The following is a 112870-nucleotide window of genomic DNA, read 5'->3' as shown; positions in this document are numbered from 1 at the left end:
CTTGAAAAAACCCTGCCGATGTTCAACGACGCCCTGTCGTTCGTTGAAAAGCTGGCTTCGGGCAAGAACAAGATTCTGTTCGTCGGCACCAAGCGCTCCGCTGGCAAGATCGTTGCTCAAGAAGCAGCACGTTGCGGCTCGCCGTTCGTCGACCATCGCTGGTTGGGCGGCATGCTGACCAACTACAAGACCATCCGCGCCTCGATCAAGCGTCTGCGTGACCTGGAAGTTCAAGCCCAAGACGGCACTTTCACCAAGCTGACCAAGAAAGAAGCCCTGATGCGCACCCGTGATCTGGAAAAACTGGATCGCAGCCTGGGTGGTATCAAGGACATGGGCGGTCTGCCGGACGCTCTGTTCGTGATCGACGTTGACCACGAGCGCATTGCTATCACCGAAGCCAACAAGCTGGGTATCCCGGTTATCGGCATCGTCGATACCAACAGCAGCCCGGAAGGCGTTGACTACATCATCCCAGGCAACGATGACGCCATTCGCGCCATCCAGCTGTACATGGGTGCCATGGCAGACGCCGTAGTTCGTGGTCGCACCAACACCGGTGGCGGCAGCGAAGATTTCGTCGAGCAAGCCCCAGCAGCTCCTGCAGCCGAAGCGGCTCAGGGCTAAGCGGTACGCGCCAAGCGTTACTCGCTGCGCAAAAAGGGGGCTAGGCCCCCTTTTTGCCACTTTGAAAACCATTGTCGGCCGGTTGATGTTGGTCGGATGCGGGCAATGTGTTTTACAGAATTGATCGCCCGTTCAGGCGGGTGGAATGGTTAACAACCTATCCAAGAGGAATTTGAAATGGCAGAGATTACTGCAGCATTAGTCAAGGAGCTGCGTGAGCGCACTGGCGAAGGCATGATGGATTGCAAAAAGGCCTTGACCAAGGCTGGCGGCGACATCGAACAGGCCATCGACGACATGCGTGCTTCTGGCGCGATCAAGGCAGCCAAGAAGGCAGGCAACATCGCTGCCGAAGGCGCTATTGCAGTCAAGGTTGCTGAAGACGGCAAGTCGGCCGTGATTCTCGAAGTCAACTCGCAGACTGACTTCCTGGCCCTGCAGGACGACTTCAAGAACTTCGTCAACAGCAGCCTGGAAAAAGCCTTCGCCGAAAAGCTGACCGACGCGGCTCCGCTGATTGCCTCTCAGGAAACCGCACGCGAAGCGTTGGTGGCCAAGGTAGGCGAGAACGTCAATATCCGTCGTCTGGCCCGTGTTGAAGGCGACGTCGTTGGCGCTTACCTACACGGCAACAAGATTGGCGTGGTTGTGGTCCTGAAAGGCGGTGACGCCGATCTGGCCAAGGACATCGCCATGCACGTTGCTGCCAGCAATCCTGAGTTCCTGCTGCCTTCGGAAGTTTCCGCTGAAGCGATCGAGCGCGAAAAAGCCGTGTTCATGAGCCTCAACGAAGACAAGATCAAGGGTAAGCCGGCTGAAATCGTCGAGAAGATGGTTGGCGGTCGTATCCAGAAGTTCCTTGCTGAAGCCAGTCTGGTTGAGCAGGCCTTCGTTAAGGATCCGGAAATCAAGGTCGGTGCTCTGGCCAAGAAAGCCGGTGCTGAAATCGTTTCCTTCACTCGCTTCCAGGTCGGCGAAGGCATCGAGAAGCCAGTAGACAACTTTGCTGAAGAAGTTGCTGCACAACTGGCTGCCAGCAAGCAGTAAGACGCTTTATAGTTGTCGCCCCGAAGAGGCTGCCCGCTTATGCGCGCGGCCTCTTTGTCAAATTGAGGGGCCGTCGGGCTATTTGGTGCGCTGAAGGTAGGCGTGCACAAAAGGCTTCGGCTGTTGTCAACATGCTGCATAAATCCGTGCTGCAAGGCGCGTAAAGAATTCAAACGCCGCAGGAGAGACTGTTAATGGCTCAGCAGGTGAGTGGTCGTCAACCGCGCTATAAGCGCATTCTGCTCAAACTTAGCGGCGAGGCCCTGATGGGGTCGGAAGATTTCGGCATCGACCCCAAGGTGCTCGATCGCATGGCCTTGGAAGTCGGCCAGCTGGTGGGGATTGGCGTGCAGGTCGGCCTGGTCATCGGGGGTGGCAACCTGTTCCGTGGTGCCGCGTTGTCAGCGGCCGGCATGGACCGGGTGACCGGTGACCATATGGGTATGCTGGCGACCGTGATGAACGCCCTGGCCATGCGTGATGCGTTGGAGCGTTCGAATATCCCGGCAATCGTGATGTCGGCGATTTCCATGGTCGGGGTGACCGATCACTACGACCGCCGCAAGGCGCTGCGTCATCTGAAAACCGGTGAGGTGGTGATCTTTGCCGCTGGCACCGGTAATCCGTTCTTCACCACCGATTCGGCCGCTTGCCTGCGGGCCATCGAGACCGATGCCGACGTGGTGTTGAAGGCGACCAAGGTGGACGGTGTGTACACTGCCGATCCGTTCAAGGATCCGCATGCAGAGAAATTCGATCATCTGACTTACGATGAAGTGCTGGATCGCAAGCTCGGCGTCATGGATCTGACGGCCATCTGCTTGTGCCGCGATCACAAGATGCCATTGCGCGTCTTCAATATGAATAAACCCGGTGCCCTGCTGAATATCGTGCTGGGCGGTGCCGAAGGTACTCTGATCGAGGAAAGTGAAAAATGATCAACGAGATCAAGAAAGATACCCAGGAACGTATGCAGAAGAGCCTGGATTCACTGATCCATGCTTTCAGTCGCATTCGTACCGGTCAGGCTCACCCAAGCATTCTGGGTGGCGTGATGGTGCCTTATTACGGCTCCGACACCCCCTTGAATCAGGTTGCCAACGTGACCGTCAAGGATTCCCGCACCCTGCAGGTTGTGGCGTTCGAGCGCGGCATGCTGGCTGCTGTCGACAAGGCGATCCAGAGTTCGGGTCTGGGCTTCAATCCGACCAACCTGGGCGAGCTGCTGCTGATTTCCATGCCGGCGCTGACCGAAGAGACCCGCAAGGGCTTCACCAAGCAGGCGCGTGATGCCGCGGAAGATGGCCGTATTGCCGTACGTAACATCCGCCGCGATGCCTTGAGTCAGTTGAAGGATCTGGTCAAAGAGAAAGAAATCAGCGAAGACGAAGAGCGTCGTGCCGCCGATGATATCCAGAAGCTGACCGACAAGTTCGTGGCGGAAATCGAAGTGGCCGTGAAGCAGAAAGAAGCGGATCTGATGGCCGTTTAGCGGTCAGGAGATCCTCATGCAGAAGATCATAGGCGGCGCTAAAGTGGCCGTGCCGCGTCATGTGGCGATCATCATGGACGGTAATAACCGCTGGGCGCGTAAGCGTCTGTTGCCGGGGATTGCCGGGCACAAGGCTGGTGTCGATGCGGTGCGCGCGGTCATCGAGGTGTGCGCCGAGACCGGGGTCGAGGTGTTGACCCTGTTCGCTTTCTCCAGCGAGAACTGGCAGCGTCCAGCCGACGAGGTGGGGGCGCTGATGGAGTTATTCCTCGGCGCGCTGCGCCGCGAGGCGAAGAAACTCGACGAGAACGGCATCAGTCTGCGCATCATTGGCGATCGCTCGCGCTTCCATCCGGAACTGCAGGCCGCCATGCGTGAGGCGGAGACCTTGACTGCCGGCGCTAAGCGCTTTGTCCTGCAGATTGCCGCCAACTATGGTGGTCAGTGGGATATCGCGCAGGCGGCGCAGCGCTTGGCGCGCGAGGTTCAGGGCGGACACTTGCAGCCTGAAGATATTACCCCCGAGCTGTTGCAGAGCTGTCTGGCGACGGGCGATTTGCCCTTGCCTGATTTGTGCATCCGTACGGGTGGCGAGCATCGCATCAGTAATTTCCTGTTATGGCAGTTGGCCTACAGCGAGCTGTATTTCTCTGATCTGTTCTGGCCGGATTTCAAGCACGATGCCATGCGCAAGGCCTTGGCGGATTACGCCAGGCGCCAGCGGCGTTTTGGTCGGTCCGCTGAACAGGTCGATGCCGAGGCGCATGACTGATGCTTAAACAACGGATCATTACTGCGTTGGTGTTACTGCCCATCGCCCTGGTCGGCTTCTTTCTGCTCGATGGCGCTGCCTTTGCGCTGTTCATCGGTGCGGTGGTCAGTCTGGGAGCCTGGGAGTGGGCGCGTCTGGCCGGTCTGGCTGGGCAGTTGCAGCGAGTGGCCTATGCCGCTGGCGTTGCTGGATTGCTGTTTGGGCTCTATCAGTTGCCGGCATTGGCGCCCTGGCTGTTACTGCTGGCTGTCATCTGGTGGGCGTTGGCGACTGTGCTGGTGATGAGTTATCCAGCCAGTAGTCGCTATTGGGCCGGACTGCCGCGGCGGTTGTTGATCGGCTTGCTGATCCTGCTGCCGGCCTGGCAAGGCCTGGTGCTGTTCAAGCAGTGGCCACTGGCCAATGGTCTGATCCTGGCGGTGATGGTGCTGGTCTGGGGTGCGGATATCGGTGCCTATTTCAGCGGCAAGGCCTTCGGCAAGCGCAAGCTGGCGCCGCGGGTCAGTCCGGGCAAAAGCTGGGAGGGCGTGATTGGTGGTCTGATCGCCAGCCTGGTGATCACCCTGCTGGTGGGCCTCTATCGGGGCTGGTTGGCCGGTGAATTGTTCATGGCGCTGGCGGGGGCGGCGTTGGTGGTGTCGATTTCGGTGGTCGGCGACCTGACCGAGAGCATGTTCAAGCGTCAGGCTGGGCTCAAGGACAGCAGCAATCTGCTGCCGGGGCACGGCGGGGTGCTTGATCGGATCGACAGCCTGACCGCCGCCATTCCTGTGTTCGCCACGCTGTTGTGGCTGTCCGGTTGGGGTGCCCTGTGAGTCAGTTGCAACAGATTACGGTGCTCGGTGCCACGGGCTCCATCGGCCTCAGTACCCTGGATGTAATCGCCCGGCACCCTGCGCTTTATCAGGTGTTTGCCTTGTCCGGCTTCACTCGCCTGGTTGAGCTGGAGGCGCTGTGCATGATTTACCGCCCGCGCTATGCCGTGGTGCCGGATGAGCGCTCGGCGCGCCATCTCCAGGGCGGTTTGCATGCGGCGGGCCTGGCGACGCGGGTGCTGTTCGGCGAGCAGGGTCTGTGCGAAGTGGCCGCCCATCCCGAGGTGGATGCGGTAATGGCGGCTATTGTCGGTGCGGCGGGCCTCAAGCCGACTCTGGCGGCAGTCGAGGCGGGCAAGAAGGTCCTGCTGGCCAACAAGGAGGCGCTGGTGATGTCCGGCGCCCTGTTTATCGACGCGGTGCGGCGCAGTGGTGCGGTCTTGTTGCCCATCGACAGCGAGCACAATGCGATATTCCAGTGCTTGCCCGGCGATTATGCCCGTGGGCTGGACCAAGTGGGCGTGCGGCGGATTTTGCTGACTGCGTCCGGTGGTCCATTCCGCGAAACGCCGCTGGCGCAGTTGCACGAGGTGTCTCCCGAGCAGGCCTGCGCCCATCCCAACTGGTCGATGGGGCGCAAGATCTCGGTGGATTCGGCGAGCATGATGAACAAGGGTCTCGAGTTGATCGAGGTCTGCTGGCTGTTCGACGCCAAGCCGGCGCAGGTCGAGGTGGTGATCCATCCGCAGAGCGTGATCCATTCGCTGGTCGACTATGTCGATGGTTCAGTGTTGGCGCAGTTGGGTAATCCTGACATGCGCACACCAATCAGCCATGCCCTGGCCTGGCCGCAGCGCATCGATTCGGGCGTGGCGCCGCTGGATCTGTTCGCCATCGCCAGGCTGGACTTCCAGGCCCCGGACGAGCAGCGTTTTCCCTGCTTGCGGCTGGCGCGCGAGGCGGCAGAGGCGGGCGGCAGTGTGCCGGCCATGCTGAATGCGGCCAATGAGGTGGCGGTAGCGGCCTTTCTCGAGCGGCGCATTCGCTTTCCCGAGATCGCGAGTATCATTGAGGCTGTGCTGAACGCCGAGCCGGGTGTTGCGGTCGAAAATGTGGAAGCAGTGCTGGCGGCGGATCGTCGAGCGCGTGAGCTTGCCGGACAATGGCTTAGCCGTCGTGGTTGATAAGCGCAAGGCGGGCATCGCGTGCTTGGTCATTTGCTGCGAGCACACCCCCAGTCGCGGAGAAGCTAGATGAGTGCGCTCTATATGATTGTCGGTACCCTGGTTGCACTCGGGGTGCTGGTTACTTTTCACGAGTTCGGTCACTTCTGGGTGGCGCGCCGCTGCGGGGTCAAGGTTCTGCGGTTCTCCGTGGGCTTCGGTATGCCGCTGGTGCGCTGGCATGATCGCCAGGGCACCGAGTTTGTCATCGCCGCCATTCCCCTGGGTGGTTACGTCAAGATGCTCGATGAGCGTGAAGGCGATGTGCCGCCCGAGCAGCTCGATCGGTCGTTCAACCGCAAGAGCGTACGTCAGCGTATCGCCATAGTCGCAGCGGGGCCGGTTGCCAACTTCCTGCTGGCTCTGGTGTTTTTCTGGGCGGTGGCGATGCTCGGCAGCCAGCAGGTGCGTCCGGTCATCGGCGCCGTTGGGGTCGGCAGTCTGGCGGCCGATGCCGGGTTGCAGGTGGGGCAGGAAATCGTTGCGGTGAATGGTGAGCCGACCCCGGGCTGGGCGGCGGTCAACCTGCAACTTGTGCGGCGCCTGGGTGAAAGTGGCACCTTGAACGTGAATGTCCGCGATCAGGGTTCCACTACCGATAGTCCGCGGCAAATCGTGCTGAAAGATTGGCTCAGGGGTGTCGAGGAGCCCAATCCGATTGATGCCCTTGGCATTCGTCCCTGGCGCCCGGCGCTGTTGCCGGTGTTGGCGCAGCTGGATCCGAAAGGTCCGGCGCAGGCCGCCGGATTGCAGGTTGGCGACCGCCTGCTGATGCTTGACGGTGAGCCACTGGATGAGTGGCAGCAGCTGGTCGATCGTGTGCAGGCCATGCCGGCCAAAGCCATAACCCTGCTGGTCAAACGCGACGGACGGGAGATGCAGGTAGCCGTGACCCTCGCCGCTCGTGGTGAGGATGGGGCCCGTCGTGGTTATCTCGGCGCTGGCGTTGAAGGTGTCGAGTGGCCAGCAGAGATGCTTCGCGAGGTCAGTTTCGGGCCGTTTGAGGCCGTGGCTGAAGGGTTTCGGCGCACTTGGACGATGAGTCTGCTGACCCTCGATTCATTGAAGAAAATGCTGTTTGGCGAGCTCTCGGTAAAAAACTTGAGCGGGCCGATAACCATTGCTAAAGTGGCGGGCGCTTCGGCCGAGTCGGGCTTGGGGGATTTTCTCAACTTCCTTGCCTACTTGAGCATAAGTCTGGGGGTTCTCAATTTGTTGCCAATCCCTGTGCTGGATGGGGGGCATCTGCTTTATTACCTGGTCGAGTGGGTGCGTGGTCGTCCACTGTCGGAGCGGGTTCAGGGTTGGGGGATGCAGATTGGTATCAGTTTGGTGGTGGGGGTGATGTTATTGGCCTTGATCAACGACCTGGGTCGCCTGTAAGCCGTTACTGAATTACAAAGCTACTGAATTACAAAACTGTCGCCTTGGGCGGCAGATTTTTTATCGTCAGTTGGAAATAAGAAAGGACTTCATGAAACGTCTGCTGCTACCTGCGGTGCTTGCCGCATTGATGATCGCCGAAGTTCACGCCGAGTCCTTCACCATCTCCGATATTCGCGTCAATGGCCTGCAGCGTGTGTCTGCGGGCAGCGTATTCGGTGCCTTGCCGCTCAATGTTGGCGAAGAAGCCGATGATCGCGCGTTGGTTGAAGCGACTCGTGGCCTGTTCAAGACCGGTTTCTTCCAGGACATCCAGCTCGGTCGAGATGGTGACGTGCTGGTGATTACTGTGGTGGAGCGGCCGTCGATTTCCGGCATCGAGATCGAAGGTAACAAGGCCATCAGCAGCGAGGATCTGCTCAAGGGACTGAATCAGTCCGGCTTGGCAGAGGGCGAGATTTTCCAGCGTGCGACCCTCGAAGGTGTACGTAACGAGCTGCAGCGCCAATATGTGGCCCAGGGGCGTTATTCGGCCGAGATCGAAACCGAGGTGATCCCGCAGCCGCGCAACCGCGTGGCGCTGAAGATCAACATCAACGAAGGTACGGTCGCCGCCATCCAGCACATCAACGTGGTGGGCAACAGCGTCTTCTCCGACGAAGACCTGATCGATTTGTTCGAGCTGAAGACCAGCAACTGGCTGTCGTTCTTCCGTAACGACGACAAGTACGCTCGTGAAAAACTCTCCGGTGACCTGGAGCGTCTGCGTTCCTACTACCTGGATCGCGGCTACATCAATATGGATATCTCCTCGACCCAGGTCTCCATTACCCCGGACAAGAAGCACGTCTATATCACCGTCAACGTCGATGAAGGCCAGAAGTTCAGCGTGCGGGAGGTGAAACTCTCCGGTGACTTGAAAGTGCCGGAAGAAGACATCCGCTCGTTACTGCTGGTCAAGGAAGGTCAGGTTTTCTCGCGCAAGGTGATGACCACCACCTCCGAGCTGATCACCCGCCGCCTGGGGAACGAGGGCTACACCTTCGCCAACGTCAACGGTGTGCCGGAAGCGCACGCTGAAGACAACACGGTGTCCATCACTTTCGTCATCGATCCGGGCAAGCGTGCCTATGTCAATCGCATCAACTTTCGTGGCAATACCAAGTCGGAAGATGAAGTGCTGCGCCGCGAAATGCGCCAGATCGAAGGCGGCTGGGCTTCGACTTATCTGATCGATCAGTCGAAAACCCGTCTGGAGCGCCTGGGCTTCTTCAAGGAAGTCAACGTCGAAACCCCGCAAGTGCCGGGCACCGACGACCAGATAGACGTCAACTACAGCGTTGAAGAGCAGGCGTCCGGTTCGATCACCGCCAGCGTTGGTTTCGCCCAGAACGCCGGTTTGATCCTCGGTGGTTCGATCACCCAGAACAACTTCCTCGGTACGGGTAACAAGGTCAGCGTCGGCTTGACCCGCAGCGAATACCAGGAACGCTATAACTTCGGTTTCGTCGACCCCTACTGGACTGCCGATGGCGTCAGCCTGGGCTACAACGCCTTCTACCGCACCACCAACTACGACGAACTCGACACCGATGTGTCCAGTTACGCGGTGGACAGTTATGGCGCCGGCGCCAGCATCGGTTATCCGATCAGCGAGACCGCGCGCCTGACCTACGGCCTGACCGTGCAGCAGGATGACATCAGTACCGGTGTCTTCACGGTCGACGAGATCTTCGATTTCCTCAAGCAGGAAGGCGACAGCTACCTGAACCTCAAGGCCTCGCTAGGCTGGTCGGAATCGACCCTCAATCGCGGCGTCATGGCCACCCGTGGCCACTCGCAGAGCCTGGTACTGGAAACCACGGTGCCGGGTAGTGACCTGTCCTTCTACAAGGTCGACTACCGTGGCCAGGTGTTCAAGCCGCTGGGCGAGAGTTACAGCCTGCGCTTCCACACCCAGTTGGGCTATGGCGACAGCTACGGCTCGACTGCCGAGCTACCGTTCTACGAGCATTACTACGCCGGCGGTTTCGGCTCGGTGCGCGGTTTCGAGGACAGCAGTCTGGGTCCGCGCAGCACACCAAGTACAGGTGTCAATCCGGGCACCTCACTCGATCCCGATCAGGATCCGCTGCCGTTCGGTGGTAATGTGCTGATCCAGGGCGGCGTCGAGTTGTTGTTCCCGATGCCGTTCGTCAAGGATCAGCGTTCGCTGCGTACTGCGCTGTTCTGGGATGTGGGCAATGTGTTCGACACCAACTGCAGCTCCAGCCAGGAAGCCCTTAGCGACAGCTGCAGCCTGGATGCAGGCAGCCTCGCCAGCTCGGTGGGTGTGGGCTTGACCTGGATCACTGCACTGGGCCCCTTGAGTTTCAGCCTGGCCATGCCGATCGTCAAACCGGACGACGCCGATACCCAGGTCTTCCAGTTCTCCCTCGGTCAGACGTTCTAAGCGGCTGATTATCGAACAACGACAACAGTTTTTGCAGGAGTTGCACCGTGCGTAAGTTGACTCAACTGGTTCTGTTAAGCATGGCCTTGCTGGCGACCCCAGCATTCGCCGAAATGAAAATAGCGGTACTCAATTACCAGATGGCTCTGCTCGAGTCCGATGCGGCCAAGCGCTATGCAGTCGATGCCGAGAAGAAGTTCGGTCCGCAGCTGAACAAGCTCAAGACTCTGGAAAGCGATGCCAAGCGCATTCAGGATCGCATCGTCAAAGATGGTGACAAGATGCAGACCGCCGAGCGTGAACGTCTCGAGCTGGAATTCAAGCAGAAAGCCCGCGATTTCCAGTTCCAGTCCAAGGAGCTGAACGAGTCCAAGGCTGTCGCCGATCGCGAGATGCTGAAAAAGCTCAAGCCGAACCTGGATAAGGCCGTGGAAGAAGTGATCAAGAAAGGCAGCTTCGACCTGGTGCTCGAGCGCGGCGCGGTGATCGATGTCAAACCTCAGTTCGACATCACGCTGCAAGTCATCGAGCGCATGAATCAGCTGCGCTGATCATGCAGGCTCCAGTTTTTACCCTCGGCCAGCTGGCCGAACGTCTGGGTGCGACCTTGCGTGGTGCCGCTGACCAGGTGATCAGTGGTTTGGCCACCTTGCAGGAGGCCGGTCCAGATCACCTGAGCTTTCTGGCCAATCCGCAATACCGCAAATACCTGGCCGATTGTCGTGCCGCTGCGGTCTTGCTGACCGCCGCCGATGCCGACAGCTACAGCGGTAACGCCTTGGTGGTCGCCAACCCCTATCTGGCTTATGCGCAGCTCTCCCACCTGTTCGATCGCAAGCCACAGGCGGCTGCCGGTGTGCATGCAACCGCATGGGTTGCCGATGAAGCGCAGGTCGATGCCAGTGCCAGTATCGGTGCCTACGCGGTGATCGAGCGTGGTGCCCGGATTGGCGCCGGGGTGACCATCGGCGCGCATTGCGTGATTGGTGCGCGTTCGCAGATCGGTGAGGGCGGCTGGCTCGCACCGAGGGTCACCCTGTATCACGATGTGCGCATCGGCAAGCGGGTGGTGATCCAGTCGGGGGCGGTGATCGGTGGCGAGGGCTTCGGCTTTGCCAACGAGAAGGGTGTCTGGCAGAAGATTGCGCAGATCGGTGGCGTGGTGATAGGCGACGACGTCGAAATTGGCGCCAATACCACCATCGATCGTGGTGCACTGGCCGATACGCTAATCGGTAACGGGGTCAAGCTGGATAACCAGATCATGATCGCGCACAACGTGCAGATCGGCGACAACACGGCCATGGCCGGTTGTGCGGGGATTTCCGGCAGCACAAAAATTGGCAAGAACTGCATGATCGCCGGTGGCGTCGGCATGGTCGGTCACATCGAGGTCTGCGACGGTGTCTTCGTCACGGGTATGACCATGGTGACCCGCTCGATCACCGAGCCGGGATCTTATTCTTCCGGCACCGCCATGCAGCCCGCGGGCGAATGGCGCAAGAGCGCGGCACGAATTCGTCAGTTGGATGACATGGCGCGGCGACTGCAACAGTTGGAAAAACAACTGGCTGCCGTGACCTCCAGCGGGAACGCCTCATCTGATGCTTGAGCCGGTTATGCCGCGCTCCTCTCTTTTTATTACAGGCTTCTCTGGACATGATGGACATCAACGAAATACGTGAGTACCTGCCGCATCGTTACCCGTTCCTGCTGGTCGACCGGGTGGTGGATCTGGATGTAGAGGGCAAGTGTATTCGTGCCCACAAGAATGTCAGCATCAATGAGCCTTTCTTCAATGGGCACTTTCCCCAGCATCCGATCATGCCCGGCGTGTTGATCATTGAGGCGATGGCCCAGGCGGCCGGCATACTTGGCTTCAAGATGATGGGTTTGAAACCCACCGACGGTACCCTGTATTACTTTGTCGGCTCGGACAAGCTGCGCTTTCGCCAGCCGGTGGTGCCGGGGGATCAATTGATCCTCGAGGCTCGCCACCTGAGTAACAAGCGCAGCATCTGGAAGTTCGAATGCAGGGCCAGTGTCGACGGCAAGGAAGTCTGCTCGGCTGAAATCATCTGTGCGGAACGCAAACTATGAGTTTGATTGACCCTCGCGCCATCATCGATCCTTCTGCCAAGCTGGCTGACGACGTTGTCGTCGGCCCTTGGTCGATCATTGGGCCCGATGTGGAGATTGGTGAGGGTACGGTGCTTGGGCCTAATGTGATCATCAAAGGGCCAACCAGAATTGGTAAGCACAATCGCGTCTATCAGTTTTCATCGCTGGGCGAAGATACGCCGGATCGCAAGTACAAGGGTGAGCCCACGCGCCTGGTGATTGGCGATCACAACATCATCCGCGAAGGTGTGACCATGCACCGGGGCACCATCCAGGATCGTGACGAAACCACCGTGGGCGACCATAACCTGATCATGGCCTATGCACACATCGGCCATGACAGCGTGATCGGCAACCACTGCATCCTGGTCAATAACACCGCCCTGGCAGGCCACGTGCACATCGACGACTGGGCGATTCTGTCCGGTTATACGCTGGTGCACCAGTTCTGCCATATCGGCGCGCACAGCTTTGCCGGCATGGGCACCGCGATTGGCAAGGATGTACCGGCCTATGTCACGGTTTCCGGCAATCCGGCGGAAGCGCGCAGCATGAATTTCGAAGGCCTGCGCCGTCGCGGTTTCAGTGCCGAGTCGATCCAGGCGCTGCGCCGCGCCTACAAGACCGTCTATCGCCAGGGCTTGACCATCGAAGAAGCCTTGATGGAGTTGGCGGAACCTTCCCTGCAGTTTCCTGAAGTCGCAGTATTCCGCGATTCGATTCAGGCGTCCAAACGCGGCATCACCCGCTAGCCCATGGCGGATCTATTGCGCGTCGCGTTGGTGGCTGGCGAAGCCTCGGGCGACATTCTCGGCGCCGGGCTGATGCAGGCCTTGAAGACCCGTCATCCACAAATCGAATTCATTGGTGTCGGCGGTCCGCGCATGCAGGCCGAGGGCCTGAATCCCTATTTCCCCATGGAACGCCTGGCGGTGATGGGCCTGGTCGAAGTGCTCGGCCGGTTGCCTGAGTTGCTGTTGCGGCGCCGACGCTTGATCAGGACCCTGATCGACGCCAAGCCGGACGTGTTCATCGGTATCGATGCGCCAGATTTCAACCTGGGCCTCGAGCTCACATTGCGCCGCGCCGGGATCAAGACCGTGCACTACGTCAGCCCCTCCGTCTGGGCTTGGCGGCAGAAACGTGTGTTGAAGATTCGTGACGCCTGCGACCTGATGCTGACCTTGTTTCCGTTCGAGGCGCAGTTCTACGACGCCCATCAGGTGCCGGTGCGTTTCGTCGGTCATCCCCTGGCCGATGCAATTCCCTTGCAGGCCGATCGGGCGGCGGCGCGCGAGGCCTTGGACCTGCCGCAGGACAGTGCCGTGGTAGCGCTGATGCCGGGCAGTCGGGGCGGTGAGGTGGGGCGTTTGGGCGCGCTCTTTCTCGATGCGGCGGTGCGTCTGCGGACTCTGCGTCCGGGCATTCGTTTCGTCGTGCCCTGTGCCAGTCCCGAGCGCCGCGTGCAGTTGGAGCAGATGCTGGTCGGGCGTGACTTGCCCCTGACCCTGCTCGATGGTCGCTCCCACGAAGCCCTGGCAGCCTGCGATGCGGTGCTCATCGCCTCGGGTACGGCCACCCTGGAAGCCCTGCTGTACAAGCGACCAATGGTGGTGGCCTATAAGGTCGCGTCACTGACCTACCTGATTCTCAAACGCCTGGTCAGCAGTGCCTATATCTCCCTGCCCAACTTGTTGGCCGAGCGTATGTTGGTTCCCGAACTGATTCAGGATTCTGCAACCCCGGAGGCCCTGGCCCAGGCATTGGCGCCGCTGCTCAATGACGGCGAAGTGCAGACCGAGGGGTTCGATGTGATTCATCGTGCCCTGCGCCGTGATGCCTCGGCCCAGGCGGCCGAAGCCGTGCTCAAACTGATGGGGCAGGCCTGATGCAACTGGGGCTCGACTTCAGTCAGGTGCAGGAACTGGTCGCCGGTGTTGACGAGGTCGGCCGTGGCCCCTTGTGCGGAGCGGTGGTTACCGCGGCGGTCATCCTCGATCCGTTACGACCGATCGTGGGGCTGAATGACTCGAAGAAACTCAGCGCTGCGCGGCGCGAGCAGCTGTTCGATGAAATCTGCGAGAAAGCCCTGGCCTGGTGCATTGCCCGTGCCGAGGTGGAGGAGATCGACCGCCTGAACATCCTTCACGCGACCATGCTGGCCATGCAGCGTGCGGTCGAAGGCTTGAGTGTCGTGCCCCGGCTGGCGCTGATCGACGGTAATCGCTGTCCCGTCTTGCAAGTACCGAGCGCGGCAGTGGTCAAGGGCGACAGCCAGGTACCGGCGATCGCCGCCGCCTCGATTCTGGCCAAGGTCAGTCGCGATCGCGAGATGCAGCTGCTCGATGCGCTGTATCCCGGCTACGGCATCGGTGGGCACAAGGGCTATCCCACGCCCGTGCACCTGGAGGCCCTGCGCCGCCTGGGTCCAACGCCGATTCATCGGCGCTCGTTTGCCCCGGTGCGCGCACTGCTGGACGACTGAGGCCGCGGCCGCCGGTTCTAAATCTCTGGTCTGCAGCATGTGGCGCGCAGTTTGCTGCTTGCCGTTGCGAAGGCTGTACAATCCCCACCCTGTCGTTTTGTGTTTGGTATAGGACTGTCATGACTGCCTCGTTTGTCCACCTGCGTCTGCACACCGAGTATTCCCTGGTCGATGGTCTGGTGCGGGTCAAGCCGCTGATCAAGGCCGTGGCGAGTATGGGAATGCCGGCGGTGGCGGTCACCGACATGAGCAACATGTGCTCGTTGGTCAAATTCTACAAAGCGGCTATGGGCGGCGGAATCAAGCCGATCTGTGGTGCCGACATCTGGCTGGCCAGCACCGAGGAAGACGGTCCACTCAGCCGTATGACCCTGCTCGCCACTAATGCCAAGGGCTACCGCAACCTTACCGAACTGGTTTCCCGCGGTTGGACCGAGGGGCAAAGCAACGACCAGGTGATCATCCGGCGCGACTGGGTCAAGGCTGCCGCCGAAGGTTTGATCGCGCTGTCTGGCTCCAAGGAAGGCGAGGTCGGTCATGCCCTGTTGAACGGCGAGCCAGCCGAAGCCGAGGCTTTGCTGCGCGAATGGCTGGAGGTGTTTCCCCAGCGCTTCTACCTGGAAGTGCAACGCACCAACAGGGTCAACGACGAGGAACATCTGCACCTTGCTGTCGAGTTGGCAGCCCGGGTCGGGGCGTCGCTGGTGGCGACTAACGACGTCCGTTTTCTCAAGCAGGATGATTTCGCCGCCCACGAGACCCGCGTGTGCATCGGTGAAGGGCGCAGCCTGGACGACCCGCGGCGTCAGCGCAGCTATTCCGATCAGCAGTACCTGAAGAGCCCGGAAGAGATGGCCGAGCTGTTTAGCGACCTGCCGGAGGCGCTGGAAAATACAGTCGAGATTGCCCGGCGCTGCAACATCGAAGTGCAGATGGGCAAATACTTCCTGCCCGACTTCCCGGTGCCGGCCGGCATGACCATGGACGAGTACTTTCGCAAGGTTTCCTTCGACGGTCTCGACGAGCGCCTGGAAGTCAGGCTGCCCAAGGGCACGCCGGACTACGACGCGAAGAAGCAGGTGTATATCGACCGGTTGAACTTCGAGCTGGATATCATCATCCAGATGGGCTTCCCCGGTTACTTCCTGATCGTTATGGACTTCATCAAGTGGGCCAAGAACAACGGCGTGCCGGTCGGTCCCGGCCGTGGGTCGGGTGCCGGTTCGCTCGTGGCCTACGTGCAGAAGATCACCGACCTCGATCCGCTGGCCTATGACCTGCTGTTCGAGCGCTTCCTCAACCCGGAGCGGGTCTCCATGCCCGACTTCGACGTCGACTTCTGCATGGATGGTCGCGATCGGGTAATCGACTACGTCGCCGAGAAATACGGGCGCAATGCGGTGAGCCAGATCATCACCTTCGGCACCATGGCGGCCAAGGCGGTGGTGCGCGACGTGGCGCGGGCCCAGGGCAAGTCCTACGGCCTGGCCGACCGCCTGTCGAAGATGATCCCCTTCGAAGTCGGCATGACCCTGGAAAAGGCCTACGAGATGGAGGAGCCGCTGCGCGACTTCCTCAAGGTCGACGAGGATGCCCGGGAAATCTGGGAGATGTCGCGCAAGCTCGAGGGCATCACCCGCGGTACCGGCAAGCACGCCGGCGGTGTGGTGATCGCGCCGACCAAACTCACCGACTTCTCGCCAATTGCTTGCGATGACGAAGGCGGCAGCCTGGTCACCCAGTTCGACAAGGATGATGTGGAAACCGCGGGTCTGGTCAAGTTCGACTTCCTCGGCCTGCGCACCCTGACCATCATCAAGTGGGCGATGGAGACGATCAATCGTGAGCAAGCCAAGCAGGGCCTGCCGGATCTGAATATCGACTTCATCCCGCTGGATGACAAGCCGACCTTCCAGATGTTGCAGAAGGCCGAGACCACCGCGGTATTCCAGCTCGAGTCGCGCGGCATGAAGGAGCTGATCAAGAAGCTCAAGCCGGACTGCCTGGAAGACATGATCGCCCTGGTGGCCCTGTTCCGTCCGGGCCCGTTGCAGTCGGGCATGGTCGACGACTTCATCAACCGCAAGCACGGCCGCGAGCCGATTTCCTACCCGCATCAGGACTACCAGTACCCAGGTCTTGAGCCGGTACTCAAGCCCACCTACGGCATCATCCTGTATCAGGAACAGGTGATGCAGATCGCCCAGGTGATGGCCGGCTACACCCTCGGTGGCGCGGATATGCTGCGTCGCGCCATGGGCAAGAAGAAGCCCGAGGAGATGGCCAAGCAGCGCGGTGGATTCATCGAGGGTTGTGCCAACAACGGCATCGACGCCGAACTGGCGGGCAACATCTTCGACCTGGTGGAAAAGTTCGCCGGCTACGGCTTCAATAAATCCCACTCGGCCGCTTATGGCTTGCTCTCTTACCAGACGGCCTGGCTCAAGGCGCATCACTCGGCCGCCTTCATGGCTGCGGTTCTGTCGGCGGATATGCACAACACCGACAAGGTCGTGACCCTGATCGAGGAGTGCCGCAGCATGAAGCTGCGCCTCGATGCGCCGGATGTGAATATTTCCGAATTCAAGTTCACGGTTACCGGCGAAGGTTGGATCATCTATGGCCTGGGCGCGATCAAAGGGGTCGGCGAGGGGCCAGTCGAGGCTATTGTCGAGTCGCGCAAGGATGGTCCGTTCAAGGATCTGTTCGACTTCTGCTCGCGTGTCGACCTCAAGCGCATCAACAAGCGCACGCTGGAAGCGCTGATCCGCGGTGGCGCCCTGGATCGTCTGGGGCCGTATTTCCACGAGGAAATAAAAGCCTACAAGGCCAATATTGATCGTAATCGCGCGGTGCTGCTGGCGGCGATGGAGGAGGCTGTGCAGGCTGCCGAGCAGACCGCGCGCAGCCATGACAGTGGCCATATGGATCTGTTTGGCGGAGTGTTTGCCGATGCCGAGATGGATGTGTATGCCAATCATCGCAAGGCCCGTGAATTGTCGCTGAAGGAGCGCCTGAAAGGCGAGAAGGACACCCTCGGCCTGTATCTGACCGGGCATCCGATCGACGAATACGAAGGCGAGGTGCGGCGCTTTGCCCGTCAGCGGATCATCGACCTCAAGCCGGCGCGCGGCGACCAGACGATTGCCGGCCTGATCGTCAATCTGCGGGTAATGAAGAACAAGAAGGGCGACAAGATGGGCTTCATCACCCTGGACGATCGCTCTGGCCGGATCGAGGCGTCGTTGTTCGCCGAAGCGTTTTCCAGCAATCAGGCGTTGTTGCAGAGCGATGCCCTGGTGGTGGTCGAAGGCGAGGTGAGTAACGATGATTTTTCCGGTGGCCTGCGTCTGCGTGCCAAGCGGGTGATGAGCTTGGAGGAGGCACGGACCGGGTTGGCCGACAGCCTGCGCTTGAAGATTACCAGTAGTGCCTTGAAGGGCGATCGGCTGCGCTGGCTGGCGGATGTGTGCAAGCGCCATCGCGGTGCCTGCCCGATCACCCTGGAGTACACCGGTGAGGATGCGCGGGCCATGCTGCAGTTTGGCGAAGGCTGGAGAATCGATCCGGCTGACAGTCTGATTCAGGCATTGCGTGACCAGTTCGGGCGAGACAACGTCTTTCTGCACTACCGCTGATTTGTGAGGCCTCCGGCTTCATGTGTTGATTGCGGCACTCGTGGATGGGATTGTGAGTGAATCACCGGTTTGCGGTGACTTTTATCCAGACCCGAGTGTCGACCTGAATGCGCCTGTTCCTATATGGTAGGCGCGAAACGGATACAGCTCCCCGGCCGCATGGCCGTCGACGCAAGACGGATGACTATGAACCCGAATTTCCTCGATTTCGAACAGCCGATCGCCGACCTGCAAGCCAAGATTGAAGAGCTTCGCCTGGTCGGTAACGACAACTCGTTGAACATCAGCGATGAGATCGCCCGCCTGCAGGACAAGAGCAGTGCTCTGACCGAAAGCATTTTCAGTAACCTGAGCAGCTGGCAGATCGCCAAGCTGGCTCGCCACCCCCAGCGCCCCTATACCCTCGATTACCTGCAGCACATCTTCACCGAGTTCGACGAACTGCACGGCGATCGGCATTTCTCCGATGACCCGGCGATAGTCGGTGGTGTCGCCCGTCTGGACGGCGAGCCGGTAATGGTCATCGGTCACCAGAAGGGCCGTGAGGTGCGTGAGAAGGTACGCCGCAACTTCGGTATGCCGCGCCCGGAAGGCTACCGCAAGGCCTGTCGTCTGATGGAAATGGCCGAGCGCTTCAAGATGCCGATCCTGACCTTTATCGATACGCCGGGCGCCTACCCGGGAATCGACGCCGAAGAGCGCGGGCAGAGCGAGGCGATTGCCTGGAACCTGCGGGTGATGGCGCGCCTGAAAACCCCGATCATCGCCACCGTGATTGGTGAGGGTGGTTCCGGCGGCGCTCTGGCGATTGGTGTATGCGACCAGCTGAACATGCTGCAGTACTCGACCTACGCCGTGATTTCGCCGGAAGGCTGTGCCTCGATTTTGTGGAAAACCGCAGACAAGGCTCCGGATGCCGCGGAAGCCATGGGTATTACCGCCGATCGTCTGAAAGGCCTGGGCATTGTCGATCAGGTGATTGGTGAGCCATTGGGCGGTGCCCACCGCGATCCAGTGGCGGCCGCCGAATCGGTGCGTCAGGAGCTGGCGGCTCAGTTGGCCATGCTGCGCAAGTTCGATACCGCCGAACTACTGGCGCGTCGTTATGAGCGCTTGATGAGCTACGGCATCGCCTGAGGGCTGTTGTAGGATGGGTGAAATGTTCACCCATCCAGCGTCTGTATCGGTGGGCTGAAACTCGACCCACCTTGCTGCCTGAAGTTGTGCACATGTCCCTCGAATCCCGCTTGCTGACGGCTCTGGCTCCCTGGCGTGATGCGCCGGCCTGGCGTATCGCGCTTTCCGGCGGCCTGGATTCAACCGTGCTGCTGCATCTCCTGGTCGGTCTCGCGCAACGCGAGACGTTACCGCCGCTTTCCGCTATTCATATTCATCATGGCCTGCAAGTGCTTGCCGATACCTGGCCGGCGCACTGTCGTCGGCTGTGTGATGCGCTGGGTGTGCCGTTGCACGTGGAGTCCGTTCAGGTGCAGCCTGGGGCCAGTATCGAGCGCGCCGCGCGGCAGGCACGCTATGCGGCTTTTCATGCACTGCTGGGTCCTGGCGAGATATTGCTGGCGGCGCAGCATCGCGATGATCAGGCGGAGACCCTGATCTTTCGCCTGCTGCGCGGCGCTGGTGTGCAGGGCTTGGCGGCTATGCCGCAGAGCCGGCCGCTCGGTGCCGGACAGCTGCTGCGGCCGCTACTGCAGAGTTCTCGCGCCGAGTTGCAAGCCTATGCTGACGAACATCGGCTGCGCTGGGTGGAGGACCCGTCGAATGCCGATAGCCGCTTCTCGCGCAATTACTTGCGTCACCAGGTTTTGCCGCTACTGACTGGGCGCTGGCCGCAAGCGACGGCCAGCATGGCGCGTGCGGCGGAGCATCTGGGCGAGGCTGCGCAATTGCTCGATGAGCTGGCGCAGCAGGATTTGCAGGTTGCGCAGGCGCCCTGCGAGTTTGCCTGGCTCAATCTGCCTAGCTTGTCCCTGGCGCCGTTACGGGCGCTGAGCGATGCCCGTCAGCGCAACGCCTTGCGTTACTGGTTGCGCAGCCTGACTCCTATGCCGGACAGCGAGCACTGGGTCGGCTGGCAGGAACTGCGTGATGCGGCCAGCGATGCCGCCCCGATCTGGCGTCTGGGAACAGGCGAATTGCGTCGAGCCGACCAGCGGTTGTGGTGGCTCAGTGGTGACTGGCTGTGCATGCCGCAAGCGCTCGACGTTCGGCCCAGCCCTGGGTGCTGGTTGCCGCTGGCGGGTAATGGTTGCGTGCGGATCGAGGGCCAGTTGCCCGCCGGCGACTGGCGTCTGGCTTATCGCCAGGGTGGCGAGGTGATGAGCCTGCCCGGGCGCGGTCATCGCGATTTGAAGCGCTTGCTTAATGAGCGGCAGGTGCCGGCGTTTGTCCGTCCGCGCCTGCCTCTGCTGCTGTGCAATGGCGAACTGCGTGCTGCGGCTAATCTTCCCGGTTTGGACGGGGCGGGTGATGGTCAATGGCAGCTCAGTTGGCAGCCGCCGGTGAGTGATCAAGGTTTGAGCTGGTAAGGCCTTTCCGGTAGACTACGCTCCCGTCTTACTAGAGCTTTTACGGACCCCTTTTCCTCAAGAGAATGGAGTCGGCAACTGCTTGTCAATTACGGCTTGTTCGTGATTGTGGCTTCGGCCTTCCTTTGCTTTCCCCGGCGGCGCTGACCGCCTAAACGCAGACTTCTAGGGTTTTTCATGACGCGCTTCATCTTCGTCACGGGTGGTGTTGTTTCTTCATTGGGGAAAGGCATCGCCTCGGCATCATTGGCGGCTATCCTGGAGGCGCGGGGCCTGAAGGTCACGATGCTCAAGCTGGATCCCTATATCAACGTCGATCCGGGCACCATGAGCCCGTTCCAGCACGGTGAGGTGTTCGTCACCCACGACGGTGCCGAGACTGACCTCGACCTGGGTCACTACGAGCGGTTCATCCGCACGACCATGACCCAGGACAACAACTTCACCACCGGTCGGGTTTACGAACACGTGCTGCGCAAAGAGCGCCGCGGCGATTACCTGGGCGCGACCATTCAGGTCATTCCGCACATCACCGACGAGATCAAGCGCCGCATCATCAAGGGTGCTGGTGATGCCGATGTGGCTATGGTCGAGATCGGCGGCACCGTGGGCGACATCGAGTCGCAGCCGTTCCTCGAAGCCATTCGCCAGTTGCGCGTGGAAGTAGGCGCCAAGCGCGCCATGCTCATGCACCTGACCCTGGTGCCCTATATCGCCACCGCTGGCGAGACCAAGACCAAGCCGACTCAGCATTCGGTCAAGGAATTGCGTTCCATCGGTTTGCAGCCGGACGTGCTGGTCTGCCGCTCCGACCACCCGGTGGATATCTCCTCGCGGCGCAAGATCGCGCTGTTCACCAACGTCGAAGAACGTGCGGTTATTTCCCTGGAAGACGTCGACACCATCTACAAGATCCCAGGCGTGCTGCATGCCCAGGGCCTGGATGATTTCGTCGTCGAGCGCTTTGGTCTGGAGTGCGGCGGTGCCGATCTGTCCGAGTGGGAGCGGGTGGTCGACGCCAAGCTCAACCCGGAGCATGAAGTCACCATCGCCATGGTCGGCAAGTACATGGAACTGCTGGATGCCTACAAGTCGCTGATTGAAGCGATGAGCCATGCCGGCATCCAGAACCGCACCAAGGTCAACCTGCGCTATATCGATTCCGAAGACATCGAGAACCAGGGCACCGCCTTGCTCGAAGGCGTCGATGCGATCCTGGTGCCCGGCGGTTTCGGCCTGCGTGGCGTGGAAGGCAAGATCACCACCGTGCAGTTCGCCCGCGAGAACAAGATTCCTTACCTGGGTATCTGCCTGGGTATGCAGGTCGCGGTGATCGAGTTCGCTCGCAATGTGTTGGGCTGGAGCGATGCCAACTCCACCGAGTTCGACGCCAGCAGCGGCCACCCTGTGGTTGGTCTGATCACCGAATGGCAGGACGCCACCGGCGTCACCGAGCAGCGCAGCAATGCCTCCGATCTGGGCGGCACCATGCGGCTGGGTGCTCAGGACTGCCAGTTGCTCAGCGGCTCGCAAGTGCATCAGTGCTACGGCAAGGATGTGATCGTCGAGCGTCATCGCCATCGCTATGAAGTGAACAACAACCTGTTGCCGCAACTGATCGAGGCTGGCCTCAAGGTCACCGGGCGTTCCGGTGACGGCGCGCTGGTCGAAGTGGTGGAAGCACCGGATCATCCGTGGTTCGTTGCCTGCCAGTTCCACCCGGAGTTCACCTCGACGCCGCGCGACGGTCATCCGCTGTTCAGCGGCTTCGTCAGCGCCGCACTGGCACAGCACGCGAAGAAGGCATAAGGACATGACCCAGAAGATCATCAAGGTCGGCGGTATCGACATCGCCAATGACAAGCCCTTCGTCTTGTTCGGCGGTATCAATGTCATCGAATCGCGCGATCTGGCCATGCGCGCCTGCGAAGAATATGTCCGGGTCACCGAAAAACTGGGTATTCCGTTCGTGTTCAAGGCCAGCTTCGACAAGGCCAACCGCTCCTCGATCAGCTCCTTCCGCGGCCCCGGCCTGGAAGAGGGCCTGAAGATCTTCGAGGACGTGAAACAGGCCTTCGGCGTGCCGCTGATCACCGACGTTCACGAACCGCAGCAGGCCGCCCCGGTGGCGCAGGTGTGCGACATCATCCAGCTGCCGGCATTTCTCTCGCGGCAGACCGACCTGGTGGTGGCGATGGCCAAGACCGGCGCGGTAATCAATATCAAGAAAGCCCAGTTCCTCGCTCCCCAGGAAATGAAGCATATCCTGGCCAAGTGTGTGGAAGCCGGCAACGACCAGCTGATCCTCTGCGAGCGTGGCAGCTCCTTCGGCTACAACAACCTGGTGGTGGACATGCTCGGCTTCGGCATCATGAAGCAGACCAACTACCCGGTGTTCTTTGACGTCACCCATGCCCTGCAGATGCCGGGCGGTCGTGCCGACTCCGCCGGTGGCCGTCGTGCCCAGGTCACCGACCTGGCCAAGGCTGGCATGAGCCAGGGCCTGGCTGGGCTGTTTCTCGAAGCACATCCGGATCCGGACAACGCCAAGTGCGATGGCCCTTGTGCCTTGCGCCTGGACAAGCTGGAACCCTTCCTCACCCAGCTCAAGCAGCTGGATGATCTGATCAAGAGTTTTCCGCCGATCGAGACTGCCTGAAACGGCAATTCTGCGGTAAAGTGCCATTTGTATACAATCTGACTGAATAGTCGGTACAAGTTGCGCGCCGGAGCCCCCTCCAGCGCGCAATGAGTGTGCAGCTCGGTGCTACCCTTTTCGTCAACTTTTTGGAGTGCTAAACGCAATGGCAAAGATCGTCGACATCAAAGGCCGTGAGGTTCTCGACTCCCGTGGCAACCCGACCGTGGAAGCCGATGTGATCCTCGATAACGGCATCATCGGCAGCGCCTGTGCGCCGTCCGGTGCTTCCACTGGTTCGCGCGAAGCGCTGGAACTGCGAGATGGCGACAAGAGCCGTTATATGGGCAAGGGCGTACTCAAGGCCGTAGCCAATATCAACGGTCCGATTCGTGACCTGTTGCTGGGCAAGGATCCGCTCGATCAGCAGGCCCTGGATCGCGCGATGATCGCCCTCGACGGTACCGAGAACAAAGCCACGCTGGGTGCCAACGCCATTCTCGCGGTGTCCCTGGCCGCTGCCAAAGCCGCCGCCCAGGACAACGATCTGCCGCTGTATGCACACATCGCCAACCTCAATGGCACGCCGGGCGTCTATTCCATGCCGGTGCCGATGATGAACATCATCAACGGTGGCGAGCATGCCGACAACAACGTCGACATCCAGGAGTTCATGGTCCAGCCGGTAGGTGCCAAGACCTTCGCCGAAGCACTGCGCATGGGCACCGAGATCTTCCATCACCTCAAGGCCGTACTCAAAGCCCGTGGCTTGAGCACCTCGGTGGGTGATGAAGGTGGTTTCGCCCCTAACCTGACCTCCAACGAGGACGCCCTGGCCGCCATTGCCGAGGCCGTGGCCAACGCCGGCTACACGCTGGGCGATGATGTCACCCTGGCCCTGGATTGCGCTTCCAGCGAGTTCTTCGCCGACGGCAAGTACGACCTGGCAGGTGAAGGCAAGGTGTTCGACGCCGCTGGCTTCAGCGATTACCTGGCCGGCTTGGCCGAACGTTACCCGATCATCTCCATCGAAGATGGCATGGATGAGTCCGACTGGGCCGGTTGGAAAGTCCACACCGACAAGCTCGGCAGCAAGATGCAGCTGGTCGGCGACGACCTGTTCGTGACCAACACCAAGATCCTCAAGGAAGGCATCGACAAGGGCATCGCCAACTCGATCCTGATCAAGTTCAACCAGATCGGTACCCTGACCGAGACCCTGGAAGCCATCCAGATGGCCAAGGCGGCCGGTTACAGTGCAGTGATCTCCCACCGTAGCGGCGAAACCGAAGACTCGACCATCGCCGACCTGGCCGTGGGCACCGCTGCCGGCCAGATCAAGACCGGCTCGCTGTGCCGATCCGACCGGGTGTCCAAGTACAACCAGTTGCTGCGTATCGAAGAGCAGCTGGCTAGCAAGGCGCCGTATCGTGGCCGTGCCGAGTTCCGTGGCTAAAAACTGCTGCGGGCTGCGCTCGCGGGGTTTTCAGTGATTGGTCGAGTCATGGTAAAAGAGGGGCGGCGCGAGTCGCCCCTCTTTTCGTCCGGATGCTTTTACTGTCATGCGTAGTTCTTATTGGTTGTTAGTCATCCTGATCCTGCTACTGGTTGGCCTGCAGTATCGCCTGTGGGTGGGCGATGGCAGCCTGGCGCAGGTTACCGACTTGAGTCATCAGATCGCCGATCAACAAGGTGAAAATCAACGTCTGCTCGAGCGCAACCGTATCCTCGAGGCGGAAGTCTTGGAGCTGAAAAAGGGCATGGAAACCGTCGAGGAGCGCGCCCGCCATGAGCTGGGCATGGTCAAAGAGGGCGAGACCCTCTACCAACTAACTGAATGACAACCAGCTAACCGAATGAAAACGTCCGCATTAGCGCATTTCTGGGCCCTGATCCCAGCTGCCGGGGTTGGTAGTCGCATGCGTGCCGACCGGCCCAAGCAATACCTCGAACTGGCTGGTAAGACCATTGTGGAACACAGCCTGGCCTGCTTTCTCGATCACCCGCAGTTGCGGGGCGTGGTGGTCAGTCTGGCGCTCGATGATCCCTACTGGCCGACTTTGGCCTGTGCCCAGGATCGGCGCATCGTCCGCGCCGAGGGTGGTCGCGAGCGCGCGGATTCGGTGCTCAATGGCTTGCAACGCCTGGCCGAGCTGGGGGCGCAGGAAAGCGACTGGGTGTTGGTGCACGATGCGGCGCGGCCCAATCTGGCGCGCTCTGATCTGGATCTGCTGCTTGCCGAGCTGGCCGATGATCCGGTGGGCGGTCTGCTTGCGGTGCCGGTGCGCGACACCTTGAAGCGTGCCGGGTCTGATGGCCGGGTGCTGCAGACCGTCGACCGCTCCCTGATCTGGCAGGCCTACACGCCGCAGATGTTTCGCCTCGGCTTGCTGCGTCGTGCGCTGGCCCAGGCTATTGCCGCCGAGGTGGCGATAACCGATGAGGCGTCGGCTGTCGAATGGCTCGGGAAGGCGCCGCGCTTGATCGAGGGCCTCGCCGATAACCTCAAGGTGACCCGGCCCGAAGACCTCGACTGGCTCCGCCAGCACTGGGCCGCGCGCTGCTGATTGAGGTCTGTCAGGGGCCGGCGCCGGAACTACGGGGTTGAGCGCCGCGAGTTGCAGGGTTGAAGGCGACCGGCGCGCGGGGTCGAGTCATCAGGGGCGATATTCCCTGCGTTGCGCCAGTCCTGCCTTGAGGGCGTCCACCAGTTGTCGCACTTTTGGCGATAGATGCCGTTGCTGGGGATAGAGCGCCCAGACCGCGGTGTTGGGCGGCTGCTGGTTGTCCAGCAAGGAGACCAGGGCGCCGCTGCGCAGATGTTCGAGTACGTAGTAGTCCGGCAACTGACACAACCCCAGGCCGCGCAAGGCCGCATCGAGCACCGCCTGGCCGCTGTTGCAGCGCCAGTTGCCTTGCACGCGTTGCGAGGCTTCGCGGCCGTTGAGCTGGAAACTCCAGGTGTCCGAACTGCCAACCAGGCAGTTGTGCCGGCTCAGTTCGGACAGACTGTGTGGGCGGCCATAGTGCTGCAGGTAGTCTGGCGCGGCGCACAGGTACATGCGCCGGGGTGCCAGGCGTGTGGCGACCAGTCGCGAATCCTGCAGGCGGCCCAGGCGAATGGCCAGGTCCAGGCCCTCGTGGACCAGATCGAGGTTGCGGTTGCTCAGCTCTATGTCTACCCGCAGTTGCGGGTGCCGCGTCATGAAGTCCGTCACCAGGGGCACGATAAAGCGCTCGCCGTAGGCCACGGCACAGGTCATGCGCAACAGCCCTTTGGGTTCGCTGCCCAGGTCGCCGACCGCGCGCAGGGCTTCTTCGCGGGCATCCTGCAGGCGCTGGCAATGCTGCAGGAAGGTTTGCCCGGCTTCGGTCAGGGCCACGCGCCGGGTGCTGCGGTAGAACAGGCGAGTTTGCAGGCGCTCTTCCAGGTGGGCGACCTGGCGGCTGACCTGCGAGGAGGACAGGCCCAGGCGTTGGGCGGCGGCGGTAAATTGGCCGCATTCGGCCACCGCAACGAATTCATCCAGGCCTTCCCAGCGATTCATGATGTCTGCTTCTCCGCGATCATGATGTCCTCGAGCGGCTCGCTGAGGTGCTTGCAGCTTCTGACTATTATCCCTGTATGGCAATAATGTTTTGCCGTAACGCCGATTATTACTTTATTAAGGGTGATCTAAACTCTTCGCCACTGTTATATCCCGTCGGAGAGCGATCATGATCAAGTCCCGTGCTGCGGTAGCCTTTGCCCCCAACCAACCACTGCAAATCGTCGAAGTGGATGTCCAGCCACCGCAGGCCGGTGAGGTATTGGTGCGCATTGTTGCTACGGGCGTGTGCCACACCGATGCCTACACCCTGTCCGGTGAGGATTCCGAAGGGGTGTTCCCCTGCATCCTGGGTCACGAAGGCGGCGGTATCGTCGAGGCGGTAGGCGAAGGCGTGACCTCGCTGGCCGTGGGCGACCACGTAATTCCGCTGTACACCGCCGAATGCCGCGAGTGCAAATTCTGCAAGTCCGGCAAGACCAACCTCTGTCAGGCGGTGCGCGCCACCCAGGGCAAAGGCTTGATGCCGGACGGCACCAGCCGGTTTTCCTATCAGGGTCAGCCGATCTACCACTACATGGGCTGTTCGACTTTCTCCGAATACACCGTGTTGCCGGAAATTTCCCTGGCCAAGATCCCCCAGGATGCGCCGCTGGACAAGGTCTGCCTGCTCGGCTGTGGCGTGACCACTGGCATTGGCGCGGTATTGAATACTGCCAAGGTTGAGGAGGGTGCCACCGTGGCGATCTTCGGCCTGGGCGGCATCGGCCTGGCGGCAATCATCGGCGCGAAGATGGCCAAGGCCGCGAGGATCATTGCCGTCGACATCAATCCGGGCAAGTTCGAGATCGCCCGGCAACTCGGCGCTACCGACTGCGTCAATCCGAAGGAATTCGCCAAGCCGATCCAGGACGTCATAGTCGAAATGACCGATGGTGGGGTGGATTACTCCTTCGAATGCGTCGGCAATGTGCAGTTGATGCGCGCCGCGCTGGAGTGCTGCCACAAGGGCTGGGGCGAGTCGACCATCATCGGCGTGGCCGGTGCCGGTCAGGAGATATCGACCCGTCCTTTCCAGTTGGTTACCGGGCGGGTGTGGCGCGGTTCGGCCTTCGGTGGGGTGAAAGGTCGTACCGAACTGCCGAGTTATGTGGAGAAGGCGCAGAAGGGTGAAATCCCGCTGGATACCTTCATTACCCACAATATGCCGCTGGAAGACATCAACAAGGCGTTTGACTTGATGCATGAAGGCAAGAGCATCCGTACGGTGATCCACTTCTAGTGAAATGTTGGGGTGCGCGCGGCGCACCCTGCGGGGACGTTATGACTCTGGAAAATCTGTCTTGCCAGAAAAGCTTCGGCGGCTGGCACAAGCGCTATCGGCATCGTTCGAACACGCTCAACTGCGATATGGTCTTCGCCGTCTATCTGCCGCCGCAGGCCGAGCAGGGCGCCAAGCTGCCGGTGCTCTACTGGCTGTCGGGGCTGACCTGCAATGACGAGAACTTCATGCAGAAGGCCGGCGCTCACCGGCTAGCAGCCGAGTTGGGCTTGATCATCGTCGCGCCGGACACCAGCCCGCGCGGGCCAGATGTGCCGGGCGACCCGGAGGGCGCCTGGGACTTCGGTCTGGGTGCCGGCTTCTATCTCAACGCGACCCAAGAACCCTGGGCGCGCAATTACCGCATGCACGACTACGTGGTGCAGGAGTTGCCGGCGCTGATCGAGGCTAATTTCCCTGTCTCGGCCAAGCGCGGCATCAGCGGCCATTCTATGGGTGGGCATGGCGCACTGGTCTGCGCCTTGCGCAACCCGGGGCGTTACCAGTCGCTGTCGGCCTTCGCGCCGATTGGCAATCCGTCGAACTGCCCATGGGGCGAGAAGGCGTTTTCCCGCTACCTCGGCGATGAACGTTCGCGCTGGCGCGAATGGGATGCCTGTGCGCTCATTGCCGATGCGGCCGAGCGTTTGCCGATCCTGATCGATCAGGGCGATCGTGATGACTTTCTTGAGGGTCAGCTCAAACCGGACGCACTGAAGAATGCAGCGCAAGCAGCGAAGCATCCGCTGACCCTGCGCCTGCAACCCGGCTATGACCACAGCTACTACTTCATCGCCAGCTTTATCGAGGACCACCTGCGTCATCATGCGCAGGCGCTGGCATAGGGACGCGGTGCACGCCGCTCAGCGGTTGCGAAAACAGAGTTCGCCGTGGTGCAGGCCGATTGCCGGTGCGCACGGCGCCCCCCCAGTCAGCCTCCTGCATGTAGAATCAGGCCCTGACTTTTGCAGGGCGTTGTTCTTATGCGTATTGGCCACGGCTACGATGTACACCGTTTCGGCGAGGGTGAGTTCATCACCCTCGGCGGCGTACGGATTCCCCACAGTTGCGGGTTGATCGCCCATTCCGACGGTGATGTGCTGCTCCATGCGCTCGCCGATGCCTTGCTCGGCGCCGCGGCCTTGGGTGATATCGGCAAGCATTTTCCCGATACCGACCCGACCTTCAAGGGCGCCGACAGCCGTGAGTTGCTGCGACATGTCCTGGGTTTGCTTCAGGCCAAAGGCTGGCAGGTGGCTAATGTCGACGCCACCATCGTCGCCCAAGCGCCGAAGATGGCTGCGCATATCGATCGCATGTGCGATCTGATTGCCGAGGATCTGCAGGTCTCGCGGGAGCAAGTCAACGTCAAGGCCACCACCACCGAGAAGCTCGGCTTCACCGGCCGCGAAGAAGGCATTGCGGTGCATGCCGTTGCGCTGTTGGTAGGCCGATGAACGAACTCCAACTGCTTGGCCCGCGCGGCCATGGTGAGCCTTGCGGTACAGCGGTGCTCAAGGCTGTGGCGGAAGACTTTCAGGTCGACGAGGTGCTGGATATACCCCTGGCTGGCGAGGGTGAACACCTCTGGCTCTGGGTGGAAAAACGCGAGCTGAATACCGAAGAGGCGGCCAAGCGAATCGCCCGCGCCGCTGGCGTTGCAATCCGGATGATCAGCTATGCCGGACTCAAGGACCGCCAGGCATTGACCCGTCAATGGTTCAGTGTGCACCTGCCAGGTAAGGCCGATCCTGACTTGAGCGGCGCCGAAGACGCCACCTTGGCGATCCTCAAGCAGGTGCGTCATACCCGTAAATTGCAGCGCGGTGCTCATGCGGCCAATGGCTTTACCCTGCGTTTGACTCAACTCAAGGCCGACCGCGAGGCCTTGGATATCCGTCTTGGGCAAATAGTCGCTCAGGGCATTCCCAACTACTTCGGCCTGCAGCGCTTTGGCTTCGAGGGGGGGAATGTCGCCCATGCGCGACACTTTGCCGACTCTAAGACCTTGCCTGAAAAGCGCAATGTTCGTTCGCGCGTCCTGTCCGCCGCCCGCAGCTACCTGTTTAATCGCGTGCTGGCGCAGCGGGTCGCCGCCGAAACCTGGAATAAGGCGCTGCTGGGCGATCTGCTGGCCTTTACCGATAGCCGCAGTTTTTTTCCTGCCGGTGAGGCTGAATGCACGGACCCACGCCTGGCGATTCTGGATTTGCACCCGACCGGGCCCTTGTGGGGGGCAGGCCTCTCGACCGCCGGCGGAGTCGCCCAGGCCCTGGAGCAGATTGTTGCCGAGGATGAGCGTGCCTTGGTCGATTGGTTGGCAGAAGCGGGCATGACGCACGAACGGCGTATCCTGCGCCTCCCCATTGGCGGTTTGACGTGGCATTATCCCGAGCCTGACATTCTGCAACTGGAATTCGTCCTGCCGGCTGGATGCTTTGCCACCGTTTTGGTGCGCGAGCTCGTCGATCTGTTGCCTGCAGGGCAGGCGGACAACCCATGCGTATTCTGATTTCTAACGATGATGGTGTGGCAGCGCCAGGCCTTGCCGCGCTGCATGCTGCTTTGGCCGATTATGCCGAGTGCGTGGTGATCGCGCCGGACCAGGACAGAAGTGGTGCCAGCAGCTCGCTGACCCTCGACCGTCCCTTGCACCCTTGCACCTTGCCCAACGGCTTTATCAGCCTCAACGGCACGCCTACCGATTGCGTGCACCTGGGTTTGAATGGGCTGCTGCCGCACGTGGCGGATTTGGTCGTGGCCGGTATCAACCTGGGCGCTAATCTGGGCGATGACGTGCTCTATTCCGGCACTGTGGCCGCCGCTTTGGAGGGACGCTTCCTGACCCGTCCGGCATTCGCGTTCTCCTTGCTTTCGCGCCAGCCGGATAATCTGGCGACCGCCGCCTACTTCGCGCGCAAACTTGTGCAAGCCCATGAGCAACTGGATTTGCCGCCGCGCACCGTACTCAATGTGAATATCCCCAATCTGCCGCTGGAGCATATCCGTGGTGTCCAGCTGACTCGCCTGGGTCATCGTGCCCGTGCCGCTGCGCCGGTCAAGGTGGTCAATCCACGTGGCAAGGAGGGCTACTGGATTTCGGTCGCTGGCGACGCCGAGGATGGTGGGCCGGGCACTGATTTTCATGCGGTGATGCAGGGGTTCGTCTCCGTTACCCCGTTGCAGCTCGATCGTACCTTTCAGAGTGGCCTCAGCAGCCTGCAACCTTGGTTGGAGGGTTTGCTTTGATGAGGCGCGAGCAAGATGAGTTGAATCATCGTGGCATCGGCATGACTTCGCAGCGAACGCGCGAGCGGCTGATTCAGCGGCTGTATGAAGAAGGGCTGTCCAACGCCCAGGTGCTGGAAACGATCCGTCGCACACCGCGCCACCTGTTCGTTGATGAAGCCTTGGCCCATCGCGCCTATGAAGACACCGCGCTGCCGATCGGCCACAACCAGACCATTTCGCAGCCTTACATGGTTGCGCGCATGAGCGAATTGCTGCTGGCCGCCGGCCCTCTGGACAAGGTGCTGGAAATCGGCACCGGCTCCGGTTATCAGACGGCAATTCTCGCCCAGTTGGTCGAGCGGGTTTTCAGCGTCGAGCGTATTCAGGGGTTGCAGGACAGGGCCAAGGAACGCATGACCGAGCTGAACTTGCGCAACGTGGTGTTTCGCTGGGGTGATGGTTGGGAGGGCTGGTCGGCCCTGGCACCCTACAACGGTATCATCGTCACCGCGGCTGCCAGTGAGGTGCCCCAGGCGCTGCTCGATCAGTTGGCACCGGGTGGACGCCTGGTGATTCCGGTCGGTGCCGGTGATGTGCAGCAGTTGCTGCTGATTGTCCGTGAGGAACAGGGATTTGCCAGGCATATACTGGATGCCGTGCGTTTCGTTCCCTTGCTCAATGGGCCCTTGGCCTGATCTCTAGTGGTTACCTGGAAGGATCCATGAAGAAACTTCTTCTGCTCTTCGCCAAAGGCATTGCCATGGGCGCGGCCGATGTGGTGCCCGGCGTTTCCGGCGGTACCGTCGCCTTTATCAGCGGGATCTACGATGAACTGCTGCGTTCGATAGCAGGTGTGCCTGTCGCTCTGAGCTTGCTCTTGCGCGGTCGTGTGCTTGCCGCCTGGCAGACCGCGAACGCGACCTTCCTGCTTGTTCTGGTGACCGGCATTCTGACCAGCGTGCTCAGCCTGGCGCGGGTCATCACCTTCCTGCTAGCCGAGCACCCGATCCCGGTGTGGTCGTTCTTTTTCGGCTTGATACTGGTTTCTTCGCATCTGGTAGTACGAGAGATCCAGCGTTGGAACTGGAGTCGGTTCATCAGTTTCACTTTGGGGGCGGCCTTTGCCTACTGGATCACCGTGGCTGCGCCGATGCAGTGGGGTACTGACCCCCTGAGTATTTTCTTCGCAGGTTCGATTGCGATCTGCGCCATGATACTGCCGGGTATTTCCGGCAGCTTCATCCTGCTGCTGCTGGGTCTCTATCCCTTTATTCTCGGGGCGGTGAAAGGCCTGGATATCCATGTGCTGATGCTCTTTGCCAGTGGCTGTCTGGTTGGCATTGTCAGCTTTGCCGGGTTGCTGCGTTGGCTATTGCTGCGTTGGCGCGACCTCACCCTGGCGCTATTGACGGGCTTGATGCTGGGCTCGCTGAACAAGCTCTGGCCGTGGAAGGAAACCCTTACCTGGCACGCCGACAGCCATGGGCAGCAGGTGCCGCTGCTCCAATCCAACCTCTTGCCGGGACGTTTCGCCGAAGTCAGTGGGCAGGATCCACAGTTACTCTTGGCTATTCTTTTGGCTCTGGGCGGGGTAGTGCTGGTGCTCGGACTGGAGAGGCTGGCCAGTCGCCGGCAGCAAAGCAGCGGCTGCGCCGAATAATTGCGGCACAATACCCACCAATCGGCAAACGCCACTAGGCATAAAGGGAGACACGGGTGAGGTTCACTGCCATGCAACCGCGAATATGCAGCAGCATCGCTCGGAGCCTGTTGGGTGGCCTGGTGATTGGAACGCTCCTGGCCGGTTGCGCCAATTCGCCATCCGGTGGTGTGCAGGTTGTCGATCGAAATCACCGGGGGGCGGCGACACAGCAGCGTCAACCTGTGACCCGCGGTCAATATCTGGTGCGGCGTGGCGATACCCTTTATTCAATTGCCTTTCGATTCGGTTGGGACTGGAAAGCCCTGGCGGCGCGCAATGGCATTGCCTCGCCTTATCTGATTCGGATTGGCCAGGTCATTCGCTTCGACGGTCGCCGGCCGACGCGCAAGGCTGTCGCTGCCGCCCCTGCAGCACCGATTGGTCGCACGGTTGTGCCGTTTAAGCCCCCTGTTGTCCGGGCTCAGGCGAAGTCGCCAGTGCCTATCAAGACAACCCAGGCGACCACTCCACTGCACTCTGTCACACGCTCAGCATCAGGCTGGGCCTGGCCCGCCAGTGGTGTTGTCATTGGGCGATTCTCCTCAAACGGTAGTTTGAATAAAGGCATTGATATCGCCGGGGATTTGGGACAGCCTGTTTTGGCTGCGTCTGATGGTTCAGTGGTGTACGCCGGGAGTGGTTTACGGGGCTACGGTGAGTTGCTGATCATCAAACATAGCGATACCTACGTAAGTGCCTACGGACACAACCGCAGGCTGCTGGTTCAGGAGGGACAGCAGGTCAAAGCTGGGCAAACGATTGCCGAAATGGGTTCCACGGGAGCCGACCGGGTGAAGCTTCATTTTGAAATTCGCCGTCAGGGTAAGCCAGTAGACCCGATGCAATACTTGCCACATCGTTGATCTGTCGCTCGTCTGCTCCATCACGTGGGAAGGACGGGCTCAGGTGTTGCCAGGGAGACAGGCGCCACCAGGGCTTGCTGTCGAACTCAGCAAGGGACAACAACAATGGCACTCAATCCAAAAGAAGCGCCGGAGTTTGACGTCGACGATGAAATGCTCTTGATTGAGCCCGGCATCGTCTTGAATGATGTGCCGAATGAAAAGGTCGAAACGCCAATCACTCGCACTAAAGTCAAGCAATCCGGCAGCAAGCAGCACAAGTACATTGATTACACCCGCGCGCTCGACGCCACACAGCTGTATCTCAACGAAATCGGGTTTTCCCCCCTGCTTAGTCCTGAAGAGGAAGTGTTCTTTGCGCGTCTCGCGCAGAAGGGCGATCCGGCTGGACGTAAGCGCATGATCGAGAGCAACCTGCGCCTAGTGGTGAAAATCGCCCGCCGCTATGTCAATCGCGGTTTGTCGCTGCTCGATCTGATCGAAGAAGGTAACCTCGGCTTGATCCGTGCGGTCGAAAAATTCGACCCGGAGCGTGGTTTTCGCTTCTCGACGTATGCAACCTGGTGGATCCGTCAGACCATCGAACGGGCGATCATGAATCAGACCCGTACCATTCGATTGCCGATCCATGTAGTTAAAGAGCTCAACGTCTACTTGCGTGCGGCGCGCGAGTTGACCCAGAAACTCGACCATGAGCCTTCGGCCGAAGAGATTGCCAACTTGCTGGAAAAACCGGTGGGTGACGTCAAGCGCATGCTCGGCCTGAACGAGCGGGTGTCTTCGGTAGATGTTTCGCTTGGCCCTGATTCGGACAAGACCCTGCTCGATACCCTGACCGATGACCGCCCGACGGATCCGTGCGAACTGCTGCAAGACGACGACCTTTCGCAAAGCATCGACCAATGGTTGTCCGAATTGACCGACAAGCAGCGTGAAGTCGTGGTGCGGCGTTTCGGCTTGCGCGGCCACGAAAGCTGCACCCTGGAAGAAGTGGGCCAGGAGATCGGCTTGACTCGCGAGCGGGTGCGGCAGATTCAGGTCGAGGCGCTCAAGCGCTTGCGCGAGATCCTGGAAAAAAACGGTTTGTCGAGTGACTCCCTGTTCCAGTAGCTCTTGCCTGTTCTACACAACCCGGCCCAGGCCGGGTTTTTTGTGGGTGCCATGTAAGCCTTTGCTTACATGGCGTGTAAGCGATTAAGGGAAAAAATGGCAGGATAGTCGCCGCTTTAATCTGGAGGTGCAATGCAACGTGATGATTAATATGATTATTTAATTTTTTCTTCCTAGCGTTGCGTCTGTTTCAGGTATTTGGCGGGCTTGTGGCAAAGCAGGGAAACGCTAGTATTGCACCTGTGTCTAGGGACTGGCACAGGCCGCAACGGATAGTGGTCAGGACAATCGCAGGATGCGATTTCATCAGGATGATGAGCAGGGAATACAGGGAGTAGGGACAAAAGAGTGGGCGGGTAATACCGCCCCTTTTTTTTGCCTGCAATAAAGCAAAAGACCCGCGCAAGGCGGGTCTTTCAGTGAACGCTGAGTAAGAGTTAGCGCTCCAGATACTGCAGCTTGTCTTTTACGCCATCCCACTCTTCAGCATCAGGTAAGCCTTCTTTCTTCTCGGTGATGTTCGGCCAGACTTCGGCCAGGTCGGCATTGAGCTCGATATATTCCTGTTGATCTTCCGGCACTTCGTCTTCGGAGAAGATCGCTTGAGCCGGGCACTCCGGCTCGCAGAGTGCGCAGTCGATGCACTCGTCCGGGTGGATCACCAGGAAGTTCGGGCCTTCGTAGAAGCAGTCCACCGGACAGACTTCCACGCAGTCGGTGTACTTGCACTTGATGCAGTTGTCGGTGACGACGAAGGTCATTTCTAATTCTCTCCTCAGGCTACGGCACGGGGACTGTTTTCCATAAACAGCCCCTCGGCTCGGGAAACTATGACTGCGACGCCAGGCTAGTAGGCCGCAGCATCCCAAAGCGCGCGCGATTCTAACAGCTTGCGCGTGCGGGCGTTAGACTCGCGCTTTCCATGTATATAACAGTTCCAGCGCTTTGCGCGGAGTCAGATCATCCGGGTTGATCTTGAATAATTCCTCCAGAACCGGGTGCGGCAGGCTGGAAAACATATCGCTTTGCAGCGGAGTCGCCTGCTGGCCGGGTTCGTTGCGTGGCAAATCATGGGGCAGACTGGTGGTTTCCAGTCGCGCCAGATGCTCGCGGGCGCGCAGGATCACCGCGCCGGGAACACCGGCCAATTGCGCTACTGCTAAACCATAGCTCTGACTGGCTGGGCCGGGCAGTACATGGTGCAAAAACACGATGCGCTCATTGTGCTCGGTGGCATTGAGATGCACGTTGGCAACCAGCGGCTCGCTTTCCGGCAGTACCGTGAGTTCGAAATAGTGGGTGGCGAACAGCGTATAGGCCCGCAGCTTGGCCAGCTGCTCGGCCGCCGCCCAGGCCAGCGACAGGCCATCGAAGGTGCTGGTGCCGCGGCCGACTTCGTCCATCAGCACCAGGCTGCGTTCTGTGGCGTTGTGCAGAATATTCGCGGTCTCGCTCATCTCGACCATGAAGGTCGAACGGCCACCCGCCAGGTCATCGCTTGATCCGATACGGGTGAAGATGCGATCGACCAGCGACAGTTCGCAACTGGCCGCAGGCACGAAGCTGCCGATATGCGCGAGCAGTACGATCAGCGCAGTCTGGCGCATGTAGGTGGATTTACCGCCCATGTTCGGGCCGGTGATGATCAGCATGCGGGTGTCATCGTCCAGGCTCAGGTCGTTGGCCACGAAGGGGGTGGTCAGTACCTGCTCGACCACCGGATGGCGGCCCTGTTCGATGCGCATGCAGGGCTCGTCGACGAAGCGTGGACGATTGAGGTCGAGGTTCAGGGCGCGTTCGCCCAGGTTACTCAGTACGTCCAGTTCGGCCAGGGCGGCGGCGCTGTCCTGCAGCGGGCCGAGGTGGCCGATCAGGCGTTCCAGGAGTTCTTCGTAGAGGATCTTTTCGCGGGCCAGAGCGCGGCTCTTGGCCGATAGAGCCTTGTCCTCGAATTCCTTGAGCTCGGGAGTGATGAAGCGCTCGGCACCTTTCAGGGTCTGGCGGCGGATATAGTCGGCCGGTGCCGACTCGGCCTGCTTGCTCGGCAGTTCGATAAAGTAGCCATGCACGCGGTTGTAGCCGACCTTGAGGTTGGCCAGGCCGGTGCGGGCCTTCTCCCGCACCTCCAGATCCATCAGGTACTGGCCGGCGTTTTCGCTGAGCGATTGCAGTTCGTCCAGCTCGACGTCGTAGCCGGTCTTGAGCACGCCGCCATCGCGGATCACCGCAGGCGGGTTGTCGATAATGGCGCGGGCCAGTAACTCGGCCAGCTCCGGGTAGGTGCCGACTATGCCGGCCAAGTCAGCCAAGTGCGGCGAGTCGAGGTCAGTCATGGCCTGCTGCAGTTCGGGCAGGGCGGCCAGGGCATCGCGTAGACGCGCCAGATCCCGTGGCCGCGCATTGCGCAAGCCGATACGCGCGAGGATGCGTTCCAGGTCGCCGATTTCCTTGAGCTGCGGCTGCAGGGTCTCGAAGCGATAACGCTCCAGCAGGCAGGCAATCGATTCCTGGCGCGCTTCCAATATTGTACGGTCGCGCAGCGGGCGATTCAGCCAGCGGCTGAGCAGGCGGCTGCCCATGGCGGTCTGGCAGCGGTCGACTACCGATTGCAGAGTATTTTCGCGCCCGCCGGCGAGGTTGACGTCCAGTTCCAGGTTGCGCCGGCTGGCGCCGTCGAGAATCACCGTGTCGTCGAGGCGCTCATGGCGCAGGCTGCGCAGGTGCGGCAGGGCGGTGCGCTGGGTTTCCCGGGCATAGGCCAGCAGGCAGCCGGCGGCGCCTATGGCCAGGGTCAGGTTCTCGCAGCCGAAGCCTTTCAGATCCTGGGTGGCGAACTGCTGACAAAGGCTCTTGTGTGCACTGTCGCGCTCGAAATCCCAGGGCGCACGGCGGCGCGCACCGCGGCGTTTTTCTGCCGGTAGGCCCTGCGGCCAGTCGTCGGGAATCAGCAGCTCGACCGGGTTGAGGCGCTCCAATTCGGCCAGCAGGTTCTCCCAGCCTTTGATTTCCAGCACGCTGAAGCGGCCGCTGGTGATGTCCAGCACCGCCAGGCCGAACAGTCGCTCGTCACCGAGTACGGCGGCCAGCAAATTGTCGCGCCGCTCGTCGAGCAGGGCTTCGTCGCTGACCGTGCCGGGGGTGATGATGCGCACCACCTGGCGCTCCACCGGGCCTTTGCTGGTTGCCGGATCGCCGATTTGTTCACAGATGACCACCGACTCGCCGAGCTTGACCAGTTTGCCGAGGTAGCCTTCGGCCGCGTGGTAGGGAATCCCGCACATGGGGATGGCTTGGCCGGCCGACTGGCCGCGAGCGGTGAGGGTGATATCCAGCAGCTTGGAGGCCTTTTTCGCGTCCTCGTAGAAGATCTCGTAGAAGTCGCCCATGCGGTAGAACATCAGCTGATCGGGGTGCTGGTTTTTCAGCCTCCAGTACTGCTGCATCATGGGCGTGTGAGAACTAAGATCGCTTTGGCTCATCGTTTTAACTGTCCGGCTGAATCGCAAAAGCGCCTAGTGTACGGTATCCCCCTGGCTGGCTTTAACCCCGGAGTGCAGATGACTGTGAATGATCAACGCCTGACCCGGCTGGCCGCCGAACTGGGTCAGCGATTGCAGGCGCAAGGTGCGCAGGTAAGTACCGCCGAGTCCTGTACTGGCGGCGGCATCGCCGAGGCAATTACTAGAATTCCGGGCAGCTCGGCCTGGTTCGAGGCGGGTTATGTCACCTATTCCAATGGGCAGAAGAGCCAGCAGTTGAGGGTGCCCGAGGCGTTGTTCGCTACTGTGGGGGCGGTCAGCCGCGAGGTGGTCGAGGCCATGGTCCGTGGCGCCCAGGCGCAGAGCGGGGCGCGTTATGCGGTCGCGGTCAGTGGCGTGGCCGGGCCGGATGGCGGCTCGGCGGAGAAGCCGGTGGGCACCGTGTGGCTGGCTTGGGGTGACGGCGAACGGCTGTTCAGCACACGTCGCCAGTTCGCTGGAGACCGCGGCGAAGTTCGCCGACAAACGGTCGAGGCCGCGCTGGAGGGACTGCTGCGCGTGATTGCGCAAGAAAATCCAAATGCAGGGTAGGCGAGGGACTTGCCCTGTGGAATAATACTGTCTACTTATACAGTTGTTAATGGCCGCTAGTAGGCCCTTCTTTATTACGTGAGGACTTCAATGGACGAGAATAAGAAGCGCGCCTTGGCGGCAGCCTTGGGCCAGATCGAAAAGCAGTTCGGCAAAGGCGCGGTCATGCGCATGGGCGACCATGAGCGTCAGGCGATTCCGGCCATTTCCACCGGCTCGCTCGGTCTGGACATTGCCCTGGGTATTGGCGGTCTGCCGAAAGGCCGGATCGTGGAGATCTACGGCCCCGAGTCTTCCGGCAAAACCACCCTGACCCTGTCGGTGATCGCCGAAGCGCAGAAGCTTGGTGCCACCTGTGCATTCGTCGATGCCGAGCATGCTCTGGACCCTGAATATGCCGGCAAGCTGGGCGTGAATGTCGATGACCTGCTGGTATCGCAACCGGATACCGGCGAGCAGGCGCTGGAAATTACCGACATGCTGGTGCGCTCCAATGCCGTCGACGTGATCGTCATCGACTCCGTGGCGGCCTTGGTGCCGAAAGCGGAAATCGAAGGCGAGATGGGCGACATGCACGTGGGCCTGCAGGCTCGCCTGATGTCCCAGGCACTGCGCAAGATCACCGGCAACATCAAGAATGCCAACTGCCTGGTGATCTTCATCAACCAGATCCGCATGAAGATCGGGGTGATGTTCGGTAGTCCGGAAACCACCACCGGCGGTAATGCGCTGAAGTTCTACGCCTCGGTGCGCCTGGACATTCGCCGCACCGGTGCGGTGAAGGAGGGTGACGAAGTGGTGGGCAGCGAAACCCGGGTCAAGGTCGTGAAAAACAAGGTGGCGCCGCCGTTCCGTCAGGCTGAGTTCCAGATCCTCTACGGCAAGGGCATCTACCGCAATGGCGAGGTTATCGACCTCGGCGTGCAACACGGCCTGCTGGAGAAATCCGGAGCCTGGTACAGCTATCAGGGCAGCAAGATCGGTCAGGGCAAGGCTAATTCGGCCAAGTACCTGGAAGACAACCCGGAAGTGGCACGCACCATCGAGGGTCTGGTCCGCGAGAAGTTGCTGGTGGCCAGCACTCCGGCCAAGGCCAGCGCAGACGATCTGGCCACCGCCGAGGCCTGATTCCTGGATCATGCCTGTCGTACTGGATAACCTCGTCGCGGTGCGCCGAGCAGCCATGGATCTCCTGGCGCGTCGCGAGCATGGGCGCGTCGAGTTGACCCGTAAGTTGCGTAAGCGTGGCGCCCCAGTCGAGCTGATCGACACAGCCCTCGAGCGCCTGGCGCAAGAGGGCTTGTTATCCGAAGCGCGTTATCTGGAAAGCTTTGTCGGCTATCGCGCGCGCGCCGGCTATGGGCCGTTGCGCATTCGTGAAGAGCTGATCCAGCGCGGCTTGCCCCGGCCCGATGTCGAGCAGGCGTTGCGCGACAGCGGCATCGATTGGTGCGAGCAACTGGAACAAACCTGGCGCCGCAAGTTTGCCGGCCAGTTGCCAGGCGATGCTCGTGAGCATGCCCAGCAGGGCCGCTTCCTCAGTTATCGCGGTTACCCGCTGGATCTGATCAGCCGCTTGTTACGCGGCCTCGATCAAGACTGAAATACCCTTCGAACCCGAAGCCTGCGCTCCGGGTTTTTTGTTGGTGATGTACCCGCTATGTGCTGATGGCAAAGCGGGCGGTATGGGTCATAGCCAGCTGACCGCGCTGGCCAACAGTAATCAGCTTGGCTGTTGCCAGTGCTGCGGCTGGTTGATCAGATCCAGTAATTCGCGCAAGCGGCCGTGGTCGCGGCTATTGAATGCAAAGGCCAGGCGAGTCAGATGGCAGAGCTCCGGTTCGTCCTGCTCGGTCTCGCAATAAGCCTGCTGCTGAAAACCACCGCTTTTGCACAGACCGATGAAATCGAGGTTCAGCTGCTGCATGGCCGCTTGATTGAGTGGGTGGTTGAGGCGAATCACATAGCGATCCTTGAGCCAGCGGCTGGAGTGGTAATTGCGATAGAACTGCGCGATTTCATCGGCTGCCTCCGTGGCGCTGTGTACCAGGCGCACGAGATGCTGGTCGTCGGGAAGGATATAGCGGTTATCCACCAGCTGTTTGTCGATGAAGGCCATCGCATCTTTCCAGAAACTACCCCCAGGTTGGTCGAGCAGTACCACGGGGACCAGTGGGCTCTTGCCGGTTTGAATCAGGGTCAGTACTTCGAGTGCTTCATCCAGGGTGCCGAAGCCGCCAGGACACAGCACCAGACCATCGGCTTCCTTGACGAAGAACAGTTTGCGCAGAAAGAAGAAGTGGAACGACAGCAGGTTGCTGGTGCCATGCACGGTGGCATTGGCCCCCTGTTCAAAGGGCAGGGTGATATTGAAACCCAGGCTGTTCTCCAGGCCGGCGCCTTCATGGGCGGCTGCCATGATGCCGCCGCCGGCACCGGTAACCACCATCAAGTCGTGCCGCGCCAGGGTAGCGCCGAGCTCACGGGCCAGGGCATACAGCGGGTGATCGGGCGGTGTGCGTGCCGAACCGAATACGGTGACTTTGCGCCGCCGTTTGAACTGGTCCAGTGAACTGAATGCGTGCTCCATTTCACGCAGGGTTTGCAGCATGATCTTGGCATCCCAGCGATTGCGGTCGGCTTGGGCCATGCGGATCACCGTGATCAGCATGTCGCGATACAGCGGCAGGTTCGGGCTGTCGCCAGGGACGACCAAGGTAACCAGCTCGTCGACTTTATCGGCAAGGTCGATGCCACTAGTCTGGAAGTGGCGGGATAAGTAATCGTCCGGTTCGTAAGGCATTCGACTTCTCCTTTCTGGATGCCGGCGGGTTTCTTTCGCTATCGTGAACGCTCCAATCATATTCAGAGTATGGCTGGCGCTTGCGCTTTGGAAGCGCTAAACAACTGATCAAGTTGCAGAAAACCCTAGCTCGGGGTAGCCGTCAGCACTACTGCTTGAGGTTGATCCAGCTCGCCAGCGCGAAGCAGGAGACCCGAGCGCTTGGCAGAAAATCCTGCGACTACGACCGCCTCCAGGTTTCTACAGGGAGACCCATACCTCGACGAATCAGTGATCCGCAGGGCGTCACTCGCCGCAGGCAGTACACCGTCGATTGCAAGAGCGACACAGCATCGGGCGGTCTACCCTAGCAGCGGCGCTGCTGCGCCCCCTGGAGGCGTTCGCGTAAGGGCGCTCAATGCTTGCACAACCCCCCGGTTACGGATGCGGCTGGGCGTGCAGCTGCCGGGCTGATGGGGTAGTCCCCAGGCCGGCGCCAGCTGGGGAAGATGGCAGCCTCACAACTGGCCCCCCGCACCAAGAGGGGGGATAGCAGTTGAGGGGTCTGTTGCCGTTGTCCCGCAGTGGCTCAGATGGCGATCTGTTCGCCTGGCTCGGGAATGCTGGCAATCCAGTTGAGGCGCTCGCGTAGGGTTTGCTGCAGCACCTGCATTTTCTCCAGTTCGCCATGCACCAGGTACAGCTCGGGGTGATGGTCGAAATGACTGACCCAGTCGAGCAACTGCGACTGCCCGGCATGGGCGGAGAAGCCGCCGAGGGTGTGGATCTGCGCTTTGACCGCAATGCGCTGGTGGAGCATCTTCACGGTGCTGGCGCCGTCGACTATGGCCCGTCCCGGGGTGCCTCTGGCCTGGAAGCCGGGGAACACCACATGACAATCTTCGCGCCAGAGGTTGTGCTTGAAGTGGTGAGCGATGCGCCCTCCGGTACACATGCCACTGCCGGCGATGATGATGGCGCCGCTCTGTACCCGGTTGATCGCCATGGACTCATCCGGGGTTGGCGTGCAGCGCAGGATCGGCAGCCAGTCCTCGATATGCCTGGTTTTCTTGTGCGCCATGTCCGCCTGATCGTCCGGGTCAAACAGGTGTTGAAAACGCGAATAGATGGCATTGGCGCGGATGGCCATGGGGCTGTCGAGGAACACCACCTGCTGCGGCAGGCGACCTTCCTGGTAGAAGCGGCCGAGGTAGTAGATCAGGTCCTGGGTACGGCCGACGGCGAAGGCGGGAATCAGTACGTTGCCGCCGTCGCGATGGGCTTGCTGGAGGATCTCGGCCAGTTCATCCAGGGTGTCGTCGCTGTTACGGTGATCGCGATCGCCATAGGTGGACTCGAGTAGCACCAGATCGGCGCGGTCGAGCGTGGTCGGTGGGTGCATCAGGGGCGAGCAGGTGTTGCCGAGGTCGCCGGAAAACACCAGGCGCCGGGTCAGGTGATGGTCCTGTACCTGCAATTCGACGATCGCCGAGCCCAGGATATGGCCGGCATCGTGAAAGGTTACCTGCACGCCCTTGGCCACTTCGATTGGCTGGCCGTAGGCCTGCGGGCGCCTTTGTGTCAGCGCCTGCTCGGCATCCTCGGTGGTATACAGCGGGCTGAGCGGGGGCTTGCCCAGGCGCGCACGCCACTTGTTCTCCCACTCGGTATCCTTCTCCTGGATCTGCGCCGCATCCAGCAACATCAGTTCCATCAATTCACAACTGGCATCGGTGGCGAAAATGGGCCCGCGATAACCGGCGCCAGCCAGTTTGGGCAGCAAGCCGCTATGGTCGATATGGGCATGGGAAATCACCACGGCGTCCAGGCTCAGTGGGTCGAAGGGGAAGGGAGCGCGGTTGCCTTCTTCCTCTTCGCGGCGGCCCTGACGCATGCCGCACTCAAGCAGCACCTTGGCGCCGTCGCGGCTTTCGATCAGGTAGCAGGAACCAGTGACTTGCTGAATGGCGCCAAGGAAGCTGAGAAGAGCCATGTTGGAAATCCTTGATGATGGTCAATGAGTTCAGGGTGCCGCGAATGACGGTCGCCGGCCTTGATGCATATCAGGGTGTCGGCTGCTCGGTGTGTCCTAGACTGGGCGAAAACTCCAGGAGAGCACCGATGTCGCAATTATTGCCAAGTGCCAGTGAGCTGGCCGCCCATGCCTTGGTCGAACCTGGGTTCGCCGCTTGGCAGCAGGGCTATGGCCCGGTACAGCATAGTCCAGAGACCTGTGCGGCGGTCTTCCGCATGGCCCATCAACTGGTGCAGGCGGGTAAGCAGCCGGACTTGGCCAGCGTCTATGGTTTGTTGCGTGCCCTGGACCGGCTGAACGCCGCCGGTTTATGGCTGGTGGTGCATATGACCTATGCCCGGCGCGTGCGTCTGGACGGCATGGCCCTGGAATCTGGTGACTTCAAGGTAAAGCCCGAGGGCCATACCGGTGGCGCCTTGAACATGGTGCCCGGCTATGCGGCCTACCTGGCGCTGAATGCCCTGACCGGGGAAACCCGTGGCTGGCTGATGGGGCAGGGGCACTGTGTGGCGGCGGTCGAGGCGCTGAATCTGTTGACCGCCAACCAGCACCCCGAACAGGCCGCACGTTACAGCTGCGATGAAACTGGGATGAGCCGGCTAGTGGCGGATTTCTACAGCTATGCCCAGGCCGCCGATGGCGCGCCGGGTGTGCCCCTGGGCAGTCACGTCAATCCGCATACCGCTGGTGGTATCGCCGAAGGGGGCTATCTCGGCTTTGCCGAGTTGCAGTACTGCCACCTGCCGCTGCCGGGTGAAAAGCTGGTGGCCTTTTTGTCCGACGGCGCGGCCGAAGAGCAACGTGGCAGCGATTGGATGCCGCGCTGGTGGCGGGCAGAAGACTGTGGTGTGGCGCTGCCGGTGATGATCGCCAACGGCCGGCGGATTGAGCAGCGCACGGAGCTGGGCACGGTAGAAGGGCTGGAGGGCTTTTGTCAGCACCTGCGCCACTGCGGTTTCGATCCGGTCAGCTTCGATGGGCGCGATCCGGCGGCTTTCGTCTGCGCCCTGTGGCAGATGGAGCTGCGCCTGGGTCATCGGGTTGCCGAGTTGCACAGCGGTATCCTGCATTACCCGTTACCCATGCCTTATGCGATCGCCGTAACCAAGAAAGGCTTCGGTTTCTATGGCGCAGGCAGTAATGCTGCGCACAATCTGCCGTTGCCGGCCAACCCACATCACGATGAGGCCGCGCGCGCGCTGTTCAATCAGCATGCTGCCGGCCTCTGGGTGGCGCCCGACGAGTTGCTCCCGGTCTGTGCGCAATTCCGCCACGGGCGCGCTGAACGTGCGCTGGAGCGTGATCATCCGCTGGCGCTGCGCCAGCCGGCCGCGCTGCAACTGCCCGAGCTGCACTATCACGGGCAAGACTGCTCGCCGATGTCGGCGCTGGACCGTTTTTTTGTCGACTTGGTGCAGGCCAACCCGCACCTGCGACCGCGAGTGGGCAATCCGGATGAGCTGGCCAGTAACCGCCTGGAAGGCGTTCTGCATGCTCTCAAGCATCGGGTCTGTGTACCTGAAAGCAAGTTGGAAGCAGTGGATGGCGCGATTATCACCGTGCTCAACGAGGAGGCGGTGGTGTCCGCCTGCCTGGCCAATCAAGGTGGCCTGAATCTGGTGGCGAGTTATGAGGCCTTCTGCGTGAAGATGCTCGGCGCCGTGCGCCAGACCCTGATCTTCGCCCGCCAGCAGAAAGAAGTGGGGCGCCCTGCGGGCTGGCTTGGCTGGCCGTTGGTGGCAACTTCGCATACCTGGGAGAACGGCAAGAACCAGCAGTCGCACCAGGACACCAGCTTCTGCGAGGCGCTGCTCGGCGAGATGAGCGATATGGTCAGAGTGCTGTTTCCTGCCGACCATAACTCACTGCTGGCCCTGTTGCCGGCGGTCTACCAGGCACGTGGACAGCTGGCTTGCATTGTCAGCCCCAAGCGCGAACGCCCGTTCCAGTTCGATCAACAGCAAGCTGAACAACTGGCCCGCGATGGCGCCATCCTGCTGGATCAGCACGAGGGCGCCGATCCCGTGCTGCTGATTGCCAGTGGCGCTTATCAGTTGAGCGAGATGCGTCGTGCGGCTGTGCGCCTGAGTGAGAAAAAAACTGCCTGGCGTTTGATTTACCTGCAGGAGCCGGGGCGATTTCGTGAGCCACGGGATCACTGGGAGGCCCCCGCGCTGACGCCTGCCGCAATCCGCAACGAGTTGTTTCCTGAGCAGTATCCGCGCCGCGTACTGCTGACCCATATGCGCCCGGAAGTGGCGCGCGGGCATCTCTGGCCGATCCTGGGCGAGGCCCGCTGCAACCGGGTGCTGGGGTATCGCAACCGCGGAGGCACCCTGGACGGGGCTGGTATGCTGTTCGCCAACCAGGCCACCTGGGCGCATGTGTTGCAAGCGGTCGCAGAGGTGTTGGGCATCCCCGCACAGAAGCTGCTGAGCCGCGAGGAGCGGGCTGCGCTGGCCGGCCAGGGCAAGCCCGAATGCCTGCGCTGAAACAGCCCGGCTGAGGTGGCAAATTAATTTGCCGGGTGGCCTGCGCTGCGGCGCGGATCGTTAACGCGCCCGGTAAACGCCGATTGGCCTGCAGGTGCCGCGCACCGATCCATGACCTATGGGGCGCAGTCGCTGTTACTGAAGCGCTCGCTGACGATCGGGCGATTGGTCTTGTACTCGCTGAACTCGTAACGCAGGACGGCGCCACGCGCCAGTAACTGGCGATAGCCCGGGTTGCGACACACGCTGTTGGCCAACTGTGCGCGCACACTATCCGGATTGCCGCGCATCTGCGCGGCGTGGTCGGGGCGCACGCTCAGGTGATTGACCAATTCATCACCGTCGACGCTGTACCCTTGATCGAGAATGTCCGCGTTGATCGCCCGTGGCGTGCCGACGCTGCTTTCGCGGGCGACTCGTTCAAGGGTCTTGCTCAGCTCGAAATTGTTCAGCGATGCGGCTTGAGCGAGCACGGGTAGGCCAAGGGCGAGGATTACAGCGATCAGGCGAGGCATAGGGTTCTCCAGAGTCAGTTCGAAGCCTTCGACAGGCATGCACCTGTAGAGGTTCAGCAGGCGACTATCTTACTTGGCCGCTGGGGTTTACCCCACCTGCAATCGCGGCGGCTTTGTTAGACTGGCGGGCTTACCGACCCAGGATCCCACATGCCATCCACTTATCGCCGCGCAGCGCTTAGCGCATGAGCCATGCCGTCGCTCGCTTGCGCGCTGCGCGCATTGCGCGTAGTGAAAAACCTTTCCTCGCCCGTGGCTCCCGGGCCGTGCGTTGCCAGCGCTGCCGGTTGGCCCTGAGCCATTGCCTGTGCGCCTGGCGTCCGCAGATCGAGGCGAAGTCGGGCGTGTGTTTGCTGATGCATGATGTCGAAGCGCTCAAGCCGAGCAATACCGGCTGGCTGATTGCCGATGTAGTGGTCGACACGTCGGCCTTTGGCTGGTTGCGCACGGCGGTCGAGCCCGCCTTGCCGGCGTTGTTAAGCGATCCGCAGTGGCAGCCCTTTCTGGTGTTTCCGGGTGAATACGCCGAGCCTGAGCGGGTGGTCGGTGAGGTGCAGCATGCGCCTGGCAAGCGGCCACTGTTCATTCTGCTCGATGCGACCTGGACCGAGGCGCGCAAGATGTTCCGCAAGAGTCCCTACCTCGACAGTTTGCCGGTGCTCAGCCTGCAGCCCGAGCAGTTGTCGCGTTACCGCCTGCGTCGATCCACGCGCGACGATCACCTGTGTACTGCCGAGGTGGCGGCGCTCTGTCTGGAACTGGCCGGCGATCAGCGCGCCGCCGACGCGCTGAATGCCTATCTGGATGTCTTCAGCCAGCACTACCTGGCGGCTAAAGCTCCACGGGCGGTTGATCTGGACGACGCCCTGCACCAGCATTTGCGCTTGTTTCTGTGAGGGGCAGGCTGGATTTTTTCGGCCACAGTTGTGCCAGCAGCATGCCAGCGAGCATCAGCGCACAGCCGAAGTAACCTCGCAGCTGCAGGGCTTCGCCCAGTAGCCAGGCGCCTGCAATGGCGGCAAACACGGCTTCCAGCGAGAGGATGATGGCGGCATGCGACGCGATCGCATGCTTTTGCGCCACCACCTGCAGGGTAAAGCCAATGGCCACGCCGAATAGACCGCCATACAGAATCGCCGGCCCGGCGGCGATGATCGAGTCGAGGTGGATGTCCTCGAAGATCACCGCCAGCAGCAGGCTGATCAGCGCGCAAGTGGCGAATTGCACCACGGCCAGACGCAATGGGTCATGACGCCTGGCGAAAACGCCGACCAGCAGCACATGCACGGCCCAGACGAAGGCCCCGGCCAATTGCAGCCAGTCACCGGAGGCAACCTGAAAGCCTTCGCCGACGCTGAGCAGGAACATGCCGATCACCGCCAGCGAAGCGCCCAGCCAGATGCCCAGGCCAGTCTTGTGGCCAATCAGCAGCCCGAGCAGGGGCACTATGATGACGTACAGGCCGGTGATGAATCCGGCATTGGTGACGCTGGTGAAGAGCAAGCCGACCTGCTGCAGGTTGATCCCCAAGGCCAGTGCCAGGCCCATCAGGCCGCCACCCATGAGCAGATGGCGGTTCAGCGGCGCGGTAGGTGCGCTGCGTGAGCGGTGCTCGAGCAGCGGTAGCAGTGGCAGCAAGATCACTACCGCCAGAGCAAACCTCAGGCCGCTATACAGCAAGGGGCCTATGGATTCCATGCCCAAGCGCTGGGCGACGAACGCCGAGCCCCAGATCATGGCCGTCAGTAGCATCAATAGATCGGCGCGCAGGGCCTGGCTTCGCATAAAACAGTCTCGTTTGGAAAAAGTGCAGACTGTGCCGCAAAGCAACGCGCTTGACCACTCCGAGATCGCTCGGCATGCTGGGCGCCGTCCTAGGCGCATTTGTGGTTGCCCGTGTACTATGCGCGGCTTAATCGAATGGCCTGTCGCGTTTAATTCGACAGGTCTGCGCCAGCGCTACTCTCATAACAAGAACAGGATCTGCAATGGCCGCTTATGAAATCCTGATTGCCGACGACCATCCACTATTTCGTAGCGCACTTCAGCAGGCACTGACCCTGGGTCTTGGCCCGCAGGTTCGCCTGGTAGAGGCTGCCAGCATCGCCGAGTTGGAAACCTGCCTGGCGGAAAAAGCAGATTGGGATCTGGTTCTGCTCGACCTCAACATGCCCGGCGCCTATGGCTTTTCCGGTCTGGTGCTGCTGCGCGGACAATACCCGCAGGTGCCAGTGGTGATGGTCTCGGCGCAGGAAGATGCGGCCGTGGTGGTGCGGGCACGCGAGTTCGGCGCGAGTGGCTTCATTCCCAAGTCCAGCTCCCTGGAGAGCATTCAGCAAGCCGTGCAAGTGGTGCTCGATGGCGATACCTGGTGGCCGGAGCAAACCGAGGAGGCCGCCCAGGTTTCTGCCGAGGCCAAAGCCGCCAGCGCCGGCCTGGCCAGTCTGACCCCGCAGCAGTTTCGGGTGTTGACCATGGTCTGCGACGGCTTGCTGAACAAGCAGATTGCCTACGAGTTGAGCGTTTCCGAGGCCACGGTAAAGGCGCATGTCACGGCGATTTTCCGCAAGCTCGGCGTACGTACCCGCACCCAAGCGGCGCTGCTGTTGCAGCAGATGGAATCGATCCCCAGCAGTTGAGCGGGCTCCTGATGCAGTGCAGTCAAGCCAGCGAGGTTGTGTCGGTTTGCTCGCGCAGATCTATGGTTCTCGTGCCGGCCGGCCTTTCAGAAAGCGGATAACCTTCTTGTGTCGCCATTCAAGGGCCAGACTGGCCTCAAGCGTATCGTTAATGCGGCAGGCTATTCGCTGGCGGGCTTGCGTGTCGCGATTGCCGGCGAAGCCGCATTTCGTCAGTTGCTGTTGCTCAATCTGCTGTTGATTCCGCTGGCGCTCTACAGCGACGTCAGTCGGGGCGAGCGCGCGCTGATGATCGCCGTCTGCCTGTTGGCGTTGATTGTCGAGCTGCTCAACTCTGCGCTGGAGGCGGCGGTCGATCGCATCTCCCTGGAGCTGCACCCCTTGTCGAAAAACGCCAAGGACATGGGCAGTGCTGCGCAGTTCATGTCCCTGACGTTGATCGCCAGTGTCTGGGCGGTGACCCTGTTGGGCTAGCTGCTGGTCGTGCGCAATAACGTGGCGGCAGGACTTCAGGCAATGTTCGGCAGCACTATCTCATCGCTGCGCCTGACCCCGGCGGTCAGCGCCCGGCATAGCTCGATGAACTCACGCATGGCGGCGGTCTGGTACTTCTGCTTGTGCCAGATGAAGTAGAACTGCCGGCGCAAATCCAGCTCGGGCGTTTCCACCGCCACCAGGCTGCCGCGGCGAAAGGCGTCACGCAGGGCCAGGCGCGAGATGCAGCCGATACCCAGGCCCGACTCCACTGCGCGCTTGATTGCTTCTGTATGTTCCAACTCCAGGCGCACATTCAGCGAGCGCGGGTGATGGCGCATGGCCTGGTCGAAGGTCAGGCGGGTACCCGAGCCTTGCTCGCGGAGTATCCAGGCTTCCTGAGTCAGCTCGTCGAGGCTGGCTTCGCCGCGCTTGGCCAAGGCATGTTGCGGCGCGCAGAACACCACCAGTTCGTCTTCGACCCAGGGTTGCACTTCGATATCCGGGTGCTGGCAGTCGCCTTCGATCAGGCCCATGTCCAGCTCATAGTGGGCGATCTGTTGCACCACGTAGGCGGTGTTATGCACCTGGAGCTGGACTCGGCATTCCGGGTGGCGCTGCATGAAGCTGCCGATCAGCAGGGTGGCCAGGTAGTTGCCGACGGTCAGGGTAGCGCCGACATTCAGCGAGCCAAAGCCACTCTTGCCGCCCAGCAGGCGCTCGATCTCCTTGGCCTGGTCGATCAGGGCTACTGCTCGGGGCAATAGCTGCGAGCCCAGGGCATTGAGGATCAGACGCTTGCCGGCGCGGTCGAACAATTGGCAGTCGGATTGGCGTTCCAGTTCGCTGAGCGAGGTGCTAGCCGCCGACTGCGACAAGGCTAGCGAATCCGCCGCGCGGGAAACGCTTTCCTGCTGGGCGACGGCAACGAATATTTGCAACTGTCTGAGGGTGAATCGCATATCTATATAACCGATAACCTATATCTTGATAATCAACTTAACAGATATTAGTCGGTCGTTTAACATTCCATCAACCGAACAGCCTAGCGATTCTCAAGGAACCAGCATGAGCAACCTGAATGTCGAGCGTGTAATCAGCGTCCATCACTGGAACGACACCTTGTTCAGCTTTAAAACCACCCGTAACACCGGGTTGCGTTTCGAGAATGGCCAATTCGTGATGATCGGCCTGCAGCAGGACAACGGCCGCCCGTTGATGCGCGCCTATTCGATCGCCAGCCCGAACTATGAAGAGCACCTGGAGTTCTTCAGCATCAAGGTGCAGGACGGTCCGCTGACCTCGCAGTTGCAGCACCTCAAGCCTGGCGACGAGCTGATGGTCAGCCGCAAGCCCACCGGCACCCTGGTGCTCGACGATTTGCTGCCTGGTAAGCACCTGTACCTGCTCAGCACGGGCACCGGCCTGGCGCCCTTCATGAGCGTGATTCAGGACCCGGAAACCTACGAGCGCTACGAGAGAGTCGTGCTGGTGCATGGCGTGCGGTACGTCAACGAAGTGGCCTACCGCGAGTTCATCACCGAGCACCTGCCGCAGAACGAATACTTCGGCGATGCCTTGAAGAGCAAGCTGATCTACTACCCGACCGTGACCCGTGAAGAGTTCGAGAACCAGGGCCGCCTGACCGACCTGATGCGCAGCGGCAAGTTGTTCCGCGATATCGGCCTGCCGCCGATCAACCCGCAGGACGACCGCGCGATGATCTGCGGCAGCCCCAGCATGCTCGATGAGACCGCCGCCGTGCTCGACAGCTTCGGCCTGAAGATCTCCCCGCGCATGGGCGAGCCGGGCGATTACCTGATCGAGCGCGCCTTCGTCGAGAAGTAGGCGCCAGGCGGCTAGTACAAAGGCTCGCTGCGGATAAATCCTCTTCACTTGATGCAAGTGAAGGGGTTTTTTTCTGCGCGGACGAAGTTCGCGCAGGCATCCAGCGCCGAAAAATCGCTCCCGGATTGCCGCAGGACTAGGCATTGCATGCCCGGCAGCTGCGCGCGGGCGAATCGGGACCTGTCATCCGGTCCGCGGCCGGGCCGGGCGCCTTCAGTGGGGGGCTAGGTCGAGCGTGATCTGGAAGCGATTGCCGCCACCTTTCTTCGCCACGTACATGGCGTTGTCGGCATGCTTGAGCAACTGTTGCGCGTCAATACCGTGCTGTGGATAGAACGCAACGCCGATGCTGGGCAGAACCAGGTGCGCCATGCCATTGAGGTCGAATGGCTGGTTGAGTGCCAGGCGGATTTTCTCGGCGACCAGCAAGGCATGATCTGGCGAGTGGAAGTCCTCGAGCAGCACCACGAATTCGTCGCCACCCAAGCGTGCGACCGTATCCGATTCGCGCACGCATTGCCTGATACGCTCGGCAACCAGCTGCAGCAGGAGGTCGCCGATGGTATGGCCGAATGTATCGTTGACCTGCTTGAACTTGTCCAGGTCGAGAAACAGCAGCGACAGCTGCGTCTGATCCCGGCGTGCCCTGGTCAGTGCGGTGTGCAAGCGGTCATAGAGCAGGGCGCGGTTAGGCAGCTGGGTCAGTTGGTCGTATTGGGCCATGAACTGCAAGCGACTGAGCATCTGCTGGCGTTCGATGGCTGCCGCCACCTGGGTCGAGACGAATTGCAGCAGTTCCTTGTCCTTGTCGGTGTAGCAAGCCCCATGGGTATAGCTCTGCAGCACCAGGGCGCCGATGGTGCCGTTGTGCGAGGTTAGTGGCACACCCAGCCAATACAATGATGTGCAGTCGATCGCCTGGAGGTGCTCGGGCAGGGTCGTCAGCGTTTCTGGGGAGAGCAGCAATGTCTGTCCGGTGCGGATGATTTCAGCGCTGAGTGTGGGGGCCGCCAGGTTGTGAGGCGCCGGTGCCTGATGGCGCTCATCGATATGGTAGGGAAAGCTCAGCTGGTCGTTTTGCTTATCGTAAAGCGCCACGGAAAAGTTGATGGCCGGTAACAGTTGGCCGACGATCGAGTGAATTTTCTCGAACAGGCTGTGTAGATCCTTGGCCAGGTGCGCCGCTTCGGAGATGGCATAGAGCGCCGCTTGCATCGACTCGCTGTGTTTGCGTTCGCTGACGTCATGGGCCACGGCAATCCGCAGTTGATCATCCGCCGACCAGCGGGCCGACCACATGATGTGAACGATCCGACCATCCTTGCGGGCATAGCGATTTTCAAAATTGGGTTTGCTGCCACCCGACATGATTTCGCTGGCCGCTTGCAGCGTGATGGCGTGATCTTCCGGCAACACCAGTTCGATCATGCGCCTGCCGAGCATTTCCTCGGCCGTATAACCAAAGATCCGCTCGCAAGCCGCGCTGACAAAAACAAAGCGACCCTCCTTGTCGACCACGCAGATGGCATCGAGCAGAAGGTCAACAAGGTTGCCTGAAGGGACGTAAGGCTGTGTTGTTTTCATAGGCTAAATTGTGGATTCTCGGAACCAGCCATGACCTGCGGGAGAGTGTGACCCTGTGCCGAAAGGTGCTGCCCATCAACCAACTTTAGCCGCAGCCCAGGCACTGCGGAAGCAATACTTCAGTCAAGATGTGTAGTGGCTTCGCGCCAGCAAGTGGTTACCTTGGACTCGACGGGGCCCGCAGGTCAATAGCACTCGGTGCAATGGCTGCAATCGCCTGCCTTGCCTTAACTGACGCACCCCGGAGGGTATGAAAATATCGAGCGCCGTCGCGTAGGCGAGAGTTTTTCACCACCTCTCAGGTCTCAACCACTTCCAGCACGCAGATCTTTCCCGGTTCCGGGTAGTGCCAGCGCACATCGACATCCCACAAGCGCGTGCCGTAGCGCCGTTCGGGCGGCGGTACCTGATAGGCCGGACGTGGGTCCTGGGTCAGGCATTGCTCGATCAGGTCGACCAGAGGCTGGTCGAGGCGCAGGCCATGGCTGCGTGCCTGACTGAGGGCAGCGTCTCGCCATTGCACCTCGATCAGCAGCGGAGCACCGTCGGCAATGCGGTTATAGGCGCTCGCCACACTGTCGGCATAGGGCACATAGGGTTTGATATCCAGCACTGGTGTGCCGTCGAGCAAATCGATCCCCGACAGCCAGAGTCTGCCCGGTTCGACCTTGTCCAGTTTGACCACCGATTGACCGATGCCGTTGGGGCGGTGGGTGGCGCGGGTGGCGAACACCCCCACCGATTTATTCCCGCCCAGGCGCGGTGGGCGCACTTTCAGACGTGGTTGGTCTTCCAGTGCCTGGTGAAACAGAAACAGCAGCCAGACATGGCTGACCTGCTCCAGGCCCTGCACCGCGTCGCCCGTATCGAAGGGGGCGACCAGTTCCAGCACGCCACGGGCAGCCGGTGCCAACTGTGGCTGACGGGGAATGGCGAATTTCTCCTTGAAACAAGAGCGGAGAAAACCGATAGGCGAGACGGAGTAAGACATGGGCAAGCGACTGGTAGTGGCGAGGAGGGCCATCTTACCCGCAATACGTGGCGGCCTTAAGTCGCGCTAGCCAAGCACAAGCACCAGACCCCAGACAAATAACAGTAACCCGGCGATGCGACCGAGCCAGATACCTCCGGGGAGCAGTTTTTCCAGCAGTACATAGGCGCCGATCAAGGCTGCCCACAGCAGGTTCATCACGCCGCCGATGAACAGCAGGCCCATCAGCATCCAGCAGCAACCCAGGCAGTAGAGGCCATGCTTCAGCCCCATGAACCAGCCGCCGACAACGCCGGGGCGCCAGTGGCCGAGGAGGAACTGCACCGGTCCGCGGCAATGGGCGAGGCAGGCAGACTTGCCTGGTAGCCACTGGTAGACCCCGGCGCCCATCAGCAGGGTTGCGCCAAGCCAATGACTCTGGCTGCGCATCTGCGGGCTGAGCAAGGCGAGGCGATCCAGGCCCCATTGCAGGGCGGTGGCGACCAGGCTGAAGCCGCTCCATACCACCAGGTAGGCCAGGCAGAACAACAACAGCGCGAGATGCTGCCGGGGCGCTGTCATATAGCGGCGCAACATCTGCTGGTAGAGCAGGATCATCGGCAGGGCGCTGGGCAGCATCATGCCGACCATCATCACGGCCCACATGGCCAGCATCAGCAGCGCATCGGTCAGGCTCCAGGGCATTGGCATGCCTGCTACGGCCATGCCGACCATCCCCCCCGGCGCGGCCATGCTCGCGGCCATGCGGAACAAGAGCATCCACGCCACACCGATCAAGGTCAGCAGGCTCAGTAGCACCAGCCATTGTTCCTTGCCCAGTGGCCAGTAGGGCAGGCGGCGTGGCTGGTCGGCGAGCGGCCCCTTCAGCGCACCACTCCTTGTCCGGTGAAATGCACCCGGGCGAGGTGGCCGTGACTGTTCTGCGCGGCGATCTTGATCGCGCCCTGGGTCTGGTACCGACCGTTGGCTACCTGCGCTTCGGTGAACTCGAAGCCTTTGGGCAGTACTATTCGCGCCTCTTGGGGTTCACCGGTCACCGGGTTGCGAAGCGGTTCGCCGCTGGCTTCGAGCACGCCGGCGATGCGGGTGTGTGCTTCGCGCTTATCCACGTCGACACTGAGTTCGATGGGCACGAACTGCGGTTCGAACATCTCGCTGATGGTGCTGGCAAATACCGAAAACACCGTCGTGCCGGGTTCGGTGTCCTCACCGGAGAGAATGCGCAGCAACGCCTCGCGCTGCTCCGGGCTGGCCCGGTCCTCGATGAATACTTGGCAGCGGCCACTGCCTTCGTGGATTGCGCCGGGCCAGGCGAAAGTGGCAACCCAGCACAGGTCGTCCAGCTTGACCTGGTTGTAGTGGCCCTGGTCGATGCGCATCGACACCACGGCCTCGCAATGGCCTTGAGTCGGTCGCGAACTGAATTGACAGGGGCAGCCCCAGTTGCAGTTGCAGGTGACGAATTCGGCGCCCTGCATGCGCCATTCAGCCATGCTCATGACTGTCCTCCTGACCGTAATTACGGCTTCGAAGTAGGGTCCCCCCAACTGTTAAATTTAGCAGAGCCGCCGCTCGTCGAGCGGCGCGCCAGACTAGCGGCCGCCCGCTTGGGGCAGTTGACTCAGAGGCTGAAACCGCCATCGATGGGGATAACGGTACCGGTCATATAGGCGCCGGCGGTGCTGGCCAGGCTGATTGCCAGGGCGGCCATTTCTTCCTCGCGGCCCCAGCGCTTCATCGGGATCAGCGCAGTATCCTCGGCCAAGGCCGCTTCATCCTGGGCGATGAATTGGGTCATCTTGCTCGGAAAGCGCCCCGGCGCAATCACGTTGACGTTGATGTGCTGGCTGACCAGTTCGCGGGCAAGCATGCGCGACAACTGATGCAGTGCGGCCTTGCTCGGGCCATAGGCATAGGCGTCTTCGCCATGGGAGGTGATGCCGGCTACCGAACCTATATTGATTACCCGCGCCGGATTGGCCGCCGAGCCTGCCTTGCGCAGCAGGGGCAGCAACTGCTGGATGCAGCTGAACACCGAGGTTACGTTGAGTTGCATGACCTTTTCCCAGCCCTTGGCCGGGTAGGATTCGAGCGGCGCGCCCCAGGTGGTGCCGGCATTGTTGACCAGGATGTCCAGTTGGTCGATTTCGCCTGCCAACTGTGCGGCCAGCGCCTGCACGCCTTCCTCGCTGGCCAGGTTGGCGGCGAGGCCATGGCAAGTGCCAAAGGCTGAGAGTTCGGCGGCGGTTTGCGCGCAGGCCTCGCCGTCACGGGCGCATACATAGACAGTCGCGCCCGCTTCGAGGAAGGCTTTGGCGATCATCTTGCCGATACCGCGGGTGCCACCGGTTACCAGAGCGGTGCGGCCTTGCAGGGAGAAGTAGGGGTGCATGGCGAATCCTCTTGGGGGATGAATGCCACTACCCTAAACGCCAGGCCTGCACAGAGCAGGCATTATTGCACCTGGGAATGCAGCGCCATGAGCATTGCCGCGCTGCCCAGGCCTGATTCAGCCGCGTACGCGCAGGGTCAGACCCTTGAGGAAGTTACGCAGGAACTGATCGCCGCAGGTGCGATAGTTGCTGTGGCCGAACTTGCGAAACAGTGCACTCATTTCCGGTTTTGATACCGGGCAGTCGACGCTCTGCATGATCTCGTGCATGTCGTCTTCTTTCAGTTCAAAGGCCACGCGCAGTTTCTTCAGCACCATGTTGTTGGTCACGGGCAGCTCGAACGGCTGGGCCGGGCGATTTTCGTCCTTGCCGCGCTTGAGGTACACCAGGCCATCAAGGAAGTGCGCCATCAGCTCGTCGTCACAGGCGACGAAGCCTTCCTCGTCTTCTTTCTTCAACAGCGGAGCTATTTCGGCGACGCTGGTCTGTTTGCCGCTGAGCTGGATGATGTCGACAATTTTCGCGTCACTGACGTCGAGCATATAGCGCACGCTGCGCAGTACATCGTTATTGAGCATGAGGGTGTCCTGAAATGTTGGGGAGCTGCAGCACGGGTGCTGCAGTCGGAGAAATGCCTAGAAGCGTTCTTTCGCGGCCAGGTAGCGCCATTGGCCGGGCTGGACTTTGGCCATGGGCACGCCGCCGATGCGGATGCGCTTCATGCCCAGCACCTTGAGGTCGACGCTGTTGCACATGAATACGATCTGCCCGGGCTGCGGGTTTTTCAAGGCGAAGCGCAGGCGGGTTTCGTTCTGCCAGCTGACCTTGCACGGTGGCAGTGCTGTGCCGTTGAAGCTCAGGCCGTGGTTCAGGCGTTTTAGTTGGCTGTTACTGAGGGTGCCGATGACTTCGACGACATACTCCTGCTCCAGCTTGGCCTGATCGTCCTTGAGCTTGCGCTCGATCCGCCAGTCCTGAGTCAGTACGTGCAGGCCATCGGCGCCGGCCTGCAGGGGCAGACAGGTGACCAGTCGAGCGAAGTGGCTTTTCAGCGGGCGGATGCCGGAACTGTCTTCCGGCCACTGGCTGGCCTGGCTGACAGTCTCGACCGCGCGATCCGGGAAGTGACCGGAGGGCACATGCAGCAGCAGGGTGACCGGCTCGACCGGTGCCAGTACCGCGTCCGGGAGCAGCTCGACGCGCTGTGCCTCGACCTTGAACTGCGGCTCTTGCACCACCACGCCATCAACCAGCACCCAGCCGCCCTCGATATACAACTCGGCCTCGCGGCGTGAGCAGCCGACCAGTTCAATCAGGCGTTTGGACAGGCGTATCGGGTCGGTCATGGAAAGAGTCGTCGGAAAAAAGGGCTGTCATTGTAACTGGCCAGGGGCTTCGTGCGCAGGTCATTGGGCGAACGGTGAAGATAAAAGCTCTGCTGCAGGATGGCTGGCAATCCATCATTCAGCAAATGGCCGTCACCTGCACGGTCTGTCGGGGGCTTCGCCACGCAATAAAAAGCCGCTCCGAAGAGCGGCTGCTGAAGGCGAGCGGGGTGCTTAGCCTCCCAGGTAGGCGTCGCGTACCTTCGGGTCATTGAGCAGTTCATGCCCGCTGCCCTGCATGACGATCCTGCCGTTCTCCAGTACATAGCCACGGTCGGCCAGCTTGAGCGCCTGGTTGGCGTTCTGCTCGACCAGGAACACGGTTACGCCATCCTCGCGCAGCTGTTCGATGATGCTGAAGATCTGCTGGATGATGATCGGGGCAAGCCCAAGGGAGGGTTCGTCGAGCAGCAGCAGCTTGGGCTTGCTCATCAGCGCGCGGCCGATGGCGAGCATTTGCTGTTCGCCGCCGGACATGGTGCCGGCGCGCTGCGACAGGCGTTCCTGCAGGCGTGGGAACAGGTGCAGAACCTTGTCCAGCTGCTCCTGGAACTCGCCTTTGGCCGTGAAGAAGCCACCCATTACCAGGTTCTCTTCCACGGTCAGGCGGGAGAATACCCGGCGACCTTCCGGTACCACGGCAATGCTCTTGCGCATGATGTCCGGGGTATTCTGGCCGATCAACTCTTCACCTTCGAAGCGGATGCTGCCACTGCTCGCCTGGGGTGATCCGCACAGGGTCATCAGCAGGGTCGACTTACCAGCGCCGTTGGCACCGATCAGGGTGACGATCTCGCCTTGGCGCACCTCGACGTCGATGTCATGGAGTGCCTGGATCTTGCCGTAGAAGGTGGAAACCTTGTCGAAATACAGCATCAAGCTTCCCCCAGGTAGGCTTTGATCACGTCCGGATTCGCGCGGATCTGCTCCGGCGTTCCTTCGGCCAGGGGCGTGCCCTGGTTGATCACGTAGATATGGTCGGAAATGCTCATGACCAGCTTCATGTCGTGCTCGATCAACAATACGGTGACGCCATGTTCATCGCGCAGCATGCGGATCAGGGCTTTGAGATCGTCAGTTTCCCGCGGATTGAGGCCGGCGGCGGGCTCGTCGAGCATTAGGATGCTCGGCCTGGTCATCATGCAGCGGGCAATTTCCAAGCGGCGTTGCTGGCCATAGGCGAGGGTGCCGGCCGGGCGGTTGGCGAATTCGGTCAAGTTGACCTGCTCCAGCCAGTGCGCGGCGTATTCCATGGCTTCGCGTTCGCTCTTGCGAAACGCCGGGGTCTTCAATAGCCCGGAGATGAAGTTGGTGTTGAGGTGGCGATGCTGAGCCACCAACAGGTTTTCCACCGCAGTCATTTCCTTGAACAACCGCACGTTCTGGAAGGTACGCACCACGCCCTTGCGGGCGATCTTGTGGCCTGGCAGGCCTTCGATCTGCTCGCCATTGAAGCGAATATTGCCGCTGGTTGGCTGGTAGAAGCCAGTCAGGCAGTTGAATACCGTGGTCTTGCCAGCGCCGTTCGGGCCGATCATCGACACCACTTGTTTTTCATTGACGGTCAGCCCCACTCCGTTGACGGCCAGCAGGCCACCGAAGCGCATGGACAGGCCGCTTACTTCCAGAATAGGGCGACTCATTGTTTCAACTCCAGGTGCGGGCGCTGCATGGGTAGCAGGCCTTGCGGACGCCAGATCATCATCAGCACCATCAGGGCGCCGAACATCAGCATGCGGTACTCGTTGAACTCACGCGCCAGTTCCGGCAACAGGATCATTACGATGGCCGCCAGGATGATTCCCAGCTGCGAGCCCATGCCACCCAGCACGACGATGGCGAGGATGATCGCCGATTCGATGAAGGTGAAGGATTGCGGACTGACCAGGCCTTGGCGCGCGGCAAAGAAGCTGCCGGCAAAACCGGCGAAGCAGGCACCCAGGGTGAAGGCCGAAAGCTTGATCATGGTGGGGTTCATGCCCAGGGCACGGCAGGCGATTTCGTCTTCGCGCAAGGCCTCCCAGGCCCGGCCAATCGGCATGCGCAGCAGGCGGTTGATCACGAACAGGGTCAGCAGGACCAGTACCAGGGCGATCAGGTAGAGGAAAATCACCTTGTTGATCGAGGCATAGGCTATGCCGAAATATTCATGAAACGTCTGCATGCCTTCTGCGGCTTTGCGGTCGAATGACAGGCCGAACAGCGTCGGTTTGGGAATCGAGCCGATACCGTTGGGGCCGCCGGTCAGCCAGGTCAGGTTGTTGAGCAGGATGCGGATGATCTCGCCGAAACCCAGGGTGACGATGGCCAGGTAGTCACCGCGCAGACGCAATACCGGAAAGCCGAGGATAAAGCCGAAGAACGCCGCCATCAGGCCGGCAATCGGCAGGCAGATCCAGAAGCTCAGGCCGAAGTAGAACGACAGTAGTGCGTAGCTGTAGGCGCCTACGGCATAGAACGCCACGTAGCCGAGATCGAGCAGTCCGGCCAGACCGACCACGATGTTCAGGCCCAGGCCGAGCATCACGTAGATCAGGATCAGGGTGGCGATGTCCACCGCGCCGCGGCTGCCGAAGAACGGCCAGGCCAGGGCCGTGATGATCAACCCGATGATCACCCAGCGCTGGGTCGAGGGCAGGGTGAGGAAGTTGCTGGCCTGGCTCGGCATACTTGGCAACGCCGGTGCATGGCGCCATACGGCACTCAGCTGGGTGCGGAACAATTGCCAGAAGAACATGGCAATGGAGCTACCGAGGATGGTCCAGAGAACGGCCGGACTGGCACCTTGCACTTCCAGTTTGATGCCCACGGTGCTCAGCTTCAGGCCGAGGACCGGATAGGCCACGGCCAGCACCAGCAGGGCGCTGAAAAAGGCCGTTTTGAAGTTTTTCTTGATCGCGGTACTCATACTTTCTCAACCTCCGGGCGACCCAGAATACCGGTCGGTCGGAACAGCAGGACCAGCACCAGCAGGCTGAAAGCCACCACGTCCTTGTATTGATCGCCAAAGATGTCGGCGCCAAAGGCCTCGGCCACGCCGAGCACCAGGCCGCCCAATACCGCGCCCGGGATGCTACCAATGCCGCCCAGTACCGCCGCAGTGAACGCCTTGATGCCGGCGAGGAAACCCAGGTGCGGGTTGATCACACCGTACTGCATGCCCAGCAACACGGCGGCAACTGCGGCCAGGGCCGCACCGATGACGAAGGTCAGGGAAATGATGTTGTGGGTGTTGATGCCCAGCAGGTTGGCCATCTTCAGGTCTTCGGCGCAGGCTCGGCAGGCCCGGCCTAGTCGCGAGCGGGAAATGAACAGCGTCAGGCCGACCATTGCCAGGAAGGTGACGACGAAAATCAGCACCTGCATATAAGAAATGACCACGCCATTCATGGCGCTTTCACCGAACACGAAGTTGCCCGGCAAGGGGTTGGGAATGGCTTTGTCCTTGGAGTCCTGAGACAACAACACGAGGTTCTGCAGGAAGATCGACATGCCGATGGCCGAGATCAGCGGAATCAGGCGGTTGCCGCCGCGCAGGGGGCGGTAGGCGACCCGTTCGATGCTGTAACCGTAGGCCGCGCAGACGATGATGCTGGCGGCGAAGCCGGCGATCATGATCAGGGGCAAGCTGTCCAGGCCGAACATGGCCAGGCCGGCGATGACGATGAAGACTACATACGAGCCAATCATATAAACCTCGCCGTGGGCGAAGTTGATCATGCCGATAATGCCGTAGACCATGGTGTAGCCAATGGCAATCAGGGCATAGGTACTGCCAACGGTCAGGCCGTTAACCAGCTGTTGCAGGTAGTGATAAAGATCAGGCATTGCCTAACTCCTGGGTCGTCACGCACGTCAGCGCTTGTGGCGCAGGGTGAGACCGGAATTCTTCTAATAAACAAAACCCACTGCGGCTGCAGTGGGCTTTGGGTTCAGGCGGGAAACCGCTTATCAGTTAAGCGGTGCTTCGCTCTTGGTGCCGTCCTGGTGCCATTCGTAGACCACGAAGCTGAAGTCTTTCAGGTCGCCTTTCGCGTCGAAGCTGAGGACGCCGGTAGGCGTGTCGAAGCTGTTGGCGCGCAGGGCTGCGGCCACATCGGCGGTATCGGTAGTGCCAGCTTTCTCGATGCCTTCGGCAATCACTTGCACGGCAGCATAGGCTGGGAAGACGAACGGGCCGCTGGAGTCTTCATTCTTGGCTTTGAACGCCTCGACCAGTGCCTGGTTGCGTGGATCCTGGTCGAACGACTTCGGCAGGGTCACCAGCAGGTCTTCGGAAGCCGGGCCGGCAATGGCCGAGATTTCCTTGTTACCCACACCTTCAGGGCCCATAAACTTGGCGCTCAGACCTTTTTCAGCCGACTGACGCAGCAGCAGGCCCAGTTCCGGGTGGTAGCCGCCGTAGTAGACGAAATCCACATCGGCTTGCTTGAGCTTGGCGATCATCGCGGAGAAATCCTTGTCGCCGGCATTGATGCCTTCGAACAGGACGACCTTGGTGCCCTTGGCTTCCAGCGTCTGCTTGACCGCGGTGGCGATGCCTTCACCGTATTGCTGCTTGTCGTGAAGTACGGCCACGGCCTTCGGCTTGATCTGGTCGGCGATGAAGTTGCCGGCGGTCGGGCCTTGCAGGCTGTCCAGGCCAATGGTGCGGAACACTAGTTCATAGCCGCGAGCGGTGATGTCAGGGCTGGTGGAGGCCGGGCTGATCATCAGGATGCCTTCGTCTTCGTAGATGTCGGACGCTGGCTGAGTGGAGCTGGAACAGAGGTGGCCAACCACGAATTTTACTTCGTCGTTGACGATCTTGTTGGCTACGGCTACGGCTTGTTTCGGATCGCAAGCATCGTCATAAACCACGCCTTCGAGCATCGAGCCGTTGACGCCACCAGCCTTGTTGATCTGCTCGATGGCCATCTTGGCGCCGATAAATTGCATCTCGCCGTATTGTGCGACTGCGCCCGTTACCGGGCCTGCCATACCAATCTTGATCGTATCAGCCGCTATCGAGTAGCTGGCAACGCCGGCCATGGCCATGGCGGCAAACAGTTTGGAGATCTGCTTAGTAGCCTTGTTCATAGTGCTCCACTCTTATTTTGGTTTTCGTTGTGTAGTTCTGGCGGCCAAGATTGCAGAGCCGGATCGTTGTCCCCGGTCATACTTCTGGCAACTTTACTGCTGCAGTGTAGAGCGCCGCTTTGCGGATTGGAAAGCCAGCCGTTGGGGATAACGCACGCGGATGTCGCTTAATTGAAAGAAACGTATAGAAAAACGGCGTGTCTTGCCTGCGCTCGGCAGCGTCCAGCGTACTTGCCTGGGATTTGTGCGGCGCTATCATGCTGCCCAAGCAAACTCGGGCTATTTCTGCGGACAAACCATGACTGAACAACCTAACACCCTCTATGCCAAGTTGCTTGGAGAAACTGCGCCAATCAGCTGGCAAGAGTTGCAACCTTTCTTCGCCCGCGGTGCGTTGCTGATGGTCGGGGCTACCCAAGATCTGATCGCGGTGGCCCAGGCCGTAGCGGAAAATGACCAGGATGAGGTGGCCGCCTGGCTGGCCAGCGACCAATTGAAAAAAGTCGACGATGGGGATGCCGCGGATTTGCTGGCGCGCGACCCGGCACTATGGGCGGTGGTGGTGGCGCCTTGGGTGCTGGTGCAGGAACGGCGTAGCTGATCAGACCTTGTGAAACAACTGTGGCCGCCTCCACATGACCGCAGCGCGCCTTGCCGCGAACGGCGGGACACGGTCTCGCAACAGCGCTCGATATGTTCACAAGCGCTGCGTCGATAGGGCGCTGGCGGTGAACAGGGCTAGACTGGTTTGAGTCTTCCCCTTGTCGCTACGGAGCCATCATGTTCGAGCCTGGCCATCTGCATCGCGCTAACCCGGTCGCCACCCCCGACCAACCGGCGTTCAGCATCGACCTCTATTACGAGGTGCGCCAGGATCCGGTGGAGGGGCCGATGCTGCACATGCGCCTGGTCGGCGACGTGGCGGGCAAGGCGTTCGAGGAGCAGTTCGAGTTGCACCACGATACTGCCTTCAATTTCGCCAGTGTCGCCAGCCGCTTGGCACTCAAGCATGGGATGCCGGCCAATTTCAGCCTGATCATGCGTGGCCATCAGGAATACGACCAGATGTTCGCCGATATCCGCACCAAGCTCGGCACCCATGCCGGCGACCCGGTCGATCTCGACCATCTTGAGAAAGACGGCTTGTAGTGGCGCTATCGAATAGGGCGTTACTCGCCGCAGATTCGCGAGGCAGCCTGTGGCGGGCTGTCGCCTCGCTCCGAGCGGGTCGCCGCCCGGACCGCCCTACGCACTGACCCAGCGTTGGCGCGCCCAGCCGCTGAAGGCATCGACGCCCAGCACCAGGATCAGCATCGCCAGGATCACCGTCGCCGCCTGGGCTTGCTGGAACAAGCTGAGGCTGACGTAGAGCATCTGTCCCAGCCCGCCGGCACCGACAAAACCGAGCACGCTGGCCATGCGGATATTGTTTTCCCAGCGGTACAGCGAATAGGCGATCAGTTGCGGCCAGATTGCCGGCAGGGTGCCATAGCAGAATGCCGCCACATGCCCGCCACCGCTCAGGCGAATTGCTTCGGCCGGCTCATTCGACGTGTTCTCCAGGGCTTCGGCGAACAGCCGGCCGAGCACCCCGGTGGTGTGCAGGGCCAGGGCCAGGGTGCCGGCATTCGGGCCGAGGCCGGCGGCCAGCACCACCAGGGCCGCCCATACCAGTTCCGGTATCGCGCGCAGGGCATTCAAGAGGAAACGCGAGCCACTCAGCGCCAGCCAGCCGAAACGTCCGGCCGCCGGCAAGGCCAGGAGCAGGCCGAGCAGGGCCGCCAGCAGGGTGCCCATGGCCGACATGGCCAGGGTCTCCAGGGCGCCGTGGCCGATGGCCCGCAAGTGCGGCACCGAGAAGTCGGGGCTGAAGAAATTGCTGGCATAGCGGCCCATCTGACTCAGACTGTCGCCACTGATCAGTGCGCCAAGGTCGATGCCCAGGAAGCGGAAGGACGCGACCACCGTCACCAGCAAGGCCAGCAGCAGTGCGTAGTTGCCCAGACGCTTGCCTGCGGATGGCTTCATAGCAACCTCGCGCGTAGCAGACGGCTGAGTTGGTCGGCGAGCAGGACCAGCAGCAGGAAGGTCAGCAGCATGCTGGCCACCTCGCCGCCGGCGAACATGCGCAGCGACAGGTCGATCTGCTGGCCCAGGCCGCCAGCACCGACGAAGCCCATCACCACCGAGGCGCGAATTGCACACTCCCAGCGGTACACCGTGTAAGAGAGCATTTCCGCGGCGGCATTGGGGAGAACCCCATAGGCAAAGGCGGCCAGGCGAGGGCTGCCGGCGATCAGCAGGGCACGGCTCGGGCGCGGGTCGACCGACTCGAAGATCTCCGCGTAGACCTTGCCGAGCATGCCGCTGTAGGTGATGGCGATGGCCAGCACCCCGGCGGTCGGGCCCAGGCCAACGGCGCGCACGAACAGCAGCGCCCAGACGATTTCCGGCACGCTGCGCAGGACGATCAACAGACCGCGTACCGGCCAGCGCAGCACCTGCGCCCACCAGGCCGGACGTCCGCCACGGTGCACGGCGGAGAGTGACAGCGCCCGGCTGGCCAGCAGTGCGCCGGGAATGGCGATCAGCAGGGCCAGGGCCATGCCGGCAGTGGCGATGGCCAGGGTTTCCAGGGTGGCGCGAGCGAGTAACTGGAGGAACTCGCGATCATGCGCCAGCGGCCAGAAGTCGGCGAGAAAGTGGCCCATATTGGCGGCGTTCTGTTCATCGAACAGCACCGCCAGGTTCAGCTCGCTGAGCGTCAGGCCCGGCCACAACAGCAGTACTGCCAGCAGGGTCAGCGCCAAGCGCGGCAGGGTGGCCGGGTCACGCAGTGGCGGGTTCAGCATCGTGGGATCTGCACACTCACAGGCGCCGACGCTGCCGAAGCGGGCACGGCTGGCAATTGTTCGTTGGCGTATAGCGCATCCAGCGCGCTGACGCTGATTGCTTCGGGCGGCAGGTCGAAGGCAATACGACCCTCGCGCACGCCGATGATTCGCGGGAAATGCGCCAGGGCCAACTCAACCGCATGCAGGCTGGCCAGCAGGGTCATGCCGCGCCGACTGACTTCCTCATTGAGTACGCTCAGGGTATGGCCAGCGAGCACCGGGTCCATGGCCGACACCGGCTCATCGGCCAGGATCAATTCCGGCGCTTGATAGAGCACCCGGGCGATGCCGACCCGTTGCAACTGGCCACCGGAGAGCTGATCACAGCGTTCGAACAGCTTGTCCGCCAGGTCCAGGCGCGCAAGGGCCGCCTGGGCTCCGGGCATATCCAGCGGATGCAGCAAGTTGAGCAGGCTTTTGCCCAGGGACCATTGCCCCAGCTTACCCGCCAGTACCGCCGTGATTACCCGCTGGCGTGGCGGCAGGGGCGGTGCCTGATGAATCAGGCCGATGCGCGCACGCAACTGCTGGCGCTTACCGGCAGAAAGCTGCCAAGGCTGCTGGCCGAGCAACTGGATCTGTCCGCTGCTGGGTTGCAGGTTGCTGGCGAGCAGGCGCAACAGGCTGGTTTTGCCCGCGCCCGATGGGCCGATGATGGCCACCCGCTCGCCGATCTGTACCCGTAGATCGATCTCGTTGAGCGCAACCTGACCGTTGGCGTGGGTCAGGCCCACGCCGCTGAGACTGACACTCACTTCAACAGGCCGGCCGCCTGGGCTGCTTCCTCGATACCCTGGTAATTTTCAGCCTTGGTCGCGATAAAGCCGCTGGCGGCTTGCAGGTCGAGGATGGCCTTGTGTTCCGGGTTGGCCGGGTCGAGTGCGAGGAACGCCGCCTGGATCTTGTCGCGCGCGACCGGGTCGAGGGTGCCGCGCACTGTCCAGTTGTAATCGAAGTAGGGCGGGGTGGTGGCGATTACCTTGACCTTGTCGGTATCGATCTTGCCAGCGGCGACCAGCTTGTCCCACACCGAAGCGTTGAGCACGCCGCCGTCGGCCTTGCCGGCCTGCACCCAGGCTGCGGTGGCGTCATGCGCACCGGAGTAGGCAATGCGGCTGAAGAACTCTTCCGGCTTGATCCCGTCCTTTAGCATGAAGTAGCGCGGCATCAGGCTGCCGGAGGTGGACGACACCGAACCGAAGGCGAAGGTCTTGCCTTTGAGGTCCTGCAGCGAGTGCACGGCCGGGTCGGCGCTGATGATCTTGCTGGTGAACTTCTCATCTTCGGCGCGTTGCACCAGCGGGATGGCGGGGTGCGCAGTGTCGGCGGTTTTCAGGCGCGCCTGGACGAAGGTGAAACCGCCCAGCCAGGCCAGGTCGATACGATCGGCGGCGAGGGCCTCGACCACCGCGGCATAGTCGGATACCGGAACGAACTCGACTTTCATGTCCAGTTGCTGTTCGAGGTAGGCGCCAAGCGGCTTGAATTTGCGCAACAGTTCGGTGGGGGCTTCATCGGGGATGGCCGAGACGCGCAATACATCGGCGGCTTGGGCAAATACGGCGGAAAAAGACAGGGCAAGGCCGACGGCCAGCGCAAAGGGACGCTTCAACATGGGGGTTCTCCGGTTCAATAGCGGGGAAAGCCGGCGGAGTATAAAGGGAATCATGCGCCTGTGGTGGCTGGGCTGAGAGGCTGTGAAAAAACACCCGCCTACTGCGGATATCTCCGAGCGAGCGCCGCTGATATTTCGCTACGAACGCCTGGTGTCAGCCTCGCCACGGCGCTGAACATTTTCCCTATCGCTGAGCAAGGCTCAGCCCGGCACCCGGATTGCCTCGGCGGCATCTGCATAAGCCTCCGGTGGGTTACGCACTGCGCCCGGTCCATGGCGGTTTCGCTGCAGAGGTTCCGCGTTGTTCAGCCACCCTACGTTAAGATAGCCATGTCTTTTGAGCTGGAGTCGCACTATGTCTGCATCGATGACCACTTCCCTTCCGGCCTTGGCTTTCGCTGGCATCGGCCTGATGGGCTTGCCCATGACCCGGCGCCTGCTGGCCGCCGGTTATCCCCTGAGCGTGTGGAACCGTTCGCCTGACAAGTGCTTGCCGTTGCTTGAGCTGGGGGCGCAACGTGCGCAAACCCCGGCCGAGCTGTGCACCGATGCCGGCATGGTGATGCTCTGCCTGGCCAATACCGAGGTGGTGCGTGAGGTGGTGTTCGGCCCCGGTGGTATCGTCGAGGGTGCCCGTCCCGGGCAACTGCTGGTGGATTTCTCCAGCCTGGAGCCGGCGGCAACCCGCGCGATGGCCGCCGAGCTGGAGCAGCGTTGCGGCATGCGCTGGGTTGATGCGCCGGTGTCTGGCGGCACGCCCGGCGCGGAGGCCGGTAGCCTGGCGATCATGGCTGGTGGCCGCGAGGAGGATGTCGAGCGGGCGCGACCGGTCCTTGCCCACCTGGGGCAGCGTCTGACCCGCATGGGCGATGTCGGTGCCGGTCAGGTAACCAAGTTGTGCAACCAGATGATCGTCGCCTGCAACGCGCTGGTGATTGCCGAGGTGGTGGCCCTGGCGGAGCAGGCCGGGGTCGATGCCAGCCTCCTCGCGCCGGCCTTGGCCGGTGGTTTTGCCGATTCCAAACCGTTGCAGATCCTCGCTCCGCAAATGGCCAGCAGCCAGTTCGAACCGATCAAATGGCATGTGCGCACCTTGCTCAAGGACCTGGACAGCGCGGTCAAACTGTCCCGCGAGATCGGTTCGGCCACACCGCTCAGCGGCCTGGCGGCGCAGTTGATGCGCCTGCACGGCAGCCAGGGCAATTTGCAACGCGATCCGGCCACGCTGGTGCAACTGTATCGGGAGGGCGAGGCATGAAAATCGCCGCCAACCTGTCCCTGTTGTTCAATGAACTGCCGTTGCGCGAGCGCGTGGTGGCTGCCGCGGCGGCGGGTTTCGATGGTGTGGAAATCCAGTTTCCCTACGAGTTGGCGGCGATTCGCCTGAAGGAGGCGCTGGAGGCAGCGGGCATGCCGCTGGTACTGATCAATCTGCCCGCTGGCGACTTGCTCGGCGGCGGTGCCGGTCTGGCGGCGGTGCCGGCGCGCCAGGCCGAGTTCGACGCTGCGCTGCAGGAGGCACTGACCTATGCGGCGATGGTCCGGCCCGCCTGCGTCAATGTGCTGGCCGGGCGCCTGGCTGCAGGCGTGAGTCGAGAGCAGGCGTTGGCGACCCTGGTCGCCAATCTGCGCAAAACAGCCGAAGCCTTTCAGGTGCTGGGGATTCGCGTGCTGGTGGAGGCAATCAATCCGTTGGATATGCCGGGTTTTTTGCTCAACACCCCCGAGCAGCTCGATGAGTTGTTGCGCAGGGGCGGGCATCCCAATCTGGCGGCCCAGTACGATCTCTATCACATGGCGCGGCAAGGCGTGGATCTGCTGGCAGGCATCGAATTGTTGGCTGGGCGCATCGGCCATGTGCAGTTCGCCGATTGCCCCGGGCGCGGGGCACCTGGAACCGGTCAGCTCGAGTTCGCCCCGGTGCTGGCGGCGCTCGAGCGCACCGGCTATCGGGGCTGGCTGGGCGCCGAATACCTGCCGGGTGAAGCGGGCACGCGGGCGGGGCTCGCTTGGCTGGGCCACTGGCGCACCGCCAACTGACGACCCGGGTGGTTGTTAGATCAGGGGTAGGATGTCGCAGGGGGAAAAGCGTTCGACCCGATTGCGCCCCAGCTTCTTGGCGCGATAGAGCATCAAGTCGGCGCAGTGCACCAGCTCGCCCAGGCCTTGTCCAGGCTGCCACTGCGCCACGCCGAAGCTGCCGGTAACGCCGATGGTTCCGGTCAGCGGTTCGGCGGCGAGCAGGCCGCGAAGCTTTTCCGCGATCAGGCAGGCCTGATCGAGCTCGGTGTGCGGCATGAGGATGATGAATTCCTCACCCCCCCAGCGGCACAGGCTGTCGGAGTCGCGCAGGTGGGTCCTGATCCGTTGCGCCACGCCAGTGAGGACGCAGTCGCCGACGTCGTGGCCATACTGGTCGTTGACCGACTTGAAGCGGTCAATATCGAGAAACACCAAGGTCAGGGGAAAACCATAGCGCTCGGCTCGCTTGATTTCGTTGTGCGCCAGCTCCTCAATCTTCAGGCGGGTCCACTGTCCGGTCAGGCGGTCGGTGTTGGCCAGGCGTTCCAGTTGCAGGTTGCTGCTGCGCAATTCCTGTTCGGCCTGTTGCCGGCGCCTGACCTCCAGGCGCAGCTTCTGCGTCAGGCGGGCGAAGCGCAACGCCACGGCACCCACCAGCAACAGGGCCAGCAATGCCCCGCCAAGTACCTGATAGAGCAGGCTGTGGTCGGTTGCCACCTTGTGCTTGTAGATAAAGCCGTCCAGTTCTATCGGTCCCTCGGCCATGCCCAGATCCAGGTAGCTTTGTGCAATGGCTTGCCAGCGTCCCGGGTTCATGTGTCCCAGTTGCACCAGCTCGGGCATGATCAGCTTTTTCAGTTGCTCGGCTTCGAAACGCAAATGTTCCAGGCTCTTGTCGGGGGCATAGCGCTGATGAATCAGTTGCACGCTTTCCTCGAGGTTTTCCAGGGCGTATTGCCAGCCGCGCAGACTGGCCTGGATAAAGGCCTCGACCTGCACCGGGCGTTGCTGCAACAGGGCTTCGCGAGTGGTGAGCACGTCATTGTAGAAATTGACCCCATATTCGCGCGGGTTGATCAGCCGGTAAGGCACCTTCTGCTGTTGCAGCCAGAACGGTTCGTTGGAAATGTAACCGTCGTAGGCGTCGGTCTTGCCGTCGATCAGGTCTTGCGGGTTGAAACTGGTCTGTTGCAGCTGCAGCTGGTTGCGATCGACCCCTTCGCGGGCCAGGGTTATAAGCAGTTCGGCGCTTTCCGGCGCTGGCATCAGCATCACGCGCTTGCCGGCCAGATCCTGTGGTGTGTAGATGTCCGAGTCGGCGCGCACGATCCACGCGATGGGCGAGCTCTGCATGATGGCCGCCAGCGCCACCAGCGGTTTGCCCTGCATGCGCGCGATGACCAGGCCGCTGTTGGCGATGGCAAAATCGGTACCACCTGCGAGCAGGAGGTCTATCGGATTTGCTGTGCCGGGCCCGCCCGGGTGGATATCCACCTCAAGCCCGGCTTGCGCATAGAAGCCTTTTTCCAGGGCCATGTAATAGCCGGCGAACTGGAACTGAGGCAACCAGCGCAGTTGAAGGCGCATTTTCTCCGCGGCCGTGGCTTCGCTCAGGCCCAGCAACTGCATCAGCAGCAGGGCGAGAGCTAGGCGTAGCCAAGAGGTGCTCCGCTTACCGGGTGGTGTTTGAACGGGTAAGTGCATGGCGTCCTGCCGCTGACTCAACGAATATATGGCCTGGCAAAACCATCAACAGCGGATGCAGTCACGGTAACGGCCCTAGCTGTCAGTCGTGACCCCACTCTCGTCGGTTATCGGTGTCGCTGGTTATGCGTGAAGACGATGGCGATCTGGCATGAGTATAGTGAGTTCGTGCATATGGCAAGGCCATGGCCGTGGATCGGCATGCTCGGAGGCAGGCTGCAGCTGCCAAACGGCGGCCAATAGCGTTGCTATCGCTGCTCTGGCGCTTTACCAGGCGGCAGTGGAAGTTTCGGCCGGAGCCTGTGCCGGCCTGGGGTTCTGTTCTGCGATGTCGGCAGCGCCGGTATCGCCGAGGACGAAGATGTCGAAACGCTCGAGACCGCCGATGGCGGCTATCGACTCGTCGGTGTGTGCAACCAAGCGAAAACAGTGGCACGTCCTCGTGCAGCCAGGATGGTTTTTGATCATTCGCATCGCGATTCAGGGTATGGAAGACCACCACGCAGACACCTGGCAGAAAACCTTACCCCTCAAGGCCAAGGAACATTTCATCTGTGACTTCGCAATGCAGAGGATTGCGCGGGCGGGCGATTCACCGACATCAGCGCTGTAAATAGTCACAGACAGGCCAAGCGGCAGGCTCTAGATTCGACTGCGCAGGCGCCCGGCAGTCACTGTCAGGCACGCTCGTGCACTCGCGCTGAATCGCGCTCATAACAATAACCAGAGATGATTCCATGCAGCAGTCCCAACAAGCGGCGAACGCCTGGCGCATTCTGTTCCTGCTCTTTCTCGCCAACTTGTTCAACTTCTTCGACCGTACCATCCCGGCCATCATCATCGAGCCGATTCGCCTGGAGTGGGGCCTTAGCGACTTTCAGATAGGCTTGATTGGTACCGCCTTCACCATCGTCTATGCCATAGCCGGCGTGCCGTTGGGACGCATGGCCGACACCGGCGCGCGGCGCAAGATCATGGGCTGGGGCCTGGTGGCATGGAGCAGCTTGACCGCAGTCAACGGCCTGGCCTGGAACTTCTGGAGCTTCCTGTTGGTACGCATGGGCATCGGCATCGGCGAAGCCAGCTATGCGCCGGCGGCCAACTCGTTGATCGGTGACCTGTTCCCGCCGCACAAGCGTGCTCGGGCGATGGGCATCTTCATGCTCGGCTTGCCGCTGGGGCTGTTGCTGGCGTTCTTCACCATCGGCGCCATGGTCGAGGCCTTCGACAGCTGGCGCGCGCCCTTCCTCATCGCTGCCGTGCCGGGGATGATCCTCGCGCTGTTCATGTTCTGCATCAAGGAGCCCAAGCGCGGTGCGGCGGAAGCCGTCCAGGTGGCGACCAGCGCGGTGGACAAGCCGCTGCGCAAGGTGCTGGCGATCCGTACCTTCTGGTGGTTGGTGCTCGCCGGCCTGGCCTTCAACTTCGCCAGCTACGCCTGCAACTCCTTCATGGTGCCGATGCTGCAGCGGTATTTCCTCTTGCCGTTGGGGCAGGCGGCCGTGGCCACCGGGGTGATCGTCGGCGTGACCGGCTTGTTTGGCCTGACGCTGGGCGGCTGGATGGCCGATCGGATCCATCAGCACTCGGCAACCGGGCGCCTGCTGTTCGCCGCCGTGAGCATGCTCATCGCCGCCGGAGCCACCAGCTATGCACTGTTGGCCGGGCGCATCGAGGTCGGCGTATTCGTTGCAGTCTTCAGCGTCGGCTGGTTGTTCGCTTACAACTTCTACACCTGCGTCTACACGGCACTTCAGGATGTGGTCGAGCCGCGCTTGCGGGCCACCGCCATGGCGCTGTTTTTCGCCGGTCTGTACCTGCTCGGTGGTGGTCTCGGCCCCATTGGGGTGGGCCTGCTGTCCGATCATTTCGCCCAGGCGGCGATGCTCGCCGCTGGGGTCAGCGAGATGAGCGAAGCCTTCAAGGCGGAGGGCCTGCATGATGCGATGCTGCTGATCCCGGTGGCGCTGTTTCTCACCATGTTGGCGCTGCTGCAGGCCTCGCGCTGTTTTGTCGCCGACTCCACGCGGATGCACGCCGCTATGGCCGAGCCCGAGCCCGAGCCGCTGCCGGCCTGAGGGGCGGCCAGGCTGGGTCGGGCCAATCGCTTCGATCCAGCAATAGCTTCGCTGCTCGACGCGTGCCCAAGCTCAGCCTAGGGACGATGCGCCAATAACAAGGCCCGCAAGTGCGGGCCTTGTTGTTTCAGGTGCTCACGTCAGCCTGCTACCAGGACCCGAATCGCTTCCAGGCGCAATGCGGCTTTGTCGAACAAGGCGAGGCTTTGTTCGCGCTGCCGCCGCAGGGCGGTGAGTTCGCTGTCGCGTACGCTCGGGTTGACCGCTTGCAGGGCCGTCAGGCGCGCCAACTCCTCTTCGGTGTCGGCGGCCAGGCGCCGTTTGGCCTCGGCCACCCGCTCGATGTGGCGTGGCGCGACCTTGTCTTCGCCGGCATTGATCAGCGGGTTGAGGGTGTCGCGCTGGGCCTGGACGAACTTGTTGGCGCTGGCGCGCGGCACGCTTTCCAGCTGGTCGTTGAGGGTTTCGAACGCCACCTTGTGCGCCAGGTCGTTGCCGCTGCTGTCGAGCAGGCAGCGCAGCGCCGCCGGCGGCAGGTAGCGGCCCAGCTGCAGGGCGCGCGGGGCCACGACTTCGCTGACATACAGCAGTTCGAGCAGCACGGTGCCGGGTTTCAGCGCCTTGTTCTTGATCAGCGCCACCCCCGTGTTGCCCATCGAGCCGGCACGCACCAGGTCCATGCCACCTTGCACCATCGGGTGCTCCCAGGTGAGGAACTGCATGTCCTCGCGGGCCAGGGCCAGGTCGCGGTCGTAGGTGATGGTCACGCCTTCGTCGTCGCCGAGCGGGAAGCTGGCATCCAGCATCTTCTCGCTGGGGCGCAGGATCAGGGCGTTGTCGGAATGGTCTTCACTGTCGATGCCGAAGGCGTCGAACAGTTGCTCCATGTAGATCGGCAGGGCGAACTGGTCATCCTGTTCGATAATTGCCTCGACCAGGGCTTCGCCTTCGCCGGCGCCACCGGAGTTGAGTTCCAACAGGCGGTCGCGGCCGGCATGCAGCTCGCCTTCCAGGCGCAGGCGCTCGGCCTTGGCCTCGTCGACCAGAGCCAGCCAGTCGTCCCCGTCGCCGCTTTCCAGCAGCGGCAGCAGGCGGCTGCCGAACTGGTGCTGCAGGGCATTGCCGGTCGGGCAGGTGGCGAGGAAGGCATTCAGCGCCTGGTGATACCACTGGAACAGGCGCTCTTGCGGGCTGTTTTCCAGATAAGGCACATGCAGCTGGATGCGGTGCTTCTGGCCGATCCGGTCGAGGCGGCCGATGCGCTGCTCGAGCAGATCCGGGTGGGCCGGCAGATCGAACAGCACCAGATGGTGAGCAAACTGGAAGTTGCGACCTTCGCTGCCGATTTCCGAGCAGATCAGCACCTGGGCGCCGAATTCTTCGTCAGCGAAGTAGGCGGCGGCGCGATCACGCTCGAGAATATTCATGCCTTCATGGAACACGGTGGCGGCAATGCCCTTGCGCACGCGCAGGGCATCTTCCAGATCCATGGCGGTTTCGGCGTGGGCACAGATCACCAGTACCTTGACCCGCTTGAGCATTTTCAGGGTGTCGATCAGCCATTCGACGCGCGGATCGAAATGCCACCAGCGCTGCTCCTCGTCGATCTCGGCCTGGGCCTGGTAGCTGACTTCCGGGTACAGGTCCGGGTGCTCGCCGATCGGCAGCTCCATATACAGGTCCGGACTTGGCAGCGGGTAGGCATGCAGCTCGCGTTCGGGGAAGCCCTGCACGGCGGCGCGGGTGTTGCGAAACAGCAGGCGGCCGGTGCCGTGACGGTCGAGCAGCTCGCGCACCAGACGTGCCGAGGCTTCTTTATCGCCGGCATTGACCGCGGCGAGCAGTTCTTCGCCCTCGGCACCGAGAAAGTCATGGATGGTCTGGTGCGCGGTGGCCGACAGGCGGCCCTGGTCGAGCAACTCCTGTACGGCTTCGGCAACCGGACGGTAGTTGGCGCTTTCGGCGCGGAAGGCGGCAAGGTCATGAAACCGGTTGGGGTCGAGCAGGCGCAGGCGGGCGAAGTGGCTGTCCTGGCCGAGCTGTTCCGGGGTGGCGGTGAGCAGCAGCACGCCGGGAATCACCTGCGCAAGCTGTTCGACCAGGGTGTATTCCACGCTGGCGTGCTCCGGGTGCCAGACCAGGTGGTGGGCCTCGTCGACCACCAGCAGATCCCAGTCGGCCGCGAATAGGGCGTCCTGGGCACGCTCGTCTTCGCGCAGCCATTCCAGGGCAACCAGGGCCAACTGGCAGTCTTCGAAGGGGTTGCTGGCATCGCTCTCGATAAAGCGCTCGGCGTCGAACAGCGCCACATCCAGGTTGAAGCGCCGGCGCATTTCCACCAGCCATTGGTGCTGGAGGTTTTCCGGTACCAGGATCAGCACGCGATTGGCGCGGCCCGAGAGCAACTGGCGATGGATCACCAGGCCGGCTTCGATGGTCTTGCCCAGGCCCACTTCGTCGGCCAGCAATACCCGCGGGGCGATGCGGTCGGCGACTTCGCGGGCGATGTGCAACTGGTGCGCGATCGGTTGCGCACGCACGCCGCCCAGGCCCCAGAGCGAGGATTGCAATTGCTTGCTGGTGAACGCGAGGGTGCGGTAGCGCAGGGCGAACCAGGGCAGGGGGTCGATCTGCCCGGCGAACAGGCGGTCGCTGGCCAGGCGGAACTGGATGAAGTTGGACAGCTGGGTTTCCGGCAGGGTAATGCTCTGGCTCTGCCCGTTGAGACCGTGGTAGACCAGCAGGCCGTCGAGGTCTTCGACTTCCTGTACGGTCAGCTTCCAGCCTTCGAAATGGGTGATTTCGTCGCCCGGGGAGAAGCGCACGCGGGTCAGCGGCGCATTGTTCGCAGCATACTGGCGGGTTTCGCCAGTGGCCGGGTAGAGTACGGTGAGCATCCGGCCGTCCTGCATGAGGACGGTGCCCAAGCCCAACTCCGCTTCGCTGTCACTGATCCAGCGTTGCCCCGGTTCATACTGCGCCATGCCTGTCTCCCGCGTGAAAAAGCCGACTATGGTAACGGAACGCCAAGCCTAGGCCAAAGGCGCAATGCTGCTTAACCGGCACTTATTAGGCGTTACTTGAGTCGAAAGTGTAGCGAGGCCGGGCTCAAGTTGGTGTTGGAGTGGCCGACAGCCTGACCAAAGGAGGACTGAATAAAGTGCTACCGCCCATTCCGCACAGCCTGGCGCCCGTCACTGTCCAGCAGGACGTGATCAAGCCCAGGCCCGATATCGTGCCGGTAACGCCCGTGGCAGCAACCGCCAAGGAAAGTGCTGTGGGTCTGGATAAGCGTCATCCGCAGGAAGCCGAGGAGTTGCTGCGTGAAGAGCAGCGCCGGCGCCAGCGTCATGGTTACACCCCCGAGGAGCTGGCCGCCGGCGAGGTGGCCGAGGCCGACGCGGCAGTCATCGACGAACTGCCCCGGCAGGGCCTGTGGGTGGATGTGGAAGTCTGAGGCGCGCACACTGGTGCCCACGATTATTACGTCCGTATGCCTGTGAACCTATTCAACGACAGTGTCCTGCAACTGGCCAACGCCGAGCTGGATTTCAAGCCGCACTGGCTGGAGCAGGCGACGGCAGATCGCTGGCTGGCACTGTTGCTCGAGCAAACGCCCTGGCAGCAGCCAGAGGTGCGGCTTTATGGTCGGCAGTACCCGGTGCCGCGCCTGGTCGCCTGGTACGGCGATGCCGAAGCCAGTTATCGTTATTCCGGTCTGATCCATCGGCCGCTGCCCTGGACGCCGCTGCTCGCAGAGATTCGCGCCCGGGTGGTGGCGACGCTGGGGCAGCCGCTCAATGGTGTATTGCTCAACTATTACCGCGACGGCCAGGACTCCATGGGCTGGCACAGCGACGACGAGGCCGAGCTGGGCGCCAATCCGCTGGTCGCCTCGCTCAACCTGGGTGCGACCCGGCGTTTCGATCTGCGGCGCAAAGGCCAGAGTCGTATCGAGCACTCCCTCGCGCTCGATCATGGTTCGCTGCTGGTCATGAGCGGGCCAACCCAGCATTATTGGCAGCACCAAGTGGCGAAGACGCGCATCCCATGTGCGCCGCGCCTGAATCTGACATTTCGTTTAATCCGGTCGCCAGCATGAGCAACGATGACAAGCTGATTGATTTCAGCGCCGAGCGCGGCAAGCGCATCCACGACCTGCACGACAAGAAGCTCGACGAGATGCGCCAGGCGTTCGAGCAGGCGCTGCCCTTGCCCAAGGGCAAGAAGAGCAGCAAGGGCAAGTCGAAAAAGCGCTAGCCAGGCGGTTGTGAACCTATGGCGCGCCGTCGCGAGGCGCTGCGACAGCCCAGCGGATTCTCGCCGTGCCCTTAAACCACAGGCTGCACTGCCGGCGGCGAGTGACAGCCTGCGGATCCGGCTCGTTCGAGGTAAACGCAGCCGGCGAGCCTTGTTGCACAGGCTCTTCGTGCACGCCATACACGTGATATCGCCTGGCGCAGCGCCGCTTCTTTTCCCCCGTTCGGGGGCCGATTCGTTGACCTGGATCAGTGTCTGCTGCCATGCGCAGCCGGCCTCTGCGCCTCCTTGACTTGGATCAATGAACAGCCGCGCAGTCCTGATAACGTGCAGCCATCCCCAACGGCCCAAGAGGGCTACCGCAGGAGGCAGCCATGTTTATCGATGTCGTAGTTCTCGCCGGAATCGGCACCGTCGGTCTGATGGTCGCTTTCTTCGCCGGTGTTGGTTATTTCATCTGGAAGGACTCGCACAAGCGCAAGACGCCGTAAGTTCTCCAGTTACACGAGCACGCAAGGCAATTCGGGTGACTTCGGTCGCCCTTTTTTTTGCGCACGATTTGTTCCTGGGTTGATCCGGGGGGCAGCAATCTCAGTGCTCAATCCAGGTGTTTGCTCACCCGGGTTACGGCCACGCTCAGCATCAGCACGGTGAATACCAGCAGGGCCAGGATCTCCGGCCAGAGATCGATCAGCCCGGCGCTGCGCAGCATGATCCCGCGCGCCAGGCGCAGGAAGTGGGTGAGCGGCAGCAGTTCGGCAATCCACTGGGCGGCCTTGGGCATGCCGGCGAAGGGGAACATGAAGCCCGACAGCAGAATCTGCGGCAGGAAGGTGAAGAAGGCGATCTGCATGGCCTGGAACTGGGTCCGGGCCAGGGTCGAGATGAACACCCCGAGGGCCAGGCTGGCGACGATGAATAGCAGGGAGGCGCCATAGAGTTCCAGCAACGAACCGCGGATCGGCACCTCGAACAGCAGGCGGCCGGTGAGCAGGATCACCGTCACCTGGATCAGGCCGATACCGACGAAGGGCAGAACCTTGCCGAGGGTCAGTTCCCAGGGCGACAGTGGCGTGGTGATCAGCATTTCCATATTGCCGCGTTCGCGTTCGCGCACCAGGGCGATGGCGGTGAACAGCACCATGGTCATGGTCAGGATCACCCCAATCAGCCCTGGCACCGTATTGAGCGCCGCTAGACGCTCGGGGTTGTAGAAGTTGACCAGCTCGACCCCTTGGCGACTTGCCCAGCCCGGCAGCGGATAGCTCGCCAGCTGGCGCGCCGAGGCCTGCACGCTCTGGTCCGATCCATCCACTATCAGTTGTAGCGGCAGGCGTCCCTGCGGGGTATTTCCCTGGCGTTCCAGGCGTGCCTCGAAATCCCTGGGGATGACCAGGGCGGCGCTGATCTTGCCCTGGCGCAGCAGGCTATCCATCTGCTGTGGGTTGCTCAGCTGGTAGCGCAGATTGAGGATCTGGCTGGAGCCGATTTCCGCCACCACCTCGCGCGAGCGTGCGGTGTTGGCCTGATCGAGCACGGCGGCGTCGATGCCGCGCACGTCCATGTTGATGGCATAGCCGAACAGCACCAGTTGCAGCAGCGGAATGCCGACGATCATGGCGAAGGTCAGGCGGTCGCGGCGCAGCTGACGCAGCTCCTTGACGATGACCGCCGTCAGGCGCCGCAGGTTCATTGCCGGGCCTGCACGGGCTGGCGGGTGACGCTGACGAATACGTCTTCCAGGTTGGCTTCCGTGCTGCTGATAGTTGCCTCGATGTGGGCATCGCGCAGGCGCTGCTCGATGTGCTCGCGAGCGTCTTCGCGGGCGACCAGGACCCGCAGGGCGATGCCAATCTGCGCCATTGCCAGCACACCGCTGCAGTCGTGCAGTGCCTGCTTGGCCTGGCGCGGCTGTGCGCACTCGATCAGCAGTGGGTGCCCGGGCAGGGCATCGAGCAACTCGCGTGGACTGCCGTCGGCGACCAGGCGGCCGTCATCGAGGATGCCCAGGCGGGTGCAGCGTTCGGCTTCATCCATGTAGTGGGTGGACACCAGCAGGGTGGTGCCGGCGTCGGCCAGCTCGAACAGCGACTCCCAGAACTCCCGGCGCGATTGCGGATCGACCGCGCTGGTGGGTTCATCGAGCAGCAACAGGTCGGGTTTGTGCAAGACCGCGCCGGCCAGCGCCAGGCGCTGTCGCTGTCCGCCGCTGAGGGTGCCCGCCATCTGCTGACGCTGGTTGCCCAGCCAGTAGCGCTCAAGCAGCTCGGCGATACGCTTGCGCGCTGCGCCCTTGTCCAGCCCCTGTACGGTGGCGAGGAAATCCAGGTTCTCGATCACGCTGAGGTCTTCGTAGAGGGAGAACTTCTGAGTCATGTAGCCGATGCGTCGCTTGAGCGCCTCGGCATCCCGGGGGATCTGGTAGCCGAGCACCTCGATCTCCCCCGCACTGGGCAGCAGCAGGCCGCAGAGCATGCGGATGGTGGTCGATTTGCCGGAGCCGTTGGGGCCGAGGAAGCCGAACACCTCGGCGCGGCGCACGCACAGGTTGAGGTCGTCGACTGCGGTCAGTTGGCCGAAACGCTTGGTCAGGCCGCTGGCCTGAATCACCAGGTCAGTGCTGGGCATTGGCGTTGCGCTCGGCGCTTAGCGGGAGCCCGGCCGGCAGCTGGCGGGCGGTGTCGCCCTGCAGGCGCAGCTCGGCGCGATACATCAGGCGGCTGGCATCATCGCCGCTGAGGGCGAAATAGGGGGTGAAGCTGGCTTCGCTGCGGATGCTGCTGAGGGTGGCGGCGAAAGGCTGGGCGACGCCCTGGACTGTCACACGCATGCTGTCGCCCAGGGCGAAGTGGCTGCGCTGGCTGGCGGGGATGTAGATCCGTGCGTAAGGCGCCTCGCCGACCAGCAGGCTGGCCACTTCGGCGCCGACCGGCGGTTGGTCGCCGGGCTTGAAGGGCAGGGCGTCGACCCGTCCGGCGCGCGGGGCCCGCACGCTCAGGTGCTCGCGGTCGACCTGCAGACGGGCCAGGTTGGCGCGCACGGCCTCCAGGCCGGCGGCGGCCTGTTGCAGTTGTTCCGGGCGGGTGCCGTGGGTCAGCTCGCGCAGCTGGGCGTCGGCATTGCGGGTGGCGGCCCTGGCCTGATCGCGGCTGGCGCGGGCGCGATCCAGTTCGGCAATGGCCAGCTGGCGATGCTGGTAGAGGGTGTCGAAGCGCTGGAAATTGCGCTCGGCGTCGATTTGCTCGGCGCGGTTGCGGGCCAGGATGGCCTGGGCGGCCTCGATGGTTTCCAGGCGCGCGCCGTTGCTCAGCTCGCTCAGGCGCGCTTCGGCCTGCGCGACCTCGGCCTGGGCCTGGGCAATGCGTGCGTCCTGGCGGCGCGGATCGAGCTCCAGCAGCAGTTGCCCGGCCTCGACCCGGTCGCCCTCGGCGACCTGCCAGCTGAGGATGGTTTCCGAGGTTTCCGCCGGCAGGCCGATGCGATCCCACTCCAGGGTGCCGAGCAGGGCTTCCTCGCCTGCAGGTTCGCAGCCGCTAAGCAGCGCGAGCAGGATCAGGCCGGGTAGCAGATGTTTACTCATATCAGGGCTCCATTCCACGTTCGAGCAGGGCGAGGGTGTGGCGGGCGAGCGCCGCGTCGTCCAGCTCGGGGGCCGCAAACAGGCCGCGCCAGATTGGCGCGGCAGCATAGGGGAACAGGGTCAGGCCGATCAGCGAGACCACCAGCAGGCGCGGGTCGAGGTCGGGGTTCAGCGCACCGCGGCGCTGTGCGCTGGCGAAACGCTCGGCCAGCATGTGCGCCACCACCGGGCCGACACGGCCCATCAGCAATTCGCGCAGGCCGCCGCCTTCGCACAGCACTTCGCGCACCCACAGCGGCGGTAGCCAGGGGTGGTCTTGAACGATGCGGCGCATGCCCTGGATAAAGCCGCTGACCAGCGTGATGGGCTCGTCGCCAAGCTGGCGCAGCTCTTGGCCGAGCTCCAGCAGCAGGGGCAGTACGCGCTCTTCGGCGACCGTTGCGAGCAGTTTGGGCTTGTTGCCGAAGTAGTAGTTGACCAGTGCGGGTGTGACCCCGGCCTGCTGGGCAATGCTGCGCAGGCTGGAGGCCTTGATGCCGTCGTGGGCGAAGGCTTGCACGGCGACGTCCAGCAAGCGTTCGCGCTGCGCGGGTGAATCACCCGCCGGTCGGCCGGGTGCGCGGGGGGTGGTCGCTGTGGTGGGTGTGTTCATGAATTAAAATTAAATACAAATATAAATAAACGCAAACAATAATTCCGCCGTGCCTGGAGAGCGGGTGCGCGCAAGGCGGCGACCGGCAAAGCCGGACGCCGCTGGGTCGTGCTCAGCGGGTGCCGAGGAAGTCGCGCTTGCCGATTGCCACACCATTGTGGCGCAGGATGGCGTAGGCGGTGGTGTAGTGGAAATAGAAGTTGGGCATCACGTGGTCGAGCAGGAAGACCTGACCCTGGAAGTGGGTGTCCTTGCCGCGGCGCGAGAGGGTTACGGTGCGCTCCTCGCTGCCATCGATCTGCGCGGCGCTGACGCTTTGCAGAAAGGTCTGGACATTGGCGATGCGTGCTTGCAGTTCGGCGAAGCTGGTTTCGTCATCGGCCTGGCTGGGCGCATCAATGCCGGCCAGCAGCGCAGTGCCGGCCGAGGCACCGTCGCAGGCAATCTGTACCTGACGGCTCAGCGGGAACATGTCGGGAGCCAGGCGGGCATTGAGCAATACGCTGGGGTCGATCTTCCTGGTTTCGGCGTCGGCAGCGGCGAGGCCAAGGATGGTCGAGAGATTGCCGAGTTGGCGGATAAACACCGGAATGGATGCTTGGTACATGGACAGGGACATGGAGTTCTCCAGTGAAGCAAGTGGGGGCGGCTCGAGAAGGCAATGCGCTTGCACGCTGCCAGGGTAGGGGGCTTGTTGTGATAAGCGGTAGGGTGTGGGCCGGGCGGCGATCCGCTTCAGCCCACCGGCATCGAATCCGGCATTAGCCGCGACCAATCGCCGCCGAACAAGAACCTGGTCTTAGCCGATGCTGATCGGCGGCAGTTCGGTTAGTTCGACGGTCTGCGCTTTACGCGGGGCAAGGATTTCCGCCTCGCCATCGACTACCAGTTCGTCGTTCTGGTTGAACACCCGAGTGGCGATGCGGACGCGGAATTTCGGCAGCTTTTCCAGGATCTCCAGGCGCACGGTGAGGGTATCGCCGAGCTTCACTGGTGCGGTGAAACGCATTTGCTGGCCGAGGTAGATGGTACCGGGGCCAGGCAGTTCGCAGGCCACGGCCGCGCTGATCAGGGCGCCGCTGAACATGCCGTGGGCAATGCGCTCCTTGAACATGGTGGTAGCGGCGTATTCGGCATCCAGGTGCACCGGATTGCGGTCGCCGGACACGGCGGCGAACAACTGGATGTCGCGCTCTTCGACGGTCTTGCTGTAGCTGGCGGTCTGGCCGACTTCGAGAACGTCGTAAGGCGTGTTGCTGCTTTGACTCATGGGTGTGTCTCCTGGGGCTGCGGGTGAAGCTGGCGGGGATGGCTCAGGGCCTGTTCCAGCCAGTCGATCAAGTCGGCGGTGACTGCGTCGCGGTTGCTGTCGTTGAGCAACTCGTGACGAGCCTCCGGATATATCTTCAATTGCACCTGGGTATGTCCGGCCTCGCGCAGGGCGTTGGTCAGATCGGCTAAACGCTTGCCGTCGCTGACCGGGTCGCAGGCACCGCCGATCACCAGCAACGGCAGTTTGCAGTCGATCTGTGCCAGATTGCGCGGTGGGGTGATCTGCAGTAAGCCGCCGAGCAGGTCGAACCACAGCTGATTGCTGCAGCGGAAGCCACAGAGCGGGTCGTTGAGGTAGGCATCCACCTCGACAGGGTCGCGGCTCAGCCAGTCGAAGCGGGTGCGATTGGGTTTGAAGGCTTTGTTGAATGAGCCGAAGGAAATCAACTCGATCAGGGCGCTTTGTCCAGCCGGCCCCTGACGCCAGCGCTCGAAGCGGGCAATCAGCCTGGCTGCGCGATACAGCGTGAGCGGTTGGTAGTTGGATCCGGACAGAATGGCCCCTTGCAGGCTGCAGCTGTGCTGCATCAGGTAGGCCTGGCCGATATAGCTGCCCATGCTGTGACCAAGCAGGAAGATCGGTGCCTGCGGATGCTGCTGGCGAATATGGTGATTGAGGCAGGCCAGATCGCCCACTACCAGATTCCAGCCGTTGGCGTCGGCATAGTGGCCGAGGCGGCCATGCTCGGCCGTCTTGCCGTGGCCGCGCTGGTCGTGGGCATAGAGTTCGAAGCCCGCCGCGACCAGGGCGGTGCCCAGCCGCGCGTAGCGTCCGCTGTGTTCGGCCATGCCGTGGGCCACCATCACCACCGCTTTCGGCGGCTGTTCGGCGAACCAGTGGTTCACATAGAACGGTGTGGCATCGCTGCTATTGAGCCAGAAAGCATTGTGCTGCATGGCGAATCCTTCGACCTGCGAGAGCCGACATTGTAGAGCTTGCACGCAGGCTTTTCCCAGCCGAATGGCGTGATCCAAGATTCACGCTGTCAATGACGCCCTGCAAGTATTTGCGCAGCAGGGCGGAGCTGCTAACGTCGGTTGCAGTTCCTTGTCGGCCGTCGTCGCAACTCATGCCATGGCGGATTCAGCGGGGCAGATACTTTCAGGGTTAGAGGATAAAAATAATGCAGCCTGATTTCTGGAGCGACAAACGCCCGGCCGGCGTACCCAACGATATCGACCTGGGTGCCTACAAATCGGTGATCGAGGTGTTCGAGCGCTCGTGCAAGAAATTCGCTGACCGTCCGGCGTTCAGCAATATGGGTGTGACCCTGACCTATGCCGAGCTGGATCGCCTGTCCGCTGCCTTTGCCAGTTACTTGCAGAAGCACACCGATCTGCAGCCTGGTGAGCGCATCGCCGTGCAGATGCCCAACGTCCTGCAGTACCCGATTGCCGTGTTCGGCGCGATGCGCGCCGGGCTGATCGTGGTCAACACCAATCCGCTGTACACCGCCCGCGAGATGCGCCACCAGTTCAAGGATGCCGGTGTACGCGCACTGGTCTACCTGAACATGTTCGGCAAGCTGGTCCAGGACGTCCTGCCGGATACCGAGATCGATTACCTGATCGAGGCCCGGATGGGCGACCTGCAGCCGAGCCTCAAGGGCTGGCTGGTCAACACCCTGGTGAAGAAGGTCAAGAAGCTGGTACCCGACTACCACCTGCCCCAGGCGGTGTCCTTCAAGGCGGTGCTCAGGCAGGGCCATGGCCACGAGCTCAAGCCGGTCACGGTCGGCCACGACGACATCGCCGTGCTGCAATACACCGGCGGCACCACCGGCGTGGCCAAGGGCGCCATGCTGACCCACGGCAACCTGGTGGCCAACATGCTGCAGGTCGATGCCTGCCTGTCGCAGCTTGGCAGCGACGGCACGCCGCTGATGAAGCAGGGTCAGGAGATCATGATCGCGCCGCTGCCGCTCTACCATATCTATGCCTTCACCGCGAACTGCATGTGCATGATGGTCAACGGCAACCACAACGTGCTGATCAGCAACCCGCGCGACATCCGCGGCTTTATCAAGGAGCTGGGCAAGTGGCAGTTCTCCGCGCTGCTGGGCCTCAACACCCTGTTCGTTGCGTTGATGGATCATCCCGAGTTCAAGAATCTCGATTTCTCCAAGCTCAAGGTGACCAACTCCGGCGGCACTGCGCTGGTCAAGTCCACCGCCGAGCGCTGGCAGGCGATCACCGGCTGCACAGTGGTGGAAGGCTACGGCCTCACCGAAACCTCGCCGGTGGCCAGCACCAACCCTTATGGTGACCAGGCGCGCCTGGGTACCGTGGGCATTCCGGTGCCGGGTACCACGTTCAAGGTCATCGATGACGACGGCAACGAGCAGCCCCTGGGCGAGCGCGGCGAGTTGTGCATCAAGGGCCCGCAGGTGATGAAGGGCTACTGGCAGCGCGAAGAGGCTACCCGCGAGGTGCTCGATGCCGAGGGCTGGTTCAAGACCGGCGACATCGCGGTGATCGACCCGGACGGCTTCGTGCGCATCGTCGACCGCAAGAAAGACATGATTATCGTCTCCGGTTTCAACGTGTACCCCAACGAAATCGAGGATGTGGTCATGGGCCACCCGCAAGTCGCCAGCTGTGCGGCGATCGGCGTACCCGACGAGAAATCCGGCGAGGCGGTCAAGCTGTTCGTCGTCGCCCGTGATGGCAGCCTCAGCGCCGAGGCGCTCAAGTCCTACTGCCGGGAAAACTTCACCGGTTACAAGGTACCCAAGCACATCGTCTTCCGCGACTCCCTGCCGATGACCCCGGTGGGTAAGATCCTCCGTCGCGAACTGCGCGATATCGCCTAGGGCGCGCCGCACCCTGGGCCGAATACAATCGGCAGCCAACAGCGAATTCCCCCGGATTTCATCCGGGGTTCGCACTCGTTCAGGATGCGGATCAGGCGCACGGCCCTGTCCTGCTAGCGCAGCGAGCGCACGTAAAGAGCAGGCCATAAAATGACCTTAAAATTATTTCTGGTCGCTTTTGTGACTGGTTAGGCGGTGTTTGGTGCTAGGCGCTCCCAGGCAAAGCTGCTACCCTCGGCCCGCTTTTTGGCCTTCTGCCAGGTCGAAAAGCGGGCAAACACACAATAAACAACCGCCTCTGCGCGGTGAAGATAAGCTGTTGCTTAGGAGTGGGCTTCCATGAACGAAAACTTTTGGAAGGACAAGTATCCCGTTGGGATTGCTGCCGAAATCGATCCCGACCAGTACCCGAATATTCAAGCGGTACTGAAACAGTCCTGCCAGCGCTTCGCTGACAAGCCGGCTTTCAGCAACCTCGGCAAGACCCTGACCTACGGCGAACTGTACGAACTGTCCGGCGCCTTTGCCGCCTACCTGCAGCAGCACACCGACCTGCAGCCCGGCGATCGTATAGCCGTGCAACTGCCCAACGTCCTGCAATACCCAGTCGCCGTGTTCGGCGCCCTGCGGGCCGGCCTGGTCGTGGTCAATACCAACCCGCTGTACACCGCGCGGGAAATGGAGCACCAATTCAACGATTCCGGTGCCAAGGCCCTGGTCAGCCTGGCCAACATGGCCCACCTGGCCGAGCAGGTTCTGCCGAAAACCGGAATCAAGACGGTGATCATCACCGAAGTCGGCGATATGTTGCCGCCGCTCAAGCGCCTGCTGGTCAACAGCATGGTCAAGTACGTGAAGAAGATGGTGCCGGCCTACAACCTGCCGCACGCGGTCAAGTTCACCGAAGCCCTGAGCAAAGGCCGCGGTAAAGCCGTCAGGGAAGCCAATCCGGCCAGCAGCGAAATCGCCGTTTTGCAGTACACCGGCGGCACCACCGGGGTGGCCAAGGGCGCGATGCTGACCCATCGCAACCTGGTCGCCAACATGCTGCAGGCCCGCGCGATGATGGCCTCGAACATGAATGAAGGCAGCGAGATCGTGATCGCGCCGCTGCCGCTCTATCACATCTACGCCTTCACCTTTCATTGCATGGCCATGATGCTGATTGGCAACCATAACGTGCTGATCACCAATCCGCGCGATTTGCCTGGCATGGTCAAGGACCTGGCGCGTTACAAGTTCAGCGGCTTCGTCGGCCTGAACACCCTGTTTGTCGCCCTGTGCCACAACGAAGACTTCCAGAAACTCGACTTCTCGGCCCTGAAAATTACCCTGTCGGGTGGTATGGCCCTGCAATTGGCTACCGCCGAGCGCTGGACCCAGATAACCGGCAGCCCCGTCTGCGAAGGCTTTGGCATGACCGAAACCAGCCCGGTGGCCACGATTAACCCGATTCAGAACATCCAGCTGGGTACCATCGGCATTCCGGTGCCCTCGACCCAGTGCAAGGTCATCGACGACGAAGGCAACGAACTGCCGCTCGGCGCGGTGGGCGAGTTGTGCGTAAAGGGCCCGCAGGTGATGAAGGGCTACTGGCAGCGCCAGGACGCCACCGACGAAATACTCGACGCCGAGGGTTGGTTGAAGACCGGCGATATCGCGGTGATCCAGGAAGATGGCTACATGCGCATCGTCGACCGCAAGAAGGACATGATTCTGGTGTCCGGCTTCAACGTCTACCCCAATGAACTGGAGGACGTGCTCGCGACCCTGCCGGGTGTGCTGCAATGTGCGGCGATCGGCATCCCGGACGAGAAGTCCGGCGAAGCGATCAAGATATTCGTAGTCGCCAAGCCGGGCGTGAACCTGACCAAAGAACAGGTCATGCAGCACATGCGCGCCAACGTCACCGGCTACAAGGTGCCGAAAGCCGTGGAATTCCGCGATACCCTGCCAACCACCAACGTCGGCAAGATTCTGCGCCGCGAACTGCGCGACCAGGAGTTGAAGAAGCTGGCCAAGGCCAGCTGAGTCGGCACGCAGGACCATGGAAAACGCCACCCTAGGGTGGCGTTTTTTTTCGCCCATTCGCGGCGCCCAGCGCCCAGCGCCGGTGACAGGCAGCACGCGGTCGCCGGGTCGACCGTGGCGCTCAGCAGGCCTACCATGGCGGGCATCGCCGACCAGTGGTGACCACCATGAGCCAGCCAGACCTCGCCCGCGCCAGCGCACTGACCCAGTACCTGCACGAAAACATCCCGCTCACCGCGGCCATGGCCATTCGCGTCGAACCGACCGAGCCCGGCCGGCTGCGCCTGAGCGCGCCCCAGGCACCGAACCGCAACCCGCACAACACTGTGTTCGGCGGTAGTCTGGCGACCCTGGCCATCGCCGCCGGCTGGACCCTGCTGTTCGAGGCGCTGCAGGGTGAAGGTCTCGATGCCGCGCTGGTGATCCAGCATTTCGCCTGCGATTACCGCGCCCCGGCCGCCGCCGAGTTCAGTGCGGAGGCGGTCCTGCCCGAGGACTGGCCGCAATTCGTCGAGCAGTTGCGCAGCCGCCGGCGCGCCCGCCTGAACCTGGCCATCCAGCTGAGTTGCGCCGGCCAGCAGGTCCTCAACGCGCAGGCCCGCTACGTTGCCATGCTGGAAGCCTGAGCACGTGGCCCGCTCCGTGGCGGAAATCTGCGACAATCGCGGCCTTTCGAATTTCGCCACGGCTGCCTGATGACCGACCCGATCACCGATACCGACCACCTGCTGAAAAACCTCGACCAGGCCCTGCTGGCCGACCGTCATCGCCTGCGCCGCCAGCTCCAGGAGCTGCGCAAGCAAGCGGTGCCGGACGAGGCCAAGCTGGCGCAGTGGCTGGAGCGCTTTCAGACTTCGGTGGCCAAGGTCGAGGCGCGGCGGCTCAGCGTGCCGCCCATGCGCTACGACGATGCCTTGCCCATCGCCGCCAAGCGCGACGAGATCAAGGCCGCCATCGCCAAGCACCAGGTGGTGGTGATCGCCGGCGAAACCGGCTCGGGCAAGACCACCCAGTTGCCGAAGATCTGCCTGGAGCTGGGCCGTGGCGTGCATGGCCTGATCGGCCACACCCAGCCTAGGCGCCTGGCCGCGCGCAGTGTGGCCACGCGGGTGGCGGAAGAAATCGGCACGCCGCTGGGCGAACTGGTCGGCTACCAGGTGCGCTTCGAGGACCAGAGCAGCGAGCGCAGCCTGATCAAGCTGATGACCGACGGCATCCTGCTGGCCGAGACCCAGCACGACCGCTACCTGGAAAAGTACGACACCCTGATCGTCGACGAGGCCCACGAGCGCAGCCTCAACATCGACTTCCTCCTTGGTTACCTGAAAACCCTGCTGGTGCGGCGCCCCGACCTCAAACTGATCATCACCTCGGCGACCATCGACCTGCAGCGGTTTTCCGAGCACTTCGGCGGCGCGCCCATCGTCGAGGTGTCCGGGCGTACCTATCCGGTCGACACCTGGTACCGGCCGCTGACGTCCGAGCAGGACGAAGACGGCAACCGGGTCGAGGACGACCTGTCGGTCGATCAGGCGATTCTCGCCAGCCTCGACGAGATCGCCGCCTTCGAGAAGAGCGAAGGCAAGCATCCCGGCGATGTGCTGGTGTTCCTCCCCGGCGAACGCGAGATTCGCGACTGTGCCGAGGTGCTGCGCAAGGCCAACCTGAGGTTTACCGAGGTGCTGCCGCTGTATGCGCGGCTGAGCCCGGCCGAGCAGCAGAAGATCTTCAAGCCCATGGGCGCGCGCAAGATCGTCCTGGCCACCAACGTCGCCGAGACCTCGCTGACCGTGCCAGGCATCCGCTACGTGATCGACAGCGGTACGGCGCGGATCAGCCGCTATAGCTACCGCGCCAAGGTCCAGCGCCTGCCCATCGAAGCCGTGTCCCAGGCCAGCGCCAACCAGCGCAAGGGCCGCTGCGGACGGGTCGAGGCGGGCATCTGCGTGCGCCTGTACAGCGAAGAGGATTTCATCGGCCGGCCGGCCTTCACCGATCCGGAGATCCTGCGCACCAACCTGGCGGCGGTGATCCTGCAGATGCTCAATCTGCGTCTGGGCGAGATCGAGGATTTCCCCTTTATCGAGCCGCCGGACGGCAAGGCCATCAGCGACGGTTTCAACCTGTTGCAGGAACTCTCGGCGGTCAGCCGCGAGGGCCAGCTGACCCCGCTGGGTCGCCAGCTGGCACGCCTGCCAGTCGATCCGCGCCTCGGCCGCATGGTCCTCGAAGGCGCCAGGCAGGGCAGCCTCGAGGAAGTGCTGATTATCGCCAGCAGCCTATCGGTGCAGGACCCGCGCGAGCGGCCCTCGGATCGCCAGCAGGCCGCCGACCAGGCCCACGCGCAATGGAAGGACGTGGATTCCGACTTCGCCGCGCTGATCAACCTGTGGCGCGGCTTCGAGGAGCAGCGCCAGGCCCTCGGTTCCGGCGCGCTGCGCAGCTGGTGCCGGAAGAATTTCCTCAACTACCTGCGCCTGCGCGAATGGCGCGACGCGCACCGTCAGCTGGTGCTGATCGTCCGGGAACTGCAGTTGTCACCAGGCGGCAACCCCCAGAGTAATCGTCGGGTGGACAAGGCCGCCGGCAAACCGGCGCAGGCTTCGGGCGTGCCCGAATCGCAGGATCGTCAGCCAGGATCAGGGGCCGACCCTGGCGCCTTCAAGGAAAAAGAGCTGGCGGAAAAAGACCTGGCCGCCCAGCGCAGCAAGGGCTACGCCGCCGTGCACAAGGCGATCCTCTCCGGGCTGCTCAGCCAGATCGGGCAGAAGACCGAAGACGGCGACTTCCTGGGCGCGCGGCAGCGGCGCTTCTGGGTGCACCCGTCGAGTGTGATCGGACGCAAGAAACCCACCTGGATCATGGCGTCCGAACTGGTCGAGACCACCAAGCTGTTTGCCCGCATGGTGGCCAAGATCGAGCCGGACTGGATCGAGCCGCTGGCGCCGCACCTGATCAAGAAGAGCCACCTGGAACCGCATTGGGAGAAGAAGCGCGGCCAGGTCGTGGCCTATGAGCAGATCAGCCTCTACGGCCTGATCGTGGTCGGCCGTCGGCCGGTGCATTACGGCCCCATCGATCCAGTGGTGTCACGCGAACTGTTTATCCGCGAGGGCCTGGTCGGCGGCGAAATCCTCTCGCGGGCCAAGTGCCTGAGCGCCAACCGCAAACTGCTGGAACAGCTCGACGAGCTGGAAGCCAAGGCGCGCCGCCGCGATATTCTCGCCGACGAGGAAACCCTGTTCGCCTACTACGAGGCGCGCCTGCCGGCCGAGATCCACCAGACTGCGACCTTCGACAGCTGGTACAAGCTCCAGAGCCAGAAAGACCCGCAGCTGCTGATCATGCGCGAGGAAGACGTGCTGGCCCGCGATGCCAAGGAAATCACCGCCGCGCAGTACCCGGATACCCTGAGCCTGGGCGACCTGACCCTGCCGTTGAGCTATCACTTCGAGCCCAATCACCCGCGCGATGGCGTCACCCTGCGCGTACCGGCGCCACTGCTGCCGCAACTGCCGGCCGAGCGCCTGCAATGGCTGGTGCCTGGCCTGCTGGAAGCCAAGTGCGTGGCGCTGGTGCGCAACCTGCCGAAAGCCCTGCGCAAGAACTTCGTGCCGGTGCCGGATTTCGTCGGCGCCGCGCTGAGCAAGCTGAGCATCGGCCAGGGCAGTCTGCCCGTCGCCCTGGGCCGTGAACTGCAGCGCATGACTGGCGTGCGGGTGGCCGACGAGGCCTGGGTCGAGGCCGAGGCGCAGCTCGACAGCCACCTGAAGATGAACCTGGAGGTGGTCGATACGCACGGCAAGCTGCTCGGCGAAGGCCGCGACCTGGCCGAGTTGTGTGCACGATTCAGTGAGGCCAGCCAGGCCGCGCTGGCCTTGCCACAGACCGAGAAGAGCCAGAAGTCGGTCGAGGCCAAAGCCTTCGTCGCCGTGGCCGAAAAAACCCAGCAGCAGATCGCCGGCCTGTCGCTGACCGTGTATCCGGCGCTGGTGGAGGAGGCCGGCACGGTCAAGGAAGGTCGCTTCCCGACCCAGGCCGAAGCCGAGTTCCAGCACCGCCGCGCCCTGCAGCGCCTGCTCCTGCAACAGCTGGCCGAGCCGGCCAAGTTCCTCCGTGGCAAGCTGCCGGGGCTGACCGAGCTGAGCCTGCTGCACCGCGACCTGGGCCGAGTCGAGGCGCTGGTCGAGGACATACTGCTGGCCAGCCTGGACAGCTGCATCCTTGAAGGCGAAACCACGCTGCCCCGCGATGGCGCCGCCCTCGCCGCGCTGGCGGAGAAGAAACGCAGTGCCTGGAACGAGCATGCCGAACGCCTGGCCAGGCTGACCCTGGACATACTCAAGCTCTGGCACGGCCTGCAGAAGCGCTTCAAGGGCAAGATCGACCTGGCCCAGGCCATCGCGCTGAACGACATCAAGCTGCAGCTGGGCAACCTGGTCTACCCCGGCTTCGTCCGCGAAATCCCCGCTGAATGGCTGAAGGAGCTGCCGCGTTACCTGAAAGCCATCGAGCAGCGCCTGGACAAGATCGCTGGCCAGCTGCAGCGCGATCGGGTCTGGAGCGGCGAGCTGGTTGGCTACTGGGAGCAGTACCAGGCGCGCCTGGGCAAACACCGCCAGGAAGGCAAGCGCGACCCGCAACTGACCCTGTACCGCTGGATGCTCGAGGAATACCGGGTGTCGCTGTTCGCCCAGCAGCTGGGCACCAAGCTGGCGGTCTCGGACAAGCGCCTGAGCAAGCAGTGGAGCCAGGTCGAGGCCTGACCGCGCCTGAGGGGCAGTCTCGGCAGCCGCGAAGTCTGGTCGCTGCGCGGTTTGGAGAGCGGCGTGCATTCTGCTCGCGGCCCTTTGCACTTTCAGGAGCAGAACATCATGGCTGGGTGGCGATCTTGGGGAGTACTGGCGTTGTTGCCGAGCCTGCTGCTGGCCGCTCGTGTTCAAGTGCCGTCAACCGCCGCACGGAGCGCTCGTGGCCTGGCCCTGTTGCGCAACCTGGCCAAGGCCCTGCGCAAGAACTTCGTCGGCGCCGCCCTGGGCCCGATCGCTTAGGCCATTTGTCCTGATTCCTCATCCCTGATGTCCAGGACCTCCTGAGCGCCTGAAGGTGCGCCTTGTGAACCGTGGCCTGGACCCCGGGCAGGAAAAGGTGATCACTGCCCGAGACTGGGCCTGATCCCTGCACCGTCCTGACACGTTTGGCGGCGTCGCGGTTTACCCGATCCGGCGCCAGCCGGTATGGTGCCGCCATCGACCACCGTTAACGGAGAATCCCGATGAGCCTGTACGGCGATTACGACCCGCAGAACATCTTTGCCCAGATCATTCGCGGCGAAGCCCCCTGCTACAAGCTGTACGAGGACGACGAGGTGCTCGCCTTCCTCGACCTGTTTCCGCAGTCCCACGGCCATACCCTGGTGATCCCCAAGCGCGCGGCGGCGCGCAATATCCTCGACATCGATGCGGACAGCCTGTGCAAGCTGATGCGGGTGACCCAGCGGCTCACCCAGGCACTGGTGGACGAGTTGCAGCCGGAGGGCGTGCAAGTGGCGCAGTTCAACGGTGCGCCGGCCGGGCAGACGGTGTTTCACATCCATATGCACATAGTCCCGCGCTTCGCCGGCCAGGGCCTGGCCGTCCACGCCAGCAGCAAGGCCGACCCGCTCGAGCTGGAAAAGCTGCAGGCGCGGTTGCTGCAGCGCCTTGGCGGCTGAGGGGGGTGCAACGATCCGCTGTAACCCTCAAACAGTAGGGCGCTACTCGTCGCAGGCAGTACGCCGTGGATCATGGGCATGGCTCAACTCCTGACGGGCTGTCGCTGCGCTCCGAACGGCACGCCGCCCGGGTCGACCTACGCGGCGAACGGATCGCGTGAGGGCCGCGCTAGAGGCTTGGCTCGGTCAGGAGCGGCAGGCGGCAGCGTTCGACATGCCACCAAGTCGGCAGCAGGCGGCGGATCACGGGCTGGTTGAAGCGATCGTCGATCAGGTAGACCACGCCCTGGTCGTCCTGGGTGCGGATCACCCGGCCGGCGGCCTGCACGACTTTCTGCAGGCCGGGGTAGAGGTAGGTGTAGTCGTAGCCCAGGTGGTTGCCGAACATGCTCTGCATGCGCTGCTTGATTTCCTCGTTGACCGGGTTGATCTGCGGCAGGCCGAGGGTGGCGATGAAGGCGCCGATCAGGCGGTCGCCGGGCAGGTCGATGCCCTCGCCAAACGCACCGCCGAGCACGGCGAAGCCGATGCCCTGGCTGGTGCTGCTGAACCGCTCGAGAAAGGCCTGGCGCTGGCTCTCGTCCATCTGCCGTGACTGTTGCCAGATTGGGATCTGCGGATGGGCGGCGCTGAATTCATCCAGCACCAGGCGCAGGTAGGCGTAGCTGCTGAAAAAGGCCAGGTAGTTGCCTGGCCGTTCGGCGAACTGGCGCGCCATCAGTGCGGCGATCGGCGCCAGCGAGTAGTCGCGATGGGCGAAGCGGGTGGACAGGTTGCTGACCGCCTGCACCTGCAATTGCTCGGCGCTGAATGGCGACTCGACATCGATCCACGGTGTCTGCTCCGGCAGGCCGAGCAGGTCGGCGTAGAAGTGCGCGGGGCTCAGGGTCGCGGAGAACAGGGTGCAGCTGTGGGCGGCGGCGAAGCGCGGGGCGAGGAAGGGCGCCGGCACTATATTGCGGATGCACAGGGTGGAAGTCGCCGGCCCGCCGGGGCTGTCGTCGCGGCTGATGTCGAACAGCGAATGGCTGTCGAAGGCCTCGGCGAGGCGACAGAAGAGCATGGCGTCCAGGTAGAAGTGCAGCAACTCGGCCGCGTTGCCTGCCGGCTGATCGGTGAGGTGATCGGTGAGGGTGCTGACGGCCTTGTGCAGGGCCATGATGAACAGGTCCGGAGCGGCGGGGTAGACCTGATAGGCCGCTTCCTGGTCGCGCTGCAGTTGTTGCCAATGGCGGTTGACCCGTTCCAACGGGCCTTTCATCACTGGCGGGGCGATTCGCCTGAGAGCTTCGAAGCGGGTCTGCTCGAGTTCGGCGGTGTACATGCCACGGCCGCGTTCGATCAGGTTGTGGGCCTCGTCCACCAGCAGGGTCACGCGCCACTCGTTGAGCAGGGTCAGGCCGTGCAGCAGGCCGCCCATGTCGAAGTAGTAGTTGTAGTCGCAGACCACCACATCGGCCCAGCGGCACAGTTCCTGGCTCAGGTAATAGGGGCAGATCCGGTGCGCCAGCGCGGTTTCGCGCACGCTGTCCTGGTCCAGCCACTGGCGCTCCAGTGCGGCCTGGCGCGCGGCCGGCAAGCGGTCGTAGAAACCCTTGGCCAGCGGGCAGGAGTCGCCGTGGCAGGCCTTGTCCGGGTGTTCGCAGGCCTTGTCGCGGGCGACGTGTTCAAGCACCCGCAGCGGCATCGCCTGTTCCTGGCTGCGCAGGGTCGCCAGGGCGTCGAGCGCCAGGCGCCGGCCGGGGGTCTTGGCGGTGAGGAAAAACAGGCGATCCAGTTCCTGCTCGGGGAAAGCCTTGAGCTGCGGAAACAGGGTGCCGAGGGTCTTGCCGATGCCGGTGGTGGCCTGGGCCATCAGGCTGTGGCCGTCACGGGCGGCGCGGTACACCGATTCGGCCAACTGGCGCTGGCCGCTGCGAAACTGCTGGTGGGGAAAGCGCAGGCGCTCGAGCGCCTGGTTGCGCAGTCGGCGATGGTCGCGCTCGTGCGCGGCCCAGGTGATGAAACGGCTGCAGTGCAGCTCGAAGAACTCACGCAGTTCATCGGCGCCGCAGCGCTGATGGAAGGCGGTTTCGTGCTGGCTGAGGACGTTGAAATAGACCACCGCCAGGTCGATCTCGGCCAGGCCGCGTTGCTGGCACAGCAGCCAGCCGTAGACCTTGGCCTGGGCCCAGTGCAGCAGCCGGTGGTTCTCCGGGATGCGCGCGATGTCGCCGCGGTGGGTCTTGATCTCCTCCAGGCGATTGTCGTCCGGATCATAGCCGTCGGCCCGGCCGCGCACCTGCAGGCCCTGGTATTCGCCGCTCAGCGGCAGCTCCGCCTGATAGCCCGGGCCGCGCCGGGAGACCACGATGGCGTGGCCGGTCATGCCTTCCTGCGCGGTGGGCGAGGGGGTGAAGCGCAGATCCAGATCGCCGACCTTGGCGGTGAATTCGCACAGCGCGCGCACCGCGACCTGATAGTTCACGGCCAGCGGGTTCATGCGTCGGCCCATTGCACGTAACAGACGTCCACCGGCATGCCGTGCTCGGCGCAGAACACCAGCCAGCGCCGCTGGTTGTCCTGCAGGCGGTCGCCGGGGCCTTTGACCTCGATCATCCGGTAGCGCTGCTGTGCCGGCCAGAACTGGATCAGGTCGGGCATGCCGGCGCGGTTGGCCTTGATATCGCCGAGCAGGCGCTGGAACCAGGCCCGCAGGTGCGCCGCCGGCAGGCAATCGAGGGCCTGTTCCAGCAACGGTTGATCCAGGGCGTTCCAGAACACGAAGGGCGACTGGATGCCGTATTTGGCGGCATAGGTCTGGCGGATCGTGCTTTTGTAGGCATCCGAATCCAGCTGCGCCAGGCAGGCGGCGAACAGTTCGGCGCGGCGCGCCTGGAAGTCGGGGCTGAGCAGATCCAGCGGACCGGTCTGGAACGGATGGAAGAACGCGCCCGGCAATGGGGCGAAGATCGCCGGCCAGCAGAGCAGGCCGAACAGGCTGCAGATCAGGCTGTTCTCGACGTAGTGCACCGGCGCGTCCGGCTCGCTCAGGTGCAGCTTGACCCCATCCTCGACACTCTGGCCTGCGGACCTGGGCAGGCACAGGTCGAGGCGGGCCGGCGCGGGCGGCTTCGCTTTGCGCGGCTGCGCCAGACCGAGCTGGCGACGCAGGCGCAGCAGCACGCGTTCCAGCCCCTGTGCCTCGGCCTCGCTTTCCGGCGCCGCAGCGGCCTGGCTGGCCAGCTCATGGGCTTCGGCGGCGCGGCCCAGGCGTTCCAGTACGCGGATGCGGCGCAGGCGGGCGCCGGCAAACGGGCAGTCGGTATAGCAGGCCTGGGCGTGTTCCAGCTCGCCGGCGCGCTCCAGTTGCTGGCCCAGGCGAAACAGCAGCTTGGCCCGGCGCATGGCGAGAAAGGGCGTGGCGCAGTCCAGCGCGGCGATCTGTTGCAGCACCTCGGCGATCGGCTCGCCGGCCTCGCCACGTTCGCGGCAGCGCTGCAGCGCCAGGTAGCAGTCCACCTCCGCGCGTCGGCGGAATACCCGGGAGTCGGCACTCAGGGCGACCGGCTCGTAGCGGAAGATGCCGAGATCGGCGAGGACGAACGCCGACCAGTCCTGCTGCAGGTTGCCGAAAAACATCAGGCGCAGGCGTTCGCAGAGCGAATCGATGGCCAGGCTGTACACCTGCTCGTCCAGCCCCGGGCACCAGTCGGCAAAGCTGCGTGACTGGCCGTGCTCGGCGGCCAGCCGAGCGAGCAGCTCAGGTTTCTTCAAGGCCCTGTGCGCGCGGGCGGCGAAGGCCTCGAGCAGCTCCTCCTTGCGCAGCAGGTCGAACAACTCCGCCAGCGTCAGCTCGGCGTCGTTGCGAATCCAGCCGGCGTCGAGCAGCGCCTGGGCGGCGTGCCGCGGGCAGCCAATCTCGGCGTAGTCCAGCTTGCTGGCGCGAAAATGCGCACCCTTGCGCATGATCATGCGCACCAGCAATGCCTGGCTGGGCAGCGTCAGCTCGCCGAAGCGGCGCAGGAACGCCTGCTCCTCGGCCAGCAACAGGTCGTGGTGACGCTCCCGGAGCCAGGCCAGGGCTTTATGGAAGTTGCTCAGGTAATACAGGCTGGGGTCGAGCTGAGGTTGCATGGGAAAACCGGATACTGTTTGCATATACAGATATCAGCGCGCCGCTCGCTTTGCAACGAGCAGGGGATGGGAGGCCGAGTCAGGGCAGCATCCGCAGCGATTTCAGTGGGGTGCGGGATGCGCTCAAGCGGCAAGCCGGGAAGCACGTGGTGCTAGTCTGGGATGGCGGGCAAGCGCATCCTAGCAAATCCGTCGCCCCCGAGAGTGCTTGCCAGCCGCTGCCAAGGCCGCACTTGGCACTGCGGCTCCTAACGGCCGGTACAGCCAGGGCGTGAAGCGACGGCAGGGCCAGGCTTCGACTGCTTTACTTGAGCGTGGCAGCCGCACCGTCAATACTGAGCCGGCTTCAATCATCCACCTCATGAAGGATTCCCATGCGATTGATTTGTGCAGTACTGCCCCTGCTGGTGTTGGCCGGTTGTTCGTCCTTTCAGGCCGCCCCGGAGAAAGTCACTGCGGTGCCCGCCGAGCGGCTGCTGGCCTACCAGCAGCCGGTGGCGGGCAGCGGACTGATCGTGGTCAACCGCGACCTGGGCATGCTCGGTGGTGGTTGCTATGTGGCCCTGCTGGTCGACCGCAAGGTGGCGGCGCGCATTGGCATGGGCGAAGAGGCGCGCTTCCATGTGCCGCCGGGTAACCGGGTGGTCGGCATCGGCATCGATAAGGCTGACGACACCCTCTGCGGCATGGGCCGGCTGCGCCGCGAGCTGGTGGTGCCCGTGGTAGCAGGCGAAAGCCAGCATCTGCGCATTCTCAGTGAGGCCAAGAGCGGCTTCGATATCCGGGTTGCCACGCCCTGAACGCTGGTACGGCAGGAGACTCGCCACATTGCTGGTTGCTGGGCTGAAATGACTGCCGGTTGCGGCGATCGCTGCTGATGTTAACGCTGTTCGCTCCTGCGGCAGGCTATGGTCCCGGCATTGGATATAGCTAGTTGGTTCTGAGATAAGCGCGAATCGGCTTAATCCAGACGACTGGCGGCCTTGGCAGGCGCTGATTCAGCGCTCACAATTTGCTTTGAGTTGAACGAACTAAAATTTGGCCTGAATCGCTAGGGAATAATCAGAAACACCGAAACAAGAAACTAAAGGATGAATATCCATCACCACCCGAAGACTTCGCCAGTGGCGTGGCGTGTTTGAGGAGCGGTAATGATAGTTCGCTGATCAATCCTTTGGTTTTTTCTAAGGTGTTATCTTCGCTGCTTACGCTCCCTAGTCTCGACGCAAGCCAGGATCGATGATCAAAGGTTTGCTCACCTCATTGCTCATGACTAATTCTCCGTACCGCTTAGGTGAAGAGGCCGTCCTAATGATTGCAGCAGCGATCAGCAGCAATAGATTGATTGTCTGAGCCAACTCGAAGTAATCGTCAAGTAACGATCTGAGTCAGCAGAGTCCGAATTCAGCTGTCGCGTGCCTGTGTTGATAGACGAAGCCGCTTCCTGGCGTACCCACGCATAGGACGCTTGTTATGCAAACCATTCGCAACACGCTAGTGGTGATGGATGCACAGCAGCCTGACACTCTACTGCTTGATAGAGCCACGCTGATCGCCAGTGCTACCTCCTCGCACTTGCACTTGCTGGCCTGGAACAAGAAAAACCACTCATCATCGGATCTGCAGGCAATCGAGGATTCCCTGCGCGAGAAAGGTTTCAGCGTCAGCTCACAGCAGGCCGGGAAGGACAGCCTGCACAAGACCATCATCGCCGTGCAGCAGGAGCAGGAATGCGGCCTGGTGATCAAGCGGCATCTGCCCGACAACCCACTGCTCAAGACCTTTTTACCCTCCGAAGACTGGAAGCTGTTGCGTTTCTGCCCCTGCCCTGTGCTGATCGTCAAAAGCACCGAGTCCTGGGCTGGAGGTGTGATTCTGGCGGCCATCGACGCCGGTAATAGCGACGTCGATCATCGGATCCTGCATGCCGGTATTGTCGGGCATGGTCACGACATTGCCCAAATGACCGGCGGCGTCCTGCACATGATGTCCGCCCACCCCTGTGCCGAGCTGTTGTCTGCCGATCCTGTCTATCACCTCAAGGAAAGCATCCATGCGATGTACCACGAGCACTGCAGGGCGCTGCAAGCCGAATACGAGGTCAGCGACGAACGCCTGCATATCGAAGAAGGTCCAGCCGAAGAACTGATCCCGTCTGTCGCCGAGCGGCTGAGGGTCACACTTACCGTGATTGGCAGCGTCGCCCGCACTGGCCTGTCTGGAGCCTTGCTCGGTAACACGGCCGAAAACATTCTCGATAGCCTGAACTCTGACGTGCTGGTACTCAAACCTGACGACATCATCAGCCACCTCGAGGAGCTGGCGTCGCCACCGCACGATCAGGTAATGGATGGCGCCATCCACTCCTGGCCTTATAGCCATACCGCGCACCTGGAGGTTCCGACGACTCAGTCCGTCAGTTACACCAAGGAGGCGTCCAGTCGGCAAGCGGATACCCCATTAATCAGTCCGGACCAAGAGCAGAGACTCAGTCGCCAGGTGCGCTAGGCATGCTTGGCGACATGGTGGGCGACGGTGAGGGTCGGTCATACTTGCGCTGCTTGAACAGTGGGGGGCATTCGGCTCGCCAGTCTTCCCCCATTTTTCACGCAGCGCGCCTGCGGCGATCTCCCGTAGGGGGCTTGCGCGGGCGCTCGATACGTTCACAACAGTCGTCCAGTCAGTGCTGTCGAACTCGTCGTCGCCCAGTACTGCTCGCCCCAAGCCCAGCGCGTTACGGGAGGGCCCTGTCCGCACGGGCCATCACCTGCCCGGGCACGGGGGCGTGTCCTGTCACCGCGTGGTGTTTAGCGTCACCGTCCAGCCGTGATCGGCCGTCTTTGCCTCTCGGCCATTCCCCCGCCAGCCCGCAGACCTGGTCTACTATGCCTCTCCGTTATTGGGTGGTGCTTGCGCACGCGCCCTCAAGAATCTGCTTGTCGAGGAAAATACCCGTGGCCGGAACCAGCCTGTTAGCCCTGCTTGACGATATCGCCAGCATGCTCGACGACGTGGCGCTGATGACCAAGGTCGCGGCGAAGAAGACCGCCGGCGTACTTGGCGACGACCTGGCCCTTAATGCTCAGCAGGTCTCGGGGGTCAAGGCCGAGCGCGAGTTGCCGGTGGTCTGGGCGGTGGCCAAGGGCTCCTTCCTGAACAAACTGATTCTGGTGCCGGCGGCGCTGGTGATCAGTCTGCTGGCGCCCTGGGCGGTCACGCCGCTGCTGATGCTCGGCGGCGCTTTTCTCTGTTACGAAGGCTTCGAGAAACTGGCCCACAAGCTGCTGCACAGCCAGGATGAGGAGCAGCAACACAAGGCCGAGCTGACAGCGGCACTGGTCAACCCCGCCGTCGACCTGGTCGCCTTTGAGCGCGACAAGATCAAGGGGGCGGTGCGCACCGACTTCATTCTCTCGGCGGAAATCATCGTTATCACCCTCGGCACTGTGGCCGGCCAGACGTTGGGCACCCAGTTGGCCGTGCTTGCAGGCGTCGCCCTGCTCATGACCGTCTGCGTCTATGGGCTGGTGGCCGGCATCGTCAAACTGGACGACGGCGGCCTGTACCTCTCCCAGCGCAGAGGCAGTGGCCGGGTCGGACGCCTGCAGCGCAGTATCGGTGGCGGCATTCTCAGCGCCGCGCCCTACCTGATGAAGAGCCTGGCGGTGATCGGCACGGTGGCGATGTTCATGGTCGGCGGCGGCATCCTCAGCCACGGCATTCCGGGGATCCCCACACTGTTCGAGGGCTTCGCCCACGGCCTGCAAACCGTGCCCGCACTCGGCGGTGCGCTGGCGACCATTACCCCGACGCTGCTGGACATGCTGCTGGGGGTGCTGGCCGGCGCGCTGGTGTTGGTCGGGGTGACCGCGCTGGGGCGCCTGTACCGGGTGTTCAAGCCGGCTTAGGCGACCAGGGGCCGGCGACCGAGGGCTATTCGACCCGATCGAGCGCCTGCGGGTAGCGCGCCAGCAGCGTGCCGAGGTCGCGCTCCATGGCGCCATCGGTCTGGCCGCCGTTGGCCATCAGCCAGTGCACCCGGGCGAGGGTATCGGGCGCCGCCATGTCCGCCGTGAAACGTTGCGATTCCGACACCAGCGCCGCACCATCCGCTGCGCTGAGGCTGTCCACCAGCGCCTTGATATGGGCGATGCCGGCGGCCGGGAAACCGGCGATGCGCCGGGCCTGCGCGGCGATGAACGCCTCCAGTTCGGCATCCGCCACGGCGCGGTTGATCCAGCCATAGCGCTCGGCGGTGTCGGCATCGAAGTCGGCGCCGCCCAGGCACACTTCCAGTGCGCGGGCGCGGCCGAGCAGTTGCGTCAGCCGCACCGTACCGCCGGCACCTGGCAACAGCCCGACTGCGACTTCCGGCTGGCCCAGCACGGCCCGTTCACGGGAGGCGAAGCGCATATCCAGCGCCAGCAGAAACTCGCTGCCGGCACCGCGGGCGCGGCCGCGCAACTCGCCGATGGTCACCTGCGGCAGGCGGCTGTAACGGCTGAACAACGCGCTGAGCAGACTGGCCTGGCCTTCCGGCAACGGCGGTGCGGGCTTGCCGAGCTGACTGCCGAGGTCGTAATGGGCCAGGAAGAATTCCGGGTTGGCGCTGCGGAAGATCACCACGCGGGTCTGGCTATCAGCTTCCAGGGCCTTGGCCAGGTTGAGCAGATCGATGACCACCTCGCGGTCCACCAGATTGATTGGCGGGTGGTCGAAGGTAATCCTGGTCACACCGTCGTGGTCGTGCCGGGTCAGGGTTTGGTAGGTGCTCATGGTTGTTCTCCTCGCTGGATAAGCCTGAGGGTGCGGTGGGGCAGGGGCGGGCCTCAAGCACTATCCACTTGGCTGATGCCGACCTGTCGGTGTGGCGTCGATGCGACGGCAGCACGGACAGGCGATTGAGGTCGGCCAGGTCCGGGCGTGGTGTTTCATAGGCAACGCAGGCCAAGGGGGGGGCGGTCCAGCGTGGAGGATGAAGTAGCGTTCCCCACGCTGGACGTCTGCCTCGACCCACGCGTCCGTACAGAACGATGGATGTTTCGGGCAGTACTGCGCGTTCAAGCCGAACGCGATCGCCACATCCTTGTTGGATTCGCGGATAAGCCTGGCGAGGGTCTCTGTATCGGCTGTTTCGGCGACTCTGATGGAGATAGGGGGGCACACGGCGAGAGGGTCGGACAACGTGGAGGCGGGCAGGGCGTTCAAGTCGCCAGCGGGCGGCTGGCTATTCCTCGGCCGGCGCCGGTAGGGCAACGTTCGGCAACCACTGCTTCTGCAGGCGGGCCAGGCTGCCGTCGTTGCGCATATCATCGAGCGCGGCTTGCCAGCGCTGGATCAGGTGCGTGTCGGTCTGCAGGGAAAAGGCGATATAGCTGCTGGTCCGCATAAAACTGTAGTGGCGTTCGAGATCGACCATCGAAGCACCCAGTTCGGCCATCAGGCTGGGCAGCAATTGGTCTTCATAGACCATCAAGGGAATACGGCCATGCAGAACCATCTCGAGCATGCCGTGCGGCTTGGACGCCAGGTACAGATTGCTGAAGCCCTCGCCCTCGAGAACCTGCTGCGAATACCAGTCGCGCGGTACACCGATCGCCGCCACTTGCCGTGCAGCGTCCAGGCTGTCGATATGCAGGCCGCTGCCGCTCCGGGCGTAGAAGCTAGTGGTCGTCGATACCAGCGGGCCGACCCACTGGAACAGCGCCTCGCGCTCGGGCGTGCGCACTGTGATGAACAAGCCGACATTGGCGCTGCGTTGCGCGCGCATATAACCGCGCGCCCAGGGCACCATCTGGATGGTGCCGCTGTCCCCGGTACGCCGTAGCAACTCGCGCACCGCCGCGACCGACAGGCCATCAGCTTGCCCGTCGCGGCTGAAGTTGAGCGGGGGATTTTCCTCGGTATACAGCTGCAGTTCGGTCGCTGTCGCCGACGAGCAGAACAGCCATGCACTCAACAGCCGCAAAAACCAGACAGCCATGATCACAATCCTGTGCATATTCGATTGATCTGGAAATTGGCCCTGAGTGTAGTCGAGCGCCCTATCGGGTCCTTCCGTTGCCGAAGCTCAGGGCTCAGCGTCGATGTTGGAAAAACACCGCCGCACGAGCATGTGCGGCAGTGCTGGATGTTCAGGCGCGCGCGAGCAGCTGGCCGGCTAAACGGTCACCTGCTCAGTACGCTGAATTCTACTGCGCAGGGAAAAAGTCTCACCCTCCAGTGCCTTGAGCGCCATGCGATTGCTCGGGTCATCCAGCGAGGTGCCCTTGGCGAAGGTCAGCTTAACTTTGGATTTATAGACTTCGCTCGTGCAGATAATGCCGCCTTGCGACCATACGGGAGTGCCCATCCACTTCCACTGCTCGATGATCTCTGGAACTGCCTCTTTGATGAGCCCCCGCATCCGGCTCAATGTGCATCCTCGCCAATCGCCGAGCTCGGCGATTCTTGCGTCGATCAACTCGGATGCTGAGCGGTTTTCGCTTGAGTCTGGATTCTTCATGTTGTCCCGTTATCCATCGTCACAGCCTGGCTGACCGGTGCAGCCTCACGGTTGAGCGGAGCGGCCCGTCCGCCGTTTCGGTGGCGATCCGCTCGAGTGGAAGGCTAAGCCGGCATCTTGCAGTGCAGGACTTCCGCTGCCAGGCGCTGCAAGTTCTGCTGGTTGGCTCCGGCGACGAAATCGGCAATGCATTGGTAATGCTCAATGGTGTCGAAGGTCTGGTGCCAGTAGACCTGAGTTCCTTGGCCAGACGGTCTCAACTCGATGGACAGGGTGAAGTGATGACCGGACAGGTGCTCGATCTCGAAGAACTCGCCGGGTGCAAGGCGCGTGAAGCGACTTTCGTTGGCGTAGTCCTGGCCGTCTGGCCCGTGCATGGTGAGTAGCCAGGTGCCACCCGGCCGGAAATCGAACTGGTGGATGGTGCTCGTGAAACCGTCAGGCCCCCACCAGCGGGCGATCCGGGCCGGATCGCTCAGGGCGGCAAAGACCTGTGCCGGGGTTGCGGCAATGAACACGCCTTGCGAGTCGGAGCGCTTGTCGACTGCTTCCATTTGCTTGCCTCCAAGGTGTGCACTGGTCAACCTGCCCCGGCTTCGGGTTGTTTATTCTCAATCTGCAAACTTTTCGTCATCAGAACCCAGTGCGTGCCGGGATGAACCCAGCGCTCCTTGACCATGGCTCGCTGCGCCACTTCCTGATAGCCGAGATGACTGTAGAGCCTTCGTGCGCCCAGGTTGGTGTCAGCGACGATCAGACTCAGACCATGCTTGCCGAGGCTGGTCGCTATGCCCTCGGCAAGGGCAAGTAGCTCATTGCCATAGCCATGACCTCGATGCGCTTGCTTGGTGGCCAGGACGTTGATGTACCAGGTGCCGGGGACCATGTCCTCCAGTTGCTGAAGGGGCACGAACATGGGCGGCATTTCCGAGTAATCCGCAGGAGCAGGGGCGTCTTCCAAGGGATAGCCAATCAAGCAGGCAACGGCATCGTCGTCCACCAGGCGCAGGATCGCATTGCGGTAGGAGAAGGCACCTGAGTCCCTCTTGGCCCGACTACAGCCGACATCCCAAGCGGATTCACCGGCCGTGGCCATTTGCTCCCACAGATAGAGCGCCAAGCCTTCACCGGCCATGTTGACGAATTCGGCCAAGTCCTGCGCATCGTCTGGTGTGGCCTGTCGAAATGGGCGATCAATGCTAAGCATGGCGCTTCCTCACGTTGAGTACCCTGGCACACCGCTTTCAACTGCTTGCCCGCCAGCGCGGACTTTGTGTGGCGATGAAGTGAAGCACAATGCACAAAAGGCCATTACGGCATGCGCGCGGCTGGATATACGGGGTATGTATAAAACATAACTCAGAATGCGCCTTTCCATTGTTCAGTGTCGATGAACCAGCGTTCCTCATAAATCTTGTTATTTACGAACTTGAAAAGAACTGACAGTTGAGAGCTGGCAACTTTATCTGCTTTCCATTCAACAATAGAGACAACTTCATCTTTTCCTTCGAGTTGACGAAGCCCGGTGATTTCGAAGCCAGGCGGGAGGATTTTCCCGAGTCCATCCAGCGCGGAACGAAATGCATCGCACCCTTTCAGGCGGTCGTTCTGCCCGGGCATAATGAAGGTCATGTCTTCAACGTAATCTGCTACCAGGCTATCAAAGTCTCCTGCGCCGACTGCTTCCCAACCCTTCTGTACTATATCGGCTAAAGTCATCGACTTATCCTCGAATATTAGTCAATAGGACGTGGCTAAGTTGTTCAATAACACGAGTCCTCAAGGACACCTTGTAGTTGAACACTCTAACTATAGTATCTGCTTGCTGGAGGAGGGGGCGACGACCCCTGACGTTTGCCCGGAGGGTCTGTGGTGGCGGGAGCATTCGAGTGCTGGCACGGGCTCGCACAGCGATTCGTTCGGGTGATCGTGCGCACCTTGCTGATCCACAGCCTTCACGCCCCTAGCCGGGCCACGCAAATGGCTGCGCGTAACGATCACGACAAAGCGGTGCGGGTCCTGGGCAACAAGCGGGTGCGGACCTGCTGGTCGGTCTGGTGTCCCCCGCGCCGCTGCGGCGGCAACTGGCACAGCCAAGCGTCCCGTTTGATGGCAGGAATGATCGACAAGCCGTTACCCGTGGCTGGGCATCTTCTACCTTGCAACGCTTGCGCGAACCGCCCAAGCCCTTGCCGTCAAGGAGATCGACCCGTTCGCTGCGGTTGGTAGACGCGCCCTTAGGCGGTCCCGTAGGCGCGCCCTGGCGGTTTCGTCGAGCGACATGGCATAGGCGGGAGCCGGCCCCTGGCCGCCGAGGAACGGCTGCCAGTAGTCATCGAAGTCCGCAAACGGTGTCGCTATGTCGATGGGCGCCAGTTCGACCTGTTGCAGTCCGGTGCTGGCGAAAAGCGTTGCCAGTGCCTCTCGGCGACACAAGGGGAATCGGGCGCCTTCATCGAGCATCGCGGCGTGCGGGTCGAGCTCGCTGGCCGCATCCCAGAAGAAGCGCATAAGCTCCATCTTTCCCGCGTAATCCCAGACGTATGCGCCGATCGTACCGCCCTTGCCGGTTACCCGCGCCATCTCAAGCAGTGCGGCGTGCTGGTCTGGAATGAAGTTCAGGGCCAGCCCAGAGACCACCACGTCGACCGCAGCGTCGTCGAGCGGGATTGCCGTTGCGCTGCCCAGGTACAGCGTCACCCGGCCCGCCAGATCCGCCCTCGCGGTCTGGATAAACCCCTCGGAAGGATCGACGCCCGCGACCGATGACGGGGAGCAGTGGTCGGCAATCGCCGCGCACAGCGCGCCTGTGCCGCATCCCACGTCGAGCCAGCGTCGGCCCGGCGGAATGTTGAGCCACGAGAGAAACCTGGGCGCGACCTGACGGCTCCACCGGCCGACGTACTGCTCGTAAGGGTTGCCGCGCGCCCAGGTGTCGGACACATGCTTGCGATCCATGGTCAGGGCCTTCTATGCATCATGCGATGCCTAACGCCTGAATTGAGCCGAGCCGCGAAGCGGGGTCGGCTTGGATTGATGGTCAGGCCTCCGCTTCAGCCAGCCAATTTGTTCAACATGTGATCTATCACCTGGCTGTGCTCATGCTGCGGACTGAAGAGGATCAACTCCGCATCCTGGCCGACTTTGACCGTGTGTCCGGGTGGCCAGTAGAAGATGTCACCGCCGCTGATCAACTCATTTGTCCCATCTGCATAGGTCACAGTGAGTTCGCCCTGCAGCACGTAACCCCAATGCGGAGATTGGCACAGGTCGCCCTCCAGCCCTTGAAGCAAAGGGGCGATATCCGTGCCTCTGCCGAGGGTGAAGTATTCGCCGCTAATCATGCCGAATCCGGCGGAGTCGCCGAAGTTTGTCAGTTGGCGGGCAACAGCGCCGGGTATATCGATCCTGACGGGTATGTCCTGCTTAGCGATGCGCATCGTGGTTCCCTCTGCTGCAGTAGAAGATGACTGTGCAGCCTAACGATAGGTTAAGGAACGGGCTTTAGCCCGTCCCAGAGAGCGAAGCGAACGATTTTAAATACGTGTCAGGTTCACTCTGCGATGCACAAAGAAGCTTCTGTACCATTGGAAATTACTGAGCCAAGCCATACGCCAGGCCCGCAAGCATAAAAATTACCAAGGCTTACCCAGCCTTCGCTGCGTGTGGTGGGCTCATTGTTTTCGAAGTATACGTCGATGTAATTTTTCCATATGGGCAGTTTTAATGGGATGGGAACTATCGCCCATACAGTAACGCCGCACCACTTTCGCTATGCTTCTAAGGTCACCTTGCCATTTTCGGGGTGATCGCGCTTGCTCCAGAAGTGCTTGGTGCCATTTGCATAATATATATCTGTGGCCTTTGATGTTTTGGATTACTGAGTATCTGTGTGTATTCCCACACATCCGCCGATGAACGTTAATATAGTGATGATGAGTACAGTTTTCATGCGAGGCCTAACGTTTGGTTATGGGGCGCCCGTCCCAGTAAATGAAATTAGCGATTTCAGCGACTTGTTATGGGCGACCGCGCAGAGTTCCGTAACGGCCATTCTATAGCGCTGCCTTGGCTCTTTGGATGCCTATATCAGCTCTCAGCAGAGATGGTTGAGTCTTGACTGGCTTCGGTCGCTATCTTCAATCGGTCAGCTTTACTAATGTATGTAGACTTCTTTTTGGGCGCCAATTTGGCACTGGCTTTTTTTGCGTGAGCCTTTAATAACTGTTTTATTTTTTTACGTCGATTCATGTGTTTTACTCAACTAGTGAAGTCTGAATGATGCCAGTTATAGAGTATTGATCAGGGTCCTGCTGCGTGTTATTAGTGTGTAACGAACAAGCTAAGGGGCGGGTTTAGCCCGTCCCAGTGAGCGAAGCGAACGATTTGAACCGCTTGTTAGGCGGCCAGGTATTGAATTATTGCTGCAGTCAGCAAAATTAGAAAGCATGGGTGGGAACATAGAATAACAAAGCGAATAAATTTCATGATGGAAACCCTGCGCAGGGCCCCATACGAGGCTGGAGTACCAGGATTTATTTGAGATGCCTTTATTCCGCGTGAAATCCAAGAATTCAAATTCGGCATCATGCTTTTGTGAACTGCCGGAGCAAGAATTAAAGAGAGCAAAAGAAAAACAATACCTATTGGTGGCATGTAGAAAACGGATGGAAGCTTTGTTCCAGCGCCATAGATGTCGTAAAAGTACTTCACTACAAATGCTGCGCCGGGTAATCCAAAGGCGTACGAAAGCTGGGCGAGTGTTCTTATGTTCCCGGTCAGCGATGTGTCTATGGATTGCATGTATAGCCTAACGTTTGGTTAAGGGGCGGGCTTTAGCTCGTCCCAGTGAGCGAAGCGAGCGATTTGAACCGCTTGTTAGGCATTGAACACGGGCCTGAAGAACGTTCGTTCGTAGCTGATTATGCATTTGGTTTCTTCAGCGTATTTGAAGGCAGCTATGCAGGCTGTGTCTTGAAGCGATTTTTCCCGATATTGTTCGTACTCAGCCAAGCTTGAGAATGTGAACATAGCGAGCGCAACATTATTTGCGCCCTCTAATGGCAGGAAGTAACCGTGGTGTTTGCCGCCGAATTTTTCAACCAATGGAATCCACAGTTTTCCGTAGTGTTCAAATTCTTTGATTTTATATGGATCAATTATGTATCTGAGATAGCAGGTAACCATAGTATTTCCCTATATGCCTAACGTATGGTTAAGGGGCGGGCTTTAGCCCGTCCCGAGTGAGCGAAGCGAGCGACTTGAACCATTTGTTATGAGCTTTAAGCACGATGATTCTTCATGTTTTGAATTAGGCTGCTTGCGTAATATTACAAGAATGGAAGTATTTCATTGGCTCTAAATCTAGCAATTATAGCGGGTTGCTTTTTCGTGCCTTTAAATTCAATGAAGTCAATTAGCTTCTTGTCGCACTCGGAGATAACTTCGATGCTGAAATGGGCGATTGAGTGTCTTAGATTTTTAATGAGTTCGCTTAGATCTTTGATCGAGTCGTCAACGGTGGAATGGGTTAGGCCCATTTTGTTCAAGGTTTCTCTGGTTAGCTGTTCTTTAGGTATGTAGTTTATAACTCGCTCTTTAGGCATTACTACAAGCCCTAGCAGGCAATTTATTGTTAGTGTGTAATTCAATTGCTCTGCGAACGGCTTCCCTTGAATTAAATTGGTGTATTGCTCGATGAGGGCCATCGTTCTTTCTATAAAATCCAACTCAAGATTTGTGTAGTTGCCCATGATTAATGGTGCTCATAACGTTTGGTTAAGGGGCGGGCTTTAGCCCGTCCCAGTGAGCGAGGCGAACGATTTGAACCATTTGTTAGGTGAAGCTCGCATTGCTGGCTTTCTATTTGAAGTCTGATAGTAAAAAACATGTGTGCTCGGAAAGATAAAATTCAAGTTCTTCAATGGTATTCATTTTCTTGCTAATTGTTTTTTCTGCAAGCTCGGGCGAGGAAATGCGAATTTCTAAATTGTAGTCATTATTTACTTTTAGTAATTTGGCATGATGTTTTGATTGGTGGTTGTCTTTTTCAACAATAGCTGATGCCGATAACTCTTTTTCGGAAAGCGTTGTGGCTATTTTATTTTTTAAGCATTTTTTTTGTAATGTGGCTTCGTTCTTCGAGATATGGCGCGCAGCTACAACTACGACCATCAATACCGTCACCCAGCCATATTGACCCCGTATTTCGGAGCCATGCGTAGTGCTAAGCCAGTCTAGTATTGGGGTTATGAATTCGTGCATGTGTTACCTAACGTTTGGTTAAGGGGCGGGCTTTAGCCCGTCCCAGTGAACGAAGCGAACGATTTGAACCAGTTGTTATATTGCATTTAGTACCACCGGCCTACGGCTTTCCAAGTGAACTCAGTTACACCTGGTGCGCAAGGATTACCCTCAGCATCTGTGAACTTGGCACGCATGCCGCTGCGAGTAGTGACAACGGCGCAATATACCGCCGGTAAAAAAGCAGGCTCTAACTCTTGGACTTGAAGCGGTAGATTTTTGAGGAAGTCGAAATACTGAATATTGTGTTCTTTTTTGCCAGGTATCAGGTAGTCAATGCCTTCAAGAATATCTTTTTCGGAGAGAAAGAACAGATAGTTAAGTACAAGGCACTCAAAAGATTCTCCGTTTTTCAACGGTACAGTGTAACGATGGAAAAGTTGATTTCGTATTTGATTTTCCGGTATCCGGGATACGCCTAGAGCTGAATTCAAGATTGTTTCTTCTGCATGCTTTAAAACAGAGCAGCCTGCCCACTCTTGTTTAAGCTCAAATTTAGCAAGCTCTGGGAATCGTTCGCTTAGAAAAATATTTCTCTCTTGATCGTATAGGAAGTCACCCTGACTTATTGCTCCTCGAAGTGGTAGCTTATTCTTGAAGCCGAGCTCAAGCAGTAACGATACTGCGCTGACAAAATTGTTGGTATTGTAAACATCATCTATTGGGCAGGAGACTAATACAATTGAGTCGAAGAGGAATTGTGAAAATTCAAAATTCTTCCTTCCTGTGTTGTCGCCTTGCGCTGCAAAAAATGTCGCATTCTTTGCTTCATCAATAAAAGCGGAATACTGCCGGTGTAGTGACTCAATATCTTCACTCTCCAGGCGTGCTGAGAAACCAAGCACATCTAAAAATGCAACAAGCCTATTTTCTAATTTGACTATCACGGCGCCTCCTTGCGAATGCAATATAACGTTTGGTTAAGGGGCGGGCTTTAGCCCGTCCCAGTGAGCGAAGCGAACGATTTGAACCAGTTGTTATATTTTTCTTGTGGCAAGGATATCCAGAAGCTCTTGGTGACCGCTTAATAGCTTTGATTCAATTATTAGCTCTGGATTAATTCCATATTTTTTACATATTGCTATAGCACTAGATGAGAAAGGCTCGCCTGCATATGGAGATATGTATATCTGCTCAATGAGCTTATTGGTGCTAATTTTTACCGATTTTGCCGTTGGCTCAAATTCGTGCAGCGACTCATATTCGATGTCCGGGACAGTAAATAGCCTTATTTCGTTTTCATGACTAAAGGAGGCGCGTTTTAAAAGAGGAGATAAGTGGCCGTCGGTAACGCAGTCTTTGGGAGTAATATTTTCATCATAAAAATCAAGATATTTTACGCGCCCTATGTGTACTAATAAATCTTGTTCAATGGATTCTATTGAGCTTTTGAGTGACGCTATACTGGTTTTTATGGCAAGTCCTTTGCCATTTTCTGAATATAGTTTCCACATGGCTTCAGATTCGGACAGGTTGTAATGCCAGCAGTTTACGGTTATGCCTTTAGTTGTTTTTTTGTATATTTCTTTAGATAGTTCTTTTTGTGCGTCAAGTTTTATGCGGAATTGCTTAAGAAGTTCTTCGCCGTTTGGGTTGTTTATTCCAGCGTTTCTTGAGTTTTCAGACATTATCTTAAGCTGTTCATGTATATGCTCAAGCTTATCGTCGGAAGCCCCTAAGAGGTTAGCCAAGGCTTCAAGCCCGACCTTAGGCATATAGCCTTCGAAAGGATCAGACTTTTCATAAAGTGAGAGTGGTGTGAAATAAAGTGATTCGGTTTCTAGTAGATTTACAAGTTTATCCAGAGAAATATAGCGCCATATAGGCATGTGACCTGTAACACTTGATCCCATCTTTACTCTGGCCATCTCATGCACCCAATGACTTCGTGAAAAATATAACGATTAAGCTAAGGGGCGGGCTTTAGCCCGTCCCAGTGAGCGAAGCGAAC

General features: G+C 61.3%; 108 protein-coding genes and 1 pseudogene (1 of these 109 only partly in view). 59 read left to right on the top strand and 50 right to left on the bottom strand.

What is annotated here, in order from left to right:
• From rpsB to ispD, 23 genes are all read left to right on the top strand, one after another.
• On the top strand, window positions 1–627 hold the 3' portion of the coding sequence (gene rpsB, locus LJY18_RS11940; protein WP_238042037.1) for a 30S ribosomal protein S2. 126 nt of this gene lie to the left of the window's left edge; only the last 627 of its 753 coding nucleotides appear in the window; its start codon lies off the left edge, out of view; its stop codon occupies window positions 625–627.
• Window positions 628–804: 177 nt separating this feature from the next.
• Window positions 805–1674, top strand: coding sequence for a translation elongation factor Ts (gene tsf / locus LJY18_RS11935; RefSeq protein ID WP_238042036.1), 870 nt, complete (start codon window positions 805–807; stop codon window positions 1672–1674).
• A gap of 194 nt (window positions 1675–1868) precedes the next feature.
• Complete coding sequence (gene pyrH / locus LJY18_RS11930) at window positions 1869–2612, top strand: UMP kinase (RefSeq protein WP_172147861.1); 744 nt, start codon at window positions 1869–1871, stop codon at window positions 2610–2612.
• On the top strand, window positions 2609–3166 hold the full coding sequence (frr, locus tag LJY18_RS11925) for a ribosome recycling factor (RefSeq protein ID WP_238042035.1): 558 nt from the start codon (window positions 2609–2611) through the stop codon (window positions 3164–3166). The genes pyrH and frr overlap by 4 nt, the downstream gene beginning before the upstream one ends.
• Window positions 3167–3182: 16 nt before the next feature.
• Window positions 3183–3938, top strand: a complete 756-nt coding sequence (gene uppS / locus LJY18_RS11920) for a polyprenyl diphosphate synthase (protein ID WP_238042034.1) — start codon at window positions 3183–3185, stop codon at window positions 3936–3938.
• Window positions 3938–4753, top strand: coding sequence for a phosphatidate cytidylyltransferase (locus LJY18_RS11915; protein WP_238042033.1), 816 nt, complete (start codon window positions 3938–3940; stop codon window positions 4751–4753). Before uppS ends, LJY18_RS11915 begins: the two co-directional genes overlap by 1 nt.
• Window positions 4750–5937: a 1-deoxy-D-xylulose-5-phosphate reductoisomerase gene (gene ispC / locus LJY18_RS11910; protein ID WP_238042032.1), complete on the top strand. Its 1188-nt coding sequence runs from the start codon at window positions 4750–4752 to the stop codon at window positions 5935–5937. Before LJY18_RS11915 ends, ispC begins: the two co-directional genes overlap by 4 nt.
• A 69-nt stretch (window positions 5938–6006) precedes the next feature.
• Window positions 6007–7359 carry a sigma E protease regulator RseP gene (gene rseP, locus LJY18_RS11905; RefSeq protein ID WP_238042031.1) on the top strand — a complete coding sequence of 451 codons (1353 nt, stop codon included), beginning with the start codon at window positions 6007–6009 and terminating at the stop codon, window positions 7357–7359.
• 91 nt (window positions 7360–7450) lie between these two features.
• On the top strand, window positions 7451–9811 hold the full coding sequence (gene bamA / locus LJY18_RS11900; RefSeq protein ID WP_238042030.1) for an outer membrane protein assembly factor BamA: 2361 nt from the start codon (window positions 7451–7453) through the stop codon (window positions 9809–9811).
• Between the two features lie 47 nt (window positions 9812–9858).
• Window positions 9859–10362: an OmpH family outer membrane protein gene (locus tag LJY18_RS11895; protein WP_238042029.1), complete on the top strand. Its 504-nt coding sequence runs from the start codon at window positions 9859–9861 to the stop codon at window positions 10360–10362.
• Window positions 10363–10364: 2 nt separating this feature from the next.
• Window positions 10365–11423 (top strand): UDP-3-O-(3-hydroxymyristoyl)glucosamine N-acyltransferase, encoded by a 1059-nt coding sequence (lpxD, locus tag LJY18_RS11890; protein ID WP_238042028.1) that lies wholly within the window; start codon window positions 10365–10367, stop codon window positions 11421–11423.
• Between the two features lie 47 nt (window positions 11424–11470).
• Window positions 11471–11911, top strand: a complete 441-nt coding sequence (fabZ, locus tag LJY18_RS11885) for a 3-hydroxyacyl-ACP dehydratase FabZ (RefSeq protein WP_090500253.1) — start codon at window positions 11471–11473, stop codon at window positions 11909–11911.
• A complete protein-coding gene (lpxA, locus tag LJY18_RS11880) occupies window positions 11908–12684 on the top strand; it encodes an acyl-ACP--UDP-N-acetylglucosamine O-acyltransferase (protein ID WP_238042027.1) in 777 nt (258 codons plus the stop codon). The genes fabZ and lpxA overlap by 4 nt, the downstream gene beginning before the upstream one ends.
• A 3-nt stretch (window positions 12685–12687) precedes the next feature.
• On the top strand, window positions 12688–13821 hold the full coding sequence (gene lpxB / locus LJY18_RS11875; protein WP_238042026.1) for a lipid-A-disaccharide synthase: 1134 nt from the start codon (window positions 12688–12690) through the stop codon (window positions 13819–13821).
• Window positions 13821–14417: a ribonuclease HII gene (gene rnhB / locus LJY18_RS11870; RefSeq protein ID WP_238042025.1), complete on the top strand. Its 597-nt coding sequence runs from the start codon at window positions 13821–13823 to the stop codon at window positions 14415–14417. Before lpxB ends, rnhB begins: the two co-directional genes overlap by 1 nt.
• A 119-nt stretch (window positions 14418–14536) precedes the next feature.
• Entirely contained in the window at window positions 14537–18055 is a 3519-nt protein-coding gene (gene dnaE / locus LJY18_RS11865; protein WP_238042024.1) for a DNA polymerase III subunit alpha, read from the top strand.
• Window positions 18056–18241: 186 nt separating this feature from the next.
• Complete coding sequence (gene accA / locus LJY18_RS11860; protein ID WP_238042023.1) at window positions 18242–19192, top strand: acetyl-CoA carboxylase carboxyl transferase subunit alpha; 951 nt, start codon at window positions 18242–18244, stop codon at window positions 19190–19192.
• Between the two features lie 92 nt (window positions 19193–19284).
• Entirely contained in the window at window positions 19285–20601 is a 1317-nt protein-coding gene (gene tilS, locus LJY18_RS11855) for a tRNA lysidine(34) synthetase TilS (protein WP_238042022.1), read from the top strand.
• 177 nt (window positions 20602–20778) lie between these two features.
• Window positions 20779–22410, top strand: a complete 1632-nt coding sequence (locus LJY18_RS11850) for a CTP synthase (RefSeq protein WP_238042021.1) — start codon at window positions 20779–20781, stop codon at window positions 22408–22410.
• Window positions 22411–22414: 4 nt separating this feature from the next.
• Window positions 22415–23260 (top strand): 3-deoxy-8-phosphooctulonate synthase, encoded by an 846-nt coding sequence (gene kdsA, locus LJY18_RS11845; RefSeq protein ID WP_238042020.1) that lies wholly within the window; start codon window positions 22415–22417, stop codon window positions 23258–23260.
• Window positions 23261–23405: 145 nt separating this feature from the next.
• Window positions 23406–24695: a phosphopyruvate hydratase gene (gene eno, locus LJY18_RS11840; protein WP_238042019.1), complete on the top strand. Its 1290-nt coding sequence runs from the start codon at window positions 23406–23408 to the stop codon at window positions 24693–24695.
• A gap of 106 nt (window positions 24696–24801) precedes the next feature.
• A complete protein-coding gene (ftsB, locus tag LJY18_RS11835) occupies window positions 24802–25080 on the top strand; it encodes a cell division protein FtsB (RefSeq protein WP_238042018.1) in 279 nt (92 codons plus the stop codon).
• Window positions 25081–25095: 15 nt separating this feature from the next.
• Window positions 25096–25806 (top strand): 2-C-methyl-D-erythritol 4-phosphate cytidylyltransferase, encoded by a 711-nt coding sequence (ispD, locus tag LJY18_RS11830; RefSeq protein WP_238042017.1) that lies wholly within the window; start codon window positions 25096–25098, stop codon window positions 25804–25806.
• A 90-nt stretch (window positions 25807–25896) separates the two neighbouring features.
• On the opposite strand, the gene LJY18_RS11825 is transcribed toward ispD, so the two are convergent.
• Entirely contained in the window at window positions 25897–26787 is an 891-nt protein-coding gene (locus LJY18_RS11825; RefSeq protein WP_238042016.1) for a LysR substrate-binding domain-containing protein, read from the bottom strand.
• 169 nt (window positions 26788–26956) lie between these two features.
• On the opposite strand from LJY18_RS11825, the gene LJY18_RS11820 reads away from it, so the two are divergent.
• The 9 genes from LJY18_RS11820 (at window position 26957) to rpoS (ending at window position 35014) form a co-directional block, all read left to right on the top strand.
• Window positions 26957–28069, top strand: a complete 1113-nt coding sequence (locus tag LJY18_RS11820; protein ID WP_238042015.1) for an S-(hydroxymethyl)glutathione dehydrogenase/class III alcohol dehydrogenase — start codon at window positions 26957–26959, stop codon at window positions 28067–28069.
• Window positions 28070–28110: 41 nt separating this feature from the next.
• Entirely contained in the window at window positions 28111–28953 is an 843-nt protein-coding gene (gene fghA / locus LJY18_RS11815) for an S-formylglutathione hydrolase (RefSeq protein ID WP_238042014.1), read from the top strand.
• Between the two features lie 138 nt (window positions 28954–29091).
• Window positions 29092–29565, top strand: coding sequence for a 2-C-methyl-D-erythritol 2,4-cyclodiphosphate synthase (gene ispF, locus LJY18_RS11810; RefSeq protein WP_238042013.1), 474 nt, complete (start codon window positions 29092–29094; stop codon window positions 29563–29565).
• Window positions 29562–30620 (top strand): tRNA pseudouridine(13) synthase TruD, encoded by a 1059-nt coding sequence (gene truD, locus LJY18_RS11805; protein ID WP_238042012.1) that lies wholly within the window; start codon window positions 29562–29564, stop codon window positions 30618–30620. The genes ispF and truD overlap by 4 nt, the downstream gene beginning before the upstream one ends.
• Complete coding sequence (gene surE, locus LJY18_RS11800; RefSeq protein ID WP_238042011.1) at window positions 30608–31357, top strand: 5'/3'-nucleotidase SurE; 750 nt, start codon at window positions 30608–30610, stop codon at window positions 31355–31357. The genes truD and surE overlap by 13 nt, the downstream gene beginning before the upstream one ends.
• Before the next feature lie 41 nt (window positions 31358–31398).
• Entirely contained in the window at window positions 31399–32034 is a 636-nt protein-coding gene (locus tag LJY18_RS11795; protein ID WP_238042316.1) for a protein-L-isoaspartate(D-aspartate) O-methyltransferase, read from the top strand.
• A gap of 26 nt (window positions 32035–32060) precedes the next feature.
• On the top strand, window positions 32061–32999 hold the full coding sequence (locus tag LJY18_RS11790; protein ID WP_238042010.1) for a DUF368 domain-containing protein: 939 nt from the start codon (window positions 32061–32063) through the stop codon (window positions 32997–32999).
• A gap of 56 nt (window positions 33000–33055) precedes the next feature.
• Window positions 33056–33904: a peptidoglycan DD-metalloendopeptidase family protein gene (locus LJY18_RS11785; RefSeq protein WP_372866076.1), complete on the top strand. Its 849-nt coding sequence runs from the start codon at window positions 33056–33058 to the stop codon at window positions 33902–33904.
• A gap of 105 nt (window positions 33905–34009) precedes the next feature.
• The gene (gene rpoS, locus LJY18_RS11780) at window positions 34010–35014 is read left to right on the top strand and encodes an RNA polymerase sigma factor RpoS (RefSeq protein WP_238042008.1); all 1005 of its coding nucleotides are present in this window, start codon (window positions 34010–34012) and stop codon (window positions 35012–35014) included.
• A 437-nt stretch (window positions 35015–35451) separates the two neighbouring features.
• Here the strand turns inward: rpoS and fdxA are convergent, their stop codons facing one another.
• Window positions 35452–35775 carry a ferredoxin FdxA gene (fdxA, locus tag LJY18_RS11775; protein WP_238042007.1) on the bottom strand — a complete coding sequence of 108 codons (324 nt, stop codon included), beginning with the start codon at window positions 35773–35775 and terminating at the stop codon, window positions 35452–35454.
• A gap of 144 nt (window positions 35776–35919) precedes the next feature.
• A complete protein-coding gene (gene mutS, locus LJY18_RS11770) occupies window positions 35920–38493 on the bottom strand; it encodes a DNA mismatch repair protein MutS (protein ID WP_238042006.1) in 2574 nt (857 codons plus the stop codon).
• A gap of 78 nt (window positions 38494–38571) precedes the next feature.
• Here mutS and LJY18_RS11765 point away from each other — a divergent pair, with 78 nt between their 5' ends.
• The 3 genes from LJY18_RS11765 (at window position 38572) to recX (ending at window position 40687) form a co-directional block, all read left to right on the top strand.
• A complete protein-coding gene (locus tag LJY18_RS11765; protein ID WP_238042005.1) occupies window positions 38572–39084 on the top strand; it encodes a CinA family protein in 513 nt (170 codons plus the stop codon).
• Window positions 39085–39174: 90 nt separating this feature from the next.
• Complete coding sequence (gene recA, locus LJY18_RS11760) at window positions 39175–40212, top strand: recombinase RecA (protein WP_238042004.1); 1038 nt, start codon at window positions 39175–39177, stop codon at window positions 40210–40212.
• A gap of 10 nt (window positions 40213–40222) precedes the next feature.
• Window positions 40223–40687, top strand: coding sequence for a recombination regulator RecX (gene recX / locus LJY18_RS11755; RefSeq protein WP_238042003.1), 465 nt, complete (start codon window positions 40223–40225; stop codon window positions 40685–40687).
• A 120-nt stretch (window positions 40688–40807) separates the two neighbouring features.
• Here recX and LJY18_RS11750 read toward each other — a convergent pair whose 3' ends face one another.
• Together LJY18_RS11750 and LJY18_RS11745 are read right to left on the bottom strand one after the other, a co-directional pair.
• Entirely contained in the window at window positions 40808–41887 is a 1080-nt protein-coding gene (locus LJY18_RS11750; protein ID WP_238042002.1) for an LOG family protein, read from the bottom strand.
• Window positions 41888–42455: 568 nt separating this feature from the next.
• Complete coding sequence (locus tag LJY18_RS11745; protein WP_238042001.1) at window positions 42456–43859, bottom strand: MBL fold metallo-hydrolase RNA specificity domain-containing protein; 1404 nt, start codon at window positions 43857–43859, stop codon at window positions 42456–42458.
• 128 nt (window positions 43860–43987) lie between these two features.
• Here LJY18_RS11745 and LJY18_RS11740 point away from each other — a divergent pair, with 128 nt between their 5' ends.
• A complete protein-coding gene (locus tag LJY18_RS11740; RefSeq protein ID WP_238042000.1) occupies window positions 43988–46393 on the top strand; it encodes a xylulose 5-phosphate 3-epimerase in 2406 nt (801 codons plus the stop codon).
• Between the two features lie 116 nt (window positions 46394–46509).
• Here LJY18_RS11740 and LJY18_RS11735 read toward each other — a convergent pair whose 3' ends face one another.
• A complete protein-coding gene (locus tag LJY18_RS11735) occupies window positions 46510–46908 on the bottom strand; it encodes a quorum-sensing-regulated virulence factor family protein (RefSeq protein ID WP_238041999.1) in 399 nt (132 codons plus the stop codon).
• Window positions 46909–47093: 185 nt separating this feature from the next.
• On the opposite strand from LJY18_RS11735, the gene LJY18_RS11730 reads away from it, so the two are divergent.
• Window positions 47094–47804 (top strand): tRNA-uridine aminocarboxypropyltransferase, encoded by a 711-nt coding sequence (locus LJY18_RS11730; RefSeq protein WP_238041998.1) that lies wholly within the window; start codon window positions 47094–47096, stop codon window positions 47802–47804.
• On the opposite strand, the gene LJY18_RS11725 is transcribed toward LJY18_RS11730, so the two are convergent.
• Complete coding sequence (locus LJY18_RS11725) at window positions 47740–48693, bottom strand: DMT family transporter (RefSeq protein WP_238041997.1); 954 nt, start codon at window positions 48691–48693, stop codon at window positions 47740–47742. The genes LJY18_RS11730 and LJY18_RS11725 overlap by 65 nt on opposite strands.
• Before the next feature lie 203 nt (window positions 48694–48896).
• Between LJY18_RS11725 and erdR the strand changes: the two genes are divergently transcribed.
• Together erdR and LJY18_RS11715 are read left to right on the top strand one after the other, a co-directional pair.
• The gene (gene erdR, locus LJY18_RS11720; RefSeq protein ID WP_238041996.1) at window positions 48897–49547 is read left to right on the top strand and encodes a response regulator transcription factor ErdR; all 651 of its coding nucleotides are present in this window, start codon (window positions 48897–48899) and stop codon (window positions 49545–49547) included.
• Between the two features lie 108 nt (window positions 49548–49655).
• The gene (locus LJY18_RS11715; protein WP_238041995.1) at window positions 49656–50021 is read left to right on the top strand and encodes a diacylglycerol kinase; all 366 of its coding nucleotides are present in this window, start codon (window positions 49656–49658) and stop codon (window positions 50019–50021) included.
• 35 nt (window positions 50022–50056) lie between these two features.
• On the opposite strand, the gene LJY18_RS11710 is transcribed toward LJY18_RS11715, so the two are convergent.
• Window positions 50057–50983 carry a LysR family transcriptional regulator gene (locus tag LJY18_RS11710; protein WP_238041994.1) on the bottom strand — a complete coding sequence of 309 codons (927 nt, stop codon included), beginning with the start codon at window positions 50981–50983 and terminating at the stop codon, window positions 50057–50059.
• A gap of 106 nt (window positions 50984–51089) precedes the next feature.
• Between LJY18_RS11710 and fpr the strand changes: the two genes are divergently transcribed.
• Window positions 51090–51869, top strand: a complete 780-nt coding sequence (gene fpr / locus LJY18_RS11705) for a ferredoxin-NADP reductase (RefSeq protein ID WP_238041993.1) — start codon at window positions 51090–51092, stop codon at window positions 51867–51869.
• Window positions 51870–52082: 213 nt separating this feature from the next.
• On the opposite strand, the gene LJY18_RS11700 is transcribed toward fpr, so the two are convergent.
• The 12 genes from LJY18_RS11700 to LJY18_RS11645 form a co-directional block, all read right to left on the bottom strand.
• A complete protein-coding gene (locus tag LJY18_RS11700) occupies window positions 52083–53453 on the bottom strand; it encodes a sensor domain-containing protein (protein ID WP_238041992.1) in 1371 nt (456 codons plus the stop codon).
• A 298-nt stretch (window positions 53454–53751) separates the two neighbouring features.
• Window positions 53752–54444, bottom strand: coding sequence for a tRNA (N6-threonylcarbamoyladenosine(37)-N6)-methyltransferase TrmO (gene tsaA, locus LJY18_RS11695; RefSeq protein ID WP_238041991.1), 693 nt, complete (start codon window positions 54442–54444; stop codon window positions 53752–53754).
• Window positions 54445–54510: 66 nt separating this feature from the next.
• Window positions 54511–55242 carry a DUF2182 domain-containing protein gene (locus LJY18_RS11690; protein WP_238041990.1) on the bottom strand — a complete coding sequence of 244 codons (732 nt, stop codon included), beginning with the start codon at window positions 55240–55242 and terminating at the stop codon, window positions 54511–54513.
• A gap of 65 nt (window positions 55243–55307) precedes the next feature.
• Entirely contained in the window at window positions 55308–55943 is a 636-nt protein-coding gene (locus tag LJY18_RS11685) for a DUF1326 domain-containing protein (RefSeq protein ID WP_238041989.1), read from the bottom strand.
• 122 nt (window positions 55944–56065) lie between these two features.
• Window positions 56066–56836 (bottom strand): SDR family oxidoreductase, encoded by a 771-nt coding sequence (locus LJY18_RS11680; RefSeq protein WP_238041988.1) that lies wholly within the window; start codon window positions 56834–56836, stop codon window positions 56066–56068.
• A gap of 117 nt (window positions 56837–56953) precedes the next feature.
• Window positions 56954–57415 (bottom strand): DUF1456 family protein, encoded by a 462-nt coding sequence (locus tag LJY18_RS11675; RefSeq protein ID WP_238041987.1) that lies wholly within the window; start codon window positions 57413–57415, stop codon window positions 56954–56956.
• 57 nt (window positions 57416–57472) lie between these two features.
• Window positions 57473–58183: an rRNA pseudouridine synthase gene (locus LJY18_RS11670; protein WP_238041986.1), complete on the bottom strand. Its 711-nt coding sequence runs from the start codon at window positions 58181–58183 to the stop codon at window positions 57473–57475.
• Window positions 58184–58396: 213 nt separating this feature from the next.
• Window positions 58397–59098, bottom strand: a complete 702-nt coding sequence (locus LJY18_RS11665) for an ABC transporter ATP-binding protein (RefSeq protein WP_238041985.1) — start codon at window positions 59096–59098, stop codon at window positions 58397–58399.
• Entirely contained in the window at window positions 59098–59865 is a 768-nt protein-coding gene (gene livG, locus LJY18_RS11660) for a high-affinity branched-chain amino acid ABC transporter ATP-binding protein LivG (RefSeq protein WP_238041984.1), read from the bottom strand. Before livG ends, LJY18_RS11665 begins: the two co-directional genes overlap by 1 nt.
• Complete coding sequence (locus LJY18_RS11655) at window positions 59862–61130, bottom strand: high-affinity branched-chain amino acid ABC transporter permease LivM (RefSeq protein WP_269137808.1); 1269 nt, start codon at window positions 61128–61130, stop codon at window positions 59862–59864. The genes livG and LJY18_RS11655 overlap by 4 nt, the downstream gene beginning before the upstream one ends.
• Complete coding sequence (gene livH / locus LJY18_RS11650) at window positions 61127–62050, bottom strand: high-affinity branched-chain amino acid ABC transporter permease LivH (protein ID WP_238041983.1); 924 nt, start codon at window positions 62048–62050, stop codon at window positions 61127–61129. Before livH ends, LJY18_RS11655 begins: the two co-directional genes overlap by 4 nt.
• Before the next feature lie 123 nt (window positions 62051–62173).
• On the bottom strand, window positions 62174–63301 hold the full coding sequence (locus LJY18_RS11645; RefSeq protein WP_238041982.1) for a branched-chain amino acid ABC transporter substrate-binding protein: 1128 nt from the start codon (window positions 63299–63301) through the stop codon (window positions 62174–62176).
• Between the two features lie 298 nt (window positions 63302–63599).
• Between LJY18_RS11645 and LJY18_RS11640 the strand changes: the two genes are divergently transcribed.
• Both LJY18_RS11640 and LJY18_RS11635 read left to right on the top strand, forming a co-directional pair.
• Window positions 63600–63902: a DUF2288 domain-containing protein gene (locus tag LJY18_RS11640; protein WP_238041981.1), complete on the top strand. Its 303-nt coding sequence runs from the start codon at window positions 63600–63602 to the stop codon at window positions 63900–63902.
• Window positions 63903–64081: 179 nt separating this feature from the next.
• Window positions 64082–64450: a DUF5064 family protein gene (locus LJY18_RS11635; protein ID WP_238041980.1), complete on the top strand. Its 369-nt coding sequence runs from the start codon at window positions 64082–64084 to the stop codon at window positions 64448–64450.
• A gap of 96 nt (window positions 64451–64546) precedes the next feature.
• On the opposite strand, the gene phnE is transcribed toward LJY18_RS11635, so the two are convergent.
• Genes phnE through LJY18_RS11615 form a run of 4 tightly spaced genes read right to left on the bottom strand, consistent with a single transcriptional unit; the run spans window position 64547 to window position 67810 of the window.
• Window positions 64547–65329, bottom strand: a complete 783-nt coding sequence (gene phnE, locus LJY18_RS11630; protein ID WP_238041979.1) for a phosphonate ABC transporter, permease protein PhnE — start codon at window positions 65327–65329, stop codon at window positions 64547–64549.
• Entirely contained in the window at window positions 65326–66153 is an 828-nt protein-coding gene (locus tag LJY18_RS11625) for a PhnE/PtxC family ABC transporter permease (protein WP_238041978.1), read from the bottom strand. The genes phnE and LJY18_RS11625 overlap by 4 nt, the downstream gene beginning before the upstream one ends.
• A complete protein-coding gene (locus LJY18_RS11620) occupies window positions 66147–66950 on the bottom strand; it encodes a phosphonate ABC transporter ATP-binding protein (RefSeq protein ID WP_238041977.1) in 804 nt (267 codons plus the stop codon). The genes LJY18_RS11625 and LJY18_RS11620 overlap by 7 nt, the downstream gene beginning before the upstream one ends.
• Window positions 66947–67810, bottom strand: a complete 864-nt coding sequence (locus tag LJY18_RS11615) for a putative selenate ABC transporter substrate-binding protein (RefSeq protein ID WP_238041976.1) — start codon at window positions 67808–67810, stop codon at window positions 66947–66949. Before LJY18_RS11615 ends, LJY18_RS11620 begins: the two co-directional genes overlap by 4 nt.
• 367 nt (window positions 67811–68177) lie before the next feature.
• On the opposite strand from LJY18_RS11615, the gene LJY18_RS11610 reads away from it, so the two are divergent.
• Both LJY18_RS11610 and LJY18_RS11605 read left to right on the top strand, forming a co-directional pair.
• Window positions 68178–69068, top strand: coding sequence for an NAD(P)-dependent oxidoreductase (locus tag LJY18_RS11610; RefSeq protein ID WP_238041975.1), 891 nt, complete (start codon window positions 68178–68180; stop codon window positions 69066–69068).
• Complete coding sequence (locus LJY18_RS11605; RefSeq protein WP_238041974.1) at window positions 69065–69850, top strand: hydroxypyruvate isomerase family protein; 786 nt, start codon at window positions 69065–69067, stop codon at window positions 69848–69850. The genes LJY18_RS11610 and LJY18_RS11605 overlap by 4 nt, the downstream gene beginning before the upstream one ends.
• A 15-nt stretch (window positions 69851–69865) precedes the next feature.
• Here LJY18_RS11605 and LJY18_RS11600 read toward each other — a convergent pair whose 3' ends face one another.
• Both LJY18_RS11600 and LJY18_RS11595 read right to left on the bottom strand, forming a co-directional pair.
• Entirely contained in the window at window positions 69866–71536 is a 1671-nt protein-coding gene (locus tag LJY18_RS11600) for a GGDEF domain-containing protein (RefSeq protein ID WP_238041973.1), read from the bottom strand.
• Between the two features lie 267 nt (window positions 71537–71803).
• Window positions 71804–71956, bottom strand: coding sequence for a hypothetical protein (locus tag LJY18_RS11595; protein ID WP_238041972.1), 153 nt, complete (start codon window positions 71954–71956; stop codon window positions 71804–71806).
• Window positions 71957–71996: 40 nt separating this feature from the next.
• On the opposite strand from LJY18_RS11595, the gene LJY18_RS11590 reads away from it, so the two are divergent.
• Together LJY18_RS11590 and LJY18_RS11585 are read left to right on the top strand one after the other, a co-directional pair.
• Window positions 71997–72149 carry a hypothetical protein gene (locus LJY18_RS11590; protein ID WP_238041971.1) on the top strand — a complete coding sequence of 51 codons (153 nt, stop codon included), beginning with the start codon at window positions 71997–71999 and terminating at the stop codon, window positions 72147–72149.
• Window positions 72150–72273: 124 nt separating this feature from the next.
• Window positions 72274–73614 carry a spinster family MFS transporter gene (locus LJY18_RS11585; protein ID WP_238041970.1) on the top strand — a complete coding sequence of 447 codons (1341 nt, stop codon included), beginning with the start codon at window positions 72274–72276 and terminating at the stop codon, window positions 73612–73614.
• A 140-nt stretch (window positions 73615–73754) separates the two neighbouring features.
• Here the strand turns inward: LJY18_RS11585 and rapA are convergent, their stop codons facing one another.
• A complete protein-coding gene (rapA, locus tag LJY18_RS11580) occupies window positions 73755–76598 on the bottom strand; it encodes an RNA polymerase-associated protein RapA (RefSeq protein WP_238041969.1) in 2844 nt (947 codons plus the stop codon).
• A gap of 176 nt (window positions 76599–76774) precedes the next feature.
• On the opposite strand from rapA, the gene LJY18_RS11575 reads away from it, so the two are divergent.
• The 4 genes from LJY18_RS11575 to ccoM all read left to right on the top strand — a co-directional run bounded on the left by LJY18_RS11575 (window position 76775) and on the right by ccoM (window position 78365).
• The gene (locus LJY18_RS11575; protein WP_238041968.1) at window positions 76775–77071 is read left to right on the top strand and encodes an aspartate-semialdehyde dehydrogenase; all 297 of its coding nucleotides are present in this window, start codon (window positions 76775–76777) and stop codon (window positions 77069–77071) included.
• Window positions 77072–77113: 42 nt separating this feature from the next.
• A complete protein-coding gene (locus LJY18_RS11570; RefSeq protein WP_442964491.1) occupies window positions 77114–77716 on the top strand; it encodes an alpha-ketoglutarate-dependent dioxygenase AlkB family protein in 603 nt (200 codons plus the stop codon).
• Window positions 77713–77874 (top strand): hypothetical protein, encoded by a 162-nt coding sequence (locus tag LJY18_RS11565; protein ID WP_238041966.1) that lies wholly within the window; start codon window positions 77713–77715, stop codon window positions 77872–77874. The genes LJY18_RS11570 and LJY18_RS11565 overlap by 4 nt, the downstream gene beginning before the upstream one ends.
• A 374-nt stretch (window positions 77875–78248) precedes the next feature.
• Window positions 78249–78365: a cytochrome c oxidase subunit CcoM gene (ccoM, locus tag LJY18_RS22570; protein ID WP_300655501.1), complete on the top strand. Its 117-nt coding sequence runs from the start codon at window positions 78249–78251 to the stop codon at window positions 78363–78365.
• 107 nt (window positions 78366–78472) lie between these two features.
• On the opposite strand, the gene LJY18_RS11560 is transcribed toward ccoM, so the two are convergent.
• The 7 genes from LJY18_RS11560 to LJY18_RS11530 form a co-directional block, all read right to left on the bottom strand.
• The gene (locus LJY18_RS11560) at window positions 78473–79567 is read right to left on the bottom strand and encodes an ABC transporter permease (RefSeq protein ID WP_238041965.1); all 1095 of its coding nucleotides are present in this window, start codon (window positions 79565–79567) and stop codon (window positions 78473–78475) included.
• Window positions 79564–80502: an ABC transporter ATP-binding protein gene (locus LJY18_RS11555; RefSeq protein WP_238041964.1), complete on the bottom strand. Its 939-nt coding sequence runs from the start codon at window positions 80500–80502 to the stop codon at window positions 79564–79566. The genes LJY18_RS11560 and LJY18_RS11555 overlap by 4 nt, the downstream gene beginning before the upstream one ends.
• Entirely contained in the window at window positions 80489–81454 is a 966-nt protein-coding gene (locus LJY18_RS11550) for an HlyD family secretion protein (protein ID WP_238041963.1), read from the bottom strand. Before LJY18_RS11550 ends, LJY18_RS11555 begins: the two co-directional genes overlap by 14 nt.
• A 1-nt stretch (window position 81455) precedes the next feature.
• Window positions 81456–82106 carry a TetR/AcrR family transcriptional regulator gene (locus LJY18_RS11545; protein WP_238041962.1) on the bottom strand — a complete coding sequence of 217 codons (651 nt, stop codon included), beginning with the start codon at window positions 82104–82106 and terminating at the stop codon, window positions 81456–81458.
• Window positions 82107–82218: 112 nt separating this feature from the next.
• The gene (locus tag LJY18_RS11540; protein WP_238041961.1) at window positions 82219–82725 is read right to left on the bottom strand and encodes a DUF1993 domain-containing protein; all 507 of its coding nucleotides are present in this window, start codon (window positions 82723–82725) and stop codon (window positions 82219–82221) included.
• 180 nt (window positions 82726–82905) lie between these two features.
• Window positions 82906–83376 (bottom strand): MaoC family dehydratase, encoded by a 471-nt coding sequence (locus tag LJY18_RS11535; RefSeq protein ID WP_238041960.1) that lies wholly within the window; start codon window positions 83374–83376, stop codon window positions 82906–82908.
• The gene (locus tag LJY18_RS11530; RefSeq protein WP_238041959.1) at window positions 83373–84335 is read right to left on the bottom strand and encodes an alpha/beta hydrolase; all 963 of its coding nucleotides are present in this window, start codon (window positions 84333–84335) and stop codon (window positions 83373–83375) included. Before LJY18_RS11530 ends, LJY18_RS11535 begins: the two co-directional genes overlap by 4 nt.
• 227 nt (window positions 84336–84562) lie before the next feature.
• On the opposite strand from LJY18_RS11530, the gene fadD2 reads away from it, so the two are divergent.
• The 6 genes from fadD2 (at window position 84563) to LJY18_RS11500 (ending at window position 93995) form a co-directional block, all read left to right on the top strand.
• Window positions 84563–86251 (top strand): long-chain-fatty-acid--CoA ligase FadD2, encoded by a 1689-nt coding sequence (gene fadD2, locus LJY18_RS11525; RefSeq protein WP_238041958.1) that lies wholly within the window; start codon window positions 84563–84565, stop codon window positions 86249–86251.
• Window positions 86252–86590: 339 nt separating this feature from the next.
• Window positions 86591–88282, top strand: coding sequence for a long-chain-fatty-acid--CoA ligase FadD1 (fadD1, locus tag LJY18_RS11520; RefSeq protein ID WP_238041957.1), 1692 nt, complete (start codon window positions 86591–86593; stop codon window positions 88280–88282).
• Between the two features lie 167 nt (window positions 88283–88449).
• Window positions 88450–88908, top strand: a complete 459-nt coding sequence (locus LJY18_RS11515; protein WP_238041956.1) for a YiiD C-terminal domain-containing protein — start codon at window positions 88450–88452, stop codon at window positions 88906–88908.
• Window positions 88909–88977: 69 nt separating this feature from the next.
• A complete protein-coding gene (gene hrpA / locus LJY18_RS11510) occupies window positions 88978–93048 on the top strand; it encodes an ATP-dependent RNA helicase HrpA (protein ID WP_238041955.1) in 4071 nt (1356 codons plus the stop codon).
• A gap of 108 nt (window positions 93049–93156) precedes the next feature.
• Window positions 93157–93333 (top strand): hypothetical protein, encoded by a 177-nt coding sequence (locus LJY18_RS11505; protein WP_238041954.1) that lies wholly within the window; start codon window positions 93157–93159, stop codon window positions 93331–93333.
• Between the two features lie 224 nt (window positions 93334–93557).
• Window positions 93558–93995: an HIT family protein gene (locus tag LJY18_RS11500; RefSeq protein ID WP_238041953.1), complete on the top strand. Its 438-nt coding sequence runs from the start codon at window positions 93558–93560 to the stop codon at window positions 93993–93995.
• Window positions 93996–94164: 169 nt separating this feature from the next.
• Here the strand turns inward: LJY18_RS11500 and LJY18_RS11495 are convergent, their stop codons facing one another.
• Both LJY18_RS11495 and LJY18_RS11490 read right to left on the bottom strand, forming a co-directional pair.
• Window positions 94165–96477, bottom strand: coding sequence for an ATP-dependent DNA helicase (locus LJY18_RS11495; protein WP_269137807.1), 2313 nt, complete (start codon window positions 96475–96477; stop codon window positions 94165–94167).
• Window positions 96474–98111: a VRR-NUC domain-containing protein gene (locus LJY18_RS11490; RefSeq protein WP_238041952.1), complete on the bottom strand. Its 1638-nt coding sequence runs from the start codon at window positions 98109–98111 to the stop codon at window positions 96474–96476. The genes LJY18_RS11495 and LJY18_RS11490 overlap by 4 nt, the downstream gene beginning before the upstream one ends.
• Before the next feature lie 374 nt (window positions 98112–98485).
• On the opposite strand from LJY18_RS11490, the gene LJY18_RS11485 reads away from it, so the two are divergent.
• The 3 genes and pseudogenes from LJY18_RS11485 to LJY18_RS11475 all read left to right on the top strand — a co-directional run bounded on the left by LJY18_RS11485 (window position 98486) and on the right by LJY18_RS11475 (window position 102019).
• Window positions 98486–98911, top strand: a complete 426-nt coding sequence (locus tag LJY18_RS11485) for a 3-isopropylmalate dehydratase (protein WP_238041951.1) — start codon at window positions 98486–98488, stop codon at window positions 98909–98911.
• A gap of 673 nt (window positions 98912–99584) precedes the next feature.
• Window positions 99585–100439, top strand: a pseudogene (locus tag LJY18_RS11480) (universal stress protein); the annotation flags it as partial.
• 626 nt (window positions 100440–101065) lie between these two features.
• Window positions 101066–102019, top strand: a complete 954-nt coding sequence (locus tag LJY18_RS11475) for a DUF808 domain-containing protein (RefSeq protein WP_238041950.1) — start codon at window positions 101066–101068, stop codon at window positions 102017–102019.
• Window positions 102020–102044: 25 nt separating this feature from the next.
• On the opposite strand, the gene LJY18_RS11470 is transcribed toward LJY18_RS11475, so the two are convergent.
• The 14 genes from LJY18_RS11470 to LJY18_RS11405 all read right to left on the bottom strand — a co-directional run bounded on the left by LJY18_RS11470 (window position 102045) and on the right by LJY18_RS11405 (window position 112787).
• Window positions 102045–102887, bottom strand: coding sequence for an enoyl-CoA hydratase/isomerase family protein (locus LJY18_RS11470; RefSeq protein WP_238041949.1), 843 nt, complete (start codon window positions 102885–102887; stop codon window positions 102045–102047).
• A gap of 451 nt (window positions 102888–103338) precedes the next feature.
• Window positions 103339–104094, bottom strand: coding sequence for a substrate-binding periplasmic protein (locus LJY18_RS11465; protein ID WP_238041948.1), 756 nt, complete (start codon window positions 104092–104094; stop codon window positions 103339–103341).
• A 177-nt stretch (window positions 104095–104271) separates the two neighbouring features.
• Window positions 104272–104616 carry a DUF1801 domain-containing protein gene (locus tag LJY18_RS11460; protein ID WP_238041947.1) on the bottom strand — a complete coding sequence of 115 codons (345 nt, stop codon included), beginning with the start codon at window positions 104614–104616 and terminating at the stop codon, window positions 104272–104274.
• Between the two features lie 104 nt (window positions 104617–104720).
• Window positions 104721–105170: an SRPBCC family protein gene (locus LJY18_RS11455; protein ID WP_238041946.1), complete on the bottom strand. Its 450-nt coding sequence runs from the start codon at window positions 105168–105170 to the stop codon at window positions 104721–104723.
• 26 nt (window positions 105171–105196) lie between these two features.
• Entirely contained in the window at window positions 105197–105823 is a 627-nt protein-coding gene (locus LJY18_RS11450; protein ID WP_238041945.1) for a GNAT family N-acetyltransferase, read from the bottom strand.
• 152 nt (window positions 105824–105975) lie between these two features.
• Window positions 105976–106335: a nuclear transport factor 2 family protein gene (locus LJY18_RS11445; protein WP_238041944.1), complete on the bottom strand. Its 360-nt coding sequence runs from the start codon at window positions 106333–106335 to the stop codon at window positions 105976–105978.
• A 435-nt stretch (window positions 106336–106770) separates the two neighbouring features.
• On the bottom strand, window positions 106771–107574 hold the full coding sequence (locus LJY18_RS11440) for a class I SAM-dependent methyltransferase (protein ID WP_238041943.1): 804 nt from the start codon (window positions 107572–107574) through the stop codon (window positions 106771–106773).
• 95 nt (window positions 107575–107669) lie between these two features.
• A complete protein-coding gene (locus LJY18_RS11435) occupies window positions 107670–108056 on the bottom strand; it encodes a hypothetical protein (protein ID WP_238041942.1) in 387 nt (128 codons plus the stop codon).
• 649 nt (window positions 108057–108705) lie between these two features.
• Window positions 108706–108867, bottom strand: a complete 162-nt coding sequence (locus LJY18_RS11430; protein WP_238041941.1) for a DUF2986 domain-containing protein — start codon at window positions 108865–108867, stop codon at window positions 108706–108708.
• A gap of 627 nt (window positions 108868–109494) precedes the next feature.
• Window positions 109495–109803, bottom strand: coding sequence for an NIPSNAP family protein (locus LJY18_RS11425; protein WP_238041940.1), 309 nt, complete (start codon window positions 109801–109803; stop codon window positions 109495–109497).
• A 143-nt stretch (window positions 109804–109946) separates the two neighbouring features.
• A complete protein-coding gene (locus LJY18_RS11420; protein WP_238041939.1) occupies window positions 109947–110369 on the bottom strand; it encodes a HEPN family nuclease in 423 nt (140 codons plus the stop codon).
• A 109-nt stretch (window positions 110370–110478) separates the two neighbouring features.
• Window positions 110479–110880 carry a hypothetical protein gene (locus tag LJY18_RS11415; protein WP_238041938.1) on the bottom strand — a complete coding sequence of 134 codons (402 nt, stop codon included), beginning with the start codon at window positions 110878–110880 and terminating at the stop codon, window positions 110479–110481.
• A gap of 86 nt (window positions 110881–110966) precedes the next feature.
• Window positions 110967–111806, bottom strand: a complete 840-nt coding sequence (locus LJY18_RS11410; RefSeq protein ID WP_238041937.1) for a hypothetical protein — start codon at window positions 111804–111806, stop codon at window positions 110967–110969.
• Between the two features lie 90 nt (window positions 111807–111896).
• A complete protein-coding gene (locus LJY18_RS11405) occupies window positions 111897–112787 on the bottom strand; it encodes a DUF2971 domain-containing protein (protein ID WP_238041936.1) in 891 nt (296 codons plus the stop codon).
• Window positions 112788–112870 lie beyond the last annotated feature (83 nt).

The organism is Pseudomonas sp. MMS21 TM103 (assembly GCF_022132145.1).
In the GTDB taxonomy this organism is placed as follows: domain Bacteria; phylum Pseudomonadota; class Gammaproteobacteria; order Pseudomonadales; family Pseudomonadaceae; genus Aquipseudomonas.
Note: the sequence above shows the minus strand (reverse complement) of the source record. Positions and strands in the feature narration are given on the sequence as shown.

What these genes read in the sequence shown, in the direction of transcription:
- tsf (WP_238042036.1), top strand. Translation starts at nt 805, where the DNA reads ATGGCAGAGATTACTGCAGCATTAGTCAAGGAGCTGCGTGAGCGCACT.
- pyrH (WP_172147861.1), top strand. Translation starts at nt 1,869, where the DNA reads ATGGCTCAGCAGGTGAGTGGTCGTCAACCGCGCTATAAGCGCATTCTG.
- frr (WP_238042035.1), top strand. Translation starts at nt 2,609, where the DNA reads ATGATCAACGAGATCAAGAAAGATACCCAGGAACGTATGCAGAAGAGC.
- uppS (WP_238042034.1), top strand. Translation starts at nt 3,183, where the DNA reads ATGCAGAAGATCATAGGCGGCGCTAAAGTGGCCGTGCCGCGTCATGTG.
- LJY18_RS11915 (WP_238042033.1), top strand. Translation starts at nt 3,938, where the DNA reads ATGCTTAAACAACGGATCATTACTGCGTTGGTGTTACTGCCCATCGCC.
- rseP (WP_238042031.1), top strand. Translation starts at nt 6,007, where the DNA reads ATGAGTGCGCTCTATATGATTGTCGGTACCCTGGTTGCACTCGGGGTG.
- bamA (WP_238042030.1), top strand. Translation starts at nt 7,451, where the DNA reads ATGAAACGTCTGCTGCTACCTGCGGTGCTTGCCGCATTGATGATCGCC.
- lpxD (WP_238042028.1), top strand. Translation starts at nt 10,365, where the DNA reads ATGCAGGCTCCAGTTTTTACCCTCGGCCAGCTGGCCGAACGTCTGGGT.
- fabZ (WP_090500253.1), top strand. Translation starts at nt 11,471, where the DNA reads ATGATGGACATCAACGAAATACGTGAGTACCTGCCGCATCGTTACCCG.
- lpxA (WP_238042027.1), top strand. Translation starts at nt 11,908, where the DNA reads ATGAGTTTGATTGACCCTCGCGCCATCATCGATCCTTCTGCCAAGCTG.
- lpxB (WP_238042026.1), top strand. Translation starts at nt 12,688, where the DNA reads ATGGCGGATCTATTGCGCGTCGCGTTGGTGGCTGGCGAAGCCTCGGGC.
- rnhB (WP_238042025.1), top strand. Translation starts at nt 13,821, where the DNA reads ATGCAACTGGGGCTCGACTTCAGTCAGGTGCAGGAACTGGTCGCCGGT.
- dnaE (WP_238042024.1), top strand. Translation starts at nt 14,537, where the DNA reads ATGACTGCCTCGTTTGTCCACCTGCGTCTGCACACCGAGTATTCCCTG.
- accA (WP_238042023.1), top strand. Translation starts at nt 18,242, where the DNA reads ATGAACCCGAATTTCCTCGATTTCGAACAGCCGATCGCCGACCTGCAA.
- tilS (WP_238042022.1), top strand. Translation starts at nt 19,285, where the DNA reads ATGTCCCTCGAATCCCGCTTGCTGACGGCTCTGGCTCCCTGGCGTGAT.
- LJY18_RS11850 (WP_238042021.1), top strand. Translation starts at nt 20,779, where the DNA reads ATGACGCGCTTCATCTTCGTCACGGGTGGTGTTGTTTCTTCATTGGGG.
- kdsA (WP_238042020.1), top strand. Translation starts at nt 22,415, where the DNA reads ATGACCCAGAAGATCATCAAGGTCGGCGGTATCGACATCGCCAATGAC.
- eno (WP_238042019.1), top strand. Translation starts at nt 23,406, where the DNA reads ATGGCAAAGATCGTCGACATCAAAGGCCGTGAGGTTCTCGACTCCCGT.
- ftsB (WP_238042018.1), top strand. Translation starts at nt 24,802, where the DNA reads ATGCGTAGTTCTTATTGGTTGTTAGTCATCCTGATCCTGCTACTGGTT.
- ispD (WP_238042017.1), top strand. Translation starts at nt 25,096, where the DNA reads ATGAAAACGTCCGCATTAGCGCATTTCTGGGCCCTGATCCCAGCTGCC.
- LJY18_RS11825 (WP_238042016.1), bottom strand. Translation starts at nt 26,787, where the DNA reads ATGAATCGCTGGGAAGGCCTGGATGAATTCGTTGCGGTGGCCGAATGC.
- LJY18_RS11820 (WP_238042015.1), top strand. Translation starts at nt 26,957, where the DNA reads ATGATCAAGTCCCGTGCTGCGGTAGCCTTTGCCCCCAACCAACCACTG.
- fghA (WP_238042014.1), top strand. Translation starts at nt 28,111, where the DNA reads ATGACTCTGGAAAATCTGTCTTGCCAGAAAAGCTTCGGCGGCTGGCAC.
- ispF (WP_238042013.1), top strand. Translation starts at nt 29,092, where the DNA reads ATGCGTATTGGCCACGGCTACGATGTACACCGTTTCGGCGAGGGTGAG.
- truD (WP_238042012.1), top strand. Translation starts at nt 29,562, where the DNA reads ATGAACGAACTCCAACTGCTTGGCCCGCGCGGCCATGGTGAGCCTTGC.
- surE (WP_238042011.1), top strand. Translation starts at nt 30,608, where the DNA reads ATGCGTATTCTGATTTCTAACGATGATGGTGTGGCAGCGCCAGGCCTT.
- LJY18_RS11795 (WP_238042316.1), top strand. Translation starts at nt 31,399, where the DNA reads ATGACTTCGCAGCGAACGCGCGAGCGGCTGATTCAGCGGCTGTATGAA.
- LJY18_RS11790 (WP_238042010.1), top strand. Translation starts at nt 32,061, where the DNA reads ATGAAGAAACTTCTTCTGCTCTTCGCCAAAGGCATTGCCATGGGCGCG.
- rpoS (WP_238042008.1), top strand. Translation starts at nt 34,010, where the DNA reads ATGGCACTCAATCCAAAAGAAGCGCCGGAGTTTGACGTCGACGATGAA.
- fdxA (WP_238042007.1), bottom strand. Translation starts at nt 35,775, where the DNA reads ATGACCTTCGTCGTCACCGACAACTGCATCAAGTGCAAGTACACCGAC.
- mutS (WP_238042006.1), bottom strand. Translation starts at nt 38,493, where the DNA reads ATGAGCCAAAGCGATCTTAGTTCTCACACGCCCATGATGCAGCAGTAC.
- LJY18_RS11765 (WP_238042005.1), top strand. Translation starts at nt 38,572, where the DNA reads ATGACTGTGAATGATCAACGCCTGACCCGGCTGGCCGCCGAACTGGGT.
- recA (WP_238042004.1), top strand. Translation starts at nt 39,175, where the DNA reads ATGGACGAGAATAAGAAGCGCGCCTTGGCGGCAGCCTTGGGCCAGATC.
- recX (WP_238042003.1), top strand. Translation starts at nt 40,223, where the DNA reads ATGCCTGTCGTACTGGATAACCTCGTCGCGGTGCGCCGAGCAGCCATG.
- LJY18_RS11750 (WP_238042002.1), bottom strand. Translation starts at nt 41,887, where the DNA reads ATGCCTTACGAACCGGACGATTACTTATCCCGCCACTTCCAGACTAGT.
- LJY18_RS11745 (WP_238042001.1), bottom strand. Translation starts at nt 43,859, where the DNA reads ATGGCTCTTCTCAGCTTCCTTGGCGCCATTCAGCAAGTCACTGGTTCC.
- LJY18_RS11740 (WP_238042000.1), top strand. Translation starts at nt 43,988, where the DNA reads ATGTCGCAATTATTGCCAAGTGCCAGTGAGCTGGCCGCCCATGCCTTG.
- LJY18_RS11735 (WP_238041999.1), bottom strand. Translation starts at nt 46,908, where the DNA reads ATGCCTCGCCTGATCGCTGTAATCCTCGCCCTTGGCCTACCCGTGCTC.
- LJY18_RS11730 (WP_238041998.1), top strand. Translation starts at nt 47,094, where the DNA reads ATGAGCCATGCCGTCGCTCGCTTGCGCGCTGCGCGCATTGCGCGTAGT.
- LJY18_RS11725 (WP_238041997.1), bottom strand. Translation starts at nt 48,693, where the DNA reads ATGCGAAGCCAGGCCCTGCGCGCCGATCTATTGATGCTACTGACGGCC.
- erdR (WP_238041996.1), top strand. Translation starts at nt 48,897, where the DNA reads ATGGCCGCTTATGAAATCCTGATTGCCGACGACCATCCACTATTTCGT.
- LJY18_RS11710 (WP_238041994.1), bottom strand. Translation starts at nt 50,983, where the DNA reads ATGCGATTCACCCTCAGACAGTTGCAAATATTCGTTGCCGTCGCCCAG.
- fpr (WP_238041993.1), top strand. Translation starts at nt 51,090, where the DNA reads ATGAGCAACCTGAATGTCGAGCGTGTAATCAGCGTCCATCACTGGAAC.
- LJY18_RS11700 (WP_238041992.1), bottom strand. Translation starts at nt 53,453, where the DNA reads ATGAAAACAACACAGCCTTACGTCCCTTCAGGCAACCTTGTTGACCTT.
- tsaA (WP_238041991.1), bottom strand. Translation starts at nt 54,444, where the DNA reads ATGTCTTACTCCGTCTCGCCTATCGGTTTTCTCCGCTCTTGTTTCAAG.
- LJY18_RS11685 (WP_238041989.1), bottom strand. Translation starts at nt 55,943, where the DNA reads ATGAGCATGGCTGAATGGCGCATGCAGGGCGCCGAATTCGTCACCTGC.
- LJY18_RS11680 (WP_238041988.1), bottom strand. Translation starts at nt 56,836, where the DNA reads ATGCACCCCTACTTCTCCCTGCAAGGCCGCACCGCTCTGGTAACCGGT.
- LJY18_RS11675 (WP_238041987.1), bottom strand. Translation starts at nt 57,415, where the DNA reads ATGCTCAATAACGATGTACTGCGCAGCGTGCGCTATATGCTCGACGTC.
- LJY18_RS11670 (WP_238041986.1), bottom strand. Translation starts at nt 58,183, where the DNA reads ATGACCGACCCGATACGCCTGTCCAAACGCCTGATTGAACTGGTCGGC.
- LJY18_RS11665 (WP_238041985.1), bottom strand. Translation starts at nt 59,098, where the DNA reads ATGCTGTATTTCGACAAGGTTTCCACCTTCTACGGCAAGATCCAGGCA.
- livG (WP_238041984.1), bottom strand. Translation starts at nt 59,865, where the DNA reads ATGAGTCGCCCTATTCTGGAAGTAAGCGGCCTGTCCATGCGCTTCGGT.
- LJY18_RS11655 (WP_269137808.1), bottom strand. Translation starts at nt 61,130, where the DNA reads ATGAGTACCGCGATCAAGAAAAACTTCAAAACGGCCTTTTTCAGCGCC.
- livH (WP_238041983.1), bottom strand. Translation starts at nt 62,050, where the DNA reads ATGCCTGATCTTTATCACTACCTGCAACAGCTGGTTAACGGCCTGACC.
- LJY18_RS11645 (WP_238041982.1), bottom strand. Translation starts at nt 63,301, where the DNA reads ATGAACAAGGCTACTAAGCAGATCTCCAAACTGTTTGCCGCCATGGCC.
- LJY18_RS11640 (WP_238041981.1), top strand. Translation starts at nt 63,600, where the DNA reads ATGACTGAACAACCTAACACCCTCTATGCCAAGTTGCTTGGAGAAACT.
- LJY18_RS11635 (WP_238041980.1), top strand. Translation starts at nt 64,082, where the DNA reads ATGTTCGAGCCTGGCCATCTGCATCGCGCTAACCCGGTCGCCACCCCC.
- phnE (WP_238041979.1), bottom strand. Translation starts at nt 65,329, where the DNA reads ATGAAGCCATCCGCAGGCAAGCGTCTGGGCAACTACGCACTGCTGCTG.
- LJY18_RS11625 (WP_238041978.1), bottom strand. Translation starts at nt 66,153, where the DNA reads ATGCTGAACCCGCCACTGCGTGACCCGGCCACCCTGCCGCGCTTGGCG.
- LJY18_RS11615 (WP_238041976.1), bottom strand. Translation starts at nt 67,810, where the DNA reads ATGTTGAAGCGTCCCTTTGCGCTGGCCGTCGGCCTTGCCCTGTCTTTT.
- LJY18_RS11610 (WP_238041975.1), top strand. Translation starts at nt 68,178, where the DNA reads ATGACCACTTCCCTTCCGGCCTTGGCTTTCGCTGGCATCGGCCTGATG.
- LJY18_RS11605 (WP_238041974.1), top strand. Translation starts at nt 69,065, where the DNA reads ATGAAAATCGCCGCCAACCTGTCCCTGTTGTTCAATGAACTGCCGTTG.
- LJY18_RS11600 (WP_238041973.1), bottom strand. Translation starts at nt 71,536, where the DNA reads ATGCACTTACCCGTTCAAACACCACCCGGTAAGCGGAGCACCTCTTGG.
- LJY18_RS11585 (WP_238041970.1), top strand. Translation starts at nt 72,274, where the DNA reads ATGCAGCAGTCCCAACAAGCGGCGAACGCCTGGCGCATTCTGTTCCTG.
- rapA (WP_238041969.1), bottom strand. Translation starts at nt 76,598, where the DNA reads ATGGCGCAGTATGAACCGGGGCAACGCTGGATCAGTGACAGCGAAGCG.
- LJY18_RS11565 (WP_238041966.1), top strand. Translation starts at nt 77,713, where the DNA reads ATGAGCAACGATGACAAGCTGATTGATTTCAGCGCCGAGCGCGGCAAG.
- ccoM (WP_300655501.1), top strand. Translation starts at nt 78,249, where the DNA reads ATGTTTATCGATGTCGTAGTTCTCGCCGGAATCGGCACCGTCGGTCTG.
- LJY18_RS11560 (WP_238041965.1), bottom strand. Translation starts at nt 79,567, where the DNA reads ATGAACCTGCGGCGCCTGACGGCGGTCATCGTCAAGGAGCTGCGTCAG.
- LJY18_RS11555 (WP_238041964.1), bottom strand. Translation starts at nt 80,502, where the DNA reads ATGCCCAGCACTGACCTGGTGATTCAGGCCAGCGGCCTGACCAAGCGT.
- LJY18_RS11550 (WP_238041963.1), bottom strand. Translation starts at nt 81,454, where the DNA reads ATGAGTAAACATCTGCTACCCGGCCTGATCCTGCTCGCGCTGCTTAGC.
- LJY18_RS11545 (WP_238041962.1), bottom strand. Translation starts at nt 82,106, where the DNA reads ATGAACACACCCACCACAGCGACCACCCCCCGCGCACCCGGCCGACCG.
- LJY18_RS11540 (WP_238041961.1), bottom strand. Translation starts at nt 82,725, where the DNA reads ATGTCCCTGTCCATGTACCAAGCATCCATTCCGGTGTTTATCCGCCAA.
- LJY18_RS11535 (WP_238041960.1), bottom strand. Translation starts at nt 83,376, where the DNA reads ATGAGTCAAAGCAGCAACACGCCTTACGACGTTCTCGAAGTCGGCCAG.
- LJY18_RS11530 (WP_238041959.1), bottom strand. Translation starts at nt 84,335, where the DNA reads ATGCAGCACAATGCTTTCTGGCTCAATAGCAGCGATGCCACACCGTTC.
- fadD2 (WP_238041958.1), top strand. Translation starts at nt 84,563, where the DNA reads ATGCAGCCTGATTTCTGGAGCGACAAACGCCCGGCCGGCGTACCCAAC.
- fadD1 (WP_238041957.1), top strand. Translation starts at nt 86,591, where the DNA reads ATGAACGAAAACTTTTGGAAGGACAAGTATCCCGTTGGGATTGCTGCC.
- LJY18_RS11515 (WP_238041956.1), top strand. Translation starts at nt 88,450, where the DNA reads ATGAGCCAGCCAGACCTCGCCCGCGCCAGCGCACTGACCCAGTACCTG.
- hrpA (WP_238041955.1), top strand. Translation starts at nt 88,978, where the DNA reads ATGACCGACCCGATCACCGATACCGACCACCTGCTGAAAAACCTCGAC.
- LJY18_RS11505 (WP_238041954.1), top strand. Translation starts at nt 93,157, where the DNA reads ATGGCTGGGTGGCGATCTTGGGGAGTACTGGCGTTGTTGCCGAGCCTG.
- LJY18_RS11500 (WP_238041953.1), top strand. Translation starts at nt 93,558, where the DNA reads ATGAGCCTGTACGGCGATTACGACCCGCAGAACATCTTTGCCCAGATC.
- LJY18_RS11495 (WP_269137807.1), bottom strand. Translation starts at nt 96,477, where the DNA reads ATGAACCCGCTGGCCGTGAACTATCAGGTCGCGGTGCGCGCGCTGTGC.
- LJY18_RS11490 (WP_238041952.1), bottom strand. Translation starts at nt 98,111, where the DNA reads ATGCAACCTCAGCTCGACCCCAGCCTGTATTACCTGAGCAACTTCCAT.
- LJY18_RS11485 (WP_238041951.1), top strand. Translation starts at nt 98,486, where the DNA reads ATGCGATTGATTTGTGCAGTACTGCCCCTGCTGGTGTTGGCCGGTTGT.
- LJY18_RS11470 (WP_238041949.1), bottom strand. Translation starts at nt 102,887, where the DNA reads ATGAGCACCTACCAAACCCTGACCCGGCACGACCACGACGGTGTGACC.
- LJY18_RS11465 (WP_238041948.1), bottom strand. Translation starts at nt 104,094, where the DNA reads ATGGCTGTCTGGTTTTTGCGGCTGTTGAGTGCATGGCTGTTCTGCTCG.
- LJY18_RS11460 (WP_238041947.1), bottom strand. Translation starts at nt 104,616, where the DNA reads ATGAAGAATCCAGACTCAAGCGAAAACCGCTCAGCATCCGAGTTGATC.
- LJY18_RS11455 (WP_238041946.1), bottom strand. Translation starts at nt 105,170, where the DNA reads ATGGAAGCAGTCGACAAGCGCTCCGACTCGCAAGGCGTGTTCATTGCC.
- LJY18_RS11450 (WP_238041945.1), bottom strand. Translation starts at nt 105,823, where the DNA reads ATGCTTAGCATTGATCGCCCATTTCGACAGGCCACACCAGACGATGCG.
- LJY18_RS11445 (WP_238041944.1), bottom strand. Translation starts at nt 106,335, where the DNA reads ATGACTTTAGCCGATATAGTACAGAAGGGTTGGGAAGCAGTCGGCGCA.
- LJY18_RS11440 (WP_238041943.1), bottom strand. Translation starts at nt 107,574, where the DNA reads ATGGATCGCAAGCATGTGTCCGACACCTGGGCGCGCGGCAACCCTTAC.
- LJY18_RS11435 (WP_238041942.1), bottom strand. Translation starts at nt 108,056, where the DNA reads ATGCGCATCGCTAAGCAGGACATACCCGTCAGGATCGATATACCCGGC.
- LJY18_RS11430 (WP_238041941.1), bottom strand. Translation starts at nt 108,867, where the DNA reads ATGAATCGACGTAAAAAAATAAAACAGTTATTAAAGGCTCACGCAAAA.
- LJY18_RS11425 (WP_238041940.1), bottom strand. Translation starts at nt 109,803, where the DNA reads ATGGTTACCTGCTATCTCAGATACATAATTGATCCATATAAAATCAAA.
- LJY18_RS11420 (WP_238041939.1), bottom strand. Translation starts at nt 110,369, where the DNA reads ATGGGCAACTACACAAATCTTGAGTTGGATTTTATAGAAAGAACGATG.
- LJY18_RS11415 (WP_238041938.1), bottom strand. Translation starts at nt 110,880, where the DNA reads ATGCACGAATTCATAACCCCAATACTAGACTGGCTTAGCACTACGCAT.
- LJY18_RS11405 (WP_238041936.1), bottom strand. Translation starts at nt 112,787, where the DNA reads ATGGCCAGAGTAAAGATGGGATCAAGTGTTACAGGTCACATGCCTATA.